We start from the raw sequence: 115343 nt of genomic DNA on the forward strand, positions 1-115343 counted from the left end.
GTGTTTGGACGGTGAAGGAACCGCCTCCAAAAATTATCAATCAAGCTTTTCACCATTCCCATCCCCATTCACTTTCCGGTCGCGCAGCCAGCATACCCCACGTCTCAATCGATAGTATATATAGTGCAGACCTTTTTTGACAGGGTGATTAACATACTTCTTCCTGACCTGCCATTCTTCATCTATAGTTTCCATGTCATTTTTCGTCGACTTGCTTCCAGAATGGACGCGGAAACAGGCCAGGGTCTCGCCTATCACCAACGGACTTTGAAATCTCGACAATCTAATCCAGAGATCATAATCCATTGCATAGGAAAAAGTGGTTGAGAAACTTCCGACTGAACTAAACGCATCTCGTCTGACAAAGGTCGCGGGGTGCATGATAATATTATTCCTGAGCAGACGCTGGTACGAAAAACGCCTTGCAGGAACTTTTCGCAGTTCATGATTCAGTTGGTCAACAAACGTAGTCCCACCGGTCACCCACCCCTGCTGCAGATTATCATGAAAATATTTGAGTACCTGCGCCAACACCTTGGAGGTTGGATAAAAATCATCGGCATGTAAAAAAGCGATTATATCACCAGTTGCAAGCTCGATACCACGATTCATGGCTGCCGAGATACCATTGTCAGGTTCGGAGACATAACGGATTCTCGAATCTACTGCAGCAAACTGACGCACTATCGAAAGCGTGGCGTCACTTGATTTACCATCCACGATCAGATATTCGAGTGTTACACCCTCTTGGGTTAAAACACTCCTCATTGTCTGTGCCAGGTACGTTGCCGCATTAAGCGTGATAGTCACGATGGTGAATTGCGGATGTTTGGTTCCATGCGTATTAGTGCGCAGCATTGCCAAGACCTTCTTTAACAACTTTCAATGCTGATCGAGCAAGGTCCCAGCGCCCTACAAAAACCCTGATCGCAGACTCCAGCAGGATGCCCACATAGATTACCGGGAGACGTGACCTGCAGTATCTACGGCTGAAACGTATCCTGTTCCTAAGTGAGTAATAGTCGCAAGCAGCACTTTTATAAACAGGATTGGTGGCAGTACCAATACTCCTCCCCACCTTATGATAAACAATACTTTGGGGTGCATACGCCAAAGAATATGAACCCTTCCCCCGGTAAACCCAGTCAAGTTCTTCGAAATAGAGAAAATAATCCTCCGCCAACAATCCCACTGTTTTCACATAGCACGCCCTGACCAGCATCGAAGCGCCGACTACATAACTCATCTGTTTTTCCACCGGCACTGGGTCGGTAGAAACTTCACCACGAATTGTTCTTCCAAGATGCCATGCAAGGCCAAGCCATTCAAAATACTTGGCCCCTCCCAAAGCCTGCACGTGCGATCGGTCATCGTAATATCTCAGGGTCGAACCACATATACCTGCATCAGGTTTTGCAACAAGACGCTCTACCATTGCAGACAGTGCCATAGGATCCACCACGGTGTCGTTATTCAACAACCAGCAATAATCTGCATCTCCACGCGCCATTGCATGACGAAGACCCACATTGGCACCTGCTCCAAAACCGAGGTTCCCCCCATTGTCTATCAAGGTAAAAAGAGGGTCAGTTCTGCAGCTGTCGCTTGAGATTGAATCTCTGCTCAAAAACTGGGAAGCTTTATCATTTCTACCAACAGTTCTTTCTGCCCATTGTCGCAACATGGCTATGGACTCATCAGTCGACCCGTTGTCACACACCACGATCCGGTAATTCGTATACTTCAGAAGCAGCACCGAGTCGAGGCATTCAATAGTGTCACGCCATCCGTTCCAGTTGACAATGATAATATAAACCCTGCTCAACTATAAATACTCCAACCGACTAAGACCACCCATATGAAACTGCATAGTAGCAACGGAATATCTTTCAGCAGTGACTCTGTCGGATCCCCTGAAGAACCACTCTTTACCCTGAGGATATATCTGAACAAGCCAAATGCACAAAGCGGGACGGTATAGACAAGCTGTCGATGAGTCAGCGAATACATGGTATAAGTAACAAGCACAGTTGCTGCCGTCACATGCAGAATGGCATCGAGTAGGCCCTGTGAGTACCCTCCGAGGCTGGCCCTATGGTTCACGGAGTTTACACCCAAAAGGCTTTGTTCTGCATACCTTTTTCCAGTACCCAAGAAGAGAGACAGAAAAAAAACGCTCAAGAAAAGCCATTCTGAGATCACCACCCTAAATACAGCTCCTCCTGATTCCAGTCTTACTAGAAAACCAAATGAAATGCAAAACAAGTCGACTACCGGAAAATTTTTTAACCAGACGGAATAGATAACTGTCGCGAATCCATATAAAAAGAGAAAGAGACTTAATTGTGGCACAACGAACACGACTGTAAGTAATACAGTCAGAAATAATATCAGAGCAAATACTGAGGCCAATTTCACTGAAACCTGACCTGAGGGGATCGGACGAAAGCGTTTGGCAGGGTGAAATCTATCCCGCTTAACATCACAGAGATCGTTCACTATGTACAAGGAACTGGCCAAGCAACAGAACGAGAAAAACGCTGCTAAACCTGTTGTCCAATATTCTCGGGATGTTAGTAATGACCCACTGAGGAACGGTGGAAAGAACAACATTAGGTTTTTAAGCCACTGCGTGGGTCGTATAAGCTTTATCAAATAAAGGAGATGCTTCATGGATCTTCCAGTTTGTGTATCAGCTTTTTTGCAGGTTCATAAAAATATGCGTTTGGAGGCGCATTAATTATGGTTTTGCGAAAATAGTCCAGTGCAGCACGGTCGTTGCCCCGTGCAAGCATAATTTGACCATTGCTGTAAAGACAGTGCGGATCTCTTGTCAAATTGAAAATACGGTCATTCAAGACTATCATTTCTTTTCTTATAGCGTCCAGTTGTTTGGGGTCATTTCCCGTAAAGGATATTGCAAAATCAACATTTCGGAGCATTCGCAACACTTCAGACTGCACACCGGGATGAGAACTTACATAATCTAGGAGGATCTCTCTCTTTTCATGAAGTGGCTTGCCCTGCAAATCGCAGTTAAGCAAATTTAGACCAGCAAAGTCGCGGAGCAAGGGGCGTTTTGAAAGTTGTTGAGCCAATAGGAAATGCTTTCTTGCTCTTTGGTAGTCACCCTTTTTGTTGAGCGCGATACCGAACTCGTTATGTATGTCTCCGAAATCGGGAGATTTTTTTACCGCATCCTCGTACAGAGAATAATTGTCCCGCCATATCTGATTTCGTTGGTATGTTACAAAAGCCACGCCACATGTTATTAAGACGAGCATTACATACAATATTTTGTACTGTGTCACATGCTTTATCAAATTAAGCAGGATTACAGATAGCCAGATGGTAAAAAAAGCTGAGGGAATGTAAAGATAACGTTCGGCAACTGGTGTCCAAGTTATACCAGTGATTCTAACTAGTACCGCAGGCGCAAGGAAAATCAGAGCAACAATAAATAGCGAGTTTACATTACCAGGCTTTCTGAGGAACCATATTGACACTACCAAAGACAGAATTCCCGGGACTATATACCATGCAGCAACTGTATTAATGGCAAAGTTCAACGGCAACGGGTACAAAAATTTTGTCACGTAAAAGCCAACAGCTTGAACCGATTCAGATATCAATGCCAAAGGGTCAAGATGACTTTGGAACAAAATCGAAACTGCATTGTCACTACCCGACGGCTTCAGTAGCACGCGGATCGCACAATACCCAACGATAGCCGCGCCGAAAACAATGCACACGAGTTTCAGCCATCCGGCAACTCGCTGATTCGCCTCCAAAGGCTCAGTTCTAGTCGAATAAACCAACACAAAAGATGCAGGCACCATCATGAACGACGTTTCCTTGACTAAAAAAGAAAACGACATTGCTGCCAGATAAAGAACAAAGTGCTTGCCATTTCCAGATTGAATGCATTTGAGCAAAAACAGGGCTGATAAAAGAACAAAAGTGGCAGCAAGCGGATCGGTCCGGCCGGCTATCCAACTAATGGCTTCAGTATGAACTGGATGGATTGCGAAGAGCAAGGCACTGATAAAAGGCAGGTGGTTCATGCCGTTGAAAAATGCCGCAACCTCGGCTGCAAGCAGATACACAAGAACCACGTTCAGCGCATGGATAAGAATGTTCTCCAGATGCATGAAGCTGGGATCAAGCCCCCACATTATGTTATCCAGATAATAGGTAAGCTCGATTAGTGGTCGGTAGTAGAATTGATTGGCTGGAAGGAGTATCTGCTGCAGGGTGCGCTGACCACTAGTTCCATAGGCGGAAATAATGTGAATGTCGTCAATGGTATTATAGTTCCCGCTGATGGCAGGAAGATAGACTGCAAAGACAACGACCAGAAGAAATAATATGCTATGAAGTCTGGAGACTTTCATCAGCTTCCCGGGCAACGGTTTCAAGAAAAAAAGCTTCCAGGTCCTTTCTGCGCGGTTCGACTCTGACAACTGTCACACCTTCTTCCGAACACTTTGAGATGAATTCAGCCAGCTGCTGTTTCTCGATATTTACCTCTCCAGCTTCTCCTGTTTTGGATGTGGTATGGATACGGTATCCTACTTCGCCTTGTTCGAGAATAGCACTGACTCTGTCTACCGCGCGCAGTTTGCCGTTGACAATAACTCCTACACGGTCACAGACCATTTCAACATCTGCAGTGATGTGTGTACTGAAAAATACAGTTTTGTCTCGTTCCCGCAAAGATTTAATTATATCTTTTACCAGCGCTCTCCCCAATGGGTCAAGCCCGCTCATCGGCTCGTCCAGTATATAAAGATCGGGGTCGTGGATGAGCGCCTGAGCCAATCCCAGTCGTTGCACCATCCCTTTGCTATAGCCGCGTATTGGCCTATCCGCAGCCTCAGTCAGCTGCAGCAAGGACAAGGTCTCATTAATTCTTTTTTCAGCTGTCGCCTCGGACATTGCGAATACTTTCCCCACGAAATTGAGGTATTCGCGGGCGGTGAGAAAATCATAGAAAGCAGGATTTTCCGGCAAATATCCTACATTGCGGCGTGCCGCGATTTGCGAAACCGGAACCCCATGTATGTCTATATTTCCGGAAGTAAGTGGTACCAGCCCCATAATGCTTTTTATCGTGGTGCTCTTGCCGGCGCCATTAGGGCCGAGAAAGCCAAAGACTTCGCCAGCATGAATTTGAAGGGATAGACCCGTTAAAGCTTCTATTTTTCTTCCCCGTTTACCGGAATATAGTTTTGAGGCGTTACGGATAGTTATTGCATTCATATCATTTCCCATTTGGGCTCATTGCCTTATTTTCATCCGATTTTTTACCGGCAAACGCAAACTTGCTCGTGCTGCGCACATGCCCTTCAGAGGTTATATAAAACTCCCCCCCATAGGGATCATGAGGTATTTGATCAAGGTAACCTTCCGATACAAGTTGCGATATCCCAACCGGCAGGTGGCCAACATGTTGCTTGTAGCTCTGAAGTGCCTTTTCAATTCGTTGAACCGCACGTAATGCATCCCGCCTCAACTGATACAGTTTTTTAATCCTGGGATCAATCGTAGTCTTGTCCATCTGCTCGACAAAGGCAATACCAACTTCCGTAAGACCAGCTTCGTGAAAATATCGGGCCGCAAGATTAGTAAAAAGAGGATTGTCGGAACGTTCAGCTGCCATCTTCATATACTTTGAAGCGGATATATAATCCTTCTCGAAATATGCACAGTTAAAAGCAGCATAAAAAGGAAGCTGCGGATCCCAAATCCGATATTTCATGCCAAAATCAAGTAGATTATTAACTTCCTTTATTTTATGCAACTCCCAAGTATACGCTGCTTCTGCAAAATAGTATGCATCGATGTTGTAAGGATCAAGCAATACTGCCTGCTGAAGGGTAGTGAACATCTGGAAATAATCAGGAACGCTATTCACCTTTCGTAAGTCAGGATCAACCACCGTGCCGAAATAAAACAGCACCCGCACTATTGCCTGCTGGGCAAGGAGTTGCTTATAATCCGCTGCAACAAGTTTTAACAATTTCGCTTCAGGCATAAAACCGAGCCTGATAGCTATCGGCCGATTGTTCATATACCTGGCAAACGGGGCAACCACCAGGCAATACCCACAAACGAGGGCAGTAACTATCAGAATCCGGGGCTTCACATGAGTTCCCTTCTGGAGAAGGCCCAGGACGACAGCATCAGGATAATCCCGGTGTAGATAATGAAATACAGAAAGGTCAGACAAAGCCCTCCAAGGTTCAAAGGCAAGCTGTAAATGGCATAGACCTTAAGGTTGAATGCCTGCAGGTTTGGCAGCAAAAAATATAAAGCCTTAGTGATAGTATGTAAAGACGGCGAGAAGTTGTTGCCATAACTGCCACTCATGTACTCATACACATCCTGAGTTGCCGTACCGGCCATGTATATGGCAATGGTAACAAAAAAAGAGAAATAGTAAGATGTGCTCAGTGCAGAAAAGAAGAATGCCACGGCAAGTAGCAGAAGGTTCTTGAGAGTATCGTAAAACATTGCGGTAATCACCGTACCCCACAGGAGCGGCAAATCTGACTTGTACTGTGCCGCAGCAATTTTAATGGCAATAAGTGACACCCCACCAAGCAATAACGCTATACCCGAAACAACCGCGGCAGAACCGATATACTTTCCGAGCAAATAAGACGTGCGCGAAAACGGCATCCCCAGCAAAGAATGGGTATATTTACGCTCGATATCACGCCATACAGAAGATGAACCAAGAAGCAAGGTAACAATAAGCAAAATGAAAGAACTTGCTGAAGTAGCTATTGCAATGGCAAGCTCCTGAACCTGGCGCATGGAAAAAAGACTGACCAAAGGAATCAGGACTACCAGCAAAACCCCGACAGCGGCAATAGCATGCAGCAATTTATCACGTATGGCAGTTTTGACGATCAGGTCGGAGAACAAAAAACAGTTGCGCATCATTTCCTCGAAAAAACAAGATAAGCGGGGCTTGAGCCCCGCTTATCAAGGTAACGGCATTTTGAAAACAAGCAGGCCTATTTAACTGCGGTCCACCCAGCCCAGTCAATAGTACCATCTGCGGCCAAGGAAGGCGGTGTGGCAGGAGCAGCAGTAGCGGCTTCGGTGATTTCCCTCATGTAAATTCGGCTATCTCCAGCGCCTGTACCATAGTATTTGTTTCCAGATGCATGATACGTATTTGCCTCATAAGAGGAGCCATCGGCCATAGACTGAAGAGACATTGCGACGTTGGCAGAAAGCTTGGCTTTATAGGTAACACCAGCTCCAACGCCATTACAGGGAAAAGTTAAAGAACCTGAACCGTCAGGCGCATTATAGGAAGTCCCGAAAGCTCCGGTACCTGCTGTATTTGTTGGAGCAGTAACAGCATAGGCGGTAATAGATACAAAAATCAACATGGCGGAAATTGCAATAATTTTTTTCATTCGATTATCTCCTTTCTTATGAGAATTTATAATTAGAACGGGTACTTCTGGTTGTCGGCAAAGAAAGCTTCAAGACCGGTCTTTGCGTTTTTGAGGTCGCTTTGGGCAGCACTGTTGTAGGCCTTTGCCCTATAAGCTGAGAACTGCGGAATGGCAATAGCAGCCAGAATACCGATGATCGCCACGACAATCAACAGCTCAATGAGGGTGAAACCTTTTTTGCTTCGAAATTTGTTCAACATGTTTTTTCTCCTTTCACGCATTGTGAATACCAGATTTCCTGGCTCGACTTTTTTAAAAACCCGATGTGCGAGTAATTACAAGAAACGGACCAACAAAAATTTTCGTTTTGTTCCCTAGTATTATCCTTATGTTGCAAAGCAGACCAATGCACTGCCTCCATCAATGCCAGTCGCGAGCACCTGTTTTTTGTCAAACCGAGTAACAAAAAACGGCACATTAAAAAGGATATCTTTGGTGCTCGCCATAAAATACCTCAAGGTTTAGACGAAGGTTGTGCAAGTCAGACTGTGCTGTACCATTGTATGTCTTTGTACGGTAGGAGGAAAACTGCGGGATTGCAATCGCAGCAAGAATACCTATTACGGCCACGACTATCAGCAATTCTATGAGTGTGAACCCTTTTGAATATTTATAATCTGTATCCATCCCTGCATCTCCATAACCAGTTCTTTAACTTAGCAAGGAACATGCCATAAATTCAGATTATTTAGTCATCACTACCCAAGCCAAATTTCGCCAAGCGGTATCGAAACGATCGGAACGACAAACCTAGAATCCGGGCTGCGTGCTTCTTTACGCCACCACTCCGGTCCAGAGCCTGAATAAGAAAACGCTTCTCAATATCATCAAGATACGCCTCAAGGTTCATGCCTTCGGCAGGAACTCCTTTAAGACGCCCAGATTGTTCAGAATTGTTGCGACTGGCAATATGAGAGGGCAGACATTTAAGAGTTATAGTTTTGTCACCCAAAGCCAAACATCTTTCTACTAGGTTCTCAAGCTCCCTTACATTTCCAGGAAAAGGATATTCCAACAGGGCTTTGAGAGCATCAGTGGAAACTATTTCCCCCTGGATGGGAGCTTGAACAAATTTTTGATAGAAATGTTCGAGCAAAAGCGGTATGTCTCCAGGTCTATCTTTAAGAGATGGCAATTGCACTTGAACAACGTTAAGTCGATAAAAGAGGTCTTCGCGGAAATGGCCTTCCTTTGCTAGCTCTTCCAAGTTTCTGTTTGAAGCTGCTATTATCCTGACATCTGCCTTGATTGAGGATGCCCCCCCTATCCTCCTGAATTCGCGCTCCTGAATTACCCGCAACAGCTTTGCCTGCAACTGTAGCGGCACCTCACCTATCTCGTCAAGAAAAAGCGTTCCCCCCTCTGCTTGCTCGAACAAGCCAGCTCGATCGGCAACAGCCCCGGTGAACGATCCCTTCTTATGGCCGAACAACTCTGCTTCCATGAGCGTCTCTGGAATTGCACCGCAGTTGACTGCAACAAAACATTTCTCCCGTCTTGGGCTATTATAATGGATTGCCTTGGCAACAAGCTCCTTTCCCGTACCACTTTCACCAAGGATCAGGACATTGGCCATGCTCGCTGACACCTTTTCTATTAGGTCGTAGATATCGCGCATTTTTTTACTCTTGCCGACTAAACCACTAAAACTGTAACGACCCTGAACTTCCTGTTTCAGGCGGCGGTTTTCCTTCTGAAGGCAGCTTTTTTCCAGGGCATTCTTGACTAACACCTTTACTTCTTCCACCTTGAAAGGCTTGGCAATGTAATCATAGGCACCAAGCTTCATAGCCTCGACGGCCTGCTCCGCAGTAGTAAAAGCCGTAATCAGCAATACCCCCGTTTCTGGAGTTTTTTTCTTTATCTCTTCCAGAAGTTGTATCCCATTAAGCCCCGGCATATTTACATCGGAAATAACCAGATCAAATTGGCAGGTTTCGAGGACTGTCAGCGCAGTTGGTGCGTTTTCGCTTTGCTGAACCGTATATCCTTCTCTTTCCAGCAAAATTGCGAGAAATTCCCTCATGCTCTGCTCATCATCAACGACCAGAATATTTGCAGCCATGCGACCCTCTCTATGACTTATTTCTATTGCACACCAGCTGATTGTGGCAAAAAGACCGTAAAGTTTGTCCCATAGCCAGGCTTGCTATCAACCAGAATTATCCCGCCGTGGCTTTCTATTATCCTATAGACAGTCGCCAACCCAAGACCGGTACCATTGGGTTTGGTAGTAAAAAAAGGCTCGAAGACGCTTCCAACATCCTGCGGATTCATGCCGATACCGTTGTCTGATACCTCTACCTTTACCACATCACCAATAGCAACGCCTGATACCGAATCATTTATTATTTCCACCCTAACATCTATTTCACCTTGACCCGTCAGTGCCTCGGCTGCATTTACCAAAAGATTCCAGAATACCTGCTTGCATTGCTGAAGGTCAAAAACTATCAAGGTGCCCGCGGGAATATGTGTACTTATCGAAATCCCGGCAAATCTATGGTCGGCTTTTAGCAAAGATGACAGATCCGCGATCAGTGCCTCCAAGTTCAACTGAACTTTTGCAGGAGGCGTGGGGCGGGCATATTCAAGAAAATCACGGATCAGTTCGTTTAAGCGGTCTGTCTCTCTTAGCACTATATTAAGAAGCTGCTTATCTTTGGGACAGGTGTCATCGCTCTGTGCAATCAATTGCACTGCACCACTTATGGAAGCCAAAGGATTCCTGATCTCATGGGCCATGCGGGCAGAAAGTTCGCCCACAGCAGCAAGGCGGTCAGCCCTTTTCAGCTTTGCTTCCATCTGCTTATATTGGGTCAGGTCCTGAAAATCCAGTATGACTCCCATCACAGAACCGTCTTTATCGGTCAAAGGAACAGATTTGAAACCAAAGATCTTTCTCTTGCCGCTCTCGTCGAAAAAATCTATTTCTCCTTGTATCGGTTCATAAAATTTGTCCATGAAGTTGCTAAACCCTGGAATCACCTCAACCAAATGGCGGTCATAGGCGCTATCCTGATTTATGCCGGTCAGCACCTCTGCAAAAGGGTTGAAAACGCGGATATTGCCCTCTTCGTTTATGGTCAACAGCCCGCTGTTAAGGGTGGAGACAATTGAGGTATTCAGTCTCTCCAGTTCTTCGTAATCGACTACTTTGTCATGAAGAGCCGTTTCACTTACTCTTGCACGCTCCGAAAGATGTCCGGCAAGGAAAGCAGTAAGGTAGTACGCAGCAATATTGAGGAAGATAGTGTAAAAAAGATAGCGAATGCCATATTGCTGTGTCGAATACGGGCTCAGACCGAATGGAGCCAGCCTGCCGAAATATTGCAGGTCGATAATGCCGCCATAGAGAATGCCACAGAGGGAGGCGGTATAATATGCTTCTCTTCGGGCGAGAAAGACACTGGCATTGATAATGGAAAGGAAATAGAGAAATGAATAAGGGGAATTTATGCCGCCGGTAAAAATAAGAAGCAGGGTAACGAGAGCAACGTCCCAGATGATTTGGCCATAGGTCAGTGCCTTGCTGAGCTTCGCGGAGAATTTTAAAACTAACAAAGAGACAATGGAAAAAGCATACGTGGCTATAATCAGCTTGATCAGGCCGTAAAAGGCAACGTTGCTTAAGGAATCAGGCTCTTTGATATCGAGAATGATGGTGGAAACCAGAAAGAAGGTAACCACCACCACTCTCAGAAAAATGAACCAGAATAATCTTTTTTTGTCAGCCATTTTTATCCGCCGACGGCACCGGCAAGTTTAAAGATCGGCAAGTACATGGCGATGACCAGACCACCTACAGTCGTGCCAAGAAAGACCATCAGCATAGGTTCCATCATGGAAGTCAGAGCGCCGACAGCATCATCGACCTCATCATCATAGAAATCGGCAATTTTATTGAGCATTGCATCCATGGCTCCCGTAGCCTCACCAACCGAGATCATCTGCACCACCATCGGCGGGAATACACCACAGGCTGCCAACGGCTCGGCCATTGTTTTACCTTCTGATATGGCTTGACGAACATCGTAAATGGCTTTCTCGACAACTACGTTACCAGCAGTCTTGGCAACTATTTCAAGACCGTCCATAATCGGTACGCCGCTGCTGATCATAGTACCAAGGGTCCTGGTGAATTTGGCAGTGGATACCTTCCTGATCAGCGGGCCTACCACCGGCAGTTTTAATGCCAACTGATCTATCGCCTTACGTCCCTTTGCCGTTGCATAATACTTGCTGAAAGCAACTTTCGCAGCGAAAAAAGCAGCAATCATAACAATAATATACTTTTTAAGGAAATTACTAAGCGCAATAACGAATTTAGTGGGCCCAGGCAATTCTCCGCCGAAATCGGCAAACATTTTGGCAAAGGTCGGAATAACAAAGACAAGAATGACACCGACAACGATAACGGCAATGGCCATGATGGTAGTAGGATAGACCATTGCTCCCTTTACCTGTTTTTTCAGCTTCATGGCTTTTTCTATATACGCTGCCAGCCTGGAAAGAATGGTGTCGAGAATACCCCCCGCTTCACCCGCAGCCACTAGGTTCACATAAAGCTGGTCGAACACCTTGGGGTGTTTTGACAGTGCATCGGCAAAGGTAGATCCGCTCTCCACGCTTTCTTTGACCTTGATCAGGACTTCTTTGAAGGTTTTGTTTTCCTGCTGGCTTGAAAGTATCTCCAGGCACTGGACCAACGGCAGACCCGAATCAATCATGGTGGCAAACTGGCGAGTGAAGACAACGAGATCCTTAGTCTCCACCTTTTTGCCTCTGCTCGGGAGCTTTAACTCCATTTTCATGCCCTTACCGGCTTCCTTGATATTTATGCCGGTAAAGCCGTACTTCTTCAGCTGCGCTTCCACCATGGCGACATTAGGAGCCTCCATGACGCCCTTTTGCATGGATCCGGATTTGTTTCTTGCTTCCCAGTCAAATTTAGGCATGTATCCTCCCGTCTCCATGACTTCTGCTCGGAACGGTCAGCACGTTTGAAGCCATTGGTCTTTTCAATTTATGGTCTCCGGGCGGGGTTCTGCATTGCACCGGCAGACATCATCTGTTTCAATTCATCCGGCTCGGGCGATCTTCCCAAGGCATCATCAACGGAGATGATACGCCTTTTGTAAAGGCTGAATAGGCACTGGTTCATGGTCTGCATGCCGAACTTGTCCTGGCCTACCTGCATTTGGGAATATATCTGATGGATTTTGTCCTCCCGAATCAGGTTCCTGATCGCCGGGTTAGGCACCATTACTTCCAAGGCCAAAGCTCTACCACCGCCATTCATCTTTGGAATAAGCGTCTGCGACAGCACCCCTTCCAGGACGAAGGAAAGCTGGGTGCGAACCTGAGTCTGCTGGTACGGAGGGAAAACGTCAATGATACGGTTTATGGTCTGGGCGCAAGAATTGGTATGGAGCGTGGCAAAACAGAGATGCCCGGTTTCCGCAAGGGTCAATGCCGCCTCGATCGTTTCCAGGTCCCGCAGCTCGCCGACGAGCACCACGTCCGGGTCCTGGCGCAGTACGTATTTGAGGGCGTTCTTGAAGCTCTTGGTATCGGCGCCAACCTCCCGCTGGTTGACCAGGCAGCCCTTATGGGGATGCAGGTACTCAATCGGATCCTCGATGGTGATGATGTGATCGTGGCGATCGGTATTGATCTTGTCGATGATGGAGGCAAGGGTGGTCGATTTACCGCTGCCGGTAGGCCCGGTAACGAGAATCAGGCCCCGCGGCCGTTCTGATAGGTCCTTTACCACCGGCGGCAGACCGAGTTCCTCAAAAGTAAGGATCTTATAGGGAATAACCCTGAATACGCCGGCCACCGCGCCACGCTGGACGAAGATGTTGCCCCTGAAGCGCGACAGACCCTTGACACCAAAGGAAAGGTCCAGCTCGCTCTCTTCTTCGAATTTGTGCTTCTGGGCGTCGGTAAGGATGCTGTAGCAGAGCTGTTTCGTCTCGATGGCAGTAAGCGGCGGGAAATCCATAGGGGTGACCTTGCCGTCGATTCGTATCTGGGGAGGAGTATTGGTCGTGATGTGAAGGTCAGACCCCCCTTTTTCCACCAGTTCTTTCAGTAATTGATGTAAATTGGCCATCTCGTTTCCCCCTAATCGTCGGCGACGGTTACGCGCAGCACCTCTTCGAAGGATGTGACCCCTTCCTTCAGTTTGGTCAGTCCCGACTGGCGCATGGTTTTGATCCCCAGGCGCATGGATTCCCGCTTGATCTCAGCAGTGTTGGCGCCGTTGAGAATGAGCTCGCGGATTTCCTCCAGCATGGGCATGACCTGGTAAAAGCCGACCCGACCTTTGTAGCCGGTGCCGTTGCACTTTGGACAGCCTGCCCCCTTGTAACAGACAAAGGAGGGAGCTTCCTCGGCGGGGACACCGGCAGTGATAAGTGCCTTGACCGGGATTTCCTCTACGACTTTACAATCCTGGCAGACCCGGCGGGCAAGCCGTTGTGCCGTTATAAGGTTTACTGCCGAGGCGACGAGGAAGGGTTCTATGCCCATGTTCAGAAGACGGTTGATTGTCGATGGGGCATCATTGGTGTGCAGGGTGGAAAGCACAAGGTGACCGGTCAAAGCCGCCTTGACCCCTATTTCGGCCGTCTCGAAATCGCGTATTTCCCCGATCATGATGATGTCCGGGTCCTGGCGCAGAAAGGATCGGAGTGCAGCGGCAAAGTTCAGGCCAATGTCCTCGTGCATCTGCACTTGGTTGATGCCGGCGAAGTTGAATTCGACCGGATCTTCGGCAGTGGAGATGTTTTCGCTGACCTTGTTGAGCTCCGACAGGGCAGAATAGAGAGAAACGGTCTTGCCGCTGCCAGTCGGCCCGGTAACCAGCACCATGCCGAAAGGCTTATGGATCTCACGCTGGAAATTGGCCAGAGCTTCTTCTTCATACCCCAGTTTGGTCATATCCAGTTGCAGGTTGGATTTATCCAGGAGCCGCATGACGATCTTCTCGCCAAAGAGGGTCGGCAGGACGGAGACACGGAAGTCCATGTCCTTGCCTCCGCCAAGCTTGATCTTGATTCGGCCGTCCTGGGGCAAACGACGTTCGGCGATATCCAGCTCCGCCATAATCTTGATCCTGGATGTGATGGCGTTTTTCAGCTTCATGGGGGGCTTCATCACTTCGTAGAGGATGCCGTCGATCCGGTACCTGACGCGGAAGCTTCTCTCATAGGGCTCGATATGGATGTCGCTGGCCTTTTTCTTGATGGCATCGGTAAGGATGAGATTGACAAGCTTGACGACCGGGGCATCCTCGGTGGCACGCTCAAGGGAGGAAACATCTATATCCTCTTCATCACCGACGACTTCCAGGTCATCCAGCTCCAGGTCGTTCATAACATCGGCAAGGGAAGCCGACTGATCGTACAACTTGTCTATGGCTGCTTTTATGGCGGTTTCGGAGGCAACGACCACTTCGATGTTGTAGCCGGTCATGAACTTGATGTCATCGATGGCAAAAATATTGGAAGGATCGCACATGGCGATGATCAGGGTCCCCCCCGACCGGTTCACCGGTACGATCTGGTACTTCTGGGCGATATCGACGGGGATGATCTTGACGACCGCTTGGTCGACCTCGAACTCTTGCAGGTTGATCGATGGAAAGCCGTATTGTTTGGAGAGAAAGGAAGTCAGGTCCGGTTCGGAGATCAGACCGTTTTTGATGAGGATAGAGCCCAACCGCTGCTGGCCACCCGCCTCCTTCTGTTCCTGAAGTGCCTTGGTCAGCTGCTCTTTCGTTATGATGTTGTTTTTGACCAGGAGCTCTCCCAGCCGGCTTACATGCATAAGAAAACCTCTGATTGCGTAGGTCGAACCCTACGAATAGTATTTTGTATGACCTGGTAAGTCAAGCTTTAGTTCCCTTTCACGACCGCCAAAAGACTGTGTTTCATCAGCCCAGGCGGAGGGGAACATCCGGTCCAGAGGGAGAAGGCGATTTCCCCCTGGGCCGCCAGCATACCAAGACCATTGGCAGCCCGAAGCCCATTTGAAGCGGCCATTTCGAGAAATGGCGTTTGCGAAGGTACATAAACCATGTCGTAAAAGCAGGCGCCAACTCCTGCCAATGATGCACGACTAAATCCGTCAAAGGACGTATTTTTCATCCCCACGGAGGTGGCATTGAGGATAAGATCGAACTGTTGCAATTGCTCGGCCGATGTGAGCACGTCGAGGCATGCTGACCGTAAATTGATCGCAGGAAAAAGACGGGCAAAATAACCCCTCAATTCGTCCGCACGGTCCCTGTCCCGATTGGCGATGGTGACCAATGCCGCACCTGCACTACATAAGGCGGCAACAGCCCCCCGCGCGGCCCCCCCCGCCCCGAGGACCAGGATTTTGGCACCGCCTGGAGCAAAGGATAAATCATCCTTCAGTGAGACCAGCAGCCCGGCACCATCGGTGTTATCCCCCAACAGCAGGTCCCCTTCCTTCTTGACGGTATTGACCGCACCGGCCAATTCAGCCTCAGGGGTCAATTCATCCAGAAAGGGGATAATGGCTGCTTTGTGGGGAATGGTCACATTAAAACCGGCCACTCCCGCATGTTTCAATCCCAGGACCACTTCTCCCAGCCGATCGGGAGCAACGGGAAAGGGAACATAGACATAATCCAGACCGAGCGCCTCGATGGCAGCGTTGTGCATGAGCGGAGAAAGGGAATGGCCCAGCGGAGAGCCTATGATGCCGAGAACCGTTGTTTTTCCCGTAATTATTGATTTCATCTGATTCCATACCCGCCGAGGATCTGGGCTACCTGCATCTGCATCTGCGGTGCGATTCTCTCGGCGGCTCGCAGTTCCTCTACCCCCTGGCCAAGCTGCCGCAGGCGCAACAAGGTCTCTCCCGACTCAAGATGGCTGTTGGCGTAGATGAGAATAGCCTTCCCCGTATCCAGGTCGCGGAAAAACATATCGCCCGAGATGCCACGCAGGATGTAGTTATGCCACACCGCCAGGTCTGGATAAAGGTCCTCACCATTCCCTCGAACGAGCTGGTAGCAGATACCTCGCTGCAGCAACCGGTAATCGGGAAACTGGACGGAGTAGCGGGTGGAAAAGTCTACAAATACAGGCCTGCGGGCATACTGCTCCATGACCACCAGTTGCAGCGCGTTCTCCGGCGGCAGAGTTTCGAGCGGAACCGACCGGAGCATGCTGTACCGGAAAAGCTGGGGAAAGGTGTCCAAATACCACTTGAATACCAGATGGGGCGTATGGGGGATATCCAGGTCTCCCCGCATTTTTTCCACCCCTTGCAAATACCAGAGGGGGAAGGCGCCGCTGTCTCCCCAGGTGAAGAGGACTGCCCCCTGGGGCAAAGATCGGAGGGTATTGGTGGCATAGTCATAGGCTATGTAATTTTCATGCTGATCATTCTCGATGTAATGAAGGGCGCAGACCGTTGCCGGAGTAGCAAGAAGCAGTAGTACCAGAGAAACTTTAAAGGAAAGTGACGAAACCCAGCCGCCGGGAAGCAAAACCAGAGCATTCTGGACCAGGACAAAAAGCCCCAGGCCGACAAAGACTGCAGAGAGAAGATAGAGAGGGGTGAAAAATTCTTCCGTGAGAAAGATCAGGTCTGGCAGAGCATTGAAATATCCTACGATTACAAGAAGGAAAACGACTATACCAATTAGATAGGCTGCGGCCTCGCCCCGCTTCTTTTTAAGAAAAGCAATCAGCCCGATCACGAGCAGCACCAGCCCCCCCGAAGTAAATTCATGTGGTATATTGAAGGCGTTGATTTGATCCCAGAGCAGAGTCAGGTCCCTTACCGGCTTTTCAGATGGATAGCCCTGGCGTAACAGGTTCCATAGAAACTGGGGCAACGTCTTGGAGTCCCCCCAGTTAAGAAGCGGGTTTTGCGTGGCTCTAACCGGCATGTGAAGATGAACGGAAAATCCAATAACGGCAAAGAAAACGGCAAGTATGAATTCCTTGACTCGGGTGATCAGCCGCCAGTTCATGGAAAGGATAAGGAAAACAAAGGACGGGAGCAGAAGAATTATTGTCTGATGGGCTCCGAAGGCAAGACCACAGAGGAAGGCACCCAGGTAAACATAAGCAGGATGCTCCTCCCCTTGGCGATACCGGTCCCTCCATAGAAGCAGAAGGTAGAAGACCATTGCCGATAGAAAGGAGATCAAAGGATACGGCTTGTCATGATTGGACTGCAGCCAGAGCCTGGCGGAAAAGGCGAAGGTAGCTGCTGCGCAGAGCGCGATTATCTTTTTGTAAACCGAGGACTGTCGTTCACCAGTATTAAGGGACTCTTCAGCAAGAAAATGACAGACAATGAGATAAACGCCGTAGCATGCCGCGGCAGCGGAAACAGCGGTGGCAAAATTGACTCGGAAAGCAATGCTGCCGAAGGGAAGATAAGTAAACGGTTTTGCATAATTGACAAAAAGTGGATAGCCAGGAGAGTGGGCAATCCCGAGAGAGAAAATAGCGGTAAGAAATTCACCGCTGTCAAAGAAAGTCACAGAAGGGGCCAAGGTAAACAGGTAGATTAATAAAGGAATTATGACTGATGCCACGGCAAATATGTCGATGCGGTGTTGAACATCTGAGAACAAACGGTTCATGTTAATCACCTTGCTGTTCCATGGGCCGTGCAACGGCAAAGTAGCCGTTACCCAGATCTGTTTTAAAAAAGAGTTGTTGAAGCAAATAGAATGGATACATTGTCAGATCGTTGAATAACAAGAAGAAAAGCTTCTGCATTCCAGTAAAAAGCCACATGCCACTGCTCTCCTTGGTACGCACCTGAAGATCGCGCTCTTCGCAACGGCGCTTACTGATGGCATGATCATAGAAAGGTTTCATCAGGTTGTAAACCGGGACCCCATACGAGTAAATACGGATAGGACGGAGACCAGCCGCCACCAGTTTGTCATGCAACTCTTCCCGCTCATATCGACGGATATGCCCACAGAAATCGTCATTAGCCCCCCATTTTGACATATGTGCCGGAACAGTCAGCACCACATACCCACCGGGCCGGACTTTTGCAGCAAGTTCGCGCATCATCCCCACATCGTCCTCACAGTGTTCCAATACCTCTGATGCTATTGCCACGTCAAACTTACCGGCAACTGCCCGTATCTCCCCCTTTGCCACCGTTATCAACGTGTTGGCGACTTTTTCCCTGGCAGTCAACACCGCATCATCCGAAAGGTCGATGCCGGTCCCTTTGTATCCCCTTTCCGCCAATGCCAACAGAAGATCACCAGCGCCACAGCCTATTTCCAAGAAATCATCTACGGTAACTGTACCGAGAAAATCGAGAATGACTTTTCTCTTGAGCAGGTAACTGGGAGTTGGATACCACTGCATGTTAATGCACCTCTATGGCAACGACTAAAAGGATGATCAGCATCGTACCGTTACCTATACCGGGACCTACATCGGCCTCATCAGTTTAGCTTTTGTCATCACTCTCGCTTATTTTTTTCAAGGAAATCTTATCGCGCCACAGATAGTAGAACCCAGCAAGGATCACCGGGAAAAATCCCGTAGCGTGCATGACGAGAGCAACGCTCAACGATTGCTCCATGGGGATGTTGAACGCCATCAGCCCATAGACACAGGCGGCATGATAGGTTCCCACATAGCCGGGAGAGGCCGGGACCATGATGGCAAAGACCAGAAAAACCATGATCAGCATGGAAGCGGTGATGGGAAGGCTGATGGCGAATGACTGAAGAATCAGATGCAAAGGCCAGATGCAGGTAGCCCAGACGGCAAAGGAAGTGAGGAGAAGGATGATGATCTCCGCAGGTTTCGATGAAAGGCGAATGCCGGAGATAAATGATCCCAGGAGCGGTATTGTCTTCTCCGCAACCTTTGCCGGGAAGGGCCTCAGCATTATTCCCACCACGTGAATGGTGTACACAGTGCGCTTCTTTAACAGAAAGAGAAAGACCAGCACGAATCCGTAGAGGCCGAGGGTGATATACCCCCCTGTTTTCAATCCGCTCTGAACGTTTTCCATGCCGGCCGGCAACCTGACCGAAAAAAACGTTATCAGCAGGATAAGCAGGACTGTGAACCCATCAAAGAGGCGGTCCAGCACCAATGTTGCGAAGACGGCGCTGGTTTCTATATCCTCTTTCTTTCCCAGCACATACGCCCTGACAAACTCCCCCAACCGCGCCGGCAGGATGTTGTTTGCCATGTAGCCGATGATTGTGGCAGGAAAAAGACTTTTCATGGCGGTATGTTTGATCGGCAGAATCAGGTATTTCCATCGCACCGCCCGCAGATAATAGCTGACAAAGGTCAGAAATACCACGGGAAGCAGATAACGGTAATCCATGGTCTTGAAAGCCGCCAGCACCTTGCCGAAGTCGATCTTGGCGAAAAGCAGCACCAGGAAGAACAAGCTGATGCCCGTTCCCACCAGCAATTTTTTATCGATCGTCTTACCGGACACGCTCAACCCTTAAGGTATTCGTCGTATTCGATGACGAAGGCCTTGCTCAAAATGTCACGGCACCGTTGGATATCGTCGGCGATGGCCTGCTGCAAGGCGGTAACATCCGCAAAGGTCTTTTCGTCCCTGACCCGGTCGATGAAATAGGCCCTGACACCCTTGCAGTAAATATCCCCCTCGAAATCGAAGAGAAAGACCTCGACGCTCAGTCCCTCATCCCTGAAAGTGGGATTGGTGCCGATATTACAGGCCCCGTCGTAAAAAACATCGTCCACCTTCACCTTGACCGCATAAACGCCGTCCTTCGGCAGCAACTCCTTTTCCGTCTCCAGATTTGCCGTGGGAAAACCGAGCCCTTTCCCCCGGTGATGACCATGAACGACCGTGCCGCCAACGGAAAAATGCCGGCCCAACAGCGGAACTACCCCCTTCACATCGCCGGCGGCGATCATCTTTCTGATGGCCGTACTGCTGAAGACGGTACTCCCATTGCTTATCGGTTTCAGCTCCTCCACCTTAAAGGAAAACTCATCGCCCAGAAGGGTGAGCAGCGAGACGTTCCCTTCACGGTTACGGCCGAATGCGTAGTCATAGCCGATGATCAAGGTCTTCATTCCCAGCTTTCCCACCAGCACCTCGGCGACGAAATCCCTGGCCGGCATAGCGGCGAACCGGCGGTCAAAGGGTATTTCCACGAGATAGTCCAGGCCGCATGCCTCGATCAGCGTTTCCTTCTCGGCATAGGTATTGATCAACCGGGGGCTTTTTTCGGGAGCCAGCACCTTCAAGGGATGGGGGATGAAGGTCACCACGACCGACACCCCACCCGAATCGGCTGCCGTACTCTTCACCCTGCGGAAAATCTCCCGGTGCCCCAGATGGACCCCGTCAAAGTTCCCCACGGTAACTACGGCATTGCGGAGCGGCTCTGTTATTTCAGCAAGATCCTTAATTATTCTCATAGATTATGCTCACCCATGGTCAGCCTGTGACAGTCTCCGGCACCATTTTCTTTTTGCCGAAGAGCAGGGCGATCCAGACGCTGATCTCATACATGAGGTACAAGGGTACCATGATGACGAACATGGTGATCAGGTCGGCATGGAAGGCAGCTATTATAGCACTGGCCAGAAGGGCGTACTTGCGGTTTCGGGCCAGAAGCTGATAGTTGACGAGGCCGAAGCGGGCCAGAAGGAGCGCCAGCACCGGCAATTCGAAGATCAGGCCGAAAACCAGAATAAGGCGTAGGCAGAAGTTGATGTAAGCGCTGAGATTGAACCAGCTCTGGAGCCCCTGGGATTCATAGGAAAGGGAGAAGTTGATAATGACCGGCCAGATGACGATGAGAAAAAAGGTCGCGCCAATGCAGAAGCTGACGGTACTGGCGGTAACGAAAGGAATGACCATCCGTCGCTCCCTGCCGGTCAACCCCGGCGCCACGAACAGCCACACTTGGTGGAAGAGCACCGGCAGCACAAGTATCAGCCCTGCGATGATGGAAATCTTACACTGGATGAAAAACGGCTCAAGTGGTGCGCTGTAGTTGAGAACCCGCTCCCGGACCGGCGCCTTGAACTCGTCGTCCAGCTTATAGCGGTTGTAGATCGAAGGATACCGCTCCTTCACCTCGTTGTAGACCTGCTTTTTCAGGTCGGTCAGGTAGGTCTTGCCTGTGAGTGGTTTCTCGACAAAGTTAAGCAGGGTATTGGAGAAGTTCCACGATATTCCCATGCCGATCACCACGGCAACGAAGGAGATGATGATCCTTTTCCGCAACTCCACCAGATGTTCTATAAACGGCAGGACTTTCTCGTCAGCCATGAAATCCCTCTTTTTGACCTGGACACCATCGAGGGTTATAGCACAGCAGAAAACCAAAGCGCAACAGCTAAGAGGGTCTGCCAGCCAGCGACAGCCGTATCAGACGGAATGCAACATGGCCCCTGCCACTTCGTCCAGCCGGATTTGACCATCTATGTCCACAGTCTCCATGACTGCCTTGGGCATACCGAAAACAATGGCGGTCTCTTCCGCTTCAATAAAGACCTTCCCTCCCCCATCCTTGACAGCCTTGGCGCCACAGGCGCCATCCCTGCCCATTCCCGTCAACACGAAGGAAACGATATTTTCTCCGCATACAGTCGCAGCAGATTGGAAGAGGACATCCACCGAAGGGCAGTGCAGCGTCCCCTCTGGAAGCGGGTCCAGAACAATGCGCAATTGTCCTCCCGACCTTTTCAGCTTAAGATGGGTCCCTGCCGGTGCGATGTAGGCGGTACCAGGCATCACGGCTTCGTTGTCCTTCGCCTCCTTGACTGACAGGGCGCTCAGACGATTGAGCCTCTCCGCCAGCGAAGAGGTGAAACCTGCAGGCATATGCTGGACAATGAGGATGGGACAGGGAAATGTCCCCGGAAGCCGCGTCAGGATGTTCTGCAATGCCGGCGGACCTCCCGTGGAGGTACCGATAAGGACCACCTCGGTTTCACGTTTATCCGCCACCACCGGAACCGGCGCCGGCTCCCCCTTTTCTTCCCCTCCCCCCAGCTTGTCCACATCTACCCGGGCAGCGACCCTGATCTTTGCAGTCAGTTCTCTGGCAAGCACCGAAATATCCATGGGGCCGCCAGCGGCGGATTTATCAACGAAATCCACTGCCCCCAGTTCCAGTGCGCGCAGTGTGTTCTCCCCCCCTTTCTCCATGAGGGAGCTGAGCATGATCACCGGCGTCGGACATTCCGTCATGATCCGTTCCAGGGCCGATAGGCCATCCAATACCGGCATTTTCACATCCAGGGTAACAACGTCAGGCTTCAACGATTTGACCAGATCGACGGCCATTTCGCCATTGGAAGCCACATCGATGACCCTGATGTCGGGACTGCTCTCAAACATGCGGATGATAGCCCGCCTGACAAATGCAGAGTCATCGACCACCAGAACACGGATGCTGCGTGTTTTATCTGCTGCCATGGCAGTGCTGTCCTTTGAGTCGATAGAATGATCTTCGTGAAGTTTCATCGTCGAGACAGTTCAGTACAATCTGGCAGAACCTGGCCTTGAAAATTCAGATTGCGCAGCAGGCTGAGCACCAGCACCTGGATCTTTCGGGTATTGCTGAGAAGGATTTTCTCACCAAGTAGGGGGGATGAGGAGAAGATGCCCACAATTGCTTCCTTTACAACCTCTTCGTTATTATCCTCTTCCAAAAGCGTCAACAGCGCCGGGATTACGGCTTTTTCCCCCACAAGCCCCAGCAGCGTCATGGCGGCGCCCCGTTCCCCGGCATTGCTGCCGGAAAGTAGCCCGAGGAGATTTTTAATGCCCTGGTTGTCGATTGCCGATACCAGCTCGGCTTTCGTGTCGCCACCCTGCTTCTCCACAATGGCAACAACAGCCTCGGCAGTCGCAGCAACAGATTTTCTCCGGCAATCGCATAGAATCGCCATAAGGGCCGGCAAAGCCCGCCGATCCCCGATCTTGCCAAGTGCGGCGATTACCGGCTCAAGCAGCAGCTCATTGTCGAGAAGGGGGATCAGGCTGGGTACCGCCCGGCTGTCGGCCATTGCGCCCATTGCCACGACAGCCGGGTACTGCAGCCAGATATCCCCGTGCAGCACCCCCATGAGGGGGAGCAAAGCTGCGTCATCGCCGATCTTTCCCAGGGCCTCGGCTGCAGCGTGGCTGACATTGATATCCGGATCGCCAAGAGCCTGGATAAGCGGCTTAACAGCCCCCCTGTCGCCGATATCGCCGAGCATGACGGCACTGAAATTCCTCACTTCCCCGTTGGCGTCCTGTAAAAGCACGATCAGGGCAGGAACGGATGCCCGGCCGAACCGGACCAGCACCTCCATGGCGCCGTTTCTCAGATCGGCATTGTCATCATCTCTTACCCCACGCTCCAGGACCGGATATACCGCATCTAAGCCCATGGCCACGACGGTGTCCATGGCGGACATGGCGTAACCCAGGTCCCGATCCCCTATCAGCAGCAGCAATTCTTCGATGGATTTACCGGCAAGACCGTCATCCACCACTTGTTTACTGTGACGTGGCTTCACCATCTTCGTTTTTCTCCAGTTTGGTATAGACCAGGCATTCGGCGTCGCGTACTACCCGAAAGCCGTGATGGTAAATATGCAGTGCTTCTGCGTCGCCGGTAAAAAAGAATCCCCCCGGCATCAGCAGGTCATAGAGGGCGTTTACCAAGCGCTGCTGGGAATCCACTGAAAAGTAGATCATCACATTTCTGCAAAATATAAGGTCAAAACCACAGAAGCCCGCCTCAACCGGCAGGGGATCACCGTTGACCACGGCAAGCAGGTTGAAAGGGAAAAAGCGAACCAGGCGCTTCACCTCTTCTCGAATCATGGCACCCCCTTCCACCGGCTCCAGGTATTTCTCGCGAAAAGAGGTGGGCAGGCCCTTCAACCGGTCCTCCCCATAAAAACCTGTTTCCGCCTTCTTCAGACAGGAATGGCTCAGGTCCCCCGCAAGAATCTCCACATCCCAGGCCTTCGGATAACGTAGGGATTCAAGCAGAGCCATGGCAACGGAATAGGGCTCTTCCCCAGTGGAACAGCCCGCACAGAGAATGCGGAGCTTCATGATGGAAGCGGCGGGGCTCGGCGCGTCCTGCCCCCACGACCGGATAACATCTCTCCCCCGTCGCACTTCAATCCCGGGCACGATCTTCTCCATCAGGAATTTGAACTGGGGGAGATTTCTGAAGAAGAAGGTCTCGTTAGTGGTGATGAGATCCATCAGTGCAGCTTCCTCAGCGCCCGAGCCGTGCAGAAGATCGAGGTACGAGGCGAGGTCGGGCAGACCGAGGAGGGCTGTGCGCTCATGCAGCCGGCCCTTGAGGACCTGTCTCTTGTGCCCCGTGAAGTGCAGCAAGCTCCGCTCGCCGATGAATTTCTCTATTGCCGCAAACAATGGGTCTCCCATAACTACCGTGTTCTCAGTTCACCTTGAATGCCGCAACCAGGGCTGCCAGATCTACCGCCTGCGCCGAAAGGTTCTGCGCCGCTTTGGAGAGCTGCTCCACAGAGGAGAGGTTTTCCCTGGTGATGTCGCTGATATTTTCCACGGCAGCAACCACCATCTCTCCCCCTTTTTTCTGCTCAGCCGTGGCATTGGCCACCGATTGGGTCATGGCATTCATGGCGGTCATGGCATCGGCAATCTGCCGCGCCGAAAGGGCCTGTTCCTTGGTGGCGATAGCCACCTGACTGGTGACATGGTTCATATTCTCCACCGCGATCCTGATCTGGCGGCTGCCCTGGGTCTGTTCCTTGGTGGCTCCGGTCACCTCCTGTGTGAGGTTGTTCATCCGCTCGACGGCAGTCCTGATCTGGCGCCCGCCAAGGGCCTGTTCCTTGGCAGCAGTGGCGACGAGAGACGAAGACTGGCTCATCCGCTCCACCGCCTGCAGAACCTGCGTCGAAGCCTTCGCCTGTTCATTGGCGGTTGCCGAGATGGAAGTCATGAGATTGCTGGTCTGTTCCACGCTGCTGACGATGTTTTCCAAGGCGTTTCCTGCCACATTGGAAAGCTCCATGGAGGCCTTGGCCTCATTGGAGGCAAGCTCACCGTACTTCACCGAGTTACTGGTATCCACCTGCACCTGCTTGATGACCAGCCCGATTTCCTTGGTGGCGTTGACGCTTCGCTCCGCCAGCTTTCTCACCTCTTCCGCGACGACGGCGAAACCTCTCCCCGCATCGCCGGCCCGGGCCGCCTCGATGGCAGCATTGAGGGCCAACAGGTTGGTCTGATCCGCAATCTCGTTGATGACCTTGACAATGCTGCCGATCTCCTCCGAACGCTTGTCCAGATTGAGAATGGACTCGGCAGTCTTTTCGATGACACCTGCAACCCTGTTCATGGAAGCGAGAGCCTCCTCGACTGCCTGTTTGCCTGCATATCCCTCCTTGGCAGCCGTTTTGGCCACGCTATCGGCCTCTTCCACATTTTTCGCCACCTGGCCAACCGATACCGCCATCTGTTCCACTATGGCAGCCGTTTCCGTGACCACGCTCTGCAATTCCTGGGAATTGCCTGCAACCTGATCGATGGAGACAGTCATCTGCTCGATGGTGGAGGAAGTTTCGGCTACGGAGGAGGCGAGTTCCTCGGTATTCTGGGCCACCTTGTCGATTGAAATGGTCATCTGTTCTATGGTGGCCGAAGTCTCGGCTACGGAAGAAGACATGGTCTCCGCCCCCTTTGCCAGCTGTTCGCTGGTGGCGCCCAACTCCTGCACCGTAGAGGCCACTTCGTCGGCGTTGTTTGCCAGAGAGTCGGCATTACCGGCCACGGTCTGGATGGAAGCTGCCATCTGCACCATGGTGCTGGAGGTCTCCTCTGTTGCGGAGGCCTGGCTGTGAGCCGCCTTGGTGAGCTGGTTCGACCCGGCGGAGATCTGGTTTGCCGCCGAAGCCACCTGGTCGGAACTGGTCCTGATCTTGCCGATCATGGTGCGCAGGTTTTCGGTCATGGTGTTCATGGCCGCCATGAATTGCCCGACTTCATCCTTCGATTTGGCCTCCACGGAGGCGGTAAGGTCCCCGGCCGCCATCCTGTTTGCCGCAGCGACAGCTGCGCCCAGAGGCAAGGTAATGCTCCTGGTGAGCAGGATGCCGACAAGCACACTCAGGCAGAGCGCCGCGACAATGCAGATAGCGATGATCCTGACCGTTTGCCGGGCAAGGTCCGTCATCACTTTTTCCATGGCGTCCATGCGATCGTTGCCTGCAGTGGCCAGTTCGGCAGATACCGCTTCCAGCTTGTGAATGGGCTCCTTGTAAGAACCTATGGCTGTGTTGCCCTCCTCGGGTGTTTTCACCTTCCCGGAAGCGATCATGGCCATGACGTTCGCCATCCCCTTGTCATATTCGTCCATGTCCTGCTTCATGCTCTTTAGAGCATCCCTGTCCTTGGCCAGAGTAACCACTTTTTCCAAATCAGCCAGCCGGGCAGAGAGATGATCCTGCATCTCCTTCCATTTGCCCTTGTATTCGGCAACCTTGGCACTATCTTTCACATTGAGGAACATGTCCTTTTCAAAGCGACGCAGGGCAAGCACATCCGCCCTGGCCCTGGCAGAGTGCTCGGCAACCTGGGAATCGGTTTTAAGCATCCTGATGGTGGCGTCGGTACTTGTCTTTACCCCCCAGTAACCAGCTCCACCCACAGACAGCATCAGCAACAGCAGCAGGCCGAAACCCAATCCCAACCTGACCCCGATTTTCAAATTTGCAAACATTGTAACCTCCATTTTCCCCATGTCAGGGAAGAAGTAATTTATAGACTGGCTCCCTCAGTGAGAAAGAGCGAACGATTTAGATCGAGAATGATGATCAGCCGGCCGTCCAGCTTGCCAACGCCATCGATGTAATTCTGGTCGACGCTGATCGCCTCTTCGGGGATTTCCTCGATAACCGAGGAAGCGATCTTCAATACCTGGGAAACTCCGTCAACCAGCATGCCGAGCCTTTTGTTGTGCATATCGACGACGATGATCCGCTGTTCCTCGGTATCCTCCACTCCGGGCATGCCGAGGCGAGTGCGCAGGTCCACCACTGGAATGATCTTGCCGCGCAGATTGATGACCCCCCGTACATGGGGTGGAGCTCCCGGAACCTGGGTGATATCGCTGGCGCGGATGATTTCCTGCACGCAACCGATGTCCACCCCATATTCCTCCCGGCCAAGCCTGAAGGTGACCAGGTGCTGGAGCTGTTTTTCCTGTTCGTCAGCGGCGATGAGTTCAGTGTTCAGCTCCTTCTGCGCCTTGTCCATGAACTGGGCAAGAATGTCTTCAGCCAGCCCTGAAGCCGGTAGCGTCTTGTCATTTCCCTGCATCGCTTCTCCCTCCTTTTGCTTTGCCCAACAGAGATGCTATGTCGAAGATCAGTGCTATTTTCCCGTCACCGAGAATCGTCCCGCCGGCAATGCCGGGGAGAGTTCCCAGATAATCGTCAATTGCCTTGATGACAATTTCCTGCTGGCCGATAAGCCTGTCCACCACCAGCCCTCCCCGCCGTTCACCGCTGCCGACCACCACCACATATTCGTATTCTGCACCCCGAGCCTCCGGCAGACCGAAGAACCGGTCCACCCGCACCAGGGGCAGGAGCCGGTCCCGCAGCTGTATGACCTCCCCCTCAGCTACCTCGTGAATATCCTTACGGCTAACCTTGATGCTTTCCAAAACACCTGAGAGGGGAATGGCAAAGGTCTCCCCCGAGACCTCAACCATAAGGGAGGTGATGATGGCCAGGGTCAGGGGCAGCTTGATGGTAAAGGTGGTACCGACCCCAACGGTGCTGTCGATGTCGATCATGCCGTTGAAGGAGGAGACGATGTTTTTCACCACGTCGAGCCCGATGCCGCGACCGGAGGTCTCCGTAACCTCTTCCTTGGTGGAAAAACCCGGCATAAAAATCAGCTGCAGCGCTTCACGATCAGACAACGTTCGGGCTTGCTGGCTGTCGATCAAACCTTTGGCAATCGCGGCATTTCGCACCTTTTCCGGTGAAATCCCCCGTCCATCGTCTTCGACCGAAATTACCATGTGGTTGTTTTCGTGTCGTGCCCGCAGGGTAAGATTCCCTTTCGGCTGTTTGCCGCTCCGCCTGCGCGTCTCGGGTGGTTCGAAACCATGGTCGACGGCGTTGCGGATCAGGTGAAGAAGCGGCTCTCCGATTTCGTCGATGACCGTCTTGTCGAGCTCGGTTTCCTCACCGATGAAGGCCAGATTTACCTCCTTGCCGTGCCGCTGACACAGGTCGCGAACCAGACGGTTGAACCGCTGGAAGACGACCTTGACCGGCAGCATCCTCGCCTTCATGATCGCTTCCCGCAGCTGGGCCGCAGTATCACCGATCAGCTGGCTCGATTCCGTAAAGGCCTCCACCAGGGATTTGTCGTTAATTTCCCTGATGCGGGCTTCAAGGGCAAGGAGCCCTGTCCGATGGATCACCAGTTCACCGACCAGGTTGAGCAGGTCGTCAAGCTTCTCGAAATTGACCTTCAGTGTGTTGGACTTGTGGCTGATGTACCCATTATCTTCGTGTGTTTCAGCTGATCCCCTGACTAGTTCCTTTTCCACCACTCCACTGGCAAGACATTGCAGCAGCATGACCAGGTCGCTGAAATCGGGCTGGTGGGCAGGATTTGCAGCCAGTTTTGCCAGCGCATCCCGGATGCTGTTGAGAGCGGCATAGACGGTTTCGAAAAACGCCCCCGAAAGATGCAGTTCTTTCTCCAGAACCTGCTTGAAAGCAGCCTCAAGGTTGTGGACAAATTGCTGGATATCGCTGAACCCCATCATTCCGGAATTGCCCTTGATGGTGTGCAGATTCCCCAGGATCTTAGTAATCAGGGCTTCATCGACGACACCACCGGCATGCCGTTTCTCCAGTTCCAGGAGCGCGGTTTCAACCGCTTCCAGGTGCCCAGAGGCATCATCGAAAAACTCCTCCAGCAGTGCTGACATATCGACTGTATGGTCCACCATTCACTCCATCGTTGAAATTATGGGATCAGGCTGCGACGACATCTGGAAGAATCTTGTCGATAAGCTCGTGGAGGTCGGAGGGATTGAAGGGCTTTCTCAGGTAGGCCTTAGCCCCCAGTTTCAGGCAGCGGATGGTGTCCTCTTCCTTCCCTTCGGTACTGATGACAATGATGGGTATCCGAGTGTGGATGCCGAGAGCTGCGGCCTTTTCCAGGAATTGGACGCCGTTCATCACCGGCATGTTGATATCCAGCAGTATCAGCTGAATGTCTCTGCGCTCGGCAAGCAGGTCCAGGGCCTCCTGGCCGTTCATGGCGTCCAGCAGCTCACTGTTGTAGCGTGACAGAACCAGGCGGTACATCTGGTGGATGAGAGACGAATCGTCGACCAATAGAATTTTGCTGAGCATGATACCCTCTTGATGGAGATATATTTTTAGGAAGATTGGAGGATCAATTCAAAAAAGATTTTCGGACCGGAATGCCTATCTCGGCAACTTTCCTAAGCAATTCGCACATGTCCACCGGTTTGCGGAAGTAGTGGAGAGCTCCGCGTCGGAACGCCTCAGCTTCGATTTCCTCAGTGCCGAAACCGGTCATGACGATGACCTCCGTATGGTACCGGTCACGGATATAGGTCAGGAGCTCCAGCCCTTCGATACCGGTAACCCCCGACATGCGGATATCGGTAATGACCAGATCGAATCGGGCGGTTTCCAGCGCTTCCTCCGCCTGTTCGATCTCATCGCAGGTCAACACCTGTACGCCTTCAGCTTTCAGCGCATAGGAAAGACTCTTCAGTATGGACTGCTCATCATCCACAATAAGAATTTTCTTCATTGGTTTGCTGTTCATGCAGCCCCCCTTAAGACGTGGAGGAGGATCAGCACAGATCATGCCCAGGGCCGGCTTTGTGCCGAAGAACCTTATCCGGCGAAGCTTGGCAAGCCATCACAACAGGCACGGTCTTGGACGGAGCCGTTTTCCGGCTGTACAGTTTCAGGCCAGCAGAGAAATGGAAAAGAAGGGGTGAATGGGCAGGCTCAACGGGAGAGATGGGCAGTGTAGCGGAAGAAAACAGTGTACGATTTTGCTACACCTTCATTTTCTTCAGCTTTGCCAGAAGGGTAGACCGGCTGATACCAAGGGCTGTGGCAGCTCGAGAATGGTTGTGCCCGGTTGCATCCAGCACACGGGAGATATATTCATCCTCCACCTGGCACAACGGCCGCAGCTGCTCGATTACTCCACCGACGGCAGGATAAGCGGAAATCCGGCAAAGCTCGATGGGGAGACAATCAGGGGTGATTTCGCTGCCGGTCGCCAGCATCAGCCCCCTTTCGATGACATTTCTCAGTTCCCTCACGTTTCCGGGCCAATGGTAGCCGGAAAGGCAGGACATGGTCTCGGCCGAAATACCCGCTTTGGGCTTGCCCATCTCTTTGCCGATCTTCCGGGCAAAGTAGTCGGCAAGAATAACCACGTCGGAACCCCGCTCACGCAGAGGAGGAACGGTGATGGGGAGGACATTGATGCGGTAGAAGAGGTCTTCACGGAAAGAACCATCCTTGACCATCGCCGAAAGGTTTTTGTTGGTGGCCGCCATGAACCGTGCTTCGGTCCGCTTGTCAACGATTCCCCCGACCCTGCGGAACTTTCTCGTGTCGAGCACCTTGAGCAGCTTGGCCTGGATGGCAAGGGACATTTCCGCCAGCTCATCAAGAAAAATGGTACCTGAATCCGCCACTTCCAGAAGCCCCGGCTTGCTTTCCCGGGCATCGGTGAAAGCCCCTTTTTCATGCCCGAAGAGCTCCGATTCAAGTAGCTGCTCAGAAAGGGAGGCACAGTTAATTTCCACCATCGGCCCGGACACACCGCTCTGCCGATGGATCGACTTGGCAACGAGCTCTTTGCCCGTTCCGGATTCCCCCATAATGAGTACGGGAGCGTTTTTATTGGCTGCCATAAGCTCGACCAGCCGCTTGATTCTTATGAGCTGCGGGGAATGACCGACCATGGCATCGTCATCCATGTCCGTGCCGCTGTATTTCCTGCTGAATTCCACCTCCTTCTTCAGCCTCAAGGTTTCCTCCAGGCCTGCCAGGATCTCGGCGACCTGTTCCAGGTCGAGGGGCTTCGGGAAAAAATAAGTCGCCCCGTTTTTCATGGCCTGCACGGCCTTATCCAGTTCCGCGTAGGCGGTCATCATGATCACCCTGGCGCCGATTTCCGGCCCAGCAAGGGGAAGCAGCAGTGCATCTCCGTCCATGTCGGGGAGCCTATGGTCGAGGAAAACAATATCAGGCAAGGTAACACGGGCAAGCCTCACCCCCTCCTCTCCGGTTGCAGCCAATGTAACCATATAGCCTCTTTTGGTGAGGAAATGCCTGAGGGCAAGCCGGATGCTTTTTTCGTCATCGACGACAAGTGCTTTCATGCCATCTTTCCCCTGGGGAGCGTAATGGTGAAAATGGCCCCGCCTGCCGGATTGTTTTTGGCCGAAAGGGCCCCGTCATGGGCTTCCATGATTTTTCTGCTGACGGCAAGACCAAGACCGGTCCCGCTTTTTTTCGTGGTATAGAAGATGTCGAAGATTTTTTCCAGGCTCTCCAGGGGAATGCCTGGCCCGGAATCGGAGATGCCGATCAGGATATTTTCACCCTCTTCCTCCAGCTGAACAGTTATGTTCCCCTCCACAGGGACGGCATCGACGGCATTTTTCAGCAGGTTGACCAGCACCTGCCGTATCCTTTCCTTATCGGCCTCAACGGTAATTTCTTCGTCGGTAAACAATTTGTGCAAGAACAGTTTCTTCTCCAAAAGTAAGGGTTCGTTGAAGCTGATGGCATCCCGCACCGCCCTTACAATATCGAAGGAAGCTTTTTTCAACTTCATTTCCTTCGAGCAGTCAAGGAGTTCATCCACCAGCCGGTTCATGCGCCGCCCCTCTGTTAGTATGGAATTCATCAGCTCTTTCTGCTCTGCGGAGAGAGGCAGTTCCATGGCCAGTATCTGGGAAGAGGCGGTAATGCCGAAGAGAGGGTTGCGCATCTCATGGGCAACCCGGGCGACCACTTCCCCCATGGTGGCAAGACGGTCCTTCTGGCGCATTTCCTTGCGGACCCTCTCCACCTCGGAAATGTCGATGAAGGTGATGATGTGCCCCGCAGTCGAGCCGTCCGCCTGCTTCAGATTGAATCGTTTATAGCCGATCATTCTCTGTTGAGTGCCTAGCTCGCCCACCTCTGCAGCATCGATACCTGCACGGATAAGGTCGTAGATACGCGGGCAGATCCGGTCAAGCCGCACTCCCACCAGATCGCATTCCTTTCCGGCAAAGAAATCAAGGGCATAATCATTGGCCAGTTTGATCTTCAAGAAGGGGTCCATGACGATGATGCCGCTCTGGATGTTCTTCAAGACAGATTCTATGAATGTTTTCCGTTCATTCAGCTCCACAAAGGCTTCATTCAGATCAGTCTGGAACTTTTTGTGTTCAGCTTCCCTCTGCCTCAGGGGTCTGATAAAAATAAAGTAAAATGTGGGTGACAGGAACAACAGGAGCAGGCACCCGTCAAGCAAGTCCTCCATCAGTCCGCTGATGGGCCTGTGGGGCACATACTCCAAAAGAACCATGATCACGGTTTCCACCACAAAGATGGCTGCAGATATCTTGAAAAAAAGCCCCCACACCCTTGACGTGCCGCTTTCCGTATTCCGATCCCTCACATGTGCCTCACCCTTACCTACCCATTTCACCTGCGTCTCCGGCCCCCCTTGGGACTGCTTTTGCGTCGATCCCTGGAGCCGGCGCGGCGGTCCTGTTCCCCGGAGCGGCGCTCTTCCCCCCTGGCTCCCTTGGCCGCGGTGGGCCATTTACCCCGGACCGGGATACGTGGGAACTCGCCGCCGTCGTAGGTTTCAGTCGATGGTGTCTGCCGTGCGTCATGGTCCGCCAGGACGAATTCCACCTGTTTCTTTTCCAGGCTGACGGCAGCAACCCGTATCCGCACCGGGTCGCCGATCCGGTAGGTGGTGCGGCTCCGCTCGCCTATCAGGGCGTGCTGCTTCTCCACGTATTCGTAAAAATCCTGCTTCAGCGTGGAAATATGGACCATCCCCTCGACGAAAATCTCCACCAGCTCCACGAAGAAACCGAAAGAGGCGACGCCGGTGATGATGCCGTCGAATTCCGCCCCCACCTTGTCCAGCATGTACTGCATCTTCTTCAGCTCGACGATTTCCCGCTCGGCCTCCATGGCCACCCGCTCCCGCTTGCTGGTATGCAGGGCGGTCTCCGGCAGGGTCGCGGCCAGACTGTCCCGCTCCTTTTCGCCGATCTTCCTTGCCAGCTGTTTCTTCAGGATGCGGTGCACCACCAGGTCCGGATAACGGCGGATTGGAGAAGTAAAGTGGGTATAGGTGGCGGCAGCCAGGCCGAAATGACCGACGTTCTCCGCGGAGTAGCGCGCCTGCTTCATGCAGCGCAAGAGCACCTCGTTGATCATGCGCTCTTCCGGCTTCCCCGCCGCCTGGTCCAGGATGCGCTGGAATTCACCCGGGCTGACCTTCTCCTCCTGAAGCCGCAGTTCATAACCGAAATTGAAGATGAACTCCTTGAAATCCTGCAGCTTGGCAAACTCCGGATTCTCGTGGATCCGGTAGAGGAAGGGGATATCCCTTTCTTCGATATGGGAGGCCACCGCCTCGTTGGCAGCGAGCATGAACTCCTCGATGATCTTGTGGGCCAGGTTACGCTCGGCCCGGACGATGGCCGTGATGCCGCCGGTGATGTCCAGCAGGATCTCCGGCTCCGGCAGGTCGAAGTCAATGCTCCCCCGTTTGCGGCGCTTTTCCATGAGGCGCAGGGCCAACTCCTCCATTGTTTTCAACTCAGGCACCAGCTCCGCGTATTCCCTGGTCAGTTCGGCATCCCCGTCGACAACGATCTTTTTCACCTTGGTGTAGGTGAGCCTGGCCACGCTTCTGATGACGCTGGGATAGAAGTCTGCCTCCACCATGGTGCCGCTCCGGTCGAAGAGCATCTCCGCCGTCATGGTCAGACGATCGACCTGGGGATTGAGGGAGCAGATGCCGTTGGAAAGTTCCTCCGGAAGCATGGGAATGCAGCGGTCAGGGAAATAGACCGACGTCCCCCGCAAATAAGCCTCCTTGTCCAGGGCTGAGCCAGGTTTCACATAGTGGGAGACATCGGCGATGGAAACCCAGAGCCGGATCACCCCATTTGCCTCTTTTTTCACGGCCACCGCATCGTCGAAATCCTTGGCCGTCTCGCCGTCGATAGTCACCGTCAGCTGGCCGCGCAGGTCAGTCCGACCGTCCAGGTCGGATTCGGCAATGGTCTGGGGAACGGCCCGGGCAGCCTTCAGAGCTGCCGGCGGAAAAACGTGGGGGAGCTCGTGTTTCCTGATGATGGTCTGCACCTCCACTTCCGGCTCATCCGGCCAGCCCAGCACCTCGACGACCTTTCCCTCCAGAGAACGGCCGGCAGCGGCGTAGGATGTGATTTCGGCGACCACCACCTGGCCGTTGACCGCCTTGCCGGCATCCTTGGCTGGAATGACGACATCCCGCCCGATACGGATCTCATCGGGTATGACCCGGGAAAGCTTAGCACCTCTTTCCAATCGACCGACGATCCTGGTAAAGCCATGTTCCAGGGTCTTGATGATCCGCCCTTCCTGCTTACCGTCCCGCTTTTTCGAGACGATCTGCACCCTGACCCGGTCTCCGTGCATGTTCTGCCGGAGATAGCGGGCCGGTATGAAGACATCCTCACCTCCTTCGTCGGGCATGACGAAGCCGTAGCCGTCCCGGTGTACGCTCAGTTTGCCCGCCACCCCCTCGGTTTCCGCAGGGAGAATGTAAAGACGCCCTTTCAGCCGCAAAAGCGCCCCTTCGTCCACAAAGCCGTCGATGATCTCCTTGAAGCGCGGGCGTTCAGCCTTGCCGATGCCGAAAGCCTGCATCATCTCCCGGAACTCCATGGGAACCCCGGCATGATTCTTCAGCAGCCGCACAACCGCTTCTTTTTTTATCTTCATACCCTCTCCACCCGCTCATTAAAAAAAGAATTAGTAACTATGCTAAAATAGCTTAGAACTTGTCAAACAATTTACAACTTTGGCCATAAAACCTTTGCTTTTTTGCAGAGCATGCGTTTAGTATAAGCAGGTTTTGCCGGCTAATCCCTTGTAATAATTACTCATTTAATCACTCAAATATTTCTATAGAGCACTGAACGTTTTTTTCAAGGAGTTGCAATGTTGTTCCGCAGTCTCATCGTCCTGGTCCTGATCATTCTCTTTTCCATTTCCGCCTCGGGCACCCCTCTCTTTGTCCTGCCCGACGAGGCGCTGCATCAGGCAGCAACGCACTTTCGCGACAAGGACTACCGGGAAGCCCACGAAGAGGCCCTCAGGGCCCCTCAAAGCGGCATCCGCGAATTCATGCTCGGCATGACGGCCATGAAACTGGAGCAGTGGCAGGAGGCCACCACCCGCCTCGGCTATGCCGCCGACAATTTTCCCCTCTTGGGGGATTACGCCCTCTATAATCAGGCAGCTGCCTTTTCCAAAATGAACAAGCATCCCGAGGCCCTGGCTTCCCTGTCAAGGATGCTTAAGGTCTATCCCGAAAGCCCGATCAATCGCGCCGCCCTCTTCCTCAAGGGGAACGAGCTTTTCGACGGCGGCAACCACCGGGAGGCACTCCGCGCCTACACCGATTTCATAGAACTCTATCCCCAGGGGGCCGACTCCCTGGCAGCACTGTACAAGTCGGCACTCTGCCGGGAGCAGTTGGGGGACACCACCACCGCAGCATCCATTTTGCGCTCCATCCCCCTCAATTATCCCGCCTCGTCCCTCACCCCCAAGGCGACCCTAGACCTGGAGCGGCTGGCACAGCAGGGGGTGCGCATCGAACCCCTTTCCGCAGGGGAGATGCTTCGCCAGGGGACGACCCTTTTCGACTTGGGAAAATACGCCCAGGCCATCAAGACGCTGGATGCCGGGCTGCAGAAAACCACCGACCCGGAAATGGCCGTTCGGCTCCAGTTCAAGAAGGGACAGGCGCTTTTCAAGTCCAGGCACTACAAAGACGCGGAGCAGCTCTTCACCGCACTGGCCAAGACCGATGCCGCAATAAAAGGGATGAATGAGGAAATCCGCTTCTGGCTGGCAAGGACTCTGGCCAAAAACGGCAAGGAAGATGACGCCGTCACTGCCTACCTGCAGCTGTCAGATACCTGGCCGAAAGCTCCACTTGCCGATGATGCCCTGCTGGAAGCGGCCCAGCTCAGGAAATCCCAGAAGAAGACCGACGAAGCGCTGCAGCTGCTGCAGCGGTCGCTTTATCTCTATCCCCAATCCGGCCTGAAGAAGAATCTGATCTGGGAGATTGCCTGGGAGCGTTACCAGGCCCGCGACTACAAGGCAGCCGCCGACTGGTTCGCTAAATTGGCCACTTTTGAAGGTGCCCGCGACCGGGCTCTCTACTGGCTCGGGAAATCCCAGGCCGCCACAGGGGATCGTGCAGGAGCGGATGCCTCCTTCTCCCGGCTGACGGCGGAATTTCCACTTGGGTACTATGCCCTTGCCCATGCAAAAGAAGCCGGCACGACCGCCGGGGAAACGATCCAGCCGCCTGCCGACCTGGCCGGATCCCTGCCGGTCCCGTCCGGTTTCGAACGGGTAAAGGCACTGATCACCCTGGGTTTTTACGATGAGGCCAAAAAAGAGCTCTCCGACCGGAAGAAAGCCAGGAACCAACAGGGCATCGCCCGCCTCTACCTGGAAATGGATAACTACAACGCCGTCGTCCACCTCTTCAAAAAAGAGCGTCTGTCGAGGCTCGACAAGGATTCCGCCCTGGTATGGGGGCTTAACTACCCCCTTGCCTTCCGGGACGCCGTGGCCAAGAGTGCCGGCGACAGCCATATCCCCGAAAGCCTTGTCTATGCCATCATGCGTGCCGAAAGCACCTACTCCCCCACTGCCCTCTCTCCCGTTGGTGCCGTCGGCCTGATGCAGCTCATGCCGGCCACCGCCTCGGCCGTAGCCAGGGGCAGCGTGGATAAAAACAGCCTCACCTCCCCCACCATCAATATCCGTTTCGGCACAAAACACCTGAAAGACCTGCTCACCTACCACAACGGCGACCTGGTCAAGGTCATAGCCGCTTACAACGCCGGCTCGGGCAATGTGGGCAAATGGGAAAAACGGCTGGGGGACATGCCTGCAGACCAGTTCATCGAGAACATCCCCTTCGGCGAAACGAGGGAATACGTGAAGAAGGTACTGGCTGGGATGGAACTCTATCAGCGGTTCTACGGCCTGGATCGGAAGCTGGCGGAGAAACCTGCGGAAAAAGCGGTGGCAGTACCGACAGAGGCGTCTGCAGCGCCGACGGGAAAGGTGGCGGCGGCACCGGTGGAACAAGCCGGGGGATCACCCGGCTCGGAAGATTTCAGGGACAGCAGGTTGGCGGCGGGACGCGGCAGTATTGCACCGTGAGACGGAGTCTCTCGCGGCGCCACCCCCTCCCGCTTGAACTTCCATGGCTGAACCACCTCCATGCTGGTCTAAACCTTGGCTCCCGCCTGAGGCCTATTTCTCCGAAAGATCGTTCAGAAGAAATTGCACTCCTTCAACCCGGTTGACAACCTCGGCGGCCCGGTAGACATCATTGATGGAATCGACCCGGCCCCTGAGCACCACTTTCCCTGAGACCGTCTGCACCTGGATATCATATTTCTGCAGCGTCGGATCCTTGGCAAGTGCTTCCTTCACCTTGGCCGTCACCACCGAATCATCAAGCTGCACCTTCCGCCTATTTCCGCCATTCTGCGTTGTTTCGCATGCCGATAAAGCAGCCACCAAACCTATGCCGATGAGAATTTTGCCGAGCAATTTCGACTTGAACATGAAAGGCTCCTTTTATGTTTGTTGCTGGTCACATAATCATCCTCTTGAGGGGATTGAACAGCCTTCGCCACCATCGAAATAAACCTCTGATCAGCGTGCAACTATAATCCCCGCTTGCCCCAATGTCAAAATAGTTTACCTGCGTCCCTACTCCCCCAGTACCAACACTTTTCTTTTCTGCAAAAAAGCGTTCATCACCGATTGACAGCATACTGACAATATGGTTGAATGTGCGACATTTATGAAGAATTCCGCAATGATAGACATGGAGAAAAACGTCGGTTTCCTGCTGGCTAAGGCATACCAACGGGCCAGCGCCATCTTCAAGGAAGAATTCGAGGGATACGAGCTGACCCCGCAGCAGTTCGGGCTGCTCGGCTTCTTATGGCAGGAGGACGGGCTTTCCCAGGCAGAGCTGTCGGCACGCAGCCAGATCGACCGCACCACCATCGGCGGTCTCATCGGCCGGCTGGAAAAGGAGGGGCTGGTGAAGAGGCTGGTCCATCCCCATGACCGCCGCGCCTATCAGGTCTGCCTGACTGAGCTGGGCAAAGCCATGGAAGATCAGCTGGCTCCCCTGGCATTGAAGACCCTGGCCCGGTTCACCGCGCCCCTGACCGACCGGGAAGTGGAAACCCTGAGACACTTGCTGAACAAACTCCGCAGCTGATCTGGAGAAACCATGAAGACTCCGATGATACTCGCCATGCTGGCGTTTGTCTGCCTGGGATCATCACCGGCCCCGGCGCTGACGCTGAAAGACTGCCTGGCCAAGGCGGCCGCAGCCAATACCCAGCTCAGAGCCGCCGCCTATGACGAACGGATCGCCGCCGAAGGGGTCAACATCGCCACCAGCGGTTACCTGCCGCGGGTGGATCTGCAGGCGGGCTATGTTGCCCAGCAGGCACCCCAGGCCGTGAGATTCGGGCAACAGTCGCTGCCGACCCAGCAGGCCGATTATGCCTTCGCCAACCTGGCCATTTATCAGACTCTCTACGATTTCGGCCGCACCAGCGCGCGCCGGGAGCAGGCGAAGCTGACCCGGGAGGCGGTGCAGCAGAATTACCGGGGAGAGGAGCAGGATGTCTTTCTCCAGGTGGTGCAGGCCTACTACGGTATCCTGGCCGGAGAGAAATACCTGACCACGGCCGAAGACGAGGTCAGACAGATGACTCACCACCGCAAGGTGGCCCAGGATATGTACGAACAGGGGGTGGTGACGCGCAACGACCTGCTCCAGGCCCAGGTTAAACTTGCCAACAGCCGTCAGAAAAGGCTCTCTGCCGCCAACAGCCTGGACAACAGCTGGCTCTACCTGAATTTCCTCACTGGGCAGGCTCCCGCTTTCCGTTCCGACCTTGAGGAACCGGCACAGCACACGGAAACGGCCGATCTGGACATGATGATGGCAATAGCCCTGCGCAAGCGCCCGGAAATAGCTGCACTGAAGAAAACCATCCAGGCCGATGAGGCGGTGGTCCGGGAAAACAAGAGCAACTACTATCCAGAAATCTTCGCCAAGCTTGGTCTTGATTACCTGGAAAACGACAAGGTACAGGAGCAGACCATCATGTCGGCCACGGTGGGGATCAAGATCAACCTCTTCGACGGGCTCGCCACCACCGCACGTAAACGGCAGGCATTACAGATCAAATCGCGGGAAGAAGAGCGGCTGCGCAACCTGGAGGCATCCGTCCGCCTCGAATTGCAGGCCGCCATGAATGACCTGAAGGTGGCGGAGGAGCGGATCGCAGTTTCGGAGGTGGCGATCCGCCAGAGCGAGGAAAACCTCCGCATCAACAGCGACCGCTACCAGGAGAAGGTCGGCACGGCCACCGATGTCATCGATGCCCAGACTCTCCTCACCCAGACGCGCAACGACTATTTCAGATCGGTGTTCGATTATCAGGTGGCGGCGGCAAGGGTCAAGCGGGCCGTTGGAGAGTTGTAGCCCCCCCTGCTCACTCAGGGTTCGCTTCCCCTTGTGAAATGGGGGGATAGAAGGGAGCACAATGGAGGAGTAATGGCAGCAGAAGTTATTGAGAATACCTCGGAAGAGTCCGGTAAAGGCCCAGGCAAGCGTAGGCGCGCCGGCATCATCCTTCTGGTCATGGTAGTGCTGATGCTGTTCTTCGGCGGCCGCTGGTGGATCACCAGCAGAACCCATATAACCACGGACAACGCCTTCGTCGAGGCTCACGTCCATTCCATATCCCCCCGCATTCCGGCCACGGTGAAAAGCGTGCTGGTGGTGGACAACCAGTTTGTCAGGAAAGGGGACCTGCTGGTGGAACTGGATCCCAGGGATTACGAGATGAAGGTCGCCACGGCCAACGCATCCATGGACATGGCCCGGAACGAGACCTCTGGAGAGCACGCCAAGGTCGCCACAGCGAAGACGGCGGTAAATCTGGCAAGAGTGCGGCTGGACCAGGCCCAGATCGACCTCGATCGAGGTAAGGCGCTCTTTAACCGGGAGGTCGTCCCCAAGGACCAGCTGGACAAACTGCAAACGGCCTACCGTGTTGCGGTCATGGACAAGCGCCAGGCTGAGGAGGCCCTGAGGCAAGCGGAAGCTGAAGTGGGGCTCGGCACCGGCGGCAGGGATGCCAAGGTGGCCCAGAAGAAGGCCCAGCTTGACGAGGCCCGGCTCAATCTCTCCTATACCAGGATCGCCGCCCCCGCCGACGGATATGTCACCCGCAAATCAGTGGAACCCGGGAATTACGTGCAGACCGGCCAGCCGCTCATGGCCCTGGTGGCCTTGCAAGATGGCTGGGTGACGGCCAATTACAAGGAAAGCCAGCTGACTAACGTCCGGCCCGGCCAGAAAGTCACCTTCACCGTCGATGCCTATCCCGGCCAGGCCTTCCGCGGCGCGGTGGAAAGCATCATGGCCGGCACCGGGGCCGCCTTCTCGCTCCTCCCCCCGGAAAACGCCACCGGCAATTACGTCAAAGTTGTGCAGCGTATCCCGGTCCGGATCGACATCGACCGGAAGAGCGACCCCCAACACGTCCTGCGGGTCGGCATGAGCGTCGTCCCCACGATCATCATTGACAAGCCTCTGGGGGAGATTCTGCGGGAAATTTTCTAGCATAAACCACTGCCGAGCAGGCAGACGTGGCGTCGGGAGTGAGCGACGAGCCACAGCGGCGAGCGGACACCCGCCGTGCGGCGAACGGAGAATGGCTCGCGGGTTCAAGCATTATGCCGCATTAGGAGGTCGACACCGCAAGGTCCGCAGCTGTGGCGACAGAGCGAACGGACGAGGTCACGGCTGCCTGCTCAATCATAACGACATCCATTTATGACAACCAGCCCGAAAACAATCAATAAATGGCTCATCACCATCGCGGTCATGCTCCCCACCATAATGGAGATCATCGACACCTCGGTGGCCAACGTCGCCCTGCCCCACATGCAGGGGAGCCTCAACGCCGGCACCGACGAGATCACCTGGGTGCTCACCTCCTATCTCGTTGCTAACGCTGTGGTGCTCCCCATGACCGGCTGGCTGGCGCGCATGTTCGGCAGGAAGCGTTTCCTCCTGACCTGCATCGTCCTCTTCACCGTCTCGTCCTTTCTCTGCGGTGCCGCTCCAACGCTGGAACTGCTCATCTTCTTCCGCATCATCCAGGGAGCGGCCGGAGGCGCCCTCATCCCCACCAGCCAGGCGATCATGATGGAAACCTTCCCCCCCCAGGAACAGGGGATGGCAATGGCCATCTTCGGCGTCGGCGCCATGTTCGGCCCGATCATCGGCCCGGCCCTGGGGGGGTGGATCACCGATAACCTCAATTGGCGCTGGATTTTCTACATCAACCTCCCCATCGGCGTCATTGCCGTCATCATGGTCGCCTACTTCATCTATGATCCCGCCTACCTGAAAGGGAAGGTCCGCGCCGCCATCGACTATTGGGGCCTGGCGCTGCTGATCATAGGCCTGGGAACCCTGCAGGTGGTTCTGGACAAGGGGCAGCAGGACGATTGGTTCAGTTCCTCCTTCATCCTGACCAATGCCGTTATCTCCGCCTTAACACTTTCAGCACTGATTTACGTGGAGCTGAAACACCCCCATCCCATCGTCAACCTGCGGCTGTTCAAGAATGTCTCCTTCTCCGCCGGCAACTTCATCATGTTCATCGTCGGCTTCTGCCTCTACAGCTCAATCATGCTCATTCCCCTCTTTCTCCAGACCCTCATGGGCTACGATGCCACCCTGGCCGGGATGGTTCTGGCCCCGGGAGGGGTGGCCACCCTCATTACCATGCCCTTTGTCGGCGCCGCCATCCAGCGCTACGACGGCCGCAAGGTTGTACTCTGCGGACTGATCATCGGCGCCTGGTCAATGTTCATCATGCGCGGCTTCACCCTGGAAGCCTCCTACTGGGATTTCGTCTGGCCGCGGATCATACTCGGCTTCGGCCTGGCCATGATCTTCGTCCCCCTGACCACTGTCACCCTGGCCACAATCCAGCGGGAGGAAATGGGCAACGCCACCGGTATCTTCAACTTGCTGCGCAACGTGGGGGGCAGCGTCGGCATCGCCATTTCCGCCACTATGCTCGCCCGCTACGGGCAATTCTACCAGAACAGCCTGGTGGGACACATCACGCCATATGATCCGGCGGTCCGCCAGCGACTGGCCGCCCTGAAACAGGCGGCCCTGAGAAGAGGCATCGACGCCGCCACCGCCGACAAGACCGCCCTCGCCTCCATCTACGGCATCGTCCGCCGCCAGGCGGCCATGCTTGCCTACAACCGCATTTTCTGGATCGTGGGTATCGCCTTTCTCATCATCATCCCCTTCCTCCTCCTGCTGAAAAAGCCCAAGCGACACAGGGGTCCGGTGGAAATACACTGACAATCGCGTCCCCTGGCAGCGGAAAAATCCTGTGGTAGAATTAAAAAGCTATCATTATATAATGACTGCCGGAGGCACGCATGCTCCGTTTGTCTCCACAAATCAAACTCACCCCCATGTCTATCGTTCTTATCTACACCCTGACCGGTGTCCTCTGGGCAGTGGCGGCCATGACACTCCATTCGGGTCAGATGGGCCGATACTTGACCTTCATCCGCTTCGAGATCGCCAACCACGCCTTTTTCATCGTCGTCACCGCCCTCATGCTTTACTTTCTCATCCATCACAGCATGGAAGAGATCATGCGCCGGGAAGAAACGCTGCACCGGGTAAGCCGCGCCTTCAAGGCGCTGAGCGAGTGCAACAAGGCCCTCATTCACGCCACCGACGAAATCCAGCTCATGGAGCAGATCTGCCGGACCTTCGTGGCGATCGGCGGCTATCGTCTGGCCTGGGTCGGCATCGCCGAAAAGGACGAGGAAGGAAGCATTCGCCCCGTTGCCCATTGGGGGGACCGGAACGGCTATCTGCAGAATCTGAAACTGTCGTGGCTGGATAACGAGTGGGGACGGGGCCCGACGGGGACGGCCCTGCGCACCGGCAAGACCATCGTCGTGCAGCACATCCCCTCGGACCCGGCCTGGGAGTTGTGGCGGGACAGGGCCATGGAGCATGGCTTTGCTGCGTCCATTTCCCTTCCCCTCTCCTTCGAAAAGGGTCCGTCCGGCGCCCTGGTCATCCTTGCCGGCGAAGAAGGTGCCTTCGACACCACCGAGGTGAAGCTCCTGGAAGAGCTGGCCGCCGACCTCTCCTTCGGCATCAGGGCACTGCGCAAGGATGGGGAACGAAAGGAGGCGGAAAAAGAACGGACCCTTTTCGCCTCGGTGATCCAGCAAGCCCAGGAGGGAATCATCCTCATGGACGACAGCGGTCGGATCCATTACGCTAACCCCGCCGTGGAGGCGATCATCGGCCATGCCCCGGACACCATGACCGGCAGGAACATCCGGGATATCGACTGCGAGCCCCACATGCACGGCTTCTACACAGCCATCTGGGAAGCCGTATCCCGCGGCGAAACACGCATCACCAATGCTATTCAGAAGGGGGGCGAACACCTCCCCTACTATTTCGACGCCACCCTCTGGTCCATCGCCGATGAAGCCGGCAATGCCACTACCTACGTGGCATTGATCAGGGATGTGACCCACGAGGTCAAACTTGAGCGGCAGCTGAGCCAGGCCCAGCGCATGGAGTCCATCGGCACCCTGGCCGGAGGGATCGCCCACGATTTCAACAACAGCCTGGCCTCCATCATCACCTGCACCGAGATGGCCAGAGATGACGTGCCCGAGGAGAGCCCAGTCCGGGAACTTCTGGACGTAGTGCTCAAGTCCAGCTACCGGGGCAGGAACCTGGTCAGGCAGATCCTCACCTTCAGCTGTCAGGTGGAACAGGAGCGGCAGCCGGTTCATGTGGAGCGCGTCATTAACGAATGCCTCAAGCTGCTGCGTGCCTCCTTTCCCACCTCCATCACCATCCGCCCCAATATCTGCAACGCGCCGGGCATGGTACTGGCCGATCCGACCCAGATCCACCAGATCATCATGAACCTGTGCACCAACTCGGGCCACGCCATGCATGAGAGCGGCGGCGTTCTGGAGATCGCCCTGATCAACGTGGACCTGGACACGGCCGCCGTCTCAGGCTTTCCCGACCTCCCTTCCGGCCGCTATCTTAAGCTGAGCGTGCAGGACACCGGGCACGGCATGGACCAGGCAACCATGGAGCGGATCTTCGATCCCTTTTTCACCACCAAGACCCGGGGGGAAGGAACTGGACTTGGGCTGTCGGTGGTGCACGGCATCGTCAAGAACCACGGAGGGGCCATCACGGTCATCAGTAAACCTGGCAAGGGGACCTGCTTCCACATCTTTCTCCCCCGAACCGATGATCCGGAATCATGCCAAGCCGATAATCGGCAGCTCCCCCCCATGGAGGGGCGGGAGAGGATTCTCTTCGTCGATGACGAAGAAGACCTGCTCTTTGCGGGCAAAAAGATGCTGGAGCGGCTGGGGTACCGGGTGGAGTCGTGCCGGGACGGCAATGAGGCACTGACGGCATTCAGGCTGGAGCCCCATGGCTACGACCTGGTTATCACCGACCAGACCATGCCCCACATGACAGGCACGGAACTGACCAGGGAGATCCTGCGGATCAGGAAAGACATGCCGGTCATATTATGTACCGGCTTCGGCCATGCCTCCCAGGAATTCGCCACCCGCGAGGGACAGGAATCCATCGGCATTCGTGAGCTGGCCCTGAAACCCTTCGAACGAGGGGAAATGGCCAGGCTGATACGCCGGGTGCTGGATCAAGGGTAACACCCAAGACTCCACCACGAATGGCACGAATCAGCACGAATAAAACCTTTTCCGGAAATGATTGAAAGAATCACTCTGGCTCAACGCATGACAAAGCAGCATCATGGTTCAAAGAGAATCGCCTAAAGCCATTTGTATTCGTGACCATTCGTGTCATTCGTGGTTAAAGGTTTTTTGAGGAATCAATGGCAAAGATCCTCATCATCGACGACGACGAACTGATGTGCCAGTCCCTGTCCCACGTGGCCATGCGCTGGAGGCATGATGTGGCCTGCTGCCATACCTTGGCGGCCGGGCGACAGCAGCTCTCTGCCAATGATTTCGACGTGGTTTTCCTTGATGTGCGCATGCCCGATGGAGACGGGCTGGCCCTTCTGCCAGAGATTCAGGCTGCCCCATCTGCCCCGGAAGCCATCATCATGACCGGCTACGGCAACCCCACGGGGGCCGAACTGGCCATCAACAACGGCGCCTGGGACTATATCGAAAAAGGGGCTTCGGTAAAGGACATCACCCTTTCCCTGGTCCGGGCACTTGAGTACCGCAAGCAGAAGCAGCAGGGAAGCGGGGCTAGAAACGTGGTGATGCTCAAGCGTGACGGCATAGTCGGCGCCAGCCCCCGCATCAATGCCTGCTTAGAGCAGGTGGCGCAGGCTTCGGGCAGTGACGCCGGAGTTCTCGTTACCGGCGAAACCGGATCGGGGAAAGAGCTCTTTGCCCGGGCCATCCATGCCAACAGCGCCCGGGCAGAAAAACCGTTCGTCGTGGTCGATTGCGCCGCCCTGCCCGATACCCTGGTGGAAAGCCTGCTATTCGGCCATGAAAAAGGTGCCTTTACCGGCGCGGAGCAGGCACGGAGCGGGCTCGTCGCCCAGGCCGACGACGGGACGCTCTTTCTCGACGAGGTGGGAGAGCTTCCCCTTGCCGTCCAGAAAGCCTTTCTGCGCGTTCTGCAGGAGCACCGCTTCCGACCGGTGGGAAGCCGGCTGGAAATTTCCAGCGATTTCCGGCTAATCGCCGCCACCAACAGGAACTTGGAGGAGATGGCCGATAGGGGAAGCTTCCGCCAGGACCTGCTCTATCGTCTCCGGACCTTTGCCATCGAGCTCCCCCCCCTGCGGGAGCGCCGGGAGGATATCAGAATTCTGGCCCGAACCTTTGTGGACAGGGTTTGCGAGCGATATTCCCTTGGCGCCAAAGGCTTTACCCCGGACTTCATGCGGATGCTCGCCTCCTATGTCTGGCCGGGAAACGTGCGGGAACTGTTCAATTCCCTTGAACGCGCTGTTGCCGCCGCAGGGAGCGAAGCGATCCTTTTCCCCAAGCACCTGCCGACCCAGATCAGGGTGCAGGTGGCGAAGGCATCCGTCGGCACCGGTCAGTCCCAGGCCGAATCCCCTACCCTTTCCATGGTTTCCTTCCCCCGATTCCACGACTTCCGCGAATCCATCTACACCCAGGCGGAAAGGCAGTACTTCCAGGACCTGCTATCCCTCTCGGGAGAAAACATCACCGAGGCCTGCCGCCTCTCCGGCCTTTCCCAATCCCGCCTCTATGCACTGCTGAAAAAGCTTGAACTGCCGAAAAGCTGCTGAAGCCTTCCACATCGTCATTCCTGTTTCTCAGGAAATTTCCTGCCCGGCAGGAAACCCCCAAACCTCTGTAATTACACGATTCCCATAGGAATACCGCCCATGCTCCCCTCTTTCACAGGAAGGCTCCGCTGTTCCGCCGCAACCACTCCTCCCGTAACCATGCGAAATTAATCAGCTTTAAAAAAATGAATCAATACTAATTTGCGGCATTACTGTTGCTCTCTATCGGTTGAAACCAACGCCAAAGGCGAAAGGAGAGCGCTATGAAACATCCGGTCGAAAACAGCCTGTGGAAATACACCAGTATGATGATCGTCGGGTTGATCGCTGCAGGCACCCTGATCGTGGCAGGGGCTGCCAACCTGCCGGCCGGCAGCAGCATGCTGGCCACCTTCTTTATCGTCTTCATGGGCGCCATCATCGCGCTGCAGCTGGTGCCGGGACTCATGCTTTTCGCAGCAATGATCAAGGGCATTTACGCCGCGCTGCGCAAGGAAAAAGAAGAGTAAAGGAGAAAAACATGAACGAGCAGGCAATCCTCATAGCCGACAGGGACAACGAGTTCCGCAACCAGATCGCCGAGTATTTCCGGCGTGCGGGTTACCTTGTGGAGACGACCAATTCCGCTATCCATGCCTTCTGCAGCATCGTCGAAAAGCATATCCCCGTCATCCTGCTTGGAGAGGACTTCGACAGCAAGATCGCTTCCGCCGACCTGATCCCTCTCCTTAAACGGTGCAACCGCCGCCTGGCGATCATCGTCGTCTCGGACCAGGTGCCGTTGTCGCTGGCCAGAAAGATACGACAGGAAGGAATCTTCTACCATGCCCTGAGACCTGCCGGCCCGGCCGACCGGGAAGAGCTTCGCCAGGCGGTTGTCTGTGCCCTGAAGAGAAACGTACCGGAACCATCCGGCACCAATAACGAGCAAAGGGAGGAATGAACCATGAGACTTGCAGCCAAGACGATTACGGCAGTTGCAGGAACGGCCACCGCAGCAGTGGCGGCAGGGGAACCGCGGGAGGACGGTAGCGGGTTGGCGGTCGCCATCTTCCTGGCCTTCTGTGCCCTGATTGTCGTAGGACAGCTGTTGCCCATCTTTCGGACCCGCATCAACCGCAAAAGGGCGCAACAGGCTGCCGGCGAAGCCGTTCCGGTCAGGGAAGGGGAAGAGAGGCAGTGATGATCCATCAAATTACAGGGGGAGGTACACCGTGAAAGAGACAGAAAACCTACTACTGCTCATTGCCGGTATCACGCTCCTGGCCGTGGCCGCCGCCCATGCAGGGGAAGAGGGCTATTCCTACGGCAGCATCGAAGGCAAAAGCGACACCTGCCTGGCATGCCACCGGGACGGGAAGGCCGTTGCCCCCCGCTACCGGATCGACACCGGCCAGTACAACCACACGAGCCACGCCAGAATCGGCTGTGCCGCGTGTCACGACGGGATCTCGCCGGGCCATCCCGCCGACCGCATCGTCTCGAAGAAAACCTCCTGCAACCAGTGCCACAGGGACACGGCCGAGGAGTATGGCCGCAGCAAGCATGCCGGCAAGGCATCCTGCGGCGATTGTCACAATCCGCACCAGGTAAGCGCTCCGGAAGAGATATCGGGGCAGGAAATGAACCGGATGTGCGCCAGCTGCCACAGCAAGGAAGCCATGGAGGCACGGCATGCTGCATGGCTGCCCCAGGCCGATCTGCACTTGGGCATGCTTCCCTGCGTGACCTGTCACACCGCTTCAGAAAACTACCTGATCACCCTTCACATCATAAAACGGGACGGTGACAATCCCTATGGGGAGTTCAGGCTGGCGACGTTCGCCGAACTCGACAAACTGGCGGAAGGCAAAGATATCCGGTCACTCATCGACACCAACAGCGACACGTACATTTCCTTGGAAGAACTGCGCCAGTTCAACCAAAAGCAGAACCAGAGGCTGCTGCGTCTCCAGGGGGTCATGGTCCCGGAACAGGTCACCCACGATTTCAAAGCTCTGGAGAGCCGCTGGAACTGCACCTTCTGCCATGCATCCGGACCCAAAGCCATGCAGAGGAGCACCCTGGCCCTGCCGGAAAGAAACGGCTCCTTCACCCGTATCGACGTGGAAAAGGGGGCAGTCCTTGAGGCACTGGGAAGCACCCCCGACTTCTATATGACCGGCGCCACCCGTAATGCCACCCTGAACAAGGTCGGCCTGGCCATCATCGCCGGAGGGCTGGTAATGCCCGTGGGACATGGTTTCCTGCGCTTTGTGACCCGTAAAAACAGAAAAGAAAGGAGTCACCGCCATGAGTGAAAATAAGATGATCTACCTGCAGCCGACCCCGGTCCGCATATGGCACTGGCTCAATGCCCTGGGAATCGTCACCCTCTGCATCACCGGCATACAGATTCGCTTTCCCGAGTTCATGGCCATCTTCGGCAGCTACAAGACCGCCATCATGCTCCACAATACGGCCGGCATAGTCGTCTCCCTTTCCTTCTCCCTGTGGTTTTTCTACTACAAGATGTCGGGGAAGCTGGCGAAGATTTATGTCCCGAAACCTGACGAGCTCAAGTACGGGCTGGTACGCCAGGCTTTCTTCTATTTCTTCCGCTACTTCCGCGGCGACCCCAGCCCCCATCACGCCACACCCGACAACAAGTTCAATCCCATGCAGAAGTCGGCCTATCTGGCCATCATGTTCGTCCTCATGCCCCTGGTGGCCCTGACCGGCATCCTGCTCATGAATGTCACCCCCCTAAGGGAGCTGATCCTCCTGAGCGGCGGTCTGAAGATCCTCGTCGCCGTCCATTTCCTGCTCGCCTGTTCCCTGGGCGCCTTCCTCTTCACCCATGTTTACCTGGCAACACTAGGGCGCACTCCAACGGCGTACATCAAGCCCATGTGGAGCGGATGGGAAGAGACCGAAGGGGATGAGGCCGAAGTTCATCATTGACCGTCAGCCAATTACAGAGCGTGAAAGGAGGATGCCATGACCGTCCATACGACCAACATGAAACAGGAGAAAAATCTGCCGAACATCGCCGCCCCGTCCCGTCGGGGGCTGTGGGGCATGGTCATCTTTCTCGGCATCAGCCTCTGTGCACTGGCAGTACGGGATGCGCAGCTTTTAGCCGCCCTGCCGGAAACGGTGCGGGCACTGTTGGGGGATACGCCGCCACCGGTGCTGATCCACCTTGCCATGGCAGCCTCCACCGTTTCGGCGCTGATCCTCATCCTGGGCAGGATCACCGGCCACACCCGCCCCGACTACAGCTGGATCAACATCGCCATGCCGGTGCTCTTCTATCCCCTCTATCTCATAGCCGATACGGACCGGAGCAGCTTTATCTCCGTAATGGCGGTGGGGCTGATCCTGCTTTTGCTGGAACACCTGACCGTGCGGCACTGTGCAGTCAGAGCGATTAACAGACAGGCGAAGAAGCGTTGGTAGAATCAAGGACAACAAGGTGGCTGGTAGCCGGAGGAGCACTACCGGCCGCCTTGGCCTATTCCCATCCTCGGTTCTGAAGGAAAGGGCGACCAGATCCTTGTTGTCACTATCATGCACGTGAAACGTAAACCGAATTCCTGGCGCAGCAACTTGCCGTCAATTAATCAGTGATCCCATTTCTCCCTTTCTTCCGGCGCTGCCTCCCTTCTTTCACCTTGACCTTATCCCCCCCTGTTGCTAGATTCGTTCACATAAGTCTTTTCTCCTTTTTCCCATGGACAGATGAGGTTGCCACAAATGAGCGAACTGGTCGAGGTCACGAAACGGACTCCTTTACCGGCTGTCAAAAAGCGCGACATTACTGCTGCCGCAGGTGACTCGCGGCGCAAGATCCTTCTGAATAGCGCCATTCCCGCAATTATCGAGGCGATACCCGATTACGTGCTGGTCCTGGACCGGCAATACCAGGTATTGGCCGTCAATACCCGGCTGTTGGATGCCTTCGGGCTGGACGACCCACAGATGCTGATCGGCCTTAAGCCCGGCGAGGCGCTGCACTGCATTCATGCGGAGCAGAACCCGGATGGGTGCGGTACCGGCAAGCACTGCCAAAAATGCGCCGCTGTGCTCTCCATTATCGAAAGCGAACAGGCCAACGCCCAGGTGGTGAAGGAGTACCGCATCACCATCGACAACGGCCAATGGAGCGCCCTTGACCTGGAGGTGGTCGTCTCGCCCTTGCAGATTGGAGATCTGCAGCTAATCCTGTTTGTCATGCGGGACATCAGCGCGGAGAAGCGGCGCAAGGTGCTGGAACAGGTTTTCTTCCATGATGTGATCAATACGGCGGGTGGGATTCGCGGCATGGCCGAAGTGCTGGCCAAGGGGATGCTGCCTACTGCCGATGAGGAGAAGTACTATAAAGAGTCCATGGTCAGCCTTTCGGCGAAGCTGATCGATGAGATCGTCTACCAGCGGCACCTGCTGGCTGCGGAAAAGGGGGAATTCAGACCCGATCCGGGCATGGTGGAGGTGGCCAAGTTGCTCAAGGAAGTGCAGACCCTCTTTGCCAACCACGATGTGGCCGAGGGGCGCAACCTGGTGCTGAACTGCTCGACCGGCACCAGCATCGTCACCGATGCGGCGATCCTGCGCCGCATCCTGGGGAATATGATCAAAAATGCCTTGGAGGCATGCAATAAGGGGGAGACCGTCACTCTCTCCTGCACGGAGGATACGGAGTCGATCACCTTCATGGTCAACAACCCGGGGGTCATGTCGGATGATGTGCAGCTGCAGCTTTTCCAGCGCTCTTTCAGCACCAAGGCGGCAGAAGGCAGGGGTATCGGCACCTACAGCATCAAGCTGTTCGGCGAGCGCTACCTGAAGGGAAACATTTCATTTACCAGCAATGAGCAGGAGGGGACGACCTTTCGCTTTACCATTCCGCGGTATTTGTCGGTGAAAGGGGAAAAGGGTGAAGGGTGAAAGGCAGGTTCGAGGTTCTAAATTCCAAGTTCTATGCTCTAGGTTAAAAAGGCCCGTCTGCTGTGCTCTTGCGGCAGATGGGCCTTTTTTTACTCATGAATACTTCACCAGGTCGACCATGTCTCTGACCGCCTGATCCAGTCCCACCAGCACCGCCTTTGAAATGATGGAATGGCCGATGTTGTATTCCTCGATCCCCCCCAAGGCCGCGACCTTCCTGATATTGTGATAATTGAGGCCATGGCCGGCGTTGATGCCGAGCCCCAGCTTTCCGGCCAGTCTGATGGCGTTTTCAATCTTCTTCAGCTCTTCCTGCTCGGCCTTCCAGTTGGGCGCATCGGCAAAGGCGCCGGTGTGGATCTCGATGTAGTCGGCGCCAGTCTTGTCGGCTGCCTTGATCTGGTCGGTGTCCGGGTCGATGAAAAGGCTGACGATCAGCCCGCCATCCTGCAGTTTTCCCACGGCTTCTCTCACGGCATCCAGGTGGAGCCGCACGTCCAGTCCCCCTTCCGTGGTCAACTCCTGGCGCTTTTCCGGCACCAGGGTGCACATGTCAGGTTTCACGGAAAGGGCGATGGCGACCATCTCTTCGGTGGCGGCCATTTCCAAGTTGAGCCTGGTCTTGATGGTCTGGCGCAGGAGGCGCAGGTCCCGGTCCTGGATATGGCGGCGGTCTTCCCGCAGATGGATGGTGATGCCGTCGGCGCCGGCCAGTTCGGCAATGGCCGCTGCCGCTATGGGATCGGGCTCTGCCCCTCCCCTTACCTGGCGGATGGTTGCTACATGATCGATATTCACACCCAGTCTAGCCAACTTTGCTTCCTCCGATGTTCTGCTCGACCAGATCGGCGATCTCTTTCGCCCAGCCGGTGATCTGGTACTTGTCCTGCCCCTCCAGCATGATGCGCAACAGGGGCTCGGTGCCGGAGTAGCGGATGAGAATGCGCCCTTCGTCCTTGACCTTGGCCTCGATGTCGCCAATGAGACCGGCCACCGCCGGAATGGTCATCACGTCCCGCTTTTCGGCCACCCGCACATTGACCAGAACCTGGGGCAGAGCGGTCATCACCTCGGCCAGCTCGGAGAGGCGCTTGCCCCGGCGCTGCATCACCGCCAGGACCTGCAGGGCGGAAAGTATGCCGTCGCCGGTGGTATTGTGGTCGAGGAAGATCATGTGCCCCGACTGCTCGCCACCCAGGTTGTAGCCCCCCTTCTGCATCTCTTCCACCACGTAACGGTCGCCGACGGCTGTCTTGATGACGCGCCCCCCCGCCCTTTTCACGGCAATGTCGAGCCCCATATTGCTCATGACCGTTGCCACAAGGGTATTCTTCTTCAGCAGGCCGTGCTCCAGCATATAAGTGGCGCAGATGGCCATGATATTGTCGCCGTTGACCTCGTTGCCGAATTCGTCGACGAAAATGACCCGGTCGGCATCGCCGTCCAGGGCAATCCCAAGGTCGGCGCCATGTTCCTTGACCGCGGCACTGATGACTTCAGGGTGCAACGAACCGCAACCGGCGTTGATGTTGGTGCCGTTGGGCTTGACGCCAATGGCGATCACTTCCGCTCCCAACTCCTCGAAGACGGCAGGCGCAACCTTGTAGGCGGCGCCGTTGGCGCAGTCGAGGACTATCTTCAGGCCGCTCAGGTCCAGATCTTTCGGAAAGGTGCTCTTGAGGAAGACGACGAACCGCCCCGCCGCGTCGTCGAGGCGGTAAGCCTTGCCCACTTCACTGGCGATGGGGCGCATGGCATCCATTTCCCCGGAAAAGATCAGCTCCTCGATGCGTAGCTCCATTTCATCGGGCAGCTTGAAACCGTCCCGGGAAAAGAATTTGATGCCATTGTCCTGGAAGGGGTTGTGGGATGCGGAGATGACGACCCCCGCATCAGCCCGCATGGAGGAGGTAATGTTGGCGATGCCGGGCGTGGGAAGCGGGCCCACCTGGAGCACGTCCACCCCCATGGAGCAGATGCCGGCGACCAGGGCATTTTCGATCATGTAGCCGGAGAGCCGGGTATCCTTGCCGATGACGATCCGGTGCCGGCGTTTGCCGTTGCGGAAGATATGGGCGGCTGCGCGACCGATCTGCATGGCCATTTCCGTTGTCATGGGGTAGACATTGGCAACGCCCCTGACGCCGTCCGTGCCGAAAAGTTTTTTCATTGTCGTTCCTCCGAGTGTTGGAAGAAAATTTTCGCTACAACATTTATTTATACTATACCTTTGCCCTTTAATCCGGCTTTTTTCACTGGGAAACCCTGGCGATTATCTCCACAGGCGGGAGCACCTTCCTCACCCGCAACTCGCTTTCGGCAGGGGAGAATTGTCCCGGCTCGGCAAAGCTGTTCCTTCCCGGACGCAGCCCGTGCAGATCCAGCGTGAGCTTCAACCCGGTCATTCGTGCCTTGAGGAGCAGTATCCGCGGGCCGGCGACAACCACTTCGATGCGGGCCGGAGGGGGTATTTCCAGCTTCAATCCCAAGGGTACCCCTTCGTATTCCAGCGGAGCAACCATCCTCTGCTCTCCGGTCGTCTCGGCTACGACAAAGAAGAAAATCAGCAGCGCCAGAAGCAGGGACAGCCCCACGAGCAGATATTTTTTTTCCGGCTGGTCCATGGTCATGACAGCCACCTGGGCTCGATGAGCTTGCGCAAGACCTTACGCAGTGTGGCGGGATCAAGGTCGTTCGTTTTGCGTCCCCCCACCACCAGGGATATGGAGCCGGTTTCTTCCGAGACGACGAGGACAACTGCATCCACCAGCTCGGTCAGACCGATGGCAGCCCGGTGTCTGGTTCCCAGGTTTTTGCTGACCTCGGGATTCTGGGTCAGGGGGAGGAAACAGCCGGCCCTGGTCAGCTTTCCCTTCTGGATAATGACGGCGCCGTCATGGATGGGAGAATAGGGCAGAAAAATGGAGGAGATAAGCTCGCTGGTGACCTTGGCGTCGATGTCGGTGCCGACGGCAATAAAATTATCCACGGACATGGAGCGCTCGATGACGATCAGTGCCCCGATCTGCCTGCCAGCAAGGGATTCAGCGGCAACGGCCAGCTCCTCGATAATGGAGTCCACCTCTTCGATTTCGCGTTCTTTCCCTTGACGCCCCCGGTTCACGGCAGCGAAGGCAAGCCGGATGTCGGTCTGAAAAATGACGACCAGTGCCACAAAGGACGAGGCGATGATCGCCTTCAACAGCAGGTACACCGTCTGCAGGCCGACAAGGCGTGCCGCCATTGCAGAGATGAGAAGCAGTGAAAGGCTGGCGAGGATACGCACGGCAAGGGCGCCATTGATGAGCCGGCTGAGCCTGTAAATGACGAAGGCTGCAACCGCAATATCAACTGCCGGCAGTATCCGGCTTATGTTGTGCGGAGACACCGTCATTAATCACCTGTGGTCAGATTGCAGATGCGGAACCTGCCCCGGTTGATAGTTGTTATTTATTTTCGCTTCGGGTGCAGAGCTCCGGCCATATCGGCAACATCCCGCATTGCCTGGACATCGTGCACCCGGACAAGGGCTGCGCCGTTATAAATGGCGATGGCGACTACGGCGGCCGTGCCAAAGATCCGTTCAGACGGCTCCTTGCCGGTTACCTTGCCGATGAAATTCTTGCGGGAAGCGGCCAGAAGAATGGGACGACCCAGCGCTGAAAACTCCCCCAGGCGGCGGATGAGCTCCAGGTTCCCCTCCATGTCCTTGCCGAAGCCGATGCCGGGGTCGATGACGACCCGCTCTGCCGGTATGCCCGCCTGTTGGGCCAGTTCCAATGAGGAGCGCAGGCTGGCCGAAACTTCGGCAACTATGTCCCCATAGATAGTGTTGCACTGCATTTCCCGGGGGGTTCCCCGGGTGTGCATGACGATGAGACCGGCACCGGCTGAAGCGACAACTTCCGCCATGCGGTTGTCGAAGGTGAGACCGCTGATGTCGTTGATGATTTCGGCACCCGCTGCCAGTGCAGCCTTGGCAACGGATGCCTTGTAAGTATCGATGGAGATGGGGACCTGCAGACGGCCCGCCAGGGACCGGACCACCGGGATGACCCGGTTCAGCTCTTCCTCCTCGCTGACCGGCGGTGCATTGGGGCGGGTGCTTTCGCCGCCGATATCGATAATGTCCGCCCCCTGGGCTTCCATTTCCAGAGCCCTGGCAACGGCTTTTTCATGGTTGAAGAAGGTATTGCCGTCGGAAAAAGAATCGGGGGTGACGTTGAGGATGCCCATGACACAGGGGCGTCCGGAAAAGTCGATGGTGCGCCTGCCGATAGACCAGGAAAGAGGAAATCCAGCCATTATGCGGGTGCCACCTCGGGTGCTGCCGGTACCGGTGAATTTCCACCGACGTGAATGATCTTGTCCACCTCTTCGCCGCTCAGATTTTCCTTTTCGATCAGTTCCAGGGAGAGCTTGTGCAAGGTGTCGATGTTGTCGGAAAGCAGCTTGCGCACCCGGCCGTAGTTGTCCTCGATGATGCGCCTGATCTCCACGTCGATCTCAACCGCCGTGGCTTCACTGTAGTTCTTGTGGGTGGACATCTCCCGCCCGAGGAAGATCTGTTCATCCTTCTTGCCGAAACTAACCGGTCCGAGCTTTTCACTCATGCCCCACTCGCAGATCATCTTCCGGGCGATTTCCGTTGCCCGCTCGATGTCGTTGCCTGCGCCGGTGGTCATGGAGCTGAAAATGAGTTCCTCTGCCACCCGCCCCCCGAGCAGGACGGCGATGCGGTCCAGCAGCGATTCGCGGGAATAACTGTGCTTGTCCTCGATGGGGAGCTGCATGGTGACGCCGAGCGCCCGACCGCGGGGAATGATGGAGACTTTGTGCACCGGGTCGGTGCCGGGGATGAGCTTCGCCACCAGGGTGTGTCCCGCTTCATGATAGGCGGTGTTTTTCTTCTCCTCGTCGGAAATGACCATGCTGCGGCGCTCGACCCCCATCAGCACCTTGTCCTTGGCATCGTCGAAGTCCTGCATATCGACAACGCTCTTGTCCTTGCGGGCGGCGAGAAGCGCTGCCTCGTTGACCACGTTGGAAAGGTCCGCCCCGGAGAAGCCGGGAGTGCCCCGGGCAATGACCGCCAGATCGATATTGGGTCCCAGAGGGGTTTTCTTTGTGTGAACCCTGAGAATCGCCTCGCGCCCCTTCACGTCGGGGCGGGGCACCACCACCTGGCGGTCGAAGCGGCCGGGGCGGAGCAGGGCCGGGTCGAGAACGTCGGGGCGGTTGGTAGCGGCAATGAGAATGACCCCCTCGTTGGATTCGAAACCGTCCATCTCCACCAGGAGCTGGTTCAGGGTCTGTTCGCGCTCGTCGTGTCCCCCGCCGAGACCGGCGCCGCGATGGCGGCCGACCGCATCGATTTCATCGATGAAGATGATGCAGGGTGCGCTCTTTTTCCCCTGAACGAAGAGGTCGCGAACCCGGCTGGCGCCGACGCCAACGAACATTTCCACGAAGTCGGAACCGGAGATGGAGAAAAACGGTACTCCCGCCTCCCCGGCTATGGCACGTGCAAGCAGGGTTTTTCCCGTACCCGGAGGTCCCATGAGCAGGACCCCTTTGGGAATTCGTCCCCCAAGCTTGGTGAATTTTTTCGGTTCTTTAAGAAAGGAGATGATCTCTTCCAGCTCTTCCTTGGCCTCCTCGATACCGGCCACATCTTCGAAAGTGACTCTCCCTTGGGCTTCGGTCAGGAGCTTGGCGCGGCTCTTGCCGAAGGCCATAGCCTTGCCGCCCCCCCCCTGCATCTGGCGCATGAAGAAGATCCAGACCCCGACAAGGAAGATTATTGGGAACCAGGAAATGAAGATGGAGAACCAGGAAAATTTCTCCTCCTCCGGTCGCGCATTGACCGGAATCTTTTTCGCCAGCAGAAGGTCGGTCAGCTTGGCGTCGGCCGGTTTGTAGCTGCGGAACTCCTTGCCGTCGGCGAACTTGCCGATGATCTCATTCCCCTGGATGGTGACGCTGGCAACCCGCTTATCCACATTCTTTATCTTGCCGGTTTCCACCGATTCGATGAAATCGCTGTAATCCAATTTTTCCTGGGTCGGCTTCGGCTTGTTGATCAGATTGAACAACAGGATCATCATCAGGCTTATGACGAGCCAAAGGGCCAGGTTTTTGTAAAACTGATTCAAGGTTACCCCCGTGATAGGTTGAAAAGCTTATTTTGCCGCATATAAGGTTGAAAAGTTACCATAAAGGAGGGTGGTTGACAAGTGCTTAAGCTTGGGAGGCAACAATCTCCACCTTCAGAACCGATGTGGTGGCGCCGGTTATCCTGCCCGATTCGGAGGGCATGATACCCCCTACCCAGAACAGGGTGTCTCCGGAGAAAAAGAGCGGTATGCGGTGCCGGGATGGGACGGGGACCTTTCGGTCTATGAACAGGTCCTTGACCTTCTTCGTTCCCCCAAGGCCCAAGGGAGTAAAGACATCCCCTGCCCTGAAGTTGCGGATCCGCCAGGGGAAAGGCACGGCATCCATATCAACATAGACGATATGTGCCGGCACATCTTTCCATGAGCTGGGAGAATGGGTAAAGGCCACCGAAAGGACGCCGCCAGGGATGGCGTATGATCCCGGTCCCTCCACCTGCAAGACAAAAGGGTCGGGCCGGCCCTCTTTCCGGCTTGTAAAGATGAGTCTGTCATAGCAGCGCATCACAACGATACTGCGGCTGAGGGTAATCCTGCCGTTCGGCTTGCGCGATAGGAGCAGGGAATCAACATGGTTGAGATGGGCGGCGGTAACCGTCGAGAGATCCCCCTTGAGCAGTTGCAGCGCCTGCCGGTACATGCGGATGCGTATTCCCCGGGCCTCAAGGCGCGCTCCGGCGACAGAGACCGATATTTCATCGGTTCCCATGGAAGCATGATCTGTAAATGCGGTAGCGGTAACAGCTTCCACTATTTTTTCATCTTCGGCGAGGGCGGAGGCGGTTGCAGCCAGGCGATCCGTTATGGCTGGGTTGTAGGTTTTGAGGAAAGGGATCAACTCGTTGCGAATGCGGTTGCGAAGGAATTCGAGGTCGGTGTTGCTGCTGTCGGTCCGGTAATTCAGGCCCTTTTTCTCCAGGTAGGACTCGATTTCGTTGCGGGTCACGGAAAGTAGCGGACGGATGATCAAGCCGGCGGTGGTCGCAGACATGGCGCATAAGCCGCTCCCCCCTGCCCCCCGAATGAGCCGCATCAGCACCGTTTCCGCCTGGTCGTCGGCATGGTGGGCAACTGCCACCGAGCCGGCCTTGCAATCTGCCGCAAGCTCCCTGAAGAAACTGTATCTGGCCAAACGACCAGCCTCTTCCAGGGACAGTTTCTCCTGCCTGCTCAGGGCACCCACATCCACAGCCTTTGCCACGAAGGGGATTCCGTAGCTGTCGGCAAGGTCCCGGACAAATGCCTCGTCGGCATCGGATTCGGCACCGCGCAGGCAGTGATTGAGGTGGGCGACAACCAGACGGAGCCTCAGCGATTTGAGACCTGCCAGGATATCCAGCAGTGCCACGGAATCGGCCCCGCCGGAAACGGCAACGACAATGGCGTCGCCAGGGCTGATCAAGCGGTGTGTCCATATATAGCTGTTGACCTTCCTCAACATAACTGAGGCCTCGAATAACGATCGCACATGCTTCTGATACAAAAAAACCCCTCAGATGAGGGGTTATATGGTGGCGGTGCAGGGACTTGAACCCCGGACACTACGGATATGAGCCGTATGCTCTAACCAGCTGAGCTACACCGCCGAAAACAGGACTATGTGAAAAAACTGTGCGAAATAACCAAGGGATGGTTACAAGAGACCTCACTATATAAAACATGAGCGTGCCCTTGTCAAGAAAAAATCAGGCATCATTAAACAGAGAAAATTTCCGGCGTTTTCACCGAAAGACCTGGTTTTTTCACCGAAACAAAAGATAACAACAGGGCTTTTCTTGCAGCAAAATATATGTTATTAATATTCCCGTGCTTTTCCACAACGACCGAAGGGAGATCTATCCATGTCAAATAACAAAAGCAACGAAAGCACTGCAATCATGGCTTTTTTAGCAGGCGCCGTCATTGCAGCCGGCATCACGCTCCTGCTCACCCCGAAAACAGGGAAAGAAGTGCGTGAGAAACTCGGCGAAGCCAAGGATGAGGCCCTGGACAAGCTTAAATGCTGCGCCAAAGAGGCAAAGTTCAGAATGAGCCCCAAAACCAAAGGGGAAGCACTTCAATATGACGGTGGCGACGGCTGGATTTAGAGCCTAGTTAAGCAACAACGGGAAGGTTTCGAGGCGTGAGCGGAAACCTTCTCCGTTAAAACACATGGTCCTATCCTTTTAACACCTCGGCGCGCCCCACCTTCCTCCTTTACCTGTCAAATCTGCTTTTCCAAGGCCTTAGCGCCCTATGAACGACGCCATCCTGCCAATACCAGCCACCTAAAATAATTATCACTGAAAAATTCCATATCACCAAGAAACCACAATATCTCCCAAATTATTATCACTGGGAAATTTAAATATTTCTCAGAAATCAAATAATGGCAGGTTTATTGCTCCTGTCTTTCATTAACGAACCTCCCAGAGAAGGCAGATGCGATGTATAATGCCATCCACAACAGGATTTTCGAATATTTGGAGAAACGGTCGAAATTTTCACTTCTCGCTCTGGGCTATATCCTTGTGGCAATGCTTGCCTATGTGGACTACTTAACCGGCGACTTTTCGATCATCCTCTTTTATCTGATTCCCATTTTCCTGGTAGGCTGGTTCGTCAATAAGCCCTCAGCCATTCTCATCTGCCTGTGCGCCTCAATTTCCAGCCTTTTCAACAAGATCCTCACCCACCACACCACTGTCTTCCACCATTCATGGGATTTCACCATCGAAACCACCTATATGATTCTCCTGGGGATGATGTTTGCGACCCTGCGGGAAAAACACGACCAGGAAAAACGGCTGGCGCGGATCGACCCGCTGACCCGGGTGCTGAACCGCCGTTATCTATATGAAATTGCAGAACAGGAGATATACAGATCAAGACGCTACAATCGTTGTTTCAGCATAGCGTATCTGGACCTGGACAACTTCAAGGGCATCAACGACACCAGGGGGCACCACGTGGGTGACGACCTGCTCTGTTCCGTGGCCGCCACCATAACGGAAAACCTGCGTTGTGCCGATACGGTGGCCCGCATCGGTGGAGACGAATTCGTCGTTGTCCTGCCGGAGACCGGAGCGGAAGAGGCCCGATTGGTAATGGCTAAACTGCAGGGAAAACTTATGGAGCGGATGGAGGCAAAGAAATGGCCTGTCAGCTTCAGTGTGGGTATGGTAACCTATTACAGCGCGCCGCTATCAGTGGATGAAATGCTGAAGCGCGCCGACGGGCTCATGTACGAAGTTAAGTCGCAGGGTAAAAACGGCTTTAGGCATGAGATTCTGGAGACCGGCATGATCAGGGAGCTTTCCACCCCTCCGAGGCCGGTTCGCTGGATCAGCTCGGGGAAGACGCTCCTCTCGGGCGGTTTCACCATATCGCCCTTGAGCGATCTCCGGAAAAAACGGGGCGCGGCGCAAAAGGACCGGACGATCCGATAATTATCACCGGCAGACTTTCAATCCTTCCTCAAGGGTTGGATAGAGCAGCGTGATCCCCAGCTTCCGCAGCATCTTGCTGTTGTCCATGCGCCGGGTTTCGGCAATATAGGAGAGCATCAGCGGGCTCATCACCTGGTGTGCCTCCTCCAGGGAAACCTGACGGGGGCGCGGATAGCCGAGCAGGTCGGCGGCAGCATTGAAATACTGGGTCATGGTCCCCACCTGTCCGTCACTGACATTGAAAATGTCCCCATCCTCCCCATTGTCCGCAGCGGCAACACAGACCTGTGCAAGATCGGCGGCGTGGATGCGATTGGTGGGAGGTGAAAGGTGCTCAAGGAGAACCGGCTGACCTGAAGCCAACTGGGTGACCGGCAGCCGTCCCGGCCCGTAAATACCAGTCACACGCAGAATTATCACCGCGACCCCCTGGTCCTTCCCCCACCCCTGAAGCACCGTTTCCGCATCCAGGCGCCGCTTTCCCCGGGCGGTCTGGGGATTGGGTGGTGTTTCCTCGGTAACGAGGGCATCGCCGCAATCACCGTAGACGCCGCTTGTGCTCATGTAGATGATGCGGCGAGGTGAATTTCCGGCCTTTATGGATGCGCAAAAGTTCCGCATTCTTGAATCCATATTTCCCCCGCCAGGCGGGGGAGCCAGGTAGTAAACCAGGGCGTCCTGTAACTGCAGCTCGGCCAAAGAGGCCGGATCATCCAGATCCCCTGATACGACACCGATCCCCAATGCCTGCAGCTGGCCCGCTTTCCCCTCCGTTCGTGAAAGGGCCGTGACTGCAGCCCCTTTCTCCTTGAAAAGAGCGGCAATACGCCTGCCGATATCTCCACATCCGATTATGACCACATTGTTCACCGCTGGTCCTCCCTGCGCTACGAAATCCATATCTGTCTCTTAACAGAATCCTCCCCCGGTTTCCACAAAAATCCCTCAGACCTGAAGACGCCTAATTTTTTGCTATACTGGAATGATTAGGAGAGAATAATGAAATATATAATCATTTTCCTTTTAAGTTGTATGGTTTCACTGATGAGGTCACCTGTCCATGCCCTGGTGGATGGAGCGCCCCCCATTGAAGAAAAAAAAGAAGTCGAGCTCCTGGGCGCCGACGAATGGATGCAACGGGGGCTGGAATTGAACGGGCAGGGCCAGTATGACGCGGCGGCGGAGGCATTCCTCAAGGTCTTGTCGATCAATCACGAAAACGCCGTCGCCTGGTTCAGCCTGGGAACGGCCAAGGCCTTCAGCGGCAGGTACGAAGAGGCGGCCGGTTTCCTCAATCAGGCAGTCACCTTCGATCCGGATATGATGGTGGCCTACAGCAACCTTGGAGCGGTCTACGGCAGACTGGGGCGGTTTGAAGAAGCCCTGGAAGCCTACACCCAGGCCCTGCGCCTGAAACCCGACGATACCGATGCCCGCTACAACCGGGGCATTGTCTATGCCGGTCTGGGAGACCGGGAATCGGCCCTGAAGGATTACGAACTGCTGCTGGCAACGGATAAGGAACTGGCACTGGAGCTGCTCCAATTCATCGGTCCATGACGGATGCCTCAGCTTCCCCCAACCCCGTAGGGATCCTCCGTATCCCCTTTTCCCGCTTCTCCTTTCAGGGGAGAGCGGTCCTTGACGGCAAAAACCATGATCCCCGCCTTTCCTTCAAGAGGACAGACATTCTCACAGATACCACAGCCGTTGCACAGTTCCTCCACCACGTACGGCCGCTGCACGGTGATTCTTCTCCCCTGCAAATCCAACTCCTGAACTCTTTCCGATCTGATCGCCTTCTGCGGGATCGGGCAGTGCTCTTCGCAGACGATGCAGTTCGTCCTGCGGGCAAAGGGAAGACAATGGTTCTTGTCGAAAACGGCCTTGCCGATGACTGCCCTTTTTTTATCGGCAGCGGAGAGATTGGGTATGGCGGCGGTCGGGCAGACCTGGCCGCAGAGGGTACAATTATATTCACAGTAACCAAGCCGGGGAATGACCACCGGGGTAAAGAGCCCTGCACCTCCTGTCTCCATAACGGCAGGATAGAGGGCGCTTTTCAGGCAGACCTTCATGCACTCGCCGCAGCGGACGCACTTCTTCAAGAACTCGGCCTCGTCCCTGACCCCCGGTGGCCGCAGCATCCCGGCCGCTGCCTCTGGCCGGCGAAAGCGAAAAAAGCCGGAAAGAAAGAATCCGGATGCAAGCCCTCCCAGGAGGACCCGCCGTTCGGGGAGGTAGGGCTGAACAGACCGTTCACCAAACCGGAACCTGAATTTGACCCTGGCGAAACGGCAGGAGCGCAGGCAATCCATGCAAAGTATGCACTCGTCCCGCTGAAGAATTTCCCGATCGAAAGAGGTAGGGCAGACGGTGCGGCAGGCCTTGCAGTCGGGGCAAAGATCGGCGGGCATGCGGCCGAGCGGCGATAAACGTGCAAGGATTCCCAGAAGTGTGCCCAGGGGGCAGAGGTTCCTGCACCAGTTACGCCGCTCGTAGCGCTCCAGAAAGACGATGCCCAGGAACATCAGGGCAGAGAGGAAAGCCAGGGGATAGAAGGTTTCCCGGAACGGCAGCAGCTGGTCGCGCAGGACGCCATAGGCCGGCTCCAGGTAATCGCGTCGGTCCCCCATCAAATGGTAAAGCTCTGTCCAGCCCCGACGAACGGTATCGCCCATGAGGGGGTAGAGAAAAAAGGTCAGTGTCCTAAGGAGAATGGCGATGGGATCGAGCACGCCGGCCAGGTTGATATTGAACAGGGCCAGCGAGAGGAGGGGAAGGAGCAGCCAGTACTTGAGCTTCCCCTTGAGAACTGCGAGCGGCGCACGTTTTCTGATCTTGCCGGTGACCAGATCGAGGATGGTACCCAGGGGGCAGATCCAGCCGCAGAAAAAACGGCCCAGAAGCAGCGTAAAGACGACGACCAAAAGCGCCGGCAGAAGCAGCCAGGTAAAAGAACGGACCGCCGCCAGGTAGGTGGCCAGCACCAGTGGGTCGGTGCGGAAAAAGCTGTTGACCGCCGCAGAGATGGTGTCGTTGCCACGGTACTCGGTCTGCACGAACAGGGCGAAAAAAAGAGCCAAAAACAGCAACTGGCTCAGCCGGGCAGGGGTTGTCTTTTTCATGCTTTTACTATCTTCACCTTTTTCAGATCCATTTCGCCCAGGCCCCGCTTGGCGGCGGCGACCGTAACGGAGATATCCTTCGGTTTCAGGCCGAAAAGCGTTGTTGCATAGGCATCGGCGGCAACGATATCGGTGGAGGCGATCACCTTGTTGAGCACTCTGACGTCACCGAGCGCCCCCCCTTGGGGACCGTGGGCGACAAGGACCCGTGTGGCATCCACCACCACCAGGTGACTTTTCACCACGCTGTTCACATCGGCCAGCGCCCCATCGATGTTTTTATGGATGCTCCCCCGGTTCCCCCCCATGACCCCCATGACGTTCTTCAGCCCCAGGGTCAGCCTGGTCAGCCCGTGATGCTTGGCGACCGGGACGTTGATGAAGACGTCTGCCTTGAGCACCTCGTCGTACAGCTCCCATTCACTCAGCACACCTCCCCTGATAGGCACCTTGCGGTAACGGTCGCTGTCCATGTACTTGACCTCGACCTTCTTCATCCCCTTCAATGCCGCCGGAATGCCGCAGCTGGCATAGCAGCGCCGCTCGTCATTGCAGGTGCGGTCGAAAACCTTGACCTTTTTAGCTCCCGCACGCAAAGCCTCCTCCACCACCGCCCGCACCACCAGCGGGTTGGTGTTGGCTCCCTGCTCGGGGGTCCTGTCCCATCCCATGTTGGGCTTGACCACCACCACATCCCCTTTTTTGACGAAACGACCCATGCCCCCCAAGGCGGCAATGGCGTTTCTCGCAAGCTGGGCATGGTCTTTCCCCTCGGCAACGGCCACCACCGGACCGCCGGCAGCGAAAAGATCCGTGAGCAGCCAGTGATGAAAAACCGCCGACAGTCCCAAAAGCCTGATAAACGCCCTTCTTTCCATCGTTCAGCCCCTCCGGAGCAGATTGAATTCCGAATTTCAACTATACCGTTCACCCCTCCGGTGTCAACACCGGTTACAGCCCATGACAGTAGGGGAAGATGTGTTATAGTTCTTCATCAGGAAAGGAGAAGAACATGCGATTTTCACCCCTGATCACCGACCTCTACGAGCTGACCATGCTGGCCGGCTATCTTGAAGAAGAGATGCACGAGACACCGGCAGTATTCGACCTTTTCTACCGTCAGAACCCGTTCCGAGGAGGCTACGCCGTTTTCGCCGGGCTGGACATGGCCCTAGACTATCTGGAAAATCTCGCCTTTAGCGGAAAAGAAATCGCCTATCTGCAAGGGCTCAACCTCTTCCGCCCCCGCTTCCTGGAATTCCTCCGGGATTTCCGTTTCCGTGGACGGATCACCGCGCCCGAAGAAGGAACGGTGGTTTTCGGCAACGAGCCGCTCCTGACCGTCGAGGGAAGCCTGGCCGAGGCACAGTTCGTGGAGACGGCCCTGCTCAACATCGTCAACTTCCAAACCCTGATCGCCACCAAGGCGGCCCGCGTCACCCATGCGGCAGGCGATGCCCAGGTGATAGAATTCGGCCTGCGCCGCGCCCAGGGGCCAGATGGGGGCTCAAGCGTCGCCAGGGCAGCCTTTATCGGCGGCGTCCGCAGCACCAGCAATGTCATGGCCGGCATGCTGTACGGCATCCCCGTCAAGGGAACCCACGCCCACAGCTGGATCATGGCCTTTCCCGACGAGCTGACCGCTTTTCGCGCCTATGCCCAGGTCTTCCCCGACAGCAGCATTCTGCTGGTGGATACCTACGATACCCTCAAAAGCGGCATGGTCAACGCCATCACCGTTGCCGGAGAACTGCGGGCCAAGGGGCACGAACTGGTCGGGGTGCGCATCGATTCAGGGGACCTGGCCTACCTGAGCAGGCAGGCCAGGCACATGCTTGATGAAGCGGGGTTTCCCGAAGCGAGGATCGTCGCTTCCAACGAAGTGGATGAACATGTCATCGAATCGATCCTCTCAGAAGGGGGCGAGGTGGATATCTATGGGGTCGGCACCAAGCTGGCCGTCGGCATGGGAGACGGCGGGGGAGCTCTGGGTGGAGTCTACAAGCTGGTCAGAATCGGCACCGAACCGAAACTCAAGGTGACCAGCGACATCGCCAAAGCCACCCTCCCCGACCGGAAAAAACTGCTCCGGGCCATGATGGACGACGGCGGCTGCGTCATGGATATCATCGCCCTGGCGGATGAAGATATCCGGCAGGGGCAGAAGGTCTACAACCCCCTCAACCCGCTGCAGTTCACCCACATTCCGTCTGAGGTGCACTTGGCCGACCTGCGCACAGTGGTCATGGAAAACGGCAGACGGACCGGCAGCCGCCAAACCCTCGACCAGCTCGCAGACCGGTGCCGGCAGCAGCTCGCCTGCCTCCCCCAAGGCTGCCTGCGCTTCGTCAATCCCCATACCTACAAGGTCTCCATCAGTAGCGGTCTGCAGGACCTGCGGCTGAGGCTCATGGAAGAGCTGCAGCAGGCATAGCACCTTGGTTGATCTGCACTACCCCTGCGGCCCGCTCCCCGGAACCATCGCCACATCCGGCTTGACCTCTTGATCCTGTTTTGCCTCCAGCATTGTCGCACTGAGAGCCGCCATACCCGTCCCCTGTCCAACCGTGGCACATTTCAGGTAATCGATCTTGGCGTTGGCCGTCTTCGGCAGGGCATCCACCAACCGCACCTCGGCCGGCAGCTTATACCGGGGAAGCAATTTTACGCAGCGATTCAGGATCTCCTTCTCTGTGCAGCCCCGTTCCAGGGGGGCTGCCACCGCCAAGAGCCGCTGTCCCAAGAGCAGGTCGGGCACCCCCACAACCGCCACCTCCGCCAAAAGCCCCGTCCCCATCAGCACTTCTTCTATCTCTCTGGGATTGATGCGGTGTCCTCCGATCTTCAACAGGTTGTCCTTCCTACCGACGACAAAATAGTATCCCTCACGGTCCCGGTAACCGAGATCCCCCGTATGGTAACCGCTCCCATCGAGGACGTTCGCCGTATGAGCAGTATCCTTCCAGTATCCCTGCATGATGTTCGGCCCCGCCGCCACCAGCTCCCCGGTCTCCCCCACCGGCACGTCCCTCCCCTCTTCGTCCAGAACCCGCAGGGTGACGCCGGCTATGGGCCTGCCGATTGAGTCGATCCTCCCTCGCAGTGATTCGTGTTCCAGCACGGTCAGGCGTGCCGAGGCCTCGGTGGCACCATACATGACATATAGCTTGGTGTGGGGTGGCAGAACCTGCAACAGCTCCTCTTTCAGCTGCCGCGACATATGCCCTCCCGCCTGTGAACAATAGCGTAGCGCCCCCAGCCGGTCGCGATACTGCAAGAGGGGGGAGCGCTGCAGCAGATATGCATAGCTGGAGGGGACCCCGGAGAATCCCGTCACCTGCTCCTTCACCATCTGCTCGATCAGCTGCCCCGTAAAGGCAAAGCGGTTGTTGAGCACTACGGTGCCGCCGGCGGAAAAATGGGTGTTGACCAGGGACTTTCCCATGACGTAATGGAAGGGGAGCACGCTCATCTGGATATCCGCTTCGGTGATCTTCAGGGCCTGGATGATGGCATGGGTGTTGGAGACACAGTTGCGGTGGGAAAGCATAACCCCTTTAGGTGAGCCGGTAGAGCCCGAAGTGTAGACGATGCCGGCAAGGTCCGACGGGTCGACGCCAACGTCCGGGTTCTCGGCGATCTCATTGCCGATGATGTCATCCCAGGGAGTGACGGCAAAGGAAACATTGCCGAAAGACCTGACCGGCTCCTTTATGACGAGGGTTTGAAGGCTGCACTCTTCCAGTTCGGCCGTCAGGTCAAAGAAGATCTTCTCATGCTTGGCTGCAGTCATCACCGCCCGGGGCTCAAGTTCTCTGAACAGCACCTTCAGACGGTCCGGGTGCAGATCTGTGCTCAAGGGCACCGCTACTGCACCCGCTTTCAATGTGCCGTAATAGCCGACCAGGTACTGGAAGCCATTCTCAACAAAGATGATAACCCTCTCGCCGGGGGTAATGCCGCATCCCAGAAGATGCCGTGCGAACTGGTTCGCCTGGTTGTTGATCTGGAAATAGTTGACCCGCATCTCGTCATGGACGAAGGCTGTCTTGACAGGCCTGACAATTGCGTTAGTCTCAAGAAAATGATGAACGAGCGTCTGCGACTGGTACATGGCCCCTCCCGGAAGAGATCGGATTGGTTGCATATCCACAATTTAATTTACAATTTTTAACACAAACAATAATAGCAGGAGTTTGCCGGAAGCAAAGACAAGCTTTCATTTTTTTACACAAAGGGGGAAAGGAGCCCGACTATGGTTGATCATGGAGCAAAATCGGCGCTGCTGATCGTGGATGTGCAGAATGATTTTTGCCCCGGGGGGATGCTGGCCGTAGCCGAAGGGGATCGGGTCGTTCCGGTCCTGAATATCTATGGGGAGCTTTTCTCCAGTGAAGGGCTGCCGGTCTTCGCCTCACGGGACTGGCACCCGACGGAAACCACCCACTTCAAGGCTTACGGCGGCATCTGGCCGGTGCACTGCGTCAGGGGAAGCAAAGGAGCTGAGTTTCACCCCCTGCTCAAGTTGCCCCGGGAGGCCATCGTTATCTCCAAGGGGATGGATCCCGCCCGGGACGATTATTCGGCCTTCGATGGTGTCGATGACACCGGTCTGCCGCTACCCGAGCTGCTGCGACGGCTGGGGGTGGGGAGGATATTCATGGGGGGACTGGCGACGGACTACTGCGTCAAGGAGACGGCCTTGGCGGCCCTGCGGCAGGGGTTTGCGGTGACCGTTCTGGAAGATGCCGTGCGGGGTGTGGATCTCCAGCCGGGCGACAGCGAACGTGCCATGGCAGAGATGCAAGCCGCCGGGGCAGAAACAGCCAACCTCTCAACCGTTGACCCCAGCGGCTATCGTACCTGAAGGATTGAAGCCTATTAGCAGTCGGTTCATTCCATCCAACAATCTCTCCAGCTGATCTCCCGCCGGCCAGCCTTTCCATCACGGCGACTTCGTTGACATTTTCCCGTAAAAGCGCTAGAGTATCGCAGTTTTACCTCACCCGCCCCCATAAAGGAATCGCCATGATCAAGACCAATAACCTGAAAATCAAGAGCATTACCCCCATCATCGCCCCCACGGATCTGCGGCAGGTCTTTCCCCTCTCCGTCGAGGCCAGCGAATTCGTCAGTACCAGCCGGGATAGCATTAAGAACATCCTCCACGGCAAGGACTCACGACTGATGGTGGTGGTCGGTCCCTGTTCCATTCACGATCCCAAGGGTGCCCTTGAATATGCGGCAAAGCTGGCCAGGCTTTCCAAGGAAGTCTCCGATCAGTTGCTCCTCATCATGCGGGTCTATTTCGAGAAACCGCGGACGACGGTCGGCTGGAAGGGACTGATCAACGACCCGGACATGAACGGCAGCCACCTCATCTCCAAGGGGCTCGGCACCGCCCGGCGGCTCCTCACCGAAATCACCGCCATGAAGATCCCGGTGGCAACGGAAATGCTCGATCCCATCACCCCCGAATACCTGGCGGACCACCTTTCCTGGGGAGCAATCGGCGCCCGTACCACTGAATCCCAGACCCACCGGGAGCTCGCCAGCGGCCTTTCCTTTCCCATCGGCTTCAAGAACGGCACCGACGGCAATCTACAGATCGCCATCGACGCCATGATCGCAGCCAGGCACGACCACAGTTTTCTGGGTATCAACCGGGAGGGGCTCACCTCCATCGTCCAGACCACCGGTAATCCCGACGTGCACATGGTGCTGCGGGGGGGAAGGAAGCCCAATTATTCCCCGGAAGATATCCGCGCCACAGAGGAAAAGCTCAAGGCAGCAGGCCTCAATCCCACTATCATGATCGACTGCAGCCACGGCAACTCGGAGAAAAACCACGAGAAGCAGCCCCTGGTGCTGGAAAGCGTTATCCAGCAGATAGCTGCGGGCAACACTTCCATTTCAGGTGTCATGATCGAGAGTTACCTGGAAGGGGGAAACCAGCCCATGCCCAAGGATCTTAATCAGCTCAAGTACGGCGTCTCCATCACCGACAAATGCATCGACTGGCAGACCACCGAAACGATCCTGCGCAAGGCCCACGCCGACCTCAAGGCCTGCGGCGGGAGGGAAAAAGCTTAAATCCGGTGATTGGTGAAGAGTGAAAAAAAGCCCCGCGGGAATTCCCGGCGGGGCTTTTTTTCACTCTTCACTCTTCACTCTTCTTAAGCGCAGCACCCTCGATTGCACTTGACGGTGCGCATGTGGATGGCACGGATGTAAGTGGCATCGATGGCAGTCTTCATCTCCTCTACCACCTCGGGGGGTACTGCCGAGTCCAGGGAGAGGATGACCATCGCCTCCCCCTTCTTCTCCTGCCGCCCCAGGTTCATGGAGGCGATGTTGATGCCGTGGGTGCCCATGATGGTGCCAATCTGGCCGATCATGCCTGGACGGTCGGTATAATTGAGAAGCAGCATGTGCTCGTCCGGAGCGAAATCCATGGAGTAGTCACGCAGACGGACAATGCGCGGCGCCCCTTCGAAGAGGGTGCCCGAGATAGTACGCTTTTTCCCCCCCTCCGTCTCCACGATGAGGGTAATGAGGTTGGAAAAGGCCCCGGCCTGGGTCGATTTGGTCTCCTCGACGACGATGCCCATCTGCTCGGCGATCAGTCCGGCATTGACCAAATTCACGTCCTGGTCCACCCGGCGATTGAGGAGCGCGGAAAGACCGCAGACACTCAGGGGAGAGCAGTCGTAATGGGCGATGTTGCCCGAATAGCTGAAGGTGACCTTGGCGATGTTATTGTCCACCAGCTGAATGCCGAAGTCGGCAAGGACGCTCATCAGGTTGAGGAACGGACGCATCTGGTCCATGAGCGCCATGTCGAAACGGGGAATATTGACGGCGTTCTCCAAGGGCTGCTCATCCAGGTAGTTGAGGATCTCCTTGGAAACGTCCACCGCCACGTTGATCTGGGCTTCAAAGGTATTCGCCCCCAGGTGTGGGGTGACCACCAGCCGCTCCTGGGAGATCAATTCTTTGAGAGTTTCGCTCCTGGGCGGCTCTTCGCTCCAGACATCAACGGCGGCGCCGTAGACCTTGCCGCTCTTCAGGGCGTTCAAAAGCGCCCCTTCGGTGATGATGCCCCCACGGGCAGCATTGATTAGTATTACCCCGTGCTTCATCATGGACAGTTCGCGTTCGCCGATCATGTTGCGGGTTTCGTCGTTCAGCGGGGTGTGCACGGTGATGATGTCGCAGTTTTTGTAGATCTCGTCGTGGGAAACAAGCTTCACCCCCAGATCATGGGCGCGTTTGGCGGCAATGTAGGGATCGCAGGCCAGAACCTCGCATTCAAAGGCCTTGAGCCTGGTGGCAACCCTGCCGCCAACCTTGCCCAGGCCGATGACGCCGGCGGTTTTCCCCTTGAGTTCCACACCGGTGAAGGGGGCTCGCTTCCATTCGCCGCTCTTCAGGCTGGTGTTAGCCTTGGTGATGTTGCGGCAAAAGGCTAGCAAGAGCGCCATGGCATGTTCAGCAGCGCTGTTGGTATTGCCGAAGGGCGCATTGACAACGATGACCCCCTTGGAACTGGCATAATCCACATCTACGTTGTCGATGCCGACCCCGGCCCGAGCCACCATTTTCAACTTCTTCCCCGCATCCAGCAGATCCTTGTCTACGGTGGTTCCGCTGCGGGTGATGATAACTTCGTAGTCGCCGATCAGCGCCAACAGCTCCTCTTTTTTCAGGCCAAGACGGACATCCATCTCCACCCTGGGGTCCTTCTTCAACAGTTCCAATCCTTCCTGGGCCACCTCATCAGTTACGATAACCTTCATTGCTTTTTCCTTCCTTTGTTTAAATCAAACCATTCAACATATGCTATTTCCAGGTTTACCGGACTTCCACCTGAAACTTGAAATTTTGAACCGAATCAGCACCTTTGGCCCGCCGAATGAACTGCCGAACCTTTTCCAGGTCTTTGATCCCAGGAGCCACTTCCACTCCGCTTGAAACATCGACCCCATATGGAGCAGCGTATCGCACCGCATCCGCCACGTTTTCAGGGGTCAGCCCCCCAGCCAAGATGATAGGGCCAAATTTCCCGGCGATGATCGCCGTATCCCAGTTGAAAGTGACGCCAGTCCCGCCGAAGGCCGTGGGAGACCAGGCATCCAGCAGATAGCCGGCCACGTTGTATGCGCCCAAGTGATCCAGGCTGGATATGTCCTTGATGCGAAACGCCTTGATGACGCGTCTTGTAACCCCGGCGCAGAATTCCGGCGATTCGTCCCCATGGAGCTGAACCAGGTCCAGTCGGCATTGGTCTGCAACGCTGTTGACGAAATCGATGGATGAATTGACGAAAAGCCCCACCACCTGGACGAAAGGGGGGAGCACCCTAGTTATTTCCATCGCCTGTGCCAGCTGAATATTGCGGGGGGACTTGTCGTAAAAGACCAGGCCGAGGGCATCGGCACCGTTTTCCGCCGCCATCATGGCGTCGGCAACTGTGGTTATACCGCAGATTTTCACCTTTGTCATCGATGTATACCCTTCAGGAAACGAGCTCGCGCAGCTTTGCTCCCACATCCGCCTCGCGCATCAGGGATTCGCCGATGAGAAAGGCACCGGCACCGGACTGCTGCAGGCGCACGATATCGCCCCTGGCATTGACCCCGCTCTCCGCCACGATCAGCCGCTGCGGCGGGACCAGTGGCGCCAGGCGCTCGGTTACGGCCAAGTCGCAGACAAAGGTGCGCAAGTCCCGATTGTTGATGCCGATCAGGGTGCAGTCGGTTTGCAGGGCCGTTTCCAGCTCTCCCCGGTCGTGGACTTCAAGTAAAACATCCAGTGACAACTCCCTTGCCAAGGCAGACAAGTCCCGCAGCTGGTGGAGATCGAGCATGGCGGCAATGAGCAGAACCGCATCGGCTCCCCCGTGGCGGGCCTCGTAGATCTGATAGGGATCGAAAATGAAGTCCTTGCGCAGCAGCGGAAGCCTCACCCGGTCACGGATCAGGGCCAGGTAGCCCAGGTTCCCAAGGAAAAAACGCTCCTCAGTGAGCACCGACAAGCAGGAGGCACCGTGTTCTTCATAAACGGCGGCAATGGCCACTGGATCAAAATCGGCACGTATGAGCCCCTTGGATGGGGAGCCTTTCTTCACCTCGGCGATGATGGCGGTTCGTCCCGATCGGCCCGCCGTGCGCAGTGCCTGCTCGAATCCCCGCGGCCGGTCAGCAAGGTCGTCAAGGCGCGACTGCAGCTCCGCGAGCGGCTTTGCCGCTTTAACAGCAGCAAGTTCCTCACGCTTGTGGGAGACGATTTTTTTCAGTATGTCCGGTGCATCGGCCATGGATATTTGCCCGTCATTTGTTGGTCAATGTTTTCAGCATTTCCAGCTTGGCCAGAGCAGCGCCAGAATCGATGGCCTCAGCGGCCATTTTCACCCCTTCGGCCGGGTCGGCCGCCCTGCCGGCGGCAACCAGCCCAAAGGCGGCGTTGATCAGGACCACATCCCGCTTGGGCCCTTTCTGACCTTCGAGAATGCCCCGCACGGTTACCGCATTGACAGCGGCATCCCCACCTCGCAGATCATCCATGGTGCAACGGTTGAAACCCAGGTCTTCCGGCTTGAAAAGCCATGTCTTTACTGCTTCGGGAGTGACGTCGGCCATGCGTGTTTCCGTGGTCAGCGTGATCTCGTCCATGCCGTCCATGCCGTGAACGACGAAGCCGCGGCGGCAACCTAGGTTTTTCAGAACATGGCCCAGCTTTTCAACCAGCTCCTCCCGGTATACCCCCAGCACCTGACAGGGAGCCCCGGCGGGATTGGTCAGGGGGCCGAGAATGTTGAAGATGGTGCGGATGCCGATCTCCTTACGTGGGCCGATGGCGAACTTCATGGCACCGTGCAGGGCCGGAGCGTAGAGAAAGCCGATACCCGCCTCGTTAATGCAATGCTCCACCGTTTCCGGTGTTACCTCAAGGCTTATCCCCAGCGCCTCGACCACATCAGCGCTGCCGCAAGCCGAGGAAACGGAACGGTTGCCGTGCTTGGCGACCTTGACGCCGCAGGCGGCAACAACAAAGGAAACGGTGGTGGAAATATTGAAGGTATTGGTCCCGTCGCCACCGGTCCCGACCACGTCCAGAATCGTTTCCAGGTCGATGTTGATGTCGTCCCGATCCAGATCCAGCAGGTTTCTCCCCACATTGATCCGTGTCGCCCGGTCGCGCATCACCTTTGCCGCACCGGCGATCTCCGCCACCGTCTCCCCTTTCATGCGCAGGGCAGTGATAAATGCCGCAATCTGTGCCGGGGTCGCTTCTCCAGACATAATCTGGTCCATGACCTGGATCATCTCGGCCTGGGAAAGGTCCTCCCGCTCCACAACCCTTGCTATCGCCTTTTTAATCATGACGCCCCCCTCACCCTTCACTCTTCACCCTTCACTTTTGCCGTCCCCTGCTCATCTGCAGAAAGTTCCGTAATATATCCTTGCCGCCAACGGTCAGGATCGACTCGGGATGGAACTGCACCCCCCAGATGGGGAATTCCCGGTGCTTAAGGCCCATGATGTGGCCATCGTCAACCCAGGCCGTCACCTCCAGGCAGTCGGGAAGGGAGGCCCGCTCCACCACCAGGGAATGGTAGCGGGTCGCCTCGAAGGGGTTATCGAGCCCATTGAAGAGCCCCTTGCCGTCATGGTGTATCCGGGAGGTCTTGCCGTGCATCAGGTAGTCGCAGCGGATAACCGTGCCGCCGAATGCGGCACCGATGGACTGGTGGCCGAGGCAGACGCCGAACAGGGGTATCCTGCCGGCAAAATGTCGGATCGTCGCCATGGAAATGCCAGCTTCGACCGGCGTGCACGGTCCGGGGGAGATGACGATCTGCTCAGGTCGCAGGTGCTCAATCTCGTCCAGGGTGATCCGGTCGTTGCGGAAGACCCGCACCTCCTCCCCCAGTTCGCCGAAATACTGGACCAGGTTATAGGTGAACGAATCGTAATTGTCGATCATCAGCAGCATGTGGCTTCCTTTGGAAGAGTTCGTGGTTCGAGGTGCGAGGTTCGAAGTTGAAACCCTTCCATACTTTGTACTGCAATTATTCCAGGCCTCGCTCCACTGTTTCTATGGCCTTGACCACAGCCATGGATTTGTTGACCGTCTCCTGGTATTCGGCGGCGGGGACCGAGTCGGCGACGATACCGGCTCCCGCTTGGAGGTGCACCATGCCGTCCTTGATCACCAGGGTTCTGATGGCGATGGCGAGGTCCATGTTGCCGGAGAAGGAGAAATAGCCGACGGCGCCGCCATATACTTCCCGCCGCACCGGCTCCAGTTCGTTGATGATCTCCATAGCCCTGACCTTTGGGGCACCGGAAAGGGTACCGGCAGGAAACGTCGCCCGCACCACGTCGAAGGCGTCCTTCCCCTCAGCCAATTCCCCCTGGACATTGGAGACGATGTGCATAACGTGGGAATAGCGCTCCACCACCATCAGCTCCGAAACATTGACGGTGCCTGTCCTGCAGACCCGTCCCAGGTCGTTTCTCCCCAGGTCCACCAGCATGACATGCTCGGCCCGCTCCTTGGGATCGGCCAGCATTTCTTCTTCCATGGCCAGGTCTTTTTCGAGGGTCTTGCCCCGCGGCCGCGTGCCAGCAATGGGGCGCAGTTCAACGCGGTTGGCCTCCCGGCGCACCATGACCTCCGGCGAAGCCCCGACCACCAGAGTATCGTCAAGGCGGAGAAAAAACATGTAGGGTGAAGGATTGAGGGTTCGCAGCACCCGGTAGATGTCCAGCGGATCTACGGTAAGCTCGGCGGAAAAACGCTGGGAGAGCACTACCTGGAAAATGTCCCCGGCCCGTATATATTCCTTGCATTTTTCCACGGCACCTTCGAAGGCTTCCCGGTCCATGCCCGACTTGAAGGAGCTTTTCTTTTTTTGGGGGGAAACTGCGGGGGCCGGAAGCGGCGTTTTCAATTTCTCGATGAGTGCGTCGATCTTTGCCGTGGCCTCTGCGTAGGCAGCCTCCACCGTCTTGCCGCTGTCCAGATGAGCGTTGGATACGACCTTGATCTTTTGGCTGACGTTGTCGAAGATGAGGATGGTGTCGGTGATGACGAAGTAGGAATCATACGCCCCGATGAGAGCCGGCTTTCCCGTCGGCAGTTCCTCGAAATGGCGCACCATGTCATAGCCTAGATAACCAACCGCCCCGCCGAAAAACCGGGGTATGCCGTCGATCATTACCGGCTGGTACCGACCGAGATAATCCCGGACGAAGTTCAGGGGGTCGGCACAGGCCTGTTTTCGCCCGATCCCCTCTTCGATGATTTCCACTGTATTACCCATGGTGCGGATGACAACGGAAGGATTGGAACCGAGAAAGGTGTAGCGTGCCCATTTTTCCCCACCCTCGATACTTTCCAGGAGGAAGGCGTATCTGCCGTCGTCAATCTTCTTGAAGGCGCTGACCGGGGTGTCGAGGTCGGCCATGATTTCCCGGTAAACGGGAATAAGATTGCCGTTTGCGGCAAGGGTGCGGAATGCGGCTAAATCGGGGTAGTACATGAAAGCCCCCGTGGACAGGGTGAGTGGGTGATGTGGTTACGGATAAAAACGGAAAGGATTTAAATAGCATAGCAGCAGGAAGGTGTCAAGAAATGGGGACCGAAAGGGGCAGGGTAAAGTAAAACACCGCCCCTTTGCCCACATCACCCTCAGCCCATATCCGGCCGCCGTGGCGATTGATGATGCGCTGAACGGTAGCAAGGCCGATGCCGGTTCCCTCGAATTCACTTTCGTTGTGAAGCCGCTGAAACGGCATGAATAATTTGTCACAGTACGCCATATCGAAACCGACACCATCGTCCCTGACGAAAATTATCTGCTCGCCGTCCTTGATCATGCTGTCGAATTCAATGACTGCTTCATCCTTTTTCGAGGTATATTTCCAGGCATTACCCAGCAGGTTCTCCATGACAAGCCGTAGCAGGTTTCTGTCGCCAGTGACGAAGATATCACCTTTGCTCTTGAAGGCAACTTTCCGCAGTGGCGCCGTATCTCTGAACATCTCCATGATGGAACAGGCCATCTCGGTGAGATTGACAGTTTCGTGCCTCATCTCCTTGCGGGATACCCGCGAAAGATCGAGAAGGTCGTCGATCAGGGCACCCATACGGTCCGTCGCGGCGCAGATGCGCCGAAGGTAGCTCCGCCCCTGCTCATCCAGGGATTCCAGGCAATCTTCAATAAGCGCCTGGCTGAAACCGTTGATGTGACGCAGCGGCGCGCGCAGGTCGTGGGAGACCGAATAACAGAAAGATTCCAGCTCCTGGTTGGCGGCATCAGCCTCAAGAGCATGGAATTTCAGGTTTGCCTGGGCCTGAGACAAGGCATCGAGCATGCCGTTTATGGCACAGGCGAGATCACGAATCTCATCATTACCCGTGGTCGAGACACGCCCGGTAAAATTGCTGTCGATCCCTATGTCCGCCACGCCTTTGCTCAGGTTGCCCAGCCGGGAGATCACCAGTTTGTCGAGCAACAAGAGAAAAACGATGGCAAAGACTGTCCCGATAAGGATCCAGGATAACATGAAAAAGCGGATGGTGGCCCTGCCCTCGCCAAGAATGTCGCGCGCCGTCTCCACACGCAGGAGGAGCGCCGGCTTGCCGTACACATCCTTCAGCACGGTGTAACCGGCTATTCTCTCCGAATTGATTGGTCGGACAAGCAACGGTTTCGTTCCATCAGCCAGAAGCGACGATGCCTGCCGCAAATCGGGCCGCTTCTGAGCATGGTCCAGCGGAAGCATCATCAAAGACAAATGGGTCGTTTTCTGCAGATGGTCGATCTCCTGCGCGTCGAGAAAACGGCCGACGATGAGAGATCCGCGCACAGGGCCTCTGAATTCACTGGTGAGTATCGGGCGGGAAGCGAGGAGTAGAATGCCCTCAGGCAGCGTGACGATGCCGGAAACGGAGCCACCGGTATCCCTGTGGTGAACAAGGGGATTATCCGGGGTAATCTGGCGCAGAAAGCTTTGGGGAAAGGGGCTGGCGGTACCGGTCAGCCGGTTGACTGACTTGGCATAGACAATGTGGCCGGAGGAATTAACGAACAGCATGAGGCTGATTTTCAGGTTGGCGAAAGCGGAATCAGCGAGATTCTTTTTTATGAATTCTTTATTAGCATTCTCAATGAAGGCATAGGCGTCGTCCCAGCCGGCATAATCGCCTGCCGTGGCATTGATGGTGTTCAACTCTGCCGCAAAGGCATCTTTTGCTCTGTCAATGTTTTTCCCGACTTCCTGCTCTTCCAGCGAGGAATAGCTATTGAGCAGAATCTGGTTCGACGTGACACAGAGAAACGCCATAAGACCGGCTAAGGTGAGACAGATGACCAGCAGGCTTTTTTGGCGTAATCTCATCCGCTACTCTCGATTGACTGTAGTCAAGCTCGGGGGCAAGAATGTTACAGGTTCTCCTCCCCTGCTCAGCACATGAATCAGGAGCGCAAGCAATGATGGTGCCCAATCAGCGTTTACAACGATCCGGGCCGGCTTAAGGAGCGACGTCTACCTGTGGCAGGGTAAAAAAGAAGGAAGCACCGGTTCCGACCTCCGCTTCACCCCAGACCTTGCCACCGTGGCGGTGAATGATGCGCTGGACGGTGGCAAGCCCGATGCCCATCCCTTCAAAATCGGCATCGCTGTGCAGCCTCTGGAAAGCACCGAACAACTTGTCGGCATATTTCATGTCAAAACCGACCCCATTATCCCGAACGAAAAATATCTGCTCTCCATTCTTGGTCACGGTGTTGAATTCTATGGATGCCTCATCGTTCTTGGATGTGTATTTCCAGGCATTGCCCATGAGGTTCTCCATGACAATGCGGAGAAGGTTACGGTCACCGTTGACCTTGATATCGGCGGCGCACCTGAAGGCGGCGTTTCTTTCGGGAGCCGTTTCCTTGAACATTTCGATGATTGAGCAGGCCATCTCACTAAGATTGACCTGCTCATGCTTCATTTCGTTGCGGGATACCCGGGAGAGCTCAAGGAGTTCGTCGATCAGAAGTCCCATGCGATCGGTCGCCGCGCAGATGCGCCGCAGGTAATTCCGCCCCTGGTCATCCAGGGATTCAAGGCAATCCTCAAGAAGTGCCTGGCTGAAGCCGTTGATATGGCGCAAGGGCGCGCGCAGGTCGTGGGAAACCGAGTAGCAGAAGGATTCCAGCTCCCGGTTCGCCGTTTCGAGCTGCAGGGTACGCTCGGCCACTCGTTGTTCCAGTTCCTCGTTCAAACGCCGTATCTCTCCATGGCTCTTGGACAACTCGTCCTGGCTGTGCAGATACTCGTCGATCTGCTGGCGGAGTTCCTCTTCGATGGAGGTCAGCTCCTCGTTGCGCTCCATCAACTCCTCTTCACGCTTGTTTATGGCATCGGCCATGTAAAAGAACGTTGCCGAAAGGGCCTCGATCTCCCGAAATTCACCGGGGACCGGAACCAGGGAATAGTCTCCTCCGGCAAGTTTATGGGCATTGGTCATTAGCCGGTCCAGGGGAAGGAGAATCTTTTTCAGCCCCCATGATGCTGCCAAAACAGAAAACGCCAGGGCTGCCAGAAGACCGTACATGAAGATTTTTTCGGCTTTTCGCACCGGAGCATAGGCCTCATCCACATCATGGGCAACGACCACAAGCCAGCCGGTTTCGGGAATCTGTACCGCCGTTCCTTCTTTCTCCTTGCCGAGAAAGGTGTAGCGGTAGGTGCCGAAGCGGCCGGCAAAGGCATCCTTGATGATAGGAAGGTTGTTCAGGTTGAACTGCTGCCGAACCAGCCTTTCTTCGGGATGGGCGATGACATTGCCGGCCCTGTTGACCACGTAGACATAACTGTATGAGGTATGGTCCAGTTGCTTGGTGATGGAAGTCAGCTCCCTCAGGTTGACGTTGGCGATGACCAGTCCGCCGCTTATGGGAACGGACACGGCAACGGTGGGTTCACCGCTGATGGGCGAAATGAAGGTCCCCGACCAGTAGGGTCCCCCCTGCCGGTTTGCCTTACGGTAAAATTCCTGGCCGGACAGATCGATACCCAGGTAATTTTTCGGGATCATTCCCGAGATTTTCCGATGGCCCAGGTGGCTGATCCTGCCCCGTGCATCCAGAATAAAAATGGATTCGAAGAATTCATCAGCCGCAACTTCCCCATTAAGGACCAGGTCAAGATCGGGGCTCGTTCTCAGCCGGGAATCTCCATCCAGCTGTCCTGCCAGTTCCTGGACAATCTTCAGCTGGCCGTCCAGATGGCTGTTCACTTCACCGGCGACGGCAGTTGCCAGGTTCTTGTTCTGGCGTGAGATATCGCTGCGCAGGTCCTGGAAAAGAAAACGATCGGCGATCATACCCATGAACAGGGTTGGAATAAGGACAATCAGCAAGGCAATCAACAGCAAGGCATTCTTCAGGGTAATTTTTTTCTTCACGTCTTATTTCACTCTCTGAAAGGAACCGTTTTTTACCACCATAAGAAAAGGTGACTCTTTGGGGTCGCCGAACCTGTCTATCACTATTTGATCCTGCAATCCATCGAAATGCACAATGGAGAGAATGGTTGACTTCAGCTTCTTCGGGTCGCTGTCGCGGGCCAGAGCGGTAAAAACCACCCTTGCCGCATCATAGGCATGGACTGCGGCAAAGGTGGGATCGCGGCGAAATCTTTCCCGGTAGTTTCTTCTGAAAGCCAGGTATGCCGGGTTGGTGCTGTTGCGGTCGAAGGTCTGAAAGAAGGTGATTCCCTCTACTGCCCGCCCTCCCTGGCTCAGCAGATCGTCTGTGGTCGCCCATTCGGAAACGACGACCGGGATGCGGGAGCCAGCCCTGCGCAAGTGCTGGCAGATCATTGCCGTGTCCATGGCGCCGGCGATGATGAAGAGTCCCTGGGAACCGTCGCTGGCGATCTGCGCGGCCAAGCGTGGATAATCAGCACCCCCACCTCCCTTGAAGGAAAGCCCCTGGACGACCCTTCCTCCCAGTCTGCGGTAGTCTTCGCTGAAATATCTGTACAAGCCCAGGGTATGCGCTTCGTTGGTGCTGTCATAAATGACGGAAACTGAGCGAATGCCCATTTTTTCAATGACATGGGTGGAGAGCAGCTGCGCTACTTTCCTGCTGGGAGGATACACCCGGAGGAAAAAATCGTCGATGCCGGTCAGGTCGTTGCTGCCGGTGGTGGGGCTCACCATTACCAGCTGTGCAGGGTTGGTTACGGAAAGGCCGGCTACCGACATGACACTGGTCATGTGACCGATGACGGCAACGGCACCTGCCTCAATCAGTTCCCGGTCAACTTTCTTGGCCTGCTCAGGGTCCTGGGCATCATCCTTGGCCAGGAGCTCCACCTTCCGACCACGTATACCGCCGGCCGCATTTACCTCCTCCACTGCCAAAAGGGCGCCGTCACGGCCGGAGATTCCCAGGTCGGCAAATTTTCCGGTCAACGGCCCTGCGTAACCGAGGTAAATGGGTTGCTTGTTCCGACAACCCGACTGCAGCACCAAGACCGACAGAAGGGAAAACATCAAAAGAAGCTGCGGGAAAATACGAATGGTCATGCACCCCCCTTCCCGTGGACTCATACTACTAGTTACATGTCGGCTATGCCCGGCGAAAATTGAGCCATCATATAATTTTGTCAGTTAATTGTCCATAATTAGCGCTTTTAATAAGCCGGGGAGGCCACTACAGCAATTTACACCTTGAAAATTGCACCGACAATGATTAGGTTGTTGCAAACCGACTCTACTTTTGCACAAAGGAGAACCACCGTTCATGACCAAGAGCACGAAAAAGTTCGAAACAGAAGTACAGCAGCTACTAGACCTGGTTATACATTCCCTCTACTCGAACAAGGACATCTTCCTGCGAGAGCTTGTATCCAACGCCTCAGACGCCATCGATAAAATCAAATTCGAGTCCCATTCCAACATGGACCTTCTGGAAGGCAACGCCGACTGGAAGATAAAGATCATCCCCGACAAAAACGCCGGCACCCTGACCATCCGCGACAATGGTATCGGCATGAACAGGGCCGAGGTGGAAGAAAATATCGGCACCATTGCCCGCTCCGGCACCCGCGCCTTCATGGACGACCTGAAAGGGAAAAACCTTGCGGACAACCCGGAGCTGATCGGCCAGTTCGGCGTCGGCTTCTATGCTTCCTTCATGGTGGCCGACAAGGTGACCCTGATGACCCGCAAGTCAGGAGACAAGAATGCCGCCTGCTGCTGGGAATCCACCGGTGACGGCAGTTACACCATCGAAGACTGCGAAAAGGAGACCCGCGGTACCGACATCACCCTGCATCTGAAAGAAGAGATGAAGGAATATCTGGACGAATGGAAGATTCGCGGCATCATCAAGAAATACTCCGACTACGTCCAGTACCACATCGTCATGGATATAACCAGGGAAGAGCCGGTCAAGGGGGTGGACGGCAAAGTCATCGAGGGTGGCGGTACCATCGAAAAGACAACCGAAGAGACCCTGAACTCCATGAAGGCCATCTGGACCCGGCCCAAGAGCGAGATCAGCGAAGAGGAATACGAAGAGTTCTACAAGCATATTTCCCACGATTACGACAAACCGTTCCGCACCATCCACTACTCCGCGGAAGGAACCAGTGAGTTCAAGGCACTGGTCTACATTCCCAGCCATAAACCATTCGACCTCTTCATGCGCGACCACAAGAAGGGAATCCACCTCTACGTGAAGCGGGTCTTCATCACCGACAACTGCGAAGCGCTGGTTCCCGATTACCTGCGTTTCATGAAGGGGGTAGTTGACTCCAGCGACCTGCCCCTCAATGTCTCCCGCGAGATACTCCAGGAAGATGTGCAGATAAAACGGATCGAGAAGAACCTGGTGGGCAAGATCCTCTCCACCCTGGCGGAAACAAAGGGAAAAACCCCCGAAGACTACCTGAATTTCTACAGGGAATTCGGGCCGGTACTCAAGGAAGGAATCCACTTCGATTTCGCCAATAAGGAGAAGCTGCAGGACCTGGTCCTTTTCGAAAGCTCCAGAACCGACGAGGGGCAATTCGTTTCCCTGAAGGAATACGTGGCACGCATGCCCGAAAACCAGAAGGATATCTACTACATAACCGGCCCCTCCCGCTCGGGCCTGGAAAATTCCCCGCACTTGGAGATATTCCGCAAGAAGGGCTTCGAGGTCCTCTACATGACTGACCCGGTGGACGAATGGGTGGTTCAGGCCCTCACAGAGTATGACGGCAAAAAGCTCCATGCCGTAGACCGGGGAGACCTGGAACTGGACAGCGAAGAGGAAAAGAAAGAGAAGGAAGCCAAGCAGGAAGAGGCAAAGAAGCACTACCAGGGGGTGCTGGATTATATCAAGGAGCAGCTGAAGGACAAGGTCAAGGAGGTTCGTTTCTCCAACCGCCTCACCGACAGCGCCTGCTGCCTCGTTGCCGATCAATACGGGCTTAACGCCAATATGGAAAAAATCCTCAAAGCAATGAATCAGGAGGTGCCCGAGTCGAAGCGTGTTCTGGAGCTCAACCCCGACCACCCGCTGATGCAGGTCCTGAACGGGCTTTTCGAGAAGGACAAGGACAATCCGAAGCTCGCCGACTACTGCGGTCTGCTCTATGACCAGGCCCTGCTCACAGAAGGTTCGCCCATCCCCGACCCACTCCGCTTCACCCGGCTCATTTCGGAGCTGATGGTGAAAGCGGCATAACATCAGCTAGATGACGCAAAAAAGCCGGGCCGATCGAAGTCGGTCCGGCTTTTTTTTGGTTTTTCTGGGAAGTTTCAGCGAAAGGCAGCCAGTCGCGACGTCGTCCGTTCGTCTGTCGCCACGACTGTCTTCCCTGGAAATTTCTGGAGAACCTTTCTATGCTGTTTTCAATAACTCGTCAAAGCCGGATCAGATCCTCGTGCTCCTCCTCATGGGGATTGATATGGATCATCACGTCCCCCACGTTGGAGAACCGGTCGAAGATGAGCTTCTTTACCTCTGTGGCAATGGCATGGGAACATTTGACCGTCATCTCCGGGTCCATGTCTAGTTTGAGATCGATGATGACATACTGGCCCGAACGGCGCCCCTTTATCTCATGCACATGTTCTACTCCCTGGACATCTTCGGCCAAAGCGGTTATGGAGTGAAGCATCTCCTGTGGTGGCTGGCCGTCCATGAGGTCATGGGCTGCGCCACTGAAGGTCTGGTAGCCGATATGGAAGATGAAGAAGGAGGTGAGGCCTGCAGCCAGCGGGTCCAGCACCTTTACACCGAAAAAAGCGCCCGTAACACCTACCAGGGTGGCAATGGAGGTGACGGCATCCTTGCGGTGATCCCTGGCAATGGCCATGACGGCAGGACTGCCGAGCCCCCCGCCCACTTTTAGGGAAAAACGGCACAGCCATTCCTTGACCAGTATGGTGATCAGGGCAGCCGCCACGGCGATCAATCGGGGCTCCTCGTAACCCCCGGCGGCAATCGTTTTTCCCGATTTATAGAGGATGCCGAACCCGGTGATGAAAATGACCAGCGACACCAGGATGGCGGAGATGCTTTCGGCACGGCCGTGACCGTAGGGATGCTTTTCATCGAAGGGTTTTCGCCCGATCCGCAGGGCGATAATCGTCGTCAGGAGGGCGACGAAATCACAGGCACTCTCTACGCCATCGGCAAAAACCGCTTCTGAATTGCCGAAGTGACCTGCCGCTATTTTCATCACCATAAGCACCGCGTTCATCCAGAATCCAAGCTTGATAACCCGGTCCGCCTCGTTGAAACGCTCAGTCCTTTGCACTAAATGCCCCCTGCCCTGCGCAGATCCTTCACCGTCAACTGCAGGGAACTTCTGCCATTCCAGTTATTTATAGCAGGGGAAAAGGCCAGGTCAATGCGATCTCCTGCCGCAGCCCTCCCTGCCATGGAAAAGGCGATGGCATCCAGTTTCCTGTTCCCGGTCTGAAGGCGCAGTTTCAAATGAGTATCCTTGACGATCCGGCTCTCCAGCACCCGTGCATCGCGTAAAAGGAACAACGGCTCCGGATTTCCCATGCCGAAGGGTTTCATTTTATCCAGTTCCCCCACGAGCTCCGGGGTGAGCTCCTCCGCCTTCAACTCGGCGTCCAGAAAAAGTACCGGTATGAGATCCTCTGCGGTAAGGAGACCGTCAGCAACCTGGTCGAAGCGCTCCACAAACTGTTCCAGCGTCTCTTCGGCAATGGTAAGCCCGGCAGCATGCCGGTGTCCGCCGAATTTGACCAAGTGCTCCGCACAGGCAGCGAGCGCCTCGTGCAGGTGAAAGGCGGCGATGCTGCGGCCGGAGCCTTTGCCGTTGCCGTCTTTCAGGGAGATGAGGATTGTGGGCCGGTGGTAGAGGTCCACCAGCCGCGAGGCGACGATGCCGATTACCCCGGGATGCCATTTTTCGGAGGCAAGTACAATACTTTTCCTGCCTTTGAAAACTGCATTCCCCTTCACAATCTTCAGGGCGTCGTTGAGTATCTCCCGCTCCACCGCCTGCCGCTCTACGTTGCCGGCATCGAGAGCGGCTGCCAGTCGTTCGGCGTTTCTCAAATCCTCCGAGAGCAGAAGCTCCACCGCCATGGAAGCGTTCTCCAGCCGTCCTGCGGCATTGAGCCGGGGCGCGAGACGAAAGCCCACTGCGCCGCACCCCACCTCCCCGGTTATGCCGGAAACCTTTTTCAACGCCTGCACACCTGGGCGTTTCGACTGGGCCAGCTCGACCAGACCGTGCTTAACCAGGATGCGGTTTTGGTCCACGAGCGGTACAACGTCGGCAATGGTGCCCAAAGCCACCAAATCCAAGTACTCCCGCAGTTTCGGCTCGTCTCGCCCGGAAAAGAATCCCCGGTCCCGGAGGCGGCTTCTCATGGCAATCGCCAGGTTGAAGGCAACGCCGACCCCGGCGAGAGACTTGAACGGGTAAGGGCAGCCTGCCCGATGCGGATTGATGACGGCGCAGGCATCCGGAAGAACATCCCCCGGGGTGTGATGATCGGTGATGACCAGGTCTACGCCGGCATCGGCGCAGAGTGTTGCTTCGGCCACGGCCGTGATACCGCAGTCGACGGTCACCATGACTCTGGCTCCCTGCCCCGCCGCCTTTCGTACCGCTTCGCCGGAGAGGCCATACCCATCCACCAGGCGATCGGGAATGATATAAAAGGCATCGATGTCGAGTGCCCGGAAAAAAGTCAGGAGCAGCACCACCGAAGTTATGCCATCCACATCATAATCGCCATGAATACAAACCCGTTCCCTGTCGGCCACTGCCTGCACAAGCCTTTCCACCGCAGCTTCCATGCCGAGCATGAGAAAAGGATCGTGCAGCCCTGCAAGGGTTGGAGCAAAAAAGGCAGCAGCGGTCGTACCGTCGCAGGAGACACGATTGAGGAGTAATCGCGCGAGAAGTGGGGATGCGATTCCTTCCCGTACCAGCCGCTCCACAGCTTCCGGCTCGCACTTTTTCAGCTCCCACTTTTTTTCCTGCAGATGATGCATCTTTTGCTCCACGGCATTTTTTCATAAAAAAACCCCGCCTGAGCGGGGTCAGATTGCTGACAAAGTCACAATCTCTAAGGCTGATCAAAAGTCCCAGGTGCAAGGCGCCCGAAACCTGAGGAGTGAGTCGTACTTAAGAGTACGCCGCAGCGACGAATGGTGAGGGCAACGCCGCAGATGGGGCTTTTTCATCAGCCCCAAAACCCCGCCTGAGCGGGGTCTTTGACTGCACCGGCAGTTATTTGGAGCCCGACTTGAGCTGGTCCAGCTGCAGTTTTATCTGTTGTGCGGTGGGGCTCGTGGAATCTAGCTCCAGGTAACGGGTCCAGGCTTTCACCGCTTTGTCCGGCTGTTTCAGGTCAGTGGCGTAAACGACACCAAGGTTGTAAAGGCTCTGCAGGTGTTTGGGGTCGATCTGCTGAGCTTTTTCGAAATTGGCAACGGCCTTGTCGAACCAGCCGATCTTCCGGTACATGATCCCCTGGTCCGTCAGGACATTGGTGTTGGTAGGATCGAGCTCCAGGGCCTTGCCGTAGGCATCGACAGATTTCTTCGCCTGATCTGTGTCAAAATAATCATTCCCCAGCTGAATCCAGGCCTGGACGTTTTTCGGATCGGCGGTCACTATTTTTTCAGCTTCGGCTATGCGCTGCTGGTAGTCAGTGGGAGAGCCTGACCCCGCCGGCAGTCCACCGCCAACGGGAGCGGATTCTTTCTTGGAACTGACGCTGAAGATGAGAAACCCGCCGAGCAGGCCGATAATCAGTGCGACAACAATGCCGAGTATGCTTTCTTTTTTCATGGAAAGGGCTCCTTATGCTTTGGCTGGACCGGGTTTTTTTTCCCACAGTGAAACAATCGGACTGGCCACAAAGATGGAGGAGTAGGTCCCGACGACAACCCCGACCACCAGGGCAAACGCGAAGTCATGGATTACCTCTCCGCCAAAGAGAAAGAGGGAGGTGGCGGCGAGGAAGGTGGTCAGAGAAGTGATGATGGTCCGGGAAAGGACTTCATTGATGCTCTGGTTGAAAATGGAAGGAACGGATTCCTTCAGGTTCTTGTGCAGATTCTCTCTGATCCGGTCGAAGACGACGACTGTGTCGGTGAGGGAATAACCGGCTATGGTCAGAACTGCCGTTATGAGCAGGAGGTTTACCTCCTTGTTGAGGACGAAAAAGACGGCAAAAATGGCCAGAACGTCGTGCATTGTGGCAATGACGGCTCCGACGCCGAATTTGTAGTCGAAGCGCCAGGCAATATAGAGGATGATGCCGAGCATGGAAATGGCGACGGCAATGAGGGTATCCTTACGCAGCTTGTCGCCGATGGACGGGCCGATTTCGGTGGAGCTCTCCACGACGAAGGGATTGGCGGCAAAATCCTTCTTCAGCGCCTCCTGGACCGTTTCCGAAAGGTTGCCGGTGGATTTCCGCATCTTGATCAGGAGCTTGTTTCCTTCCTTGATCTCCTGCAGTTCCACCTCCTTGATACCGTGGTTGGACAGACTGCTCCGCACGTGATCGATGGTTACCGGCGCAGTGAATTTCAGCTGCATTGCCGTCCCGCCGGAGAAATCTATTCCCATGTTGGCGGCTCCCCGGGCGATCTGGATGATGGCAACGAGGCCAATAATGGCGATAATGGCCGAGATGGCGAAGGATATCTTCTTCATCCCCATGAAGTCGATTTTGGTCTTCTTGATCAGTTCCATCGGTTCCTCCCTTATATGCTCAGTCTCTTCACCGTGGCCCGCTCCAGGAACAGATCGAAAATGACCCTGGTGGCAACAAGCGAAGTGAACAGATTGATGATGATACCGAGACTCAAGGATACGGCGAACCCTTTAACCGGGCCGGTGCCGAACTGGAAAAGAACGGCGGCGGTAATCAGGGTGGTCACATGGGAGTCCATGATGGTCAGAAAGGCTTTGTCGTAACCGGCATCCAGGGCTGCCCTGGGGGTCTTGCCGATACGCACCTCTTCACGGATCCGCTCGAAGATAAGCACGTTGGAATCGACTGACATCCCCACCAGGAGAACGATAGCGGCGATGCCCGGCAGGGTGAGGGTAGCGCCGAGGGCGGCAAGAGAGCCCATGAGGAAGATGATGTTCAGCACCATGCCGAAGTTGGCCACAAGGCCTGCCAGTTTGTAATAGATAGCCATGAAGACCACCACCAGGGCAACGCCGATCAGACCGGCTATGAGCCCCTTGTTGATGGAATCCTGTCCCAGGGACGGACCGACAGTCACGTTCTGGATGATCTTCACCGGGGCGGGGAGCGAGCCGGCCCGCAGAACGATGGCCAGGTCGGAGGCTTCCTTCTCCGTAAAGGAGCCGGAAATCTGGGCGCTCCCCCCTGAGATGCGCTCGCGGATTACCGGAGCGGAGTAGATGTTGTTGTCAAGGACGATGGCAAAACGCTTGCCCACGTTGGCCGCGGTAACCTGGTCGAAGAGCCGGGCGCCCGTAGAGTTGAACTCGATGGCCACATAGGGCTGGTTGTACTGGGAGTCAATCCGTATCTGGGCGTCGGTGAGCAGGTCTCCCGTGATCATCGCCTTCCTTTTCACCACCAGGGGTGTTTCGGAAACGGCGCCGGTAGTGGAATCGGTCTTCTTCTCGTATAGGAGCTCATCATCCTCGGGCAGGGATGAAGGAGTCGCGGTCGCGGCATTGATGTTCTCGTCCACCAGCTTGAACTCCAGCCGCGCCGTCTTGCCGATCAGCTCGATGGCCCGCTTTGGGTCCTTGATGCCGGGAAGCTGGATAACGATGTGGGAGATGCCCTCGCGCTGGATGACCGGCTCGGAAACGCCGAACTGGTCGATCCTGTTGCGGATGGTTTCCAGCGCCTGCTGTACGGCCTTGTCCTTCCTGACCTGGGCCTCTTTTTCATTAACCCTCAGCTGCAGATTGACAAAGCCCCCCTCTTCGAAAACGGGCAGAAGCTCAAGATCCGGATATTTTTTCTTGACCAGCTTCTGCACCGTATCGGCGGAGCCCCGGTCGTAGAGCACCAGCTGGACCCGGTCGGAACCGACCTTGCCGGCCCGCTTGAAGCGGATATTCTGGGCATTGAGGGAATCCTCAAGGTCCGTTGCAATGAGATCCAGAGAACCTTCGACCGCCTTCTGGGTCTCCACTTCCATAACCAGATGGCTCCCCCCCTGCAGGTCTAGGCCCAGATGGATCTTGTCCTTGGGCAGCACCCCCCACCAGGAGGGGAGCTTTGAGACCAGAGTCGGGGTCATGTAGAGGAAAGAAAGCAAAAGGAACGCGACAATCAGGCTGATTCGCCAGGTAAAACCCTTGCTCATGGATGAAGCTCCTTTCAGTTCGTCAAATCAGTCTTTTTTCAGGCTGGCGATGAAACCTTTGTTGATCTTGACGTTTACTCCTGTGGCAATTTCCAGGGTAACGATATTTTCATCGATGGCAGTTACCTTGCCGTGCAGGCCGCCGGCGGTGACGACCTGATCCCCTTTTTTCAGGGAATCCAGCAGGGCACGGTGTTCCTTGGCCTTTTTCTGCTGGGGGCGAATGAGAAGAAAATAAAAGATGGCAAACATGAAAATCAGCGGCACCAGGTTCATGAGAGCAGACTGTCCCCCTCCGGCAGTCGGTCCGCCGGCAGGTGTTCCCATCGCGAAAGCCAAACCAAACATTGTCAAACCTCCATTAATATATTGGAATCTTTCGTTCCCTTTGCGGGGGCGGAAAAAAATGCTAAGTGCAACCGTCCGTAGTGGATCTTTTTTTGTAAAACTCCTGTCGGAACCGGGGAAACCGATCCTCGGCAATGGCCTTTCTCGCCGCTGACATCAGCGAGAGGTAATAGTGCAGGTTATGCCAGGTATTAAGGCGTGACGCCAGTATTTCGCCGCTACGGAACAGATGCCGCAGATAGGCGCGGCTGTAATTCCTGCAAACGTAACAGTCGCATTCCGGATCTATGGGAAGCGTGTCTTCCGCATACCGTGCACCCTTGATGTTCAGCCTGCCGAAGGAGGTGAATACCATGCCGTTCCGGGCATTCCTGGTGGGCATGACGCAGTCGAACATGTCGAAGCCGGCATTGATCCCTTCGATCAGATCTTCGGGTGCGCCAATGCCCATGACATAGCGGGGTTTATCCGCCGGAAAGAATGGTGCCGAAAACTGCATCACCTCGTGCATGAGCGCCTTTTCTTCCCCTACCGACACCCCTCCCAGGGCATAACCATCGAAGCCTATCTCCTGCAATGCCGCGGCGCTCCGCTCCCGCAATTCGGGCATCATCCCCCCCTGAACGATGCCGAAGAGCGCCTGATCGTCCCGCCGTTTGGCATTCTTGCAGCGTAACGCCCAGCGCGTCGTCATCTCCATGGACCTGGCCACATAGGCGTAATCCGCCGGATACGGAGGACACTCGTCGAAACACATCATGATGTCGCTCCCCAGGGCCTCCTGGATGGCGATGGATGTCTCCGGCGAAATAAAATGATAGGAGCCGTCCAGGTGCGACTGGAACTTGACCCCGTCCTCCGTGATCTTGCGCAGTTCACCAAGACTGAAGACCTGAAATCCGCCGCTATCGGTCAGGATCGGCCCGTCCCAGTGCATGAACTTGTGGAGCCCACCGAGTCGCGCCACCAGCTCATGGCCGGGACGCATGTAGAGGTGGTAGGTGTTGGCCAGAATGATCCGGCTTCCCGCCTGAACCAGTTCCTCCGGGGTCATGGCTTTGACCGTCGCCTGGGTCCCCACCGGCATGAATATGGGGGTCTCGAAGCTGCCGTGGGGTGTTGTCAAGGAACCAAGCCTGGCAGAGCTCACGCTGCAGGTTTTTATGAGATCGAACGTAATGGCCGGCAAGTAAACCTTCAATGGATGAACATGGCGTCGCCGTAGCTGAAAAAGCGGAACTTTCTCCGTACTGCCTCGGCATACGCGTTAAAGAGCTTGTCCTTCCCGGCAAATGCGGATACTAGCATCAGCAGGGTCGATTCCGGCAGATGAAAATTGGTGATCAGGGCATCTACCGCCTTGAATTCATAACCGGGAAGGATGAAGATGTCCGCCTCCCCTTCCGTTGCCACAAGGCTGCCATCCGCGGCGGCGGCGTGCTCCAGAGCCCGGGTGGTCGTGGTACCGAGGGCAATGACCCGTTTCCCCGCCTTTTTGCGGTCGGTGACCGCCTGTGCCGTTGTCGCCGGTATACGGTAATATTCCCGGTGCATGCGGTGTTCGCGCAACTCCTGCACCCTGACCGGCATGAAGGTGCCGAGTCCCACATGCAGGGTCAGCGGCACGATATCGACGCCCCGCTCCCGGATCTGTTGCAATAGACTCTCGGTAAAATGGAGTCCTGCGGTGGGCGCTGCCACAGCACCCCGTTCCCGGGCAAAGACCGTCTGGTAACGTTCTCCGTCATCGGTACGGGCGGCACGGCGTATGTACGGAGGAAGGGGCATGTTGCCGATTCTGTCGAGACGGTCGAGAAACCCCTCCTCGGGAGAAAAGGAAACAAGCCATGAATCCTGTCCGTCACGTTCCACGATGCGGGCCGTCACCCCCTCTGCCAAATGAATGGACGATTCGGGAACCGGAGGTTTGGATGATTTTATCAGGCATTGCCACACCTGGCCCGCTCCGGGCCTGCGCCTGACCAGGAATACCTCCGCCTTGCCGCCGGTTTCCTTCCGTCCAAGGAGCCTGGCCGGAATCACTCGAGTGTCGTTGATAACAAGCAGGTCCCCCTCGACGAAAAGACCGGCCATATCGGCGACAACTCCTTCACCGATCTCGCCGCTCCTCCGGTCTAGGGTCATAAGGCGGGCCGCTTCCCTCTGCTGCGCAGGTTCCTGCGCTATCAACTCCGTCGGGAGATGGTAATAAAAATCCTTAAGCTGCATGGTTAGTTTGCCGGTATCTTTTCCAACCGGGTGCCCGGATAGTAATAGGAAAGGATCTCCCGGTAATCGAAACCGTCGCCTGCCCGCTGCTTGGCCCCCCACTGGCAAAGGCCGACCCCATGGCCGTAACCGATACCGGTGAAGGTTATTTCGTCAGCCTGACCCCGGATTTCGAAATTGGTGCTTTTGATGGTGCTGTATCCCACAGCCTTACGGAAATTGACGGCACTGGCGATCAAACGTCCCTTTGCTGATACAATTACTAAATCCTGCAGACGTCCGCTCCGGTTACGACGTCCGGGCCTGATCTCCCGCAGGCCTGCCGCCTGAAACCCCGCGTTTTTCAGGAGAGACTCCAGTTTTTTCAACGGAATGGTCTGCTCCCATCTGACCGATGGTGCAGGAAGGCAGTATTTGCAGTCGACACCGGTAAGATATGGAACGGCATTTCCCCAGACATTCTCGGCAGCCTCCGTGTGCCCGCCGCAACTGGAATGGTAGAAGGCCTGAATGACGGCGCCGGCGTAGGTAAGCACCTCGCCGGCTGTCTCCCTTACACCGCGGATCGCCCGGCTGTCTTCGATATCGCTTCCTTCGTAGACCTGATCCATGACGCTGGATTCCAGATGGTACAGGGCGTTTCTTCGGGCAGCTTTCTGATAAACGGCATAGGAGCGGGCGATGACCGCCTGCGCTTTTACGGCCTCAATGGGCCATTGGGAAGATATTTCGCAGTTGATCAGGCCGACCAAATAATCTTCAAGGGGAAGTTCGTCAACAACCAGCAGGCCCCTGTCGGCAGGGAGAATCTCCAACACGCCCCGATACCCTTTGCCGTTGACCAGGAGGGAGGCTGGGGCCGTTGCCTTCAGCCCGCCGACCTTCCTGTTGTTTACCGCAATGCCGTCCCGGGTTCTTTTCACCTGGATCGGCGTATCGAGCCGCAACGGCTGTCCGTTGCCGTCCATGAGCAGAATGCCGCTCCCTTCAAGCGTCAAATTCTCGACCCCCTTGAGAACCGCCACCCGTATGGTTTCAGGCCTCATGTCAATACCGAGGACTGCCGCCGGAAAAAAGACCAACAGGATTATGATGCTGAAAATTCTCAAGGAGTTACCTTTGATACGGCCGTTAAACTGGTCGATAAGACCATAGAACATGGGCTAAAGTCAATAATTTTATGATTCCAATGAGCCTGATTTTACTTGACGCTTGGCAAGCGATTTGCTTATTCATTAAAGAAACACGGGGCACCAGGACATCGACCGGCACTCCCGAAACCGGCTCACCACCGTCACGGCCCCTTCTGTCGGCACGGACCACGACAGCCACTGTAAACGCCGCTAATACTGCCGATGGGGAACAACCGGTAGCCCCGGAATACTTCAGTAAGTCCATCCCTGGACAAAGTAGACCTTGTAAATGAAGAGCAACTAACCGTCAAATCACATAAGTCCGTCGGCAAAATGAGAACGGAAGCAGTCATGAGTAAAAAAGTAGATAGATGATCAATTCTCTCAAGATAAAAATAATCGGGCTGATCACCCTTACCATCATAGGCATCGTTTCCCTTGTCTCCTACATTGCCTATCGGCACCAGAAAGAGATGCTCTACGACATGGCCACGTACAACACCAGCGTGTTGAACGAGACGGTGAAGAACAGCATCAGCGATGCCATGCGCTCCGGCCGCTCCCAGGAGATCAGCGCCATTTTCAGCCGCCTCCGTTCAAAGGAATTCATCTCTAACCTGCGCATCGTCGACGAGTCGGGAAAGATCATCAATTCTGCAGATCAGGCGGAAATCGGCCATTTCCTGCCGGAGCGCGAACGCCAGGAGCTGAAGAGCAACTTTCAACAGAAGTTCACCCTATCCGAGAACCGGCAGGTTTTCCATTCCTTCGCCCGCATCGCCAACAATCCCCTCTGCTACAAATGCCACAGTCCGAGCCTTAAAACCCTCGGTTTCCTGGAAACTGAACTATCAATGGGATATATGGAGCGGTTCCTCGACAGGGAAAAACGGACCGCCGCCGTTTCGACCGTCCTGATCATAGCCATGATCATCGTTGTCGTGTCCATTTTCCTTATATTCTACGTGGACAAACCGATCAGGAAGCTCATTTCCAATATGGAAGCGGTGGAAAATGGGAATTTCGACCAGCGTACCATGATAACCAGCAGCAACGAAATGCGAATTCTCTCCCAGAGCTTCAACCGGATGGTCGAGCGGTTCCAGGACATGATGGAGACAAATATCAACCATGAACGGGAACTGGCCCGAGCCCAGGAAAAACTGAGCCACCACCGGGAAACCCACCTGATGAACCAGAAGTTGGAAGAGCAGATCAAGGAAATCGAAAATCTCAATATCACCCTCGAAGAACGAATCGAGGAAATAGAAGAGGCAAATTACAAGATCGCCGACCTGGCCGGGGAACTGGAAGACAAGAACACCACCCTGGAAAATGCCGTCTCGAAACTATCCACGCTGTACAAGGTCGGTCTCGCCATAAACTCCACCATGGAAACGGAGAGCCTCTTCAAGCTGATTGTAAGAACCAGCATGGATACCCTTCGCGCCCAGATCGGCTACATTATCCTCTATAACATGGAACGGCACGAGATGGTCATCACGACCCTGATCGGACACGAAGGGCTCTCCCCGTCAGGCACGGTACTGCCCATGACGCCGTCCAGCGTATCCAGCTGGGTTATCGAAAACGGAAAGCCGCTCCTCATTGCCGATATCAACCAGGTTCCCGAATTCGACCGTCTCAGTTCCATGGGCTATGAGCGAAAAACGCTGATCTGCGCGCCTCTCATCGTCAAAAACGAGATAATCGGTACCATTACCGTCGTCAACAAGATCGACAATTCCACCTATAATCACGAGGAACTGGAACTCTTTTCAACCATTGCCGCCCAGGCAAGTATCGCCATCAAGAACGCCAAGCTATATGACGAGCAGCAGAAGACCTACCTGAATACCATACAGGCTCTCGTCTCCGCCATCGAGGCCAGCGACAGCTACACCCGCGGCCATTCCGAGCGGGTTACCTACTATAGCCTGGAACTGGCCAAAAAACTGGAGCTGCCCCAGGACAGACTGAAGGTCATCGAAAGGGCCGCCATTCTCCATGACATAGGTAAGATCGGCATCGACCTGACCCTGCTGCACAAGGAAGGACGGCTGACGGCGGACGACATCAACGACCTTCAGCAGCATCCCACCATCGGCATGAAGATCCTGGAGCCGATCGAGTTCCTTCAGGACGTCAGGCTTTGCATCGGTCAGCATCACGAACGCTACGACGGCCATGGCTATCCCAACTCCATCCCCGCGGCGGAACTGCTGCTCGAATCGCGCATCCTGGCCATAGCCGACGCCTTCGACGCCATGACCTCCGATCGCCCGTATCGTAAGGCGCTGCCGGTCGAGGTGGCCATCAACGAGCTGTACAGCAATGCCGGCAGCCAGTTCGATCCCGAACTGGTGCCCCATTTCGTGGAACTTCTCAAGGACTCGCAATTCCAGAACAGCAGAGTCAAAACCGCAGCCACCGCTTGACCCGCCTACCTGCAGAACCCTCTCCCGCCGGGCCTTCCGGCGTAAACCATTTGCCCCTCCCGCCGAATCATGGTATAACAATCTGAAATTTCAGCTCATTTCCTGTTCGTTTCCAGCGGTAATCCCCATGTCAACTCTGCTTCAGGTAAAAAATCTCACCGTCACCTTCAGGGTTCCCCGGGGTACGCTCTGCGCTGTGGACAGCGTCAGCTTTTCCCTCGACCGGGAAGAGACTCTGGCCATTGTCGGCGAATCGGGCTGCGGTAAAAGTGTCACCGCCTATTCCATCATGGGACTGATTCCCTCGCCCGGAAAAATTGCCGCCGGAGAAATCGTCTTTGCCGGCCGGGACCTGCTTAAACTCGATGGTGAAGAAATGCGCAAGATCCGTGGCGACCGGATCGCCATGATCTTTCAGGAGCCCATGACCTCGCTCAACCCGGTGCTTTCCATCGGCAATCAGATCATGGAAGGGCTGCGGCTTCACCGGGGGCTCTCCCGGCGGGAGGCCAGGGAGGTGGGCATCGGCCTGCTGGAACAGGTGGGAATCGGTTCCGCTAAAGGGAGATTCGATGAATATCCGCACCAGATGAGCGGAGGGATGCGGCAACGGGTCATGATCGCCATGTCCATTGCCTGCAACCCGGAGCTTCTCATCGCTGACGAACCGACGACGGCGCTGGATGTGACCATTCAGGCACAGATACTGGAGCTCATGGACCGGCTGAAAAGCAAAAATCGCATGGGGCTCATCCTCATCACCCATGATCTGGGAATCGTGGCCGAGCGTTCGCATCGTACGGCGGTGATGTATGCGGGAAAGATCGTCGAATACGGTCCGACACGTGAGCTATTCCATAACCCGGGGCATCCCTACACGGAGGGTCTGCTCAGGTCCCTGCCCCAGGACGCCAGGCCTGGCCAGCCACTGCATACCATCCCCGGATCGGTTCCGGATCTCCTGGTCCGCCAGCCCGGCTGCGGCTTTTGCAACCGCTGCCCGGCAAAGGACTGGCAGTGCGAAACAGCTGAGCCGGAAATGAAAGAAATTGACAGCGGCCACTTTGTCCGCTGCTGGAAGGTTCGATGAACGACCTCATTACGGCAACATCCCTGGTCAAACATTTCCCGGTCAAAACCGGCCGATTCGGAAAGCCGCAGTTGCTCAAGGCTGTCGATGGTGTGGATCTGCGAGTCGGCAAGGGGGAAACCCTCGGCGTAGCAGGAGAATCGGGATGCGGCAAATCCACGGTAGCAAGACTCCTGATGGGGCTCATGCCCCCCACCTCCGGAACCATTGCCTATGAGGGCAAAAGCCTCAACCTCATGGACAGGGATGAGCGGCTCCGCTTTCGCAAAAGCGTGCAGATGATCTTCCAGGACCCCTTCTCTTCCCTTAACCCGCGCATGCGGGTGGGAGACATCGTCGGCGAACCGTTCACCGTACACGGGCTGGCGGCGGGCGCTCGCAAACGGGAGCTAGTCCTCGGCCTTCTGGCAAAGGTCGGCCTGTCGGAGGAGCATTTCTATCGCTACCCCCATGAGTTTTCGGGGGGGCAAAGGCAACGGATCGGCATCGCCCGCGCACTTGCCGTCTCACCCAAGCTGCTCATCGCCGACGAACCGGTCTCCGCCCTGGATATCTCGATCCAGGCTCAGATCATAAACCTGCTCATGGAGCTGAAACGGGAGCACGGGCTTTCCTTCTTCTTCATAACCCACGATCTCTCCGTCATCCGTCACCTGAGCGACCGTATAGCCATCATGTATCTGGGAAAGGTGGTCGAAACGGGCACGAGGGACGAGGTGCTGGACCGGTTTCTCCATCCTTACACCCAGGCCCTGCTCTCGGCGGTGCCGCGCATTGCCCCCGACAGAACAACAGCTCGAATCGTCCTGCAGGGGGACCTTCCTTCGCCGGTCGATCCCCCCGCAGGCTGCCCTTTCCATACCCGCTGTCCCTATGTGGAGGACATCTGTAGGACGGATCCTCCCCCCCTGGAGGAAAAGGAAGCGGCCCACCTGGCAGCGTGCCATTTCAGCACCAAGCTCTTCCGCTAATCAAAACCTTTTTTATTGACAAAAAATGATTTAATCTCTATAGCATTAGACGCTTTGCCATTGAGTATCCCAGCACCGGAGGCGATGTGGAATTCGACAAGACAAGAAATTTCGATATGGAAGCGGAAGTATTGAAGGTCCTCGGCCACCCGGTCAGACTGAAGATCGTTGCCGGGCTCTGTACCAAGGAATGTAACGTCAAATATATCTGGGAATGTCTAGGGCTGCCCCAGGCAACGGTTTCCCAGCACCTGGCGCTGTTGAAGAACAAGGGGATCATCGAAGGGAAGCGGGAGGGTGTGGAGGTTCACTACACGGTGGTGCATCCGCTGGCGAAGAAACTGATCGCCGTCCTCTGAAAAATACCTGCAATCTGCCATAATCCCCGCCCGTCGGGGATTTTTATTTTCCGCTCACGTCCAGTCCTTCAATTCTCAGTGACGGGGACCCGACCCCCCCGAAGAAGCGCAGATCGTTGCCGACCCCGGATACGTCATGGAACAGGTCGAGGATGTTCCCGGAAATGACGATCCCCTTGACCGGGTAGGCGACCATACCGTTCTCGATGAAATACCCTGCCGCACCCACGGAAAAATCCCCTGAAACCGGATTCGCGGTGTGCATCCCCATTACCGAGGTCAGGAGCACCCCCGTCTCCACCCCCTTGGCTAGGTCTGCCGTGGGGGTCACGCCATTTTCGATGAAGAAGTTGGTCACCCCCATGCGGGGAAGTCCCTTGACGCCGCCACGCACCGCATTACCCGTGGAAGCAACCCCATCCTTACAGGCACAGTAGCTGTTGTAAAGAAAGCCCTGCACCGCGCCGTCCTCGACGAGGACGGTCCTCTGACCTGGCACCCCTTCCCCGTCGAAGGGGGTAGTGGCCATTCCACCCGCGAGGAGCCCATCATCAACAATTATCATATCTTGGGCGAAGAGACGAGCTCCCTTCCTGCCGGCGAGAATCGATTTCCCCTTCTGCACGTTCTCGGCGAGGAAGGAGGACGCCAGCACCTCCAGCACCTCGGCTGCAACATAATTATCCAGGATGACCGGACATTTCATTGTAGCCATGGCGCGAGCACCGAGCATGCCCGACGCCTTGGCGGCGGCGTTTTTTGCGATAACCGCCACATCGATTTTGTCAAAATAGTTGCTGAAGCCAAAATCCCAGCCCATCTGGGAGTCACCGTCCTCTTCGGCCACGGCTGAGACACTGCAGGAAACGGACGTGCCACTGTAATTTCCCTCTACGCCTCGGGAATTCCTGATCAGCACCTCGTAGCGGGACTCACCGTAGCTGCTCTTGCGCACTTTCTTCATGCGCGGATCCTCGGCCAGGGTGAGCCGCTCGAGTTCAATGACACGGGAAATCTTTTCCTCCTCCCCGACGCCTGCCAACTTCTCATCCGCCAGACCGGACAGTTGCGGATAGGCTGCAGGTCCTGGGAGACAGTTGCATGCGTCCTTGGTCTGGAATTCGGCACCGGTTACAGCATTGGCCACCATCCGCTCCAGATCCTTGTCGTCCATGCTCGTGGAAAAGGAAAATCCCATGCCGCCGTCCTTGAGGACCCGGATGCCGACCCCCACCGGCTCGGAGCATTTGAAAGTGTCAACCTTCTGTTCCCTGACCTCGATGGAGAGATTGCGGGAAGCCCCGAGCATGATCTCGTAACCGTCAAGGGCACGGGCCTTGAGAAGCTTTTCTATTCTTGCCGCGTGAAGGTCGAAGTCCATATATTCTCCCTCAGAATTCAAGGATCATGGCAATTTCATCACAGTCGGGGAATTTCACGCACTTCATGCAGTCTCCCCAAACCTTGTGGGGGAGCTCCGACTTATCGACGACGTGAAAGCCTAATTTGGCAAAAAAATCGGGCTTGTAGGTGAGGCAGAAGACCTTCTTCAGCCCCAGTGCCCGTGCCTCGTCGATGCATGCCTGCACCACCTGGGTGCCGATGCCTTTCCGGCCGGCGTCGTCGGCCACCGCCACCGAACGGACCTCGGCCAGATCCTCCCAGACGATATGCAGGGCAGCGGTCCCGACAATGCGCCCATCGATCTCGAATATATTGAAGTCCCGAATGGACTCGTAAAGCTCTGCCAGGGAACGGGAGAGCATGTCCCCACGGGAGGCGTAGAAAGTCAGAAGCTTCTGGATTTCCTTGACATCACTGATCTCGGCTTTGCGCAGCATGGCGTTCCTTTCTGGCGGGTACCGCTTACTTCAGCGACTCCCCTATCAACTCACGGGCATGGTCAAGGGTGGTGTCGGTGATCTTGATGCCCCCCAGCATCCGCGCCACTTCCGCCACCCGGTCTTCCCGATCCAGGGGGGTAGCGGACGTCACCGTCCTTCCCTCTTCCACCTTCTTTTCCACCTTGAAATGGAGATCGGCGTAGGCAGCCACCTGGGGAAGATGGGTAATGCAGAGGACCTGCTGTCCCGCCGCCACCCGTTTAAGCTTCTCCCCCACGAGAGCCGAGGTTGCTCCGCCAATGCCCGTATCCACCTCGTCGAAAATCAAGGTCGGCACGTCGCTTTCCGGGTGGAGCTGTTTCAATGCCAGCATCAGCCGTGACAGCTCCCCTCCGGAGGCTATCTTGGCCAGCGGCTTCGGCGATTCCCCGGGGTTTGGGGAAAAGAGGAACTCGACGCGATCGAGCCCGCTTGACCTAGGCTGGGAGAGCCCTTCGAAAGCCACCTGAAAGCGGGCGTTCCTCATGGCCAGCTCCGAGAGCTCCTTCTCCATGGCCGCTGCCAGCCGCTCCGCCGCAGCGGAACGCTCCTCGTGCAAGGCCTCCCCTTTTGTCTTTACGGCCTGTTCCAACTCCCCGAGCCGCTTCACCAGCCCATCCCGGTTTTCCTCCCGCGACCGCAGCGTCTCTATCTCCCGGTCGACGGCTTCCTTGTAGGCAAGAATACCAGGCACGTCGGGGGCGTATTTCTTCTTCAATCTCTGGATTAGCTCCAGCCGGTCCGCCACAGCCTGCAGGCGCTCCGGATCGGCTTCGATCTTGGCAGCATAGGTTCTCAATGCAAGCGCCGCATCCTCCAGCTGAATAGAGGCCGCATCCAGGGAGGCCAGGCTGCCTTCCATGGAAGGATCGATGGCAATGACCTCGGCAAGGCGCCTTTTGACCTGGGCCAGCCGCCCGAGGACCGCATCATCCGCGCCGTACAATTCGACGAAAGCTTCCTGGCTATTCTGCAGGAGTCTTTCCCCATGGGAAAGCAGGGTCCGCTCCTGCTCCAGTTCCTCTTCCTCGCCGGGGGCCAGGGCAGCAGCGCCGATCTCGTCCGACTGGAAGGAGATTAGGTCCAAGCGATGGGCAGCGTCCCGCTCCCCTTCTTCCAATGCCTTGAGTGTACCATCAACCTGCCGGTATTCATCATAGAGGAGGGCGAACTCCCGGCGCCGGTCCAGGAGCCCCCCGTATCCGTCCAGGAGCAGCAGGTGGTTTTCCTGCTTGAGCAGGGTCTGGGCCTCGTGCTGGCCGTAAATGTTTATCAGCAGTCTGGAAATTTCCGCCAGGATAGCGATGGTCGAAAGCCCGCCACCGATGAAGACCCGGTTCTTGCCCGACCTGGAAACGACTCGCTTGATCAGGAGCTCCCCATCGCACTCGATGCCGATCCTCTCCAGCTCGGCCAGGATCGAAGGGTAGCCCGCCAGGTCAAAAATGGCTTCCACGGTCCCTTCTTCGGCTCCGGCACGAATGAGGTCAGCCGAAGCGCGGCCACCGAGAATGAGATTGACGGCATCGATGATGATCGACTTGCCGGCACCGGTCTCCCCGGTGAGGATGTTGAGCCCGCCGCGGAAGGAAACCGTCAGGTTGTCGATGATGGCGATGTTTTTGATGGAAAGGTCGGTAAGCATGAGAACCTGTTCTATGTTCTATGTTCTATGTTCTATGTTCTATGTTCTATGTTCTATGTTCTATGTTCTATGTTCTATGTTCAAGGTAAAAACATAGAACCGATTTTATCTTTCGCCCCATTTCAGCTTGGTTCGCAACACCTCGAAGTAATCCTTGCTCCGTGACTGGACCAGCCGGGTCTGATGCTCGGCCCTCTGGATACATATTTGATCGCCGTGTTTCAGCTCGAACCCCACCTGTCCGTCCAGAGTAAGGAATACGTCCTCGTTGACCGATTGCAGGGTAATGGAAATCAGGGCATCACCGGCAACGACAATGGGACGGTTAGTGAGGGTATGGGGGCAGATGGGGGTCATCAGCAGGCAGTCCAGCTGGGGGTGGACGATTGGTCCGTTTGCCGACAGGGAGTACCCGGTGGAACCGGTGGGTGTGGAGATGATCAGGCCGTCGGCCTTGAAGGTGGAAAGATAGCGGCCATCCACTTCCGTCTCCAGATCTATGATCCTGGCCAGAGCCCCCTTGTTGATAACCACATCGTTCAGGACCTGATGTCCTTCGATCTCCTCCCCCTCCCGATGAAGAGAGACGCGCAGCATCATCCGCCCGGAGACCTCGTAGTCTCCCTTGAGGCAACGCTCCAGGGCAGGATACATCTCCGCCAGGGTAATTTCCGTCAGAAATCCCAGGCTCCCCAGGTTGACCCCCAGGATCGGTACTTGCCGGTCTCCCACCAGGCGGGCCACAGAGATCAGCGTGCCATCCCCCCCGAGCACAACCACCAGGTCGGCCTCTTCCTGGATATCTTGCCGTTCCGCAGAATAGGCAGAGCCAACGTGCTTGGCAAGGTGAGATTCCACCATCGGCGAGAGTCCCTTTGCCACCAGCCATTCGATCAGCTCTTCCGCTATGCCCACGCAACGGGGGTCGTGGACCTTGGCGAAGATCGCTATTTTTTTCATGGCGCGAGCCTTTATCTATGGTATAAAAAATAAGGCTTTACTAGCACATCTCAACCACCATGTCCAATGGAAAGTCCACGGCAACCGCACTTCCGGACAGAGGGAAGCCTATGAACCAACAAGAAGCCCATCCGGCCCCCGAACTCGATAATCTCATCCTCATCATCAAGTCCTTCCTCGAACATATTGAATATACCCTCGGCAAAGACAAATATACTGCCACCAAATACGACGCCTTCAACGCCCTTGCCTATGTCGTGCGGGACAAGCTGGTCGAGCGCTGGCTCGACACCCAGCAGGCCTACTACAACAGCGACAACAAGCGAATCTACTATATTTCCATGGAATTCCTCATAGGCCGGTCACTGATCAACAGCCTGATCAACCTGGACATCCTGGAAGATTTCCGGGAAGCCATCACCTCTCTGGGGTACGATTTCGAGGAAATTTTCGACGAGGAGCAGGACGCGGGGCTCGGCAACGGCGGTCTAGGCCGCTTGGCCGCCTGCTTCCTCGATTCCATGGCCACCATGTCCATTCCCGCATACGGCTACGGCATCCGCTACGAATATGGCATTTTCAGGCAGAAGATCGTAGATGGTGCACAGGTGGAGCTCCCGGACAACTGGCTCCGCTACCGCAACCCGTGGGAGCTGGACCGCCAGGAACACCTGCATCCGGTGAAGTTCTACGGCCGGGTGATTACCACCACCAACAAGTTCGGCAAGATCGTGCACGAATGGGTTGACACGGAAGATGTCATGGCCATGGCTTACGACACACCTATTCCGGGCTACAGGAACAACACGGTCAATACCATGCGCCTGTGGAGCGCCAAGTCCAGCCGTGACTTCGACCTGAAGTTCTTCAACGAGGGGAACTACATCCGTGCCGTGGAAAAGAAGATGCAGACGGAGACCATCTCCAAGGTGCTCTATCCGGCCGACAACGTCATCGAGGGGAAGGAACTCCGCTTCAAACAGGAATATTTCCTCGCCTCGGCGACCATCCACGACGTCATCTACCGCTTTAAGAAGAAGCACACCGACTTCAAGCTCCTGCCGGACAAGGTGGCCATCCAGCTCAACGACACCCACCCCGCTCTGGCTATTCCGGAACTGATGCGGGTGCTCCTCGACCTGGAAAACGTGGCGTGGGACGACGCCTGGGATATCACCAGGAAAACCTTCGCCTACACCAATCACACCATTCTCCCAGAGGCACTGGAGCAGTGGCCGGTTTGGTTTTTCGAGCAGATCCTTCCCCGACACCTGCAGATCATCTTCGACATCAACAAGCAGTTCCTGGAAGAGGTGGCAAAACGTTTCCCCGGCGACAACTCCCGCCTGGCCCGCATGTCTATCGTGGAAGAGCACTGGGAGCGGAAGATCCGCATGGCCCATCTGGCCATCGTCGGCAGCCATTCGGTAAACGGCGTGGCAGCGCTGCATACCGAAATCATCAAGCACCAGCTGTTCCGGGATTGCCACGATATGTACCCAGAGCGCTTCAACAACAAGACCAACGGCATCACACAGCGGCGCTGGCTGAAGATGTCCAACACATCCCTTGCCGAACTGATCGACGACTATATCGGCGACGGCTGGGTCACCGATCTCTACGAGCTGCAAAAATTGCAGGCGGTCGCCGCGGACCCGGAATTCACCGCCCGCTGGCAGGCAGTGAAGAGGCACAACAAGGAGAAGCTCGCCGCCTACATTCTCAAGCACAACTGCATCGAAATCAATGTGGATTCCATCTTCGACTGCCAGGTGAAACGGATTCACGAATACAAGCGCCAGCTTTTGAACGTGCTCCACGTGATCACCATGTACAACCGCATCAAGGAAAACCCCGACGGCGATTTCGTCCCGCGCACCTTCATCTTCAGCGGCAAGGCCGCCCCCGCTTACGCCACGGCAAAACTGATCATTCGGCTCATCAACGCCGTCGCCGCCGTCGTCAACAACGACCCGGAAATCGGTGATCGAATGAAGGTTGTCTTCCTGGCCAACTACAGCGTCTCCCTTGCGGAAAAAATCTTCCCGGCAGCCGACCTTTCCGAACAGATCTCCACCGCCGGCACTGAGGCCTCGGGAACGGGCAACATGAAGTTCGCCCTCAACGGCTCCCTGACCATCGGCACCCTGGACGGCGCCAACATCGAAATCATGGAAGAGGTGGGGAGGGAAAACATCTTCATCTTCGGGCTGACTGCCGATGAGGTCGCCGCCACCAGGAGCAAAGGTTATAATCCCCGCGACTACTACAACAAGCTTCCCGAACTGCGCCGGGTGCTGGACCAGATTGCCGGCGGCTTCTTCTCACCCACCGCTCCGGACATCTTCCGCCCCATCGTCGATCTTCTGCTGAACCAGGGGGACTACTACATGCTTCTGGCCGATTACACCTCCTATGTGGCCTGCCAGGACGACGTGAGCAAAATCTACCGGGACCAAGCCGAATGGACCCGGCGGGCTATCATCAATGCAGCAGGCATGGGCAAATTCTCCAGCGACAGGACCATTGACGAGTACGCCCGCGACATCTGGGGAATCACCCCGGTCTGCGTCAAGGGCGCCGAATCCCGCCAGGGCGACCCCTCCACCCATGGATCTTTTTGACAAAAGGGCGGCGGACGACGCCGTAAATGAAGCCCCCCTCGCCGAGCGGATGCGCCCCCGGACCATTGCCGAGTATGTGGGCCAGGAGCAGCTCCTCGGCGAAGGAAAGCTCTTGCGGCGGCTCATCGAGAGCGACCAGCTCACATCCCTCATCTTCTGGGGCCCCCCCGGCTCGGGAAAAACGACCCTGGCCCGCATCATCGCCGGTGCCACCAGTTCCCACTTCATCTTCTTCTCCGCCATTCTCTCTGGGATCAAGGAGATCCGCGAGATCGTCAAGGAAGCGGAGGAGGTCCGCAAATTCCGAGGGAAAAGAACCATCCTCTTCGTGGACGAGATCCACCGCTTCAATAAGAGCCAGCAGGATGCCTTTCTTCCCTACGTGGAGCGCGGCGTGTTCACCATCATCGGCGCCACCACGGAAAATCCCTCCTTCGAGGTTATCGCCCCCCTCCTCTCCCGCTGCAAGGTGCTGGTGCTCAACACCCTGGGCGACGACGACCTGAAAAAGATCATCGTCAATGCCCTAACAGACCGGGAACGGGGTCTGGGAAACCTGGAGCTGACCCTCAACGACGAGGCATTGGACTACATTGCCGAGCAGGCGGGGGGGGATGGCAGGATCGCCCTGAACACCCTGGAAACTGCGGCCAGGCTGGCGGAAAAGGGCATGATCACCATTGAAGCCGCCCGTGAAGCCGTACAGAAGAAGCCGCTCCTCTACGACAAGGGGGGAGAGGAGCATTACAACGTCATCTCCGCCTTCATCAAATCCATGCGGGGCAGCGACCCTGATGCCGCCGTCTACTGGCTGGCCAGGCTGATAGAGGCGGGGGAAGACCCGCTCTTCATCCTGCGGCGCATGGTGATCCTCGCCTCAGAAGACATCGGCAATGCCGACCCCCGGGCACTGCAGGTGGCAGTCGCGGCACTGCAGGGGTTCCAGATGGTGGGGATGCCCGAAGGTCGCATCATCCTCTCCCAAGCTGTGACCTACCTGGCCACCGCCCCCAAGTCCAACGCCTCCTACCTGGCCATCGACGAAGCCCTGGCCGAGGTGCGCAAGAGCGGCGCCCAGCCGGTACCCATGCACATCCGCAACGCCCCCACCAAGCTGATGAAGGATCTGGGCTACCACGCCGGTTACCGCTACGCCCATGACCATCCAGAAGGCTACGTGGAGCAGGAGTACCTGCCCGAACGGCTCAAGGGGCGCACCTATTACCGGCCCGCCGGCTACGGTTACGAGAAGGCCATCAAAGAGCGGATGGAATGGCTGAAAGGGAAGAAAAGGGAGGAGTAATGAAAAAAATTGGCATCCTCACCAGCGGCGGCGACTGCTCCGGGATGAATGCCGCCATCCGCAGCGCAGTCCGCAGCGGTCTACGGCATAATCTGGCCATGATCGGTTTCCGCAAGGGCTATCTCGGACTGATGAAGGCCGACTACATCACGCTCGACTCCAAGGCGGTGTCTGGAATCCTCCACCGCGGGGGAACGTTCCTCCAGTCGGCCCGCTCCCCCGAATTCCGCACCCCGGAGGGACAGCAGCAGGCCCTGGCAAACCTGAGAAAGCTGGGGGTGGATGGTCTGATCATCCTCGGCGGCGACGGCTCCCTAACCGGCGCCCTGGCCCTGCACAACCTGGGCTTCCCCGTCATCGGCATCCCAGCCAGCATCGACAACGACATCCCCTACACCGACATGGCCCTGGGGGTGGATACGGCCCTCAACAACATCATCTACGCCGTCGACTGCATCAAGGACACCGCCAGCTCCCACGCCCGGGCCTTCGTCATCGAGGTCATGGGGCGCAATTCGGGATACCTGGCCAGCATCAGCGCCATTGCGGCCGGTGCCGAATACGCCCTGGTGCCGGAACGAGATTTCGACCTCTCGGAGATCTGCCAGCAGCTCCGCGCCCGCTACGAGGAAGGGCGCGACAACGCCATCATCATCCTCGCTGAAGGGGCGGGCAACGCCCACCAGATCGCCGACAGCATCAAGGACGCCATCGGCTTCGAAACCAGGGTCACGGTGTTGGGGCACTACCAGCGCGGCGGCGCCCCCACCGTCTTCGACCGACTCCTGGCAAGCCGCTTGGGGAAAAATGCCGTGGATCTGCTCCTGGAGGGGGAAAAGGGGCTAATGGTAGGCCTCTCCAACAACTCCATCATCACCACCTCCCTGGAAGACGTGGTCGAAGGTGAGAAGAAGCCGCACGACGAAATGCTTCGCCTGGCGGAGGTGTTGGGGATATAGCAGAGCCAGCTTTTACAATTCCAGATTGACGAAATCGAAGGCCTGTACAATGTCGGCAACGGCTTTGGAGCGGCAGTACTTGATGAATTCCCGGGCGAGCGGGGTCGGTTCACCTTTCGATACCAGGGTCAGGACGCGGATCAACGGATACGAGCCGTTGAGGATGGCGGCCTTGGTGGGAACTTGCCCGTCTGGAGCAATCATGCGTATTTTCCCCTGCTGGCTTGAGTAGCGGTAGGCTTCGCCGAAGGAAACATAGCCAATGGCGCCGCTGTTTTTGGCTACCGCCTTGATGGTGACGGTCGATTGGGCAGGAATTAGAACACCCTGCAGCTGCGCAACCGGGGTCTGCAGGTATTCGGCGACTATCTTGGTGGAAGATCGCCGGTCGTCCCTCAGTAATACCTTGAGCGGCTGATCGCCGCCGCCGAATTGCTTCCAGTTGCTTACCTTTCCGGTGAAAAGCTGCGTCAATTGCGCTCTGCTCAATTTTTTCACCGGGCTGCTGCTGGAAACGATGAAACAGATGGCATCCAGGGCAACGGGGAAAGCCTTCAGGTCCCGTTCCGTTCCCTGGAGCACCCGCGATACCATGCCGAGTGAATTCCTGCCGCTTCGGGTATCGCTCAAGCCTCTGGTCGAATTATAGCCCTGGACGGTTATGGTCACCCCCGGGTGCAGCCGCTCGAAGGATCTGGCCATTTCCGAGATGAGCGGCGCCATGGTTCCGGAGCCGGTAATGAGCAGTTTTCCGGAGAGGCGATCTGCCGCCGGTGAGTCGGAAACTGTAAAGAACAGCAGGGAAAAGAGAATGAAAAACGGAAGGAATGTGTACTTTGAAGGGGCCATGGCTTATCTCAACCGAAAAAGGAGAGTATCTCGTCGTGCCGGTCCAGCCGTGCCAATGCGGGCATCTGGGCCTTGTAGGCAATGAAGGGAACGCCTGCTGCCTCGGCGGCCAGACGATCAACATCGGAATCGCCAACGAAAAGGGCCTCTTCAGGTTCGATACCGTAAAATTCCAGAACCTTGAGAAGCGGGTCGGGGTAAGGCTTCGGCCGCGCCACTTTGGCCGCAGTCATTACATAGCTGAAGTAGCGGGAAAGATCGAAGGATTCCAGAACCATGTCCATGGAGGTGGAGCGGTTGGTACAGACAGCCAGATGGACCAGCGGCTGCAGCGCGGCCAAAGTCTCGCGGAAGTTCTCCTCCATGGACATGAGATGCACCAGGTCTCCGTAATTGATGGTCCCGGCAAAGGCCTGCGCCTCGGCACGGCGGTCGTCGCCGGCAAAGAGATAGGCCATGACATCGGCATTGGCATAGGTATGCAGCACCCGCATCATCTCGGCGTCATTGCGGTCCAGGGGGGGCTTGCCGAAATGGGCAAGGATCCGCTGGTAGAAGGCAAAGTTCGCCTCGAACGAATCGAACATCACCCCGTCGCAATCGTAGATGACCGCTTTATACTCCCTACTCCTCACTCCTCACCCCTCACAGTGCCCGCTTCACTCTTCACACCCTGCAGAAATTCCTCCCATTCAATGGGGAGCAGGTGCTTCTTGCGGTTGTTGCACTCCTTGCAGGCAGGTACCACGTTGCCCCGGGTGCTCTTGCCGCCGCGGATGACAGGCACGATATGGTCCATGGAGAGCTCATATGCCGGGAACCTGCCGCCGCAGTAGTGACAGATCCCCCGGGCAAGGCGGTTCTTCCACCACTGGGACTTGCGCAGTTCACGGGCCTTTTCCCGCTCCCGTTTTATTTCCTGTTCCGATACCTCGATTATGAACGACAAATTTTCCTACCTCCAGCCGCCAAGGCTGCCGCGGCTTCGGGAGTGAGTGACAGAGCGGCAACGGCGAGCGGACACCCGCCGGTTTCGAAAACTAATGCTTAAGTGGCAGCCTGCAACCAAGGTGAATACATCAATAGACACAGCAATGTCCGCAGTTGCAGCGACAGAACAAGCGGACGAAGCCGCGGCAGCCGCTTAGCCGATGGTGGAATACATGGGAGCAGCCTTCAACAGGACCGCCGGAAGTTTTCGATGGCGGCCCGGGCAAGCTCGTCGCAACGCTCGTTTTCCGGGTGGCCGTTGTGCCCACGCACCCAGATCCAGTGGATGGTGTGAATGCGGGACAGTTCCATAAGCCGCTCCCACAACTCCCGGTTCAAGACCGGCTCTTTCTTGCTGTTCACCCAGCCTTTCCGCACCCAGCCGCCGATCCATTCAGTCATCCCCTTGACCAGGTATTGGGAATCGGTGGTGAGATGAACCTCGCACGGTCGTTTCAGGGAACCAAGCGCCTCGATGGCGGCGGTCATCTCCATGCGGTTATTGGTGGTGTTGCCGTCGGCGCCGGACATTTCTTTGACGTTGTCCCCATAGCGGAGGATGCAGCCCCAGCCGCCGGCACCGGGATTGCCGCTGCATGCCCCATCACAGAAAATTTCAACTCTCAATGTAGGCCCCTTCCCTTTTTAGAAGGTCAGCTATGGCAGACATAACCCGGTCAACAATCAGCTGGTGGGTTTCCTTGCAGTCTTCCAATAGAAAGAAGTCGGAAAAATCCAGCTGGCTACCGAAAACAACGGTGGCTTGCTGGCCGACGCCGGGAAACTTCCAGCGGTTGAGACCGACCAGTGCCGTGGGTATCACCACCGGCCGGGTGTCATAGATAATCTTGCCGACCCCACGGTTCCCCTTGCCGAGGACACCGTCCTTGTGGCGGGTCCCCTCGGGGAAGAGCATGACCTTCTGGTCCTTGAGCAGATCGTTGATGGTTTTGCCGGCGCGAACGTCGCGGCCACGCTTGACGGGAAAGGCGCCCCACGAGCTGTAAAGCAGGCGCTGAAAGGGCTTGGCGAAAAGCTCCTCCTTGGCCGGAGCCCAGAGCATCTGCATTACATGCCGCCTGATCACCGCCCAGGGAAGGAAGATCGTTTCATAGGCGGAGATGTGGTTGGAGGCGATAAGAACTCCGCCGGAGGAGGGAATGTTCTCATCCCCCTTGATGCGGAAGTTGTTGACGGTGGATGCATAGAAACCGACCACATGGCAGGAAAACGTGACCCAGAAGCGGCGCAGGAATGAAACTTTCAAGGAAACCTCGTGTGTTGGATTAGCTTTAATTTATAGCACGATTGAACCAACGGGGGCAACTTTGAGTTGAATAGGAGGACGTGCAGCGGCAGGCCGGGCCATCTCAACTGAAGGTGAAATAAAAGGTAGCCCCTTTTCCCGGCTCACCTTCTCCCCAGATACGGCCGCCATGGTGCTTGATGATTCGCTCCACTGTGGCGAGCCCAATGCCGGTGCCGGGGAATTCATAGCGGCTGTGCAGCCTCTGGAAGGGTTTGAACAGGCTTCCTGCCTTCTTCATGTCGAATCCGGCGCCGTTATCCCGGATGAAATAGGTTTTCCGCTCTCCCTCTTCCATCACGCCAAATTCGATGCAGGCATCTGTACGTTTGCCCGTGTATTTCCAGGCATTGCCGATGAGGTTTTCCAGCACCACCCGGGCCAGCTCAGGATCGCAGCCTGCCATTATTTGGGGAGGGACCTGGAATACCACCTGCCGCCCGGGTTCTGCCAGCTTCAGGTCGGTCAAAACCTCCATCACAAGCTTGCTCAGATCCACCTCTTCCCGTTTTATCTCTGCCTTCGTTGCCTGGGAAAGTTTCAGCAGGGCTTCAATCAGTTCCTCCATCTGCTGGCAACCATCGGTGATGGTCTGCAGGAAAAAGCGGCCGTTTTCGTCGAGCAGTTCCAGGTAATCCTCTTCCAGTGCCTGGCCGGCGCTGAAGATGCGCGTCAAAGGGGTCCGAAGGTCGTGGGAAACGGAGTAGCTGAAAGCCTCCAGCTCCTTATTGGCCGCAGCCAGCTCCGCAGCATGGGCGGAAAGTTCCTCGTTCAGCTTCTTGATCTGCTTTTCCGATTCCATCAACTGGGTAATGTCGATGACGATGCCGACCATTCCGGCCACGTTGCCGTCGGCATCGGTAAAAGTCGCATTGTTCAGGATGACCTGCCGGGGACCGCTGTCCGCGCAAGGGATGGTCGTCTCGATGGCCTGCACACCCGGCTCAGCGAGCAGCTGCTGCTCCATGCATTGCTGTGCTGCAGCAAGCTCGGCAGGCAGGATCTGAGCAGCTGTCTTGCCGATAACATCCATTTTGACAATGCCGCTGCACCGGGTGAAGGCTTCGTTGCACCCAAGGAAGACCCCCTTTGCGTCCTTATAGAAAATGGGGCTGGGAATGGTGTCGATGAGGCGCTGCAGCAGGTTTGCCTGACTTTCAAGCGCAGCCTCGGCCTGTTTGCGCTTTGTAATGTCACGGACCATCTCGATACCGGCGATCACCCTGCCACTTTTATCGCGCAGTGAGGATGAAATGATCTCCACATTGATTTTACCGTGGGATATGGCCGGGGATGATTCACGACGGTATACCTTACCGTCCCGGAACGATTTGACCAGATCGCAATAGTCGCATGGCTCGTCTTTCAGCTGATAGGCGCGGTAGCAGTAATCTCCAACATGGTCACCCACCAGCGCCTTGTGCGCATCGTTCTGATAGGTGACCCTGAGATCGGTGTCCTGGATACTGATGCCGTCCCCCATGGCGGATACGATCGCAATGGTTCTTTCCTTTTCCGCTTCAGCCTCGTCCACCGCAGACTGCAGGGCTGCCTCCAATGCATCGCGCTGCACCATGACCTTCTTCACATAAAAGGCGAAAGCCAGGAAGAATAAAGCAAAAAGCGCTCGCATCGCCAGTTCCCGCAGTTCCGGCCTGAATAGCTGCTGATGAAGAGTCCCTTCCCCGATCAGATGGGCATCGAAGACGGCATCTCCCACCCAGAACAGGGCAAGAAGGACCATGGCAAGGGGGACTATGTTATGGCTGGCTTTTTTGATCTTTTTGTCAGTCATCAACCCTCACAGATTCAATAATGCTCATAACCATATCCCATCAACCGGGAATTTACAATGTCCACATGTGCCTTCCGTCAAGTTAACGGCACTCACGGCATAGCCGGTACGGCGGATGAGCAGCTGACCGCAATTGGGACAGAAGGTATTCTCCCCCTGGCTCCCGGGGACGTTTCCCTCATACACATAACGCAGGCCGGCTTTCTTGCCGATCTGCCCGGCACGATCCAGGGTAGCCAGCGGGGTCCGCGGCTGGTCGAGAAGCTTGTAGGTGGGATAGAACTGGCTCACATGCCAGGGGACCTCGATCCCCACCTGCTCGGCGATAAAGGCTGCGATGCCATGCAGATCGGCGTCGGAGTCGTTCCAGTTGGGGATCACCAGCGTCGTCAGCTCGATCCATATTCCCTGCCGCTTGTATTCCACGATGGAGTCCAGGACTTCCTGGAGCATGGCATGCACCACTTCCTTGTAAAAGCGCTCCGAATATCCCTTGAGATCGATATTGGCCGCATCGAGATAGGGACGGATCTGGCTCAATGCTTCGGGGGTAATATAGCCGTTGGTGACAAAGATGTTCTTCAATCCCGCTGCCCGCGCCAGCACGGCAGTCTCATAGGCATACTCGAAATAGATGGTCGGCTCCGTGTATGTATAGGCAATGGACGCACATCCCCGGCGCTTTGCATTGGCAACAATTTCTTCAGGGCTCAGTTCCATGCCGGTAATCTCCAGGGTGCCGCCGACCGGCTGGGAGATGGCGTAGTTCTGACAATGGAGACAGCGGAAATTGCATCCCACCGTGGCAATTGAATACGACCTGCTTCCAGGAAGGACGTGAAAGAGCGGCTTTTTCTCTATGGGATCCACATGCTCTGCAATCGCTTTGCCATAGACCAGGGTATAGAGGGTTCCCCCCCGATTTTCCCGTACCATGCAGATGCCCCGTTTGCCCGAAGGGATCAGACAACGGAAGCGGCAGAGACCGCACTTCACCGCGTCGCCAGCTTTTTTTTCATAGAACATGGCCTCTTTCATGGCTTCCTCCTCTCATTCATCGGCTGAAGTTACGAAAAACCAAGGGGAAAATTTCCCGAATTCCGGAAAAGGACCGTTTCCGGATGGAAACAAACTACCATAACTGTACCATTAGGCAGCTGGATAAAAAGCGGTCATAAAATGGACTTCCCGGGCATTTTTTTAATGCTCCGGGCGCTCGTCACAAGGGCTGACGGCCAAAGCACGCCCAAACCATCGTTTTATTCAATAGTTGTAAAATTTTAGTCTTGCGGGAAAAATACCGATTACCTAAGATGGAAGAAACAAAAAGACAAGAGGAGAGAAGATATGCATTGCCCCATCTGTAAAAGCAGCAAGAATGTGGAAATAGACATGCACGCCGACGGTTACGCAAAGGACCTGCTGGAATGCGACGAATGCGGAGCCATCTGGACCGATTACCTGGGCAAGATCGTCCTGCTGAACGATCAGGCTGCCTGACCCGCCATACCGGGAGCCCGGCCCCGGGCTCCCGGAGTATTTTTTCCGCCTTTTCCTATCCTGCCACGACCCTTTCCAGTGCCTCATCGTAAACACCAACCATCATCTGCCAGTCATAGCGGCTGACCGCCTCCC

The 115343-nt window shown here is 55.7% G+C and carries 104 protein-coding genes and 1 tRNA gene (2 of these 105 cut by a window edge); 29 read left to right on the forward strand and 76 right to left on the reverse strand.

The features are described from left to right. The 33 genes from ML541_RS06625 to rnr form a co-directional block, all read right to left on the reverse strand. Positions 1–56, reverse strand: the 5' end (the start) of a protein-coding gene (locus ML541_RS06625; RefSeq protein WP_243371813.1) for a class I SAM-dependent methyltransferase. It extends 628 nt beyond the left edge of the window; only the first 56 of its 684 coding nucleotides appear in the window; the start codon lies at positions 54–56; the stop codon falls past the left edge of the window. Further along, positions 37–858 carry a glycosyltransferase family 2 protein gene (locus ML541_RS06630; protein WP_243371814.1) on the reverse strand — a complete coding sequence of 274 codons (822 nt, stop codon included), beginning with the start codon at positions 856–858 and terminating at the stop codon, positions 37–39. The genes ML541_RS06625 and ML541_RS06630 overlap by 20 nt, the downstream gene beginning before the upstream one ends. After that, on the reverse strand, positions 845–1825 hold the full coding sequence (locus ML541_RS06635; protein WP_243371815.1) for a glycosyltransferase family 2 protein: 981 nt from the start codon (positions 1823–1825) through the stop codon (positions 845–847). Before ML541_RS06635 ends, ML541_RS06630 begins: the two co-directional genes overlap by 14 nt. Further along, positions 1822–2673: a decaprenyl-phosphate phosphoribosyltransferase gene (locus ML541_RS06640; RefSeq protein WP_279342381.1), complete on the reverse strand. Its 852-nt coding sequence runs from the start codon at positions 2671–2673 to the stop codon at positions 1822–1824. Before ML541_RS06640 ends, ML541_RS06635 begins: the two co-directional genes overlap by 4 nt. Further along, entirely contained in the window at positions 2670–4394 is a 1725-nt protein-coding gene (locus ML541_RS06645) for a glycosyltransferase family 39 protein (protein ID WP_243371816.1), read from the reverse strand. The genes ML541_RS06640 and ML541_RS06645 overlap by 4 nt, the downstream gene beginning before the upstream one ends. Next, complete coding sequence (locus ML541_RS06650) at positions 4372–5274, reverse strand: ABC transporter ATP-binding protein (RefSeq protein ID WP_347710786.1); 903 nt, start codon at positions 5272–5274, stop codon at positions 4372–4374. Before ML541_RS06650 ends, ML541_RS06645 begins: the two co-directional genes overlap by 23 nt. Further along, the gene (locus ML541_RS06655) at positions 5264–6148 is read right to left on the reverse strand and encodes a hypothetical protein (protein ID WP_243371817.1); all 885 of its coding nucleotides are present in this window, start codon (positions 6146–6148) and stop codon (positions 5264–5266) included. The genes ML541_RS06650 and ML541_RS06655 overlap by 11 nt, the downstream gene beginning before the upstream one ends. After that, positions 6145–6948 (reverse strand): ABC transporter permease, encoded by an 804-nt coding sequence (locus ML541_RS06660; protein WP_243371818.1) that lies wholly within the window; start codon positions 6946–6948, stop codon positions 6145–6147. The genes ML541_RS06655 and ML541_RS06660 overlap by 4 nt, the downstream gene beginning before the upstream one ends. Positions 6949–7025: 77 nt before the next feature. Further along, a complete protein-coding gene (locus tag ML541_RS06665) occupies positions 7026–7436 on the reverse strand; it encodes a hypothetical protein (protein ID WP_243371819.1) in 411 nt (136 codons plus the stop codon). Positions 7437–7468: 32 nt separating this feature from the next. Further along, a complete protein-coding gene (locus ML541_RS06670; RefSeq protein ID WP_243371820.1) occupies positions 7469–7678 on the reverse strand; it encodes a prepilin-type N-terminal cleavage/methylation domain-containing protein in 210 nt (69 codons plus the stop codon). A 217-nt stretch (positions 7679–7895) separates the two neighbouring features. Continuing rightward, positions 7896–8105, reverse strand: coding sequence for a pilin (locus ML541_RS06675; protein ID WP_243371822.1), 210 nt, complete (start codon positions 8103–8105; stop codon positions 7896–7898). Between the two features lie 61 nt (positions 8106–8166). Further along, entirely contained in the window at positions 8167–9543 is a 1377-nt protein-coding gene (locus tag ML541_RS06680) for a sigma-54 dependent transcriptional regulator (protein WP_243371823.1), read from the reverse strand. 23 nt (positions 9544–9566) lie between these two features. After that, a complete protein-coding gene (locus tag ML541_RS06685; protein ID WP_243371824.1) occupies positions 9567–11216 on the reverse strand; it encodes an ATP-binding protein in 1650 nt (549 codons plus the stop codon). Positions 11217–11218: 2 nt separating this feature from the next. Next, a complete protein-coding gene (locus ML541_RS06690; RefSeq protein ID WP_243371825.1) occupies positions 11219–12436 on the reverse strand; it encodes a type II secretion system F family protein in 1218 nt (405 codons plus the stop codon). 68 nt (positions 12437–12504) lie between these two features. Continuing rightward, positions 12505–13596: a type IV pilus twitching motility protein PilT gene (locus tag ML541_RS06695; protein WP_243371826.1), complete on the reverse strand. Its 1092-nt coding sequence runs from the start codon at positions 13594–13596 to the stop codon at positions 12505–12507. A gap of 11 nt (positions 13597–13607) precedes the next feature. After that, positions 13608–15314 (reverse strand): type IV-A pilus assembly ATPase PilB, encoded by a 1707-nt coding sequence (pilB, locus tag ML541_RS06700; RefSeq protein ID WP_243371827.1) that lies wholly within the window; start codon positions 15312–15314, stop codon positions 13608–13610. A 68-nt stretch (positions 15315–15382) separates the two neighbouring features. Next, positions 15383–16255 (reverse strand): shikimate dehydrogenase, encoded by an 873-nt coding sequence (aroE, locus tag ML541_RS06705; RefSeq protein WP_243371828.1) that lies wholly within the window; start codon positions 16253–16255, stop codon positions 15383–15385. Then, a complete protein-coding gene (locus ML541_RS06710; RefSeq protein WP_243371829.1) occupies positions 16252–18120 on the reverse strand; it encodes a DUF2723 domain-containing protein in 1869 nt (622 codons plus the stop codon). The genes aroE and ML541_RS06710 overlap by 4 nt, the downstream gene beginning before the upstream one ends. 1 nt (position 18121) lies before the next feature. After that, positions 18122–18871, reverse strand: coding sequence for a class I SAM-dependent methyltransferase (locus ML541_RS06715; RefSeq protein ID WP_243371831.1), 750 nt, complete (start codon positions 18869–18871; stop codon positions 18122–18124). 85 nt (positions 18872–18956) lie between these two features. Continuing rightward, on the reverse strand, positions 18957–19970 hold the full coding sequence (locus ML541_RS06720) for a lysylphosphatidylglycerol synthase transmembrane domain-containing protein (protein WP_243371833.1): 1014 nt from the start codon (positions 19968–19970) through the stop codon (positions 18957–18959). 2 nt (positions 19971–19972) lie between these two features. After that, positions 19973–20932 (reverse strand): bifunctional riboflavin kinase/FAD synthetase, encoded by a 960-nt coding sequence (locus ML541_RS06725; RefSeq protein ID WP_243371834.1) that lies wholly within the window; start codon positions 20930–20932, stop codon positions 19973–19975. Positions 20933–20951: 19 nt separating this feature from the next. Then, positions 20952–21791, reverse strand: a complete 840-nt coding sequence (gene tatC / locus ML541_RS06730) for a twin-arginine translocase subunit TatC (RefSeq protein ID WP_243371835.1) — start codon at positions 21789–21791, stop codon at positions 20952–20954. A gap of 99 nt (positions 21792–21890) precedes the next feature. Then, complete coding sequence (locus tag ML541_RS06735; protein WP_243371836.1) at positions 21891–22943, reverse strand: chemotaxis response regulator protein-glutamate methylesterase; 1053 nt, start codon at positions 22941–22943, stop codon at positions 21891–21893. Positions 22944–22987: 44 nt separating this feature from the next. Further along, entirely contained in the window at positions 22988–24037 is a 1050-nt protein-coding gene (locus ML541_RS06740) for a HEAT repeat domain-containing protein (RefSeq protein ID WP_243371837.1), read from the reverse strand. Then, positions 24015–24911: a protein-glutamate O-methyltransferase CheR gene (locus ML541_RS06745; protein ID WP_243371838.1), complete on the reverse strand. Its 897-nt coding sequence runs from the start codon at positions 24909–24911 to the stop codon at positions 24015–24017. Before ML541_RS06745 ends, ML541_RS06740 begins: the two co-directional genes overlap by 23 nt. 25 nt (positions 24912–24936) lie before the next feature. Further along, on the reverse strand, positions 24937–27243 hold the full coding sequence (locus tag ML541_RS06750) for a methyl-accepting chemotaxis protein (RefSeq protein WP_243371839.1): 2307 nt from the start codon (positions 27241–27243) through the stop codon (positions 24937–24939). 38 nt (positions 27244–27281) lie between these two features. Continuing rightward, on the reverse strand, positions 27282–27842 hold the full coding sequence (locus ML541_RS06755; RefSeq protein ID WP_243371840.1) for a chemotaxis protein CheW: 561 nt from the start codon (positions 27840–27842) through the stop codon (positions 27282–27284). After that, positions 27829–29496 carry a chemotaxis protein CheA gene (locus ML541_RS06760; RefSeq protein ID WP_243371841.1) on the reverse strand — a complete coding sequence of 556 codons (1668 nt, stop codon included), beginning with the start codon at positions 29494–29496 and terminating at the stop codon, positions 27829–27831. The genes ML541_RS06755 and ML541_RS06760 overlap by 14 nt, the downstream gene beginning before the upstream one ends. Before the next feature lie 28 nt (positions 29497–29524). After that, a complete protein-coding gene (locus tag ML541_RS06765; RefSeq protein WP_243371842.1) occupies positions 29525–29908 on the reverse strand; it encodes a response regulator in 384 nt (127 codons plus the stop codon). A 43-nt stretch (positions 29909–29951) separates the two neighbouring features. Next, a complete protein-coding gene (locus tag ML541_RS06770; protein ID WP_243371843.1) occupies positions 29952–30353 on the reverse strand; it encodes a response regulator in 402 nt (133 codons plus the stop codon). Between the two features lie 238 nt (positions 30354–30591). Further along, positions 30592–31935 carry a sigma-54 dependent transcriptional regulator gene (locus ML541_RS06775; RefSeq protein ID WP_243371844.1) on the reverse strand — a complete coding sequence of 448 codons (1344 nt, stop codon included), beginning with the start codon at positions 31933–31935 and terminating at the stop codon, positions 30592–30594. Beyond that, on the reverse strand, positions 31932–33257 hold the full coding sequence (locus ML541_RS18960; RefSeq protein ID WP_243371845.1) for an ATP-binding protein: 1326 nt from the start codon (positions 33255–33257) through the stop codon (positions 31932–31934). The genes ML541_RS06775 and ML541_RS18960 overlap by 4 nt, the downstream gene beginning before the upstream one ends. Continuing rightward, the gene (gene rnr, locus ML541_RS06785) at positions 33254–35563 is read right to left on the reverse strand and encodes a ribonuclease R (RefSeq protein WP_243371846.1); all 2310 of its coding nucleotides are present in this window, start codon (positions 35561–35563) and stop codon (positions 33254–33256) included. Before rnr ends, ML541_RS18960 begins: the two co-directional genes overlap by 4 nt. 219 nt (positions 35564–35782) lie before the next feature. Between rnr and ML541_RS06790 the strand changes: the two genes are divergently transcribed. After that, on the forward strand, positions 35783–38035 hold the full coding sequence (locus ML541_RS06790; RefSeq protein WP_243371847.1) for a transglycosylase SLT domain-containing protein: 2253 nt from the start codon (positions 35783–35785) through the stop codon (positions 38033–38035). 93 nt (positions 38036–38128) lie between these two features. On the opposite strand, the gene ML541_RS06795 is transcribed toward ML541_RS06790, so the two are convergent. Beyond that, positions 38129–38446 carry a BON domain-containing protein gene (locus tag ML541_RS06795; protein ID WP_243371848.1) on the reverse strand — a complete coding sequence of 106 codons (318 nt, stop codon included), beginning with the start codon at positions 38444–38446 and terminating at the stop codon, positions 38129–38131. Positions 38447–38702: 256 nt separating this feature from the next. Here ML541_RS06795 and ML541_RS06800 point away from each other — a divergent pair, with 256 nt between their 5' ends. From ML541_RS06800 to ML541_RS06860, 13 genes are all read left to right on the forward strand, one after another. Continuing rightward, positions 38703–39116: a MarR family transcriptional regulator gene (locus tag ML541_RS06800; protein WP_243371992.1), complete on the forward strand. Its 414-nt coding sequence runs from the start codon at positions 38703–38705 to the stop codon at positions 39114–39116. A gap of 12 nt (positions 39117–39128) precedes the next feature. Beyond that, positions 39129–40397: a TolC family protein gene (locus ML541_RS06805; RefSeq protein WP_243371850.1), complete on the forward strand. Its 1269-nt coding sequence runs from the start codon at positions 39129–39131 to the stop codon at positions 40395–40397. Positions 40398–40469: 72 nt separating this feature from the next. Continuing rightward, entirely contained in the window at positions 40470–41543 is a 1074-nt protein-coding gene (locus tag ML541_RS06810) for an HlyD family secretion protein (protein ID WP_243371851.1), read from the forward strand. 213 nt (positions 41544–41756) lie between these two features. After that, positions 41757–43313, forward strand: a complete 1557-nt coding sequence (locus tag ML541_RS06815) for a DHA2 family efflux MFS transporter permease subunit (protein ID WP_243371852.1) — start codon at positions 41757–41759, stop codon at positions 43311–43313. A gap of 80 nt (positions 43314–43393) precedes the next feature. Further along, entirely contained in the window at positions 43394–45697 is a 2304-nt protein-coding gene (locus tag ML541_RS06820; RefSeq protein WP_243371853.1) for an ATP-binding protein, read from the forward strand. Positions 45698–45882: 185 nt separating this feature from the next. Then, complete coding sequence (locus ML541_RS06825; RefSeq protein WP_243371854.1) at positions 45883–47292, forward strand: sigma-54 dependent transcriptional regulator; 1410 nt, start codon at positions 45883–45885, stop codon at positions 47290–47292. 263 nt (positions 47293–47555) lie between these two features. Then, on the forward strand, positions 47556–47801 hold the full coding sequence (locus tag ML541_RS06830) for a hypothetical protein (protein ID WP_243371855.1): 246 nt from the start codon (positions 47556–47558) through the stop codon (positions 47799–47801). A gap of 11 nt (positions 47802–47812) precedes the next feature. Beyond that, positions 47813–48235 (forward strand): response regulator, encoded by a 423-nt coding sequence (locus ML541_RS06835; protein ID WP_243371856.1) that lies wholly within the window; start codon positions 47813–47815, stop codon positions 48233–48235. A gap of 3 nt (positions 48236–48238) precedes the next feature. Next, entirely contained in the window at positions 48239–48475 is a 237-nt protein-coding gene (locus ML541_RS06840) for a hypothetical protein (RefSeq protein ID WP_243371857.1), read from the forward strand. A gap of 31 nt (positions 48476–48506) precedes the next feature. Beyond that, positions 48507–49592, forward strand: a complete 1086-nt coding sequence (locus tag ML541_RS06845; protein ID WP_243371859.1) for a cytochrome c3 family protein — start codon at positions 48507–48509, stop codon at positions 49590–49592. Continuing rightward, on the forward strand, positions 49585–50235 hold the full coding sequence (locus tag ML541_RS06850) for a cytochrome b/b6 domain-containing protein (RefSeq protein WP_243371861.1): 651 nt from the start codon (positions 49585–49587) through the stop codon (positions 50233–50235). Before ML541_RS06845 ends, ML541_RS06850 begins: the two co-directional genes overlap by 8 nt. A 36-nt stretch (positions 50236–50271) precedes the next feature. Then, positions 50272–50733, forward strand: a complete 462-nt coding sequence (locus tag ML541_RS06855) for a hypothetical protein (protein WP_243371863.1) — start codon at positions 50272–50274, stop codon at positions 50731–50733. Between the two features lie 297 nt (positions 50734–51030). Continuing rightward, complete coding sequence (locus ML541_RS06860) at positions 51031–52221, forward strand: PAS domain-containing sensor histidine kinase (protein WP_243371865.1); 1191 nt, start codon at positions 51031–51033, stop codon at positions 52219–52221. A 93-nt stretch (positions 52222–52314) separates the two neighbouring features. Here ML541_RS06860 and ML541_RS06865 read toward each other — a convergent pair whose 3' ends face one another. From ML541_RS06865 to ML541_RS06900, 8 genes are all read right to left on the reverse strand, one after another. Next, positions 52315–53034 carry a pyridoxine 5'-phosphate synthase gene (locus ML541_RS06865; protein WP_243371867.1) on the reverse strand — a complete coding sequence of 240 codons (720 nt, stop codon included), beginning with the start codon at positions 53032–53034 and terminating at the stop codon, positions 52315–52317. After that, positions 53027–54391 (reverse strand): phosphoglucosamine mutase, encoded by a 1365-nt coding sequence (gene glmM / locus ML541_RS06870; RefSeq protein WP_243371868.1) that lies wholly within the window; start codon positions 54389–54391, stop codon positions 53027–53029. Before glmM ends, ML541_RS06865 begins: the two co-directional genes overlap by 8 nt. A gap of 82 nt (positions 54392–54473) precedes the next feature. Further along, a complete protein-coding gene (locus ML541_RS06875; protein ID WP_243371870.1) occupies positions 54474–54851 on the reverse strand; it encodes a hypothetical protein in 378 nt (125 codons plus the stop codon). After that, positions 54848–55615: a diadenylate cyclase CdaA gene (cdaA, locus tag ML541_RS06880; protein WP_243371872.1), complete on the reverse strand. Its 768-nt coding sequence runs from the start codon at positions 55613–55615 to the stop codon at positions 54848–54850. Before cdaA ends, ML541_RS06875 begins: the two co-directional genes overlap by 4 nt. Before the next feature lie 56 nt (positions 55616–55671). Beyond that, on the reverse strand, positions 55672–56526 hold the full coding sequence (gene folP / locus ML541_RS06885) for a dihydropteroate synthase (protein ID WP_243371874.1): 855 nt from the start codon (positions 56524–56526) through the stop codon (positions 55672–55674). Then, positions 56526–58376, reverse strand: coding sequence for an ATP-dependent zinc metalloprotease FtsH (ftsH, locus tag ML541_RS06890; RefSeq protein WP_243371877.1), 1851 nt, complete (start codon positions 58374–58376; stop codon positions 56526–56528). The genes folP and ftsH overlap by 1 nt, the downstream gene beginning before the upstream one ends. Before the next feature lie 85 nt (positions 58377–58461). Beyond that, complete coding sequence (gene tilS, locus ML541_RS06895; protein WP_243371879.1) at positions 58462–59838, reverse strand: tRNA lysidine(34) synthetase TilS; 1377 nt, start codon at positions 59836–59838, stop codon at positions 58462–58464. A gap of 68 nt (positions 59839–59906) precedes the next feature. Next, positions 59907–59983: transfer RNA gene (locus ML541_RS06900), tRNA-Met, on the reverse strand. 255 nt (positions 59984–60238) lie between these two features. Here ML541_RS06900 and ML541_RS06905 point away from each other — a divergent pair. Then, positions 60239–60484, forward strand: a complete 246-nt coding sequence (locus tag ML541_RS06905) for a YtxH domain-containing protein (RefSeq protein ID WP_243371880.1) — start codon at positions 60239–60241, stop codon at positions 60482–60484. 339 nt (positions 60485–60823) lie between these two features. Continuing rightward, positions 60824–61825 (forward strand): GGDEF domain-containing protein, encoded by a 1002-nt coding sequence (locus ML541_RS06910; protein ID WP_243371881.1) that lies wholly within the window; start codon positions 60824–60826, stop codon positions 61823–61825. Between the two features lie 3 nt (positions 61826–61828). On the opposite strand, the gene ML541_RS06915 is transcribed toward ML541_RS06910, so the two are convergent. Beyond that, positions 61829–62695, reverse strand: a complete 867-nt coding sequence (locus tag ML541_RS06915; RefSeq protein ID WP_243371993.1) for an SDR family oxidoreductase — start codon at positions 62693–62695, stop codon at positions 61829–61831. A 129-nt stretch (positions 62696–62824) separates the two neighbouring features. On the opposite strand from ML541_RS06915, the gene ML541_RS06920 reads away from it, so the two are divergent. Continuing rightward, positions 62825–63385: a tetratricopeptide repeat protein gene (locus ML541_RS06920; protein ID WP_243371882.1), complete on the forward strand. Its 561-nt coding sequence runs from the start codon at positions 62825–62827 to the stop codon at positions 63383–63385. An 8-nt stretch (positions 63386–63393) separates the two neighbouring features. Here the strand turns inward: ML541_RS06920 and ML541_RS06925 are convergent, their stop codons facing one another. Next, positions 63394–64953: a 4Fe-4S binding protein gene (locus tag ML541_RS06925; RefSeq protein ID WP_243371883.1), complete on the reverse strand. Its 1560-nt coding sequence runs from the start codon at positions 64951–64953 to the stop codon at positions 63394–63396. After that, a complete protein-coding gene (locus ML541_RS06930; RefSeq protein WP_243371884.1) occupies positions 64950–65831 on the reverse strand; it encodes a DUF362 domain-containing protein in 882 nt (293 codons plus the stop codon). Before ML541_RS06930 ends, ML541_RS06925 begins: the two co-directional genes overlap by 4 nt. 134 nt (positions 65832–65965) lie before the next feature. Between ML541_RS06930 and ML541_RS06935 the strand changes: the two genes are divergently transcribed. After that, positions 65966–67387 (forward strand): nicotinate phosphoribosyltransferase, encoded by a 1422-nt coding sequence (locus ML541_RS06935; protein ID WP_243371885.1) that lies wholly within the window; start codon positions 65966–65968, stop codon positions 67385–67387. Positions 67388–67405: 18 nt separating this feature from the next. On the opposite strand, the gene ML541_RS06940 is transcribed toward ML541_RS06935, so the two are convergent. Next, positions 67406–69067: a class I adenylate-forming enzyme family protein gene (locus ML541_RS06940; RefSeq protein ID WP_243371887.1), complete on the reverse strand. Its 1662-nt coding sequence runs from the start codon at positions 69065–69067 to the stop codon at positions 67406–67408. Positions 69068–69208: 141 nt separating this feature from the next. On the opposite strand from ML541_RS06940, the gene pncA reads away from it, so the two are divergent. Both pncA and ML541_RS06950 read left to right on the forward strand, forming a co-directional pair. Next, complete coding sequence (pncA, locus tag ML541_RS06945; protein WP_243371888.1) at positions 69209–69820, forward strand: bifunctional nicotinamidase/pyrazinamidase; 612 nt, start codon at positions 69209–69211, stop codon at positions 69818–69820. A gap of 161 nt (positions 69821–69981) precedes the next feature. Beyond that, positions 69982–71046 carry a 3-deoxy-7-phosphoheptulonate synthase gene (locus ML541_RS06950; RefSeq protein WP_243371889.1) on the forward strand — a complete coding sequence of 355 codons (1065 nt, stop codon included), beginning with the start codon at positions 69982–69984 and terminating at the stop codon, positions 71044–71046. An 83-nt stretch (positions 71047–71129) separates the two neighbouring features. Here the strand turns inward: ML541_RS06950 and serA are convergent, their stop codons facing one another. The 9 genes from serA to ML541_RS06995 all read right to left on the reverse strand — a co-directional run bounded on the left by serA (position 71130) and on the right by ML541_RS06995 (position 82551). Then, positions 71130–72752 (reverse strand): phosphoglycerate dehydrogenase, encoded by a 1623-nt coding sequence (gene serA, locus ML541_RS06955; RefSeq protein WP_243371890.1) that lies wholly within the window; start codon positions 72750–72752, stop codon positions 71130–71132. A 55-nt stretch (positions 72753–72807) separates the two neighbouring features. After that, positions 72808–73458 carry a phosphoribosylanthranilate isomerase gene (locus tag ML541_RS06960; protein ID WP_243371891.1) on the reverse strand — a complete coding sequence of 217 codons (651 nt, stop codon included), beginning with the start codon at positions 73456–73458 and terminating at the stop codon, positions 72808–72810. A gap of 13 nt (positions 73459–73471) precedes the next feature. Then, positions 73472–74272 carry an indole-3-glycerol phosphate synthase TrpC gene (trpC, locus tag ML541_RS06965; protein WP_243371892.1) on the reverse strand — a complete coding sequence of 267 codons (801 nt, stop codon included), beginning with the start codon at positions 74270–74272 and terminating at the stop codon, positions 73472–73474. 13 nt (positions 74273–74285) lie between these two features. Next, the gene (trpD, locus tag ML541_RS06970; protein ID WP_243371893.1) at positions 74286–75338 is read right to left on the reverse strand and encodes an anthranilate phosphoribosyltransferase; all 1053 of its coding nucleotides are present in this window, start codon (positions 75336–75338) and stop codon (positions 74286–74288) included. 31 nt (positions 75339–75369) lie between these two features. Further along, a complete protein-coding gene (locus tag ML541_RS06975; RefSeq protein WP_243371894.1) occupies positions 75370–75951 on the reverse strand; it encodes an aminodeoxychorismate/anthranilate synthase component II in 582 nt (193 codons plus the stop codon). Positions 75952–76027: 76 nt separating this feature from the next. Next, entirely contained in the window at positions 76028–77503 is a 1476-nt protein-coding gene (gene trpE, locus ML541_RS06980; RefSeq protein WP_243371896.1) for an anthranilate synthase component I, read from the reverse strand. A gap of 85 nt (positions 77504–77588) precedes the next feature. Further along, the gene (locus tag ML541_RS06985) at positions 77589–79364 is read right to left on the reverse strand and encodes a CHASE4 domain-containing protein (protein ID WP_243371899.1); all 1776 of its coding nucleotides are present in this window, start codon (positions 79362–79364) and stop codon (positions 77589–77591) included. Between the two features lie 133 nt (positions 79365–79497). Next, a complete protein-coding gene (locus tag ML541_RS06990; RefSeq protein WP_243371901.1) occupies positions 79498–81423 on the reverse strand; it encodes a cache domain-containing protein in 1926 nt (641 codons plus the stop codon). Positions 81424–81426: 3 nt separating this feature from the next. Next, a complete protein-coding gene (locus ML541_RS06995; protein ID WP_243371903.1) occupies positions 81427–82551 on the reverse strand; it encodes an ABC transporter substrate-binding protein in 1125 nt (374 codons plus the stop codon). A gap of 217 nt (positions 82552–82768) precedes the next feature. Between ML541_RS06995 and htpG the strand changes: the two genes are divergently transcribed. Then, positions 82769–84700, forward strand: coding sequence for a molecular chaperone HtpG (gene htpG, locus ML541_RS07000; RefSeq protein ID WP_243371904.1), 1932 nt, complete (start codon positions 82769–82771; stop codon positions 84698–84700). Between the two features lie 178 nt (positions 84701–84878). Here htpG and ML541_RS07005 read toward each other — a convergent pair whose 3' ends face one another. From ML541_RS07005 to ML541_RS07045, 9 genes are all read right to left on the reverse strand, one after another. After that, positions 84879–85778, reverse strand: coding sequence for a cation diffusion facilitator family transporter (locus ML541_RS07005; RefSeq protein ID WP_243371905.1), 900 nt, complete (start codon positions 85776–85778; stop codon positions 84879–84881). Continuing rightward, on the reverse strand, positions 85778–87502 hold the full coding sequence (gene recJ / locus ML541_RS07010; protein ID WP_243371906.1) for a single-stranded-DNA-specific exonuclease RecJ: 1725 nt from the start codon (positions 87500–87502) through the stop codon (positions 85778–85780). The genes ML541_RS07005 and recJ overlap by 1 nt, the downstream gene beginning before the upstream one ends. A 238-nt stretch (positions 87503–87740) precedes the next feature. Then, entirely contained in the window at positions 87741–88304 is a 564-nt protein-coding gene (locus ML541_RS07015) for a tetratricopeptide repeat protein (RefSeq protein WP_243371907.1), read from the reverse strand. A 12-nt stretch (positions 88305–88316) separates the two neighbouring features. Beyond that, on the reverse strand, positions 88317–89216 hold the full coding sequence (gene secF, locus ML541_RS07020) for a protein translocase subunit SecF (RefSeq protein ID WP_243371908.1): 900 nt from the start codon (positions 89214–89216) through the stop codon (positions 88317–88319). A gap of 11 nt (positions 89217–89227) precedes the next feature. After that, on the reverse strand, positions 89228–90826 hold the full coding sequence (secD, locus tag ML541_RS07025; protein ID WP_243371909.1) for a protein translocase subunit SecD: 1599 nt from the start codon (positions 90824–90826) through the stop codon (positions 89228–89230). Positions 90827–90853: 27 nt separating this feature from the next. Continuing rightward, positions 90854–91174 (reverse strand): preprotein translocase subunit YajC, encoded by a 321-nt coding sequence (yajC, locus tag ML541_RS07030; protein ID WP_243371910.1) that lies wholly within the window; start codon positions 91172–91174, stop codon positions 90854–90856. Between the two features lie 61 nt (positions 91175–91235). Beyond that, on the reverse strand, positions 91236–92363 hold the full coding sequence (tgt, locus tag ML541_RS07035; RefSeq protein WP_243371911.1) for a tRNA guanosine(34) transglycosylase Tgt: 1128 nt from the start codon (positions 92361–92363) through the stop codon (positions 91236–91238). Between the two features lie 8 nt (positions 92364–92371). Further along, complete coding sequence (gene queA, locus ML541_RS07040; RefSeq protein ID WP_243371913.1) at positions 92372–93403, reverse strand: tRNA preQ1(34) S-adenosylmethionine ribosyltransferase-isomerase QueA; 1032 nt, start codon at positions 93401–93403, stop codon at positions 92372–92374. A gap of 2 nt (positions 93404–93405) precedes the next feature. Beyond that, positions 93406–94563 (reverse strand): SpoIID/LytB domain-containing protein, encoded by a 1158-nt coding sequence (locus ML541_RS07045; RefSeq protein ID WP_243371916.1) that lies wholly within the window; start codon positions 94561–94563, stop codon positions 93406–93408. A gap of 344 nt (positions 94564–94907) precedes the next feature. Between ML541_RS07045 and ML541_RS07050 the strand changes: the two genes are divergently transcribed. The 4 genes from ML541_RS07050 (at position 94908) to ML541_RS07065 (ending at position 99394) form a co-directional block, all read left to right on the forward strand. Next, entirely contained in the window at positions 94908–96974 is a 2067-nt protein-coding gene (locus ML541_RS07050; RefSeq protein WP_243371918.1) for an HD domain-containing phosphohydrolase, read from the forward strand. Positions 96975–97101: 127 nt separating this feature from the next. Beyond that, positions 97102–98064, forward strand: coding sequence for an ABC transporter ATP-binding protein (locus tag ML541_RS07055; protein WP_243371920.1), 963 nt, complete (start codon positions 97102–97104; stop codon positions 98062–98064). Further along, the gene (locus ML541_RS07060) at positions 98061–99035 is read left to right on the forward strand and encodes a dipeptide ABC transporter ATP-binding protein (protein ID WP_243371922.1); all 975 of its coding nucleotides are present in this window, start codon (positions 98061–98063) and stop codon (positions 99033–99035) included. The genes ML541_RS07055 and ML541_RS07060 overlap by 4 nt, the downstream gene beginning before the upstream one ends. A gap of 86 nt (positions 99036–99121) precedes the next feature. After that, on the forward strand, positions 99122–99394 hold the full coding sequence (locus ML541_RS07065) for a metalloregulator ArsR/SmtB family transcription factor (RefSeq protein WP_243371924.1): 273 nt from the start codon (positions 99122–99124) through the stop codon (positions 99392–99394). A 43-nt stretch (positions 99395–99437) separates the two neighbouring features. On the opposite strand, the gene ML541_RS07070 is transcribed toward ML541_RS07065, so the two are convergent. From ML541_RS07070 to ML541_RS07085, 4 genes are all read right to left on the reverse strand, one after another. Further along, complete coding sequence (locus ML541_RS07070) at positions 99438–100775, reverse strand: TldD/PmbA family protein (RefSeq protein WP_243371926.1); 1338 nt, start codon at positions 100773–100775, stop codon at positions 99438–99440. Positions 100776–100785: 10 nt separating this feature from the next. Further along, positions 100786–101235 (reverse strand): N-acetyltransferase, encoded by a 450-nt coding sequence (locus ML541_RS07075; RefSeq protein WP_243371928.1) that lies wholly within the window; start codon positions 101233–101235, stop codon positions 100786–100788. 25 nt (positions 101236–101260) lie between these two features. Further along, positions 101261–102922 carry a DNA repair protein RecN gene (gene recN, locus ML541_RS07080; RefSeq protein WP_243371930.1) on the reverse strand — a complete coding sequence of 554 codons (1662 nt, stop codon included), beginning with the start codon at positions 102920–102922 and terminating at the stop codon, positions 101261–101263. A 105-nt stretch (positions 102923–103027) separates the two neighbouring features. Continuing rightward, entirely contained in the window at positions 103028–103882 is an 855-nt protein-coding gene (locus ML541_RS07085; protein ID WP_243371932.1) for an NAD(+)/NADH kinase, read from the reverse strand. Between the two features lie 110 nt (positions 103883–103992). Between ML541_RS07085 and ML541_RS07090 the strand changes: the two genes are divergently transcribed. The 3 genes from ML541_RS07090 to pfkA are packed head-to-tail and all read left to right on the forward strand — an operon-like array spanning position 103993 to position 108768. After that, positions 103993–106506, forward strand: a complete 2514-nt coding sequence (locus ML541_RS07090) for a glycogen/starch/alpha-glucan phosphorylase (RefSeq protein ID WP_243371934.1) — start codon at positions 103993–103995, stop codon at positions 106504–106506. After that, the gene (locus ML541_RS07095; protein ID WP_243371935.1) at positions 106493–107809 is read left to right on the forward strand and encodes a replication-associated recombination protein A; all 1317 of its coding nucleotides are present in this window, start codon (positions 106493–106495) and stop codon (positions 107807–107809) included. Before ML541_RS07090 ends, ML541_RS07095 begins: the two co-directional genes overlap by 14 nt. Next, on the forward strand, positions 107809–108768 hold the full coding sequence (gene pfkA, locus ML541_RS07100) for a 6-phosphofructokinase (RefSeq protein ID WP_243371936.1): 960 nt from the start codon (positions 107809–107811) through the stop codon (positions 108766–108768). Before ML541_RS07095 ends, pfkA begins: the two co-directional genes overlap by 1 nt. Positions 108769–108780: 12 nt before the next feature. Here the strand turns inward: pfkA and ML541_RS07105 are convergent, their stop codons facing one another. From ML541_RS07105 to amrS, 7 genes are all read right to left on the reverse strand, one after another. Continuing rightward, the gene (locus ML541_RS07105) at positions 108781–109617 is read right to left on the reverse strand and encodes a phosphate ABC transporter substrate-binding protein (protein WP_243371937.1); all 837 of its coding nucleotides are present in this window, start codon (positions 109615–109617) and stop codon (positions 108781–108783) included. An 8-nt stretch (positions 109618–109625) separates the two neighbouring features. Next, positions 109626–110252: an HAD family hydrolase gene (locus ML541_RS07110; RefSeq protein WP_347710787.1), complete on the reverse strand. Its 627-nt coding sequence runs from the start codon at positions 110250–110252 to the stop codon at positions 109626–109628. Next, complete coding sequence (locus tag ML541_RS07115; RefSeq protein WP_243371938.1) at positions 110249–110566, reverse strand: HNH endonuclease; 318 nt, start codon at positions 110564–110566, stop codon at positions 110249–110251. The genes ML541_RS07110 and ML541_RS07115 overlap by 4 nt, the downstream gene beginning before the upstream one ends. A 227-nt stretch (positions 110567–110793) precedes the next feature. After that, complete coding sequence (gene rnhA / locus ML541_RS07120; RefSeq protein ID WP_243371939.1) at positions 110794–111234, reverse strand: ribonuclease HI; 441 nt, start codon at positions 111232–111234, stop codon at positions 110794–110796. Then, positions 111224–111874, reverse strand: a complete 651-nt coding sequence (locus ML541_RS07125) for a lysophospholipid acyltransferase family protein (protein ID WP_243371940.1) — start codon at positions 111872–111874, stop codon at positions 111224–111226. The genes rnhA and ML541_RS07125 overlap by 11 nt, the downstream gene beginning before the upstream one ends. A gap of 103 nt (positions 111875–111977) precedes the next feature. Beyond that, positions 111978–113708 carry a PAS domain-containing sensor histidine kinase gene (locus ML541_RS07130; protein WP_243371941.1) on the reverse strand — a complete coding sequence of 577 codons (1731 nt, stop codon included), beginning with the start codon at positions 113706–113708 and terminating at the stop codon, positions 111978–111980. Between the two features lie 24 nt (positions 113709–113732). Beyond that, entirely contained in the window at positions 113733–114746 is a 1014-nt protein-coding gene (gene amrS / locus ML541_RS07135; protein WP_243371942.1) for an AmmeMemoRadiSam system radical SAM enzyme, read from the reverse strand. A gap of 309 nt (positions 114747–115055) precedes the next feature. On the opposite strand from amrS, the gene ML541_RS07140 reads away from it, so the two are divergent. Continuing rightward, on the forward strand, positions 115056–115208 hold the full coding sequence (locus ML541_RS07140) for a hypothetical protein (RefSeq protein WP_243371943.1): 153 nt from the start codon (positions 115056–115058) through the stop codon (positions 115206–115208). Between the two features lie 55 nt (positions 115209–115263). Here ML541_RS07140 and ML541_RS07145 read toward each other — a convergent pair whose 3' ends face one another. Continuing rightward, a protein-coding gene (locus tag ML541_RS07145; protein WP_243371944.1) for a DUF3524 domain-containing protein crosses the window boundary here: on the reverse strand, positions 115264–115343 show its end. The gene runs 1027 nt beyond the window's last position; the window shows 80 of its 1107 coding nt (coding positions 1028–1107); its start codon lies off the right edge, out of view — the gene reads right to left on this strand; it ends in the stop codon at positions 115264–115266.

Origin of the sequence: Geotalea sp. SG265, assembly GCF_022808985.1 — a bacterium.
Classification (GTDB): Bacteria; Desulfobacterota; Desulfuromonadia; order Geobacterales; family Geobacteraceae; genus Geotalea.

Excerpts from the sequence above, each read along its gene's own strand:
- serA (WP_243371890.1), bottom strand. The coding sequence starts at position 72,752 with ATGAAGGTTATCGTAACTGATGAGGTGGCCCAGGAAGGATTGGAACTG.
- ML541_RS06855 (WP_243371863.1), top strand. The coding sequence starts at position 50,272 with ATGACCGTCCATACGACCAACATGAAACAGGAGAAAAATCTGCCGAAC.
- ML541_RS06930 (WP_243371884.1), bottom strand. The coding sequence starts at position 65,831 with ATGGAAAGAAGGGCGTTTATCAGGCTTTTGGGACTGTCGGCGGTTTTT.
- ML541_RS06715 (WP_243371831.1), bottom strand. The coding sequence starts at position 18,871 with ATGCAGTGGTATCCAACTCCCAGTTACCTGCTCAAGAGAAAAGTCATT.
- pilB (WP_243371827.1), bottom strand. The coding sequence starts at position 15,314 with ATGCATGTAAGCCGGCTGGGAGAGCTCCTGGTCAAAAACAACATCATA.
- ML541_RS06690 (WP_243371825.1), bottom strand. The coding sequence starts at position 12,436 with ATGCCTAAATTTGACTGGGAAGCAAGAAACAAATCCGGATCCATGCAA.
- ML541_RS06765 (WP_243371842.1), bottom strand. The coding sequence starts at position 29,908 with ATGCTCAGCAAAATTCTATTGGTCGACGATTCGTCTCTCATCCACCAG.
- ML541_RS06740 (WP_243371837.1), bottom strand. The coding sequence starts at position 24,037 with ATGGTGAAGCCACGTCACAGTAAACAAGTGGTGGATGACGGTCTTGCC.
- rnr (WP_243371846.1), bottom strand. The coding sequence starts at position 35,563 with ATGAAGATAAAAAAAGAAGCGGTTGTGCGGCTGCTGAAGAATCATGCC.
- ML541_RS06795 (WP_243371848.1), bottom strand. The coding sequence starts at position 38,446 with ATGTTCAAGTCGAAATTGCTCGGCAAAATTCTCATCGGCATAGGTTTG.
- queA (WP_243371913.1), bottom strand. The coding sequence starts at position 93,403 with ATGCAGCTTAAGGATTTTTATTACCATCTCCCGACGGAGTTGATAGCG.
- ML541_RS06950 (WP_243371889.1), top strand. The coding sequence starts at position 69,982 with ATGATCAAGACCAATAACCTGAAAATCAAGAGCATTACCCCCATCATC.
- ML541_RS06910 (WP_243371881.1), top strand. The coding sequence starts at position 60,824 with ATGTATAATGCCATCCACAACAGGATTTTCGAATATTTGGAGAAACGG.
- ML541_RS06905 (WP_243371880.1), top strand. The coding sequence starts at position 60,239 with ATGTCAAATAACAAAAGCAACGAAAGCACTGCAATCATGGCTTTTTTA.
- ML541_RS06940 (WP_243371887.1), bottom strand. The coding sequence starts at position 69,067 with ATGTACCAGTCGCAGACGCTCGTTCATCATTTTCTTGAGACTAACGCA.
- ML541_RS06985 (WP_243371899.1), bottom strand. The coding sequence starts at position 79,364 with ATGAGATTACGCCAAAAAAGCCTGCTGGTCATCTGTCTCACCTTAGCC.
- trpE (WP_243371896.1), bottom strand. The coding sequence starts at position 77,503 with ATGTACTACCCCGATTTAGCCGCATTCCGCACCCTTGCCGCAAACGGC.
- secD (WP_243371909.1), bottom strand. The coding sequence starts at position 90,826 with ATGAGCAAGGGTTTTACCTGGCGAATCAGCCTGATTGTCGCGTTCCTT.
- ML541_RS06775 (WP_243371844.1), bottom strand. The coding sequence starts at position 31,935 with ATGAAAGCACTTGTCGTCGATGACGAAAAAAGCATCCGGCTTGCCCTC.
- ML541_RS07070 (WP_243371926.1), bottom strand. The coding sequence starts at position 100,775 with ATGGACTTCGACCTTCACGCGGCAAGAATAGAAAAGCTTCTCAAGGCC.
- ML541_RS06735 (WP_243371836.1), bottom strand. The coding sequence starts at position 22,943 with ATGGCAGCAGATAAAACACGCAGCATCCGTGTTCTGGTGGTCGATGAC.
- glmM (WP_243371868.1), bottom strand. The coding sequence starts at position 54,391 with ATGAAAAAACTTTTCGGCACGGACGGCGTCAGGGGCGTTGCCAATGTC.
- ML541_RS07075 (WP_243371928.1), bottom strand. The coding sequence starts at position 101,235 with ATGCTGCGCAAAGCCGAGATCAGTGATGTCAAGGAAATCCAGAAGCTT.
- ML541_RS06935 (WP_243371885.1), top strand. The coding sequence starts at position 65,966 with ATGCGATTTTCACCCCTGATCACCGACCTCTACGAGCTGACCATGCTG.
- ML541_RS06640 (WP_279342381.1), bottom strand. The coding sequence starts at position 2,673 with ATGAAGCATCTCCTTTATTTGATAAAGCTTATACGACCCACGCAGTGG.
- ML541_RS06860 (WP_243371865.1), top strand. The coding sequence starts at position 51,031 with ATGAGCGAACTGGTCGAGGTCACGAAACGGACTCCTTTACCGGCTGTC.
- ML541_RS06810 (WP_243371851.1), top strand. The coding sequence starts at position 40,470 with ATGGCAGCAGAAGTTATTGAGAATACCTCGGAAGAGTCCGGTAAAGGC.
- recJ (WP_243371906.1), bottom strand. The coding sequence starts at position 87,502 with ATGCATCATCTGCAGGAAAAAAAGTGGGAGCTGAAAAAGTGCGAGCCG.
- ML541_RS06925 (WP_243371883.1), bottom strand. The coding sequence starts at position 64,953 with ATGAAAAAGACAACCCCTGCCCGGCTGAGCCAGTTGCTGTTTTTGGCT.
- ML541_RS07055 (WP_243371920.1), top strand. The coding sequence starts at position 97,102 with ATGTCAACTCTGCTTCAGGTAAAAAATCTCACCGTCACCTTCAGGGTT.
- ML541_RS06800 (WP_243371992.1), top strand. The coding sequence starts at position 38,703 with ATGATAGACATGGAGAAAAACGTCGGTTTCCTGCTGGCTAAGGCATAC.
- ML541_RS06770 (WP_243371843.1), bottom strand. The coding sequence starts at position 30,353 with ATGAACAGCAAACCAATGAAGAAAATTCTTATTGTGGATGATGAGCAG.
- ML541_RS06840 (WP_243371857.1), top strand. The coding sequence starts at position 48,239 with ATGAGACTTGCAGCCAAGACGATTACGGCAGTTGCAGGAACGGCCACC.
- ML541_RS06645 (WP_243371816.1), bottom strand. The coding sequence starts at position 4,394 with ATGAAAGTCTCCAGACTTCATAGCATATTATTTCTTCTGGTCGTTGTC.
- ML541_RS06815 (WP_243371852.1), top strand. The coding sequence starts at position 41,757 with ATGACAACCAGCCCGAAAACAATCAATAAATGGCTCATCACCATCGCG.
- tilS (WP_243371879.1), bottom strand. The coding sequence starts at position 59,838 with ATGTTGAGGAAGGTCAACAGCTATATATGGACACACCGCTTGATCAGC.
- ML541_RS07090 (WP_243371934.1), top strand. The coding sequence starts at position 103,993 with ATGAACCAACAAGAAGCCCATCCGGCCCCCGAACTCGATAATCTCATC.
- amrS (WP_243371942.1), bottom strand. The coding sequence starts at position 114,746 with ATGAAAGAGGCCATGTTCTATGAAAAAAAAGCTGGCGACGCGGTGAAG.
- ML541_RS06660 (WP_243371818.1), bottom strand. The coding sequence starts at position 6,948 with ATGCGCAACTGTTTTTTGTTCTCCGACCTGATCGTCAAAACTGCCATA.
- ML541_RS06725 (WP_243371834.1), bottom strand. The coding sequence starts at position 20,932 with ATGAGAATAATTAAGGATCTTGCTGAAATAACAGAGCCGCTCCGCAAT.
- recN (WP_243371930.1), bottom strand. The coding sequence starts at position 102,922 with ATGCTTACCGACCTTTCCATCAAAAACATCGCCATCATCGACAACCTG.
- trpD (WP_243371893.1), bottom strand. The coding sequence starts at position 75,338 with ATGATTAAAAAGGCGATAGCAAGGGTTGTGGAGCGGGAGGACCTTTCC.
- pncA (WP_243371888.1), top strand. The coding sequence starts at position 69,209 with ATGGTTGATCATGGAGCAAAATCGGCGCTGCTGATCGTGGATGTGCAG.
- cdaA (WP_243371872.1), bottom strand. The coding sequence starts at position 55,615 with ATGACGGTGTCTCCGCACAACATAAGCCGGATACTGCCGGCAGTTGAT.
- ML541_RS06875 (WP_243371870.1), bottom strand. The coding sequence starts at position 54,851 with ATGACCATGGACCAGCCGGAAAAAAAATATCTGCTCGTGGGGCTGTCC.
- secF (WP_243371908.1), bottom strand. The coding sequence starts at position 89,216 with ATGGAACTGATCAAGAAGACCAAAATCGACTTCATGGGGATGAAGAAG.
- pfkA (WP_243371936.1), top strand. The coding sequence starts at position 107,809 with ATGAAAAAAATTGGCATCCTCACCAGCGGCGGCGACTGCTCCGGGATG.
- ML541_RS06710 (WP_243371829.1), bottom strand. The coding sequence starts at position 18,120 with ATGAACCGTTTGTTCTCAGATGTTCAACACCGCATCGACATATTTGCC.
- ML541_RS06975 (WP_243371894.1), bottom strand. The coding sequence starts at position 75,951 with ATGCTGCTGATGATCGACAATTACGATTCGTTCACCTATAACCTGGTC.
- ML541_RS06670 (WP_243371820.1), bottom strand. The coding sequence starts at position 7,678 with ATGTTGAACAAATTTCGAAGCAAAAAAGGTTTCACCCTCATTGAGCTG.
- ML541_RS06825 (WP_243371854.1), top strand. The coding sequence starts at position 45,883 with ATGGCAAAGATCCTCATCATCGACGACGACGAACTGATGTGCCAGTCC.
- ML541_RS06960 (WP_243371891.1), bottom strand. The coding sequence starts at position 73,458 with ATGACAAAGGTGAAAATCTGCGGTATAACCACAGTTGCCGACGCCATG.
- trpC (WP_243371892.1), bottom strand. The coding sequence starts at position 74,272 with ATGGCCGATGCACCGGACATACTGAAAAAAATCGTCTCCCACAAGCGT.
- ML541_RS06755 (WP_243371840.1), bottom strand. The coding sequence starts at position 27,842 with ATGCAGGGAAATGACAAGACGCTACCGGCTTCAGGGCTGGCTGAAGAC.
- ML541_RS06835 (WP_243371856.1), top strand. The coding sequence starts at position 47,813 with ATGAACGAGCAGGCAATCCTCATAGCCGACAGGGACAACGAGTTCCGC.
- ML541_RS06805 (WP_243371850.1), top strand. The coding sequence starts at position 39,129 with ATGAAGACTCCGATGATACTCGCCATGCTGGCGTTTGTCTGCCTGGGA.
- ML541_RS07140 (WP_243371943.1), top strand. The coding sequence starts at position 115,056 with ATGCATTGCCCCATCTGTAAAAGCAGCAAGAATGTGGAAATAGACATG.
- ML541_RS06685 (WP_243371824.1), bottom strand. The coding sequence starts at position 11,216 with ATGGCTGACAAAAAAAGATTATTCTGGTTCATTTTTCTGAGAGTGGTG.
- ML541_RS06850 (WP_243371861.1), top strand. The coding sequence starts at position 49,585 with ATGAGTGAAAATAAGATGATCTACCTGCAGCCGACCCCGGTCCGCATA.
- ML541_RS06995 (WP_243371903.1), bottom strand. The coding sequence starts at position 82,551 with ATGACCATTCGTATTTTCCCGCAGCTTCTTTTGATGTTTTCCCTTCTG.
- ML541_RS06650 (WP_347710786.1), bottom strand. The coding sequence starts at position 5,274 with ATGGGAAATGATATGAATGCAATAACTATCCGTAACGCCTCAAAACTA.
- folP (WP_243371874.1), bottom strand. The coding sequence starts at position 56,526 with ATGGCTGGATTTCCTCTTTCCTGGTCTATCGGCAGGCGCACCATCGAC.
- ML541_RS07105 (WP_243371937.1), bottom strand. The coding sequence starts at position 109,617 with ATGGCCCCTTCAAAGTACACATTCCTTCCGTTTTTCATTCTCTTTTCC.
- ML541_RS06665 (WP_243371819.1), bottom strand. The coding sequence starts at position 7,436 with ATGAAAAAAATTATTGCAATTTCCGCCATGTTGATTTTTGTATCTATT.
- ML541_RS07045 (WP_243371916.1), bottom strand. The coding sequence starts at position 94,563 with ATGTTCTATGGTCTTATCGACCAGTTTAACGGCCGTATCAAAGGTAAC.
- ML541_RS07095 (WP_243371935.1), top strand. The coding sequence starts at position 106,493 with ATGGATCTTTTTGACAAAAGGGCGGCGGACGACGCCGTAAATGAAGCC.
- aroE (WP_243371828.1), bottom strand. The coding sequence starts at position 16,255 with ATGAAATCAATAATTACGGGAAAAACAACGGTTCTCGGCATCATAGGC.
- ML541_RS06920 (WP_243371882.1), top strand. The coding sequence starts at position 62,825 with ATGAAATATATAATCATTTTCCTTTTAAGTTGTATGGTTTCACTGATG.
- ML541_RS07130 (WP_243371941.1), bottom strand. The coding sequence starts at position 113,708 with ATGACTGACAAAAAGATCAAAAAAGCCAGCCATAACATAGTCCCCCTT.
- tatC (WP_243371835.1), bottom strand. The coding sequence starts at position 21,791 with ATGGCTGACGAGAAAGTCCTGCCGTTTATAGAACATCTGGTGGAGTTG.
- ML541_RS06750 (WP_243371839.1), bottom strand. The coding sequence starts at position 27,243 with ATGTTTGCAAATTTGAAAATCGGGGTCAGGTTGGGATTGGGTTTCGGC.
- ML541_RS07050 (WP_243371918.1), top strand. The coding sequence starts at position 94,908 with ATGATCAATTCTCTCAAGATAAAAATAATCGGGCTGATCACCCTTACC.
- htpG (WP_243371904.1), top strand. The coding sequence starts at position 82,769 with ATGACCAAGAGCACGAAAAAGTTCGAAACAGAAGTACAGCAGCTACTA.
- ML541_RS06630 (WP_243371814.1), bottom strand. The coding sequence starts at position 858 with ATGCTGCGCACTAATACGCATGGAACCAAACATCCGCAATTCACCATC.
- yajC (WP_243371910.1), bottom strand. The coding sequence starts at position 91,174 with ATGTTTGGTTTGGCTTTCGCGATGGGAACACCTGCCGGCGGACCGACT.
- ML541_RS07060 (WP_243371922.1), top strand. The coding sequence starts at position 98,061 with ATGAACGACCTCATTACGGCAACATCCCTGGTCAAACATTTCCCGGTC.
- ML541_RS06830 (WP_243371855.1), top strand. The coding sequence starts at position 47,556 with ATGAAACATCCGGTCGAAAACAGCCTGTGGAAATACACCAGTATGATG.
- ML541_RS06790 (WP_243371847.1), top strand. The coding sequence starts at position 35,783 with ATGTTGTTCCGCAGTCTCATCGTCCTGGTCCTGATCATTCTCTTTTCC.
- ML541_RS06675 (WP_243371822.1), bottom strand. The coding sequence starts at position 8,105 with ATGGATACAGATTATAAATATTCAAAAGGGTTCACACTCATAGAATTG.
- ML541_RS07015 (WP_243371907.1), bottom strand. The coding sequence starts at position 88,304 with ATGAAAAAAGAAAGCATACTCGGCATTGTTGTCGCACTGATTATCGGC.
- ML541_RS06695 (WP_243371826.1), bottom strand. The coding sequence starts at position 13,596 with ATGGCCAATTTACATCAATTACTGAAAGAACTGGTGGAAAAAGGGGGG.
- ML541_RS06820 (WP_243371853.1), top strand. The coding sequence starts at position 43,394 with ATGCTCCGTTTGTCTCCACAAATCAAACTCACCCCCATGTCTATCGTT.
- ML541_RS06680 (WP_243371823.1), bottom strand. The coding sequence starts at position 9,543 with ATGGCTGCAAATATTCTGGTCGTTGATGATGAGCAGAGCATGAGGGAA.
- ML541_RS07085 (WP_243371932.1), bottom strand. The coding sequence starts at position 103,882 with ATGAAAAAAATAGCGATCTTCGCCAAGGTCCACGACCCCCGTTGCGTG.